Annotated in this window: 116 protein-coding genes (1 of these 116 cut by a window edge); 36 read left to right on the forward strand and 80 right to left on the reverse strand. The window is 69.0% G+C overall.

Annotation, left to right across the window (positions count from 1 at the left end):
- The 3 genes from ACFUJY_RS29090 to ACFUJY_RS29100 all read right to left on the reverse strand — a co-directional run.
- On the reverse strand, positions 1-844 hold an 844-nt coding region (locus ACFUJY_RS29090), incomplete at its 3' end, for an MAB_1171c family putative transporter (RefSeq protein WP_383305156.1).
- A 53-nt stretch (positions 845-897) separates the two neighbouring features.
- Complete coding sequence (locus ACFUJY_RS29095; RefSeq protein ID WP_383305158.1) at positions 898-1,461, reverse strand: hypothetical protein; 564 nt, start codon at positions 1,459-1,461, stop codon at positions 898-900.
- A gap of 50 nt (positions 1,462-1,511) precedes the next feature.
- Positions 1,512-1,925, reverse strand: coding sequence for an XRE family transcriptional regulator (locus ACFUJY_RS29100; RefSeq protein ID WP_383305160.1), 414 nt, complete (start codon positions 1,923-1,925; stop codon positions 1,512-1,514).
- Between the two features lie 400 nt (positions 1,926-2,325).
- Here ACFUJY_RS29100 and ACFUJY_RS29105 point away from each other — a divergent pair, with 400 nt between their 5' ends.
- Positions 2,326-2,718, forward strand: coding sequence for a hypothetical protein (locus tag ACFUJY_RS29105; protein WP_383305162.1), 393 nt, complete (start codon positions 2,326-2,328; stop codon positions 2,716-2,718).
- 32 nt (positions 2,719-2,750) lie between these two features.
- Here the strand turns inward: ACFUJY_RS29105 and ACFUJY_RS29110 are convergent, their stop codons facing one another.
- Both ACFUJY_RS29110 and ACFUJY_RS29115 read right to left on the reverse strand, forming a co-directional pair.
- A complete protein-coding gene (locus tag ACFUJY_RS29110) occupies positions 2,751-4,106 on the reverse strand; it encodes a winged helix-turn-helix domain-containing protein (RefSeq protein ID WP_383305163.1) in 1,356 nt (451 codons plus the stop codon).
- 674 nt (positions 4,107-4,780) lie between these two features.
- Positions 4,781-5,332, reverse strand: coding sequence for a hypothetical protein (locus ACFUJY_RS29115; protein ID WP_383305165.1), 552 nt, complete (start codon positions 5,330-5,332; stop codon positions 4,781-4,783).
- 824 nt (positions 5,333-6,156) lie between these two features.
- Here ACFUJY_RS29115 and ACFUJY_RS29120 point away from each other — a divergent pair.
- From ACFUJY_RS29120 to ACFUJY_RS29130, 3 genes are read left to right on the forward strand one after another with little or no spacing between them, the layout of a single operon-like run.
- Positions 6,157-6,858, forward strand: coding sequence for an RNA polymerase sigma factor (locus ACFUJY_RS29120; protein ID WP_383305167.1), 702 nt, complete (start codon positions 6,157-6,159; stop codon positions 6,856-6,858).
- Positions 6,839-7,219 carry a hypothetical protein gene (locus tag ACFUJY_RS29125; protein ID WP_383305169.1) on the forward strand — a complete coding sequence of 127 codons (381 nt, stop codon included), beginning with the start codon at positions 6,839-6,841 and terminating at the stop codon, positions 7,217-7,219. The genes ACFUJY_RS29120 and ACFUJY_RS29125 overlap by 20 nt, the downstream gene beginning before the upstream one ends.
- Positions 7,216-8,865, forward strand: a complete 1,650-nt coding sequence (locus ACFUJY_RS29130) for a hypothetical protein (RefSeq protein ID WP_383305171.1) — start codon at positions 7,216-7,218, stop codon at positions 8,863-8,865. Before ACFUJY_RS29125 ends, ACFUJY_RS29130 begins: the two co-directional genes overlap by 4 nt.
- On the opposite strand, the gene ACFUJY_RS29135 is transcribed toward ACFUJY_RS29130, so the two are convergent.
- From ACFUJY_RS29135 to ACFUJY_RS29150, 4 genes are all read right to left on the reverse strand, one after another.
- The gene (locus ACFUJY_RS29135) at positions 8,862-9,314 is read right to left on the reverse strand and encodes a single-stranded DNA-binding protein (protein ID WP_383305173.1); all 453 of its coding nucleotides are present in this window, start codon (positions 9,312-9,314) and stop codon (positions 8,862-8,864) included. The genes ACFUJY_RS29130 and ACFUJY_RS29135 overlap by 4 nt on opposite strands.
- Before the next feature lie 55 nt (positions 9,315-9,369).
- Positions 9,370-10,281 (reverse strand): peptidoglycan-binding protein, encoded by a 912-nt coding sequence (locus ACFUJY_RS29140; RefSeq protein WP_383305175.1) that lies wholly within the window; start codon positions 10,279-10,281, stop codon positions 9,370-9,372.
- Between the two features lie 72 nt (positions 10,282-10,353).
- Positions 10,354-10,965: a hypothetical protein gene (locus ACFUJY_RS29145; RefSeq protein WP_383305177.1), complete on the reverse strand. Its 612-nt coding sequence runs from the start codon at positions 10,963-10,965 to the stop codon at positions 10,354-10,356.
- A gap of 27 nt (positions 10,966-10,992) precedes the next feature.
- The gene (locus ACFUJY_RS29150) at positions 10,993-11,628 is read right to left on the reverse strand and encodes a ParB N-terminal domain-containing protein (protein ID WP_383305179.1); all 636 of its coding nucleotides are present in this window, start codon (positions 11,626-11,628) and stop codon (positions 10,993-10,995) included.
- A 435-nt stretch (positions 11,629-12,063) separates the two neighbouring features.
- Between ACFUJY_RS29150 and ACFUJY_RS29155 the strand changes: the two genes are divergently transcribed.
- The 7 genes from ACFUJY_RS29155 (at position 12,064) to ACFUJY_RS29185 (ending at position 18,420) form a co-directional block, all read left to right on the forward strand.
- Positions 12,064-12,624, forward strand: coding sequence for a hypothetical protein (locus ACFUJY_RS29155; protein ID WP_383305181.1), 561 nt, complete (start codon positions 12,064-12,066; stop codon positions 12,622-12,624).
- On the forward strand, positions 12,621-12,932 hold the full coding sequence (locus ACFUJY_RS29160) for a WhiB family transcriptional regulator (protein WP_383305183.1): 312 nt from the start codon (positions 12,621-12,623) through the stop codon (positions 12,930-12,932). The genes ACFUJY_RS29155 and ACFUJY_RS29160 overlap by 4 nt, the downstream gene beginning before the upstream one ends.
- A 71-nt stretch (positions 12,933-13,003) precedes the next feature.
- A complete protein-coding gene (locus tag ACFUJY_RS29165; RefSeq protein WP_383305185.1) occupies positions 13,004-13,309 on the forward strand; it encodes a hypothetical protein in 306 nt (101 codons plus the stop codon).
- Positions 13,306-14,526 carry a hypothetical protein gene (locus ACFUJY_RS29170; RefSeq protein WP_383305187.1) on the forward strand — a complete coding sequence of 407 codons (1,221 nt, stop codon included), beginning with the start codon at positions 13,306-13,308 and terminating at the stop codon, positions 14,524-14,526. Before ACFUJY_RS29165 ends, ACFUJY_RS29170 begins: the two co-directional genes overlap by 4 nt.
- Before the next feature lie 94 nt (positions 14,527-14,620).
- A complete protein-coding gene (locus ACFUJY_RS29175; RefSeq protein ID WP_383305189.1) occupies positions 14,621-15,352 on the forward strand; it encodes an ATP-binding protein in 732 nt (243 codons plus the stop codon).
- A gap of 159 nt (positions 15,353-15,511) precedes the next feature.
- Entirely contained in the window at positions 15,512-16,714 is a 1,203-nt protein-coding gene (locus tag ACFUJY_RS29180; protein WP_383305190.1) for a DUF2637 domain-containing protein, read from the forward strand.
- A gap of 203 nt (positions 16,715-16,917) precedes the next feature.
- Entirely contained in the window at positions 16,918-18,420 is a 1,503-nt protein-coding gene (locus ACFUJY_RS29185; protein ID WP_383305192.1) for an ERF family protein, read from the forward strand.
- A 666-nt stretch (positions 18,421-19,086) separates the two neighbouring features.
- Here ACFUJY_RS29185 and ACFUJY_RS29190 read toward each other — a convergent pair.
- The 9 genes from ACFUJY_RS29190 to ACFUJY_RS29230 all read right to left on the reverse strand — a co-directional run bounded on the left by ACFUJY_RS29190 (position 19,087) and on the right by ACFUJY_RS29230 (position 32,571).
- Complete coding sequence (locus ACFUJY_RS29190; RefSeq protein WP_383305193.1) at positions 19,087-19,644, reverse strand: hypothetical protein; 558 nt, start codon at positions 19,642-19,644, stop codon at positions 19,087-19,089.
- 306 nt (positions 19,645-19,950) lie between these two features.
- Positions 19,951-20,274, reverse strand: a complete 324-nt coding sequence (locus ACFUJY_RS29195; protein ID WP_383305195.1) for a hypothetical protein — start codon at positions 20,272-20,274, stop codon at positions 19,951-19,953.
- Between the two features lie 87 nt (positions 20,275-20,361).
- Positions 20,362-20,793 (reverse strand): hypothetical protein, encoded by a 432-nt coding sequence (locus ACFUJY_RS29200; protein WP_383305197.1) that lies wholly within the window; start codon positions 20,791-20,793, stop codon positions 20,362-20,364.
- A 296-nt stretch (positions 20,794-21,089) separates the two neighbouring features.
- Positions 21,090-23,306: a hypothetical protein gene (locus ACFUJY_RS29205; protein WP_383305199.1), complete on the reverse strand. Its 2,217-nt coding sequence runs from the start codon at positions 23,304-23,306 to the stop codon at positions 21,090-21,092.
- A gap of 74 nt (positions 23,307-23,380) precedes the next feature.
- Positions 23,381-24,580: a hypothetical protein gene (locus tag ACFUJY_RS29210; RefSeq protein WP_383305201.1), complete on the reverse strand. Its 1,200-nt coding sequence runs from the start codon at positions 24,578-24,580 to the stop codon at positions 23,381-23,383.
- Complete coding sequence (locus tag ACFUJY_RS29215) at positions 24,580-25,542, reverse strand: hypothetical protein (protein WP_383305203.1); 963 nt, start codon at positions 25,540-25,542, stop codon at positions 24,580-24,582. The genes ACFUJY_RS29210 and ACFUJY_RS29215 overlap by 1 nt, the downstream gene beginning before the upstream one ends.
- Before the next feature lie 81 nt (positions 25,543-25,623).
- On the reverse strand, positions 25,624-26,691 hold the full coding sequence (locus tag ACFUJY_RS29220; protein WP_383305205.1) for a hypothetical protein: 1,068 nt from the start codon (positions 26,689-26,691) through the stop codon (positions 25,624-25,626).
- The gene (locus ACFUJY_RS29225; protein ID WP_383305207.1) at positions 26,692-31,761 is read right to left on the reverse strand and encodes a hypothetical protein; all 5,070 of its coding nucleotides are present in this window, start codon (positions 31,759-31,761) and stop codon (positions 26,692-26,694) included.
- A gap of 282 nt (positions 31,762-32,043) precedes the next feature.
- Positions 32,044-32,571 carry a hypothetical protein gene (locus tag ACFUJY_RS29230; protein ID WP_383305209.1) on the reverse strand — a complete coding sequence of 176 codons (528 nt, stop codon included), beginning with the start codon at positions 32,569-32,571 and terminating at the stop codon, positions 32,044-32,046.
- A gap of 273 nt (positions 32,572-32,844) precedes the next feature.
- On the opposite strand from ACFUJY_RS29230, the gene ACFUJY_RS29235 reads away from it, so the two are divergent.
- Together ACFUJY_RS29235 and ACFUJY_RS29240 are read left to right on the forward strand one after the other, a co-directional pair.
- Positions 32,845-34,287, forward strand: a complete 1,443-nt coding sequence (locus tag ACFUJY_RS29235; RefSeq protein ID WP_383305211.1) for a ParB/RepB/Spo0J family partition protein — start codon at positions 32,845-32,847, stop codon at positions 34,285-34,287.
- Between the two features lie 35 nt (positions 34,288-34,322).
- Positions 34,323-35,255, forward strand: coding sequence for a ParA family protein (locus tag ACFUJY_RS29240; RefSeq protein WP_383305213.1), 933 nt, complete (start codon positions 34,323-34,325; stop codon positions 35,253-35,255).
- An 83-nt stretch (positions 35,256-35,338) separates the two neighbouring features.
- Here the strand turns inward: ACFUJY_RS29240 and ACFUJY_RS29245 are convergent, their stop codons facing one another.
- The 14 genes from ACFUJY_RS29245 to ACFUJY_RS29310 all read right to left on the reverse strand — a co-directional run bounded on the left by ACFUJY_RS29245 (position 35,339) and on the right by ACFUJY_RS29310 (position 45,821).
- Entirely contained in the window at positions 35,339-35,929 is a 591-nt protein-coding gene (locus ACFUJY_RS29245) for a hypothetical protein (protein ID WP_383305214.1), read from the reverse strand.
- Positions 35,930-36,031: 102 nt separating this feature from the next.
- A complete protein-coding gene (locus tag ACFUJY_RS29250; protein WP_383305216.1) occupies positions 36,032-36,370 on the reverse strand; it encodes a hypothetical protein in 339 nt (112 codons plus the stop codon).
- Complete coding sequence (locus ACFUJY_RS29255; RefSeq protein WP_383305218.1) at positions 36,367-36,810, reverse strand: hypothetical protein; 444 nt, start codon at positions 36,808-36,810, stop codon at positions 36,367-36,369. The genes ACFUJY_RS29250 and ACFUJY_RS29255 overlap by 4 nt, the downstream gene beginning before the upstream one ends.
- Positions 36,811-36,812: 2 nt before the next feature.
- On the reverse strand, positions 36,813-37,067 hold the full coding sequence (locus ACFUJY_RS29260) for a hypothetical protein (RefSeq protein WP_383305220.1): 255 nt from the start codon (positions 37,065-37,067) through the stop codon (positions 36,813-36,815).
- A 97-nt stretch (positions 37,068-37,164) separates the two neighbouring features.
- Complete coding sequence (locus ACFUJY_RS29265) at positions 37,165-37,695, reverse strand: hypothetical protein (protein ID WP_383305222.1); 531 nt, start codon at positions 37,693-37,695, stop codon at positions 37,165-37,167.
- On the reverse strand, positions 37,695-38,024 hold the full coding sequence (locus ACFUJY_RS29270) for a hypothetical protein (protein WP_383305224.1): 330 nt from the start codon (positions 38,022-38,024) through the stop codon (positions 37,695-37,697). Before ACFUJY_RS29270 ends, ACFUJY_RS29265 begins: the two co-directional genes overlap by 1 nt.
- Positions 38,025-38,031: 7 nt before the next feature.
- The gene (locus ACFUJY_RS29275) at positions 38,032-38,904 is read right to left on the reverse strand and encodes a hypothetical protein (RefSeq protein ID WP_383305226.1); all 873 of its coding nucleotides are present in this window, start codon (positions 38,902-38,904) and stop codon (positions 38,032-38,034) included.
- Positions 38,905-38,916: 12 nt separating this feature from the next.
- Positions 38,917-39,417, reverse strand: coding sequence for a hypothetical protein (locus tag ACFUJY_RS29280; RefSeq protein ID WP_383305227.1), 501 nt, complete (start codon positions 39,415-39,417; stop codon positions 38,917-38,919).
- Between the two features lie 68 nt (positions 39,418-39,485).
- Positions 39,486-39,968 carry an IPT/TIG domain-containing protein gene (locus ACFUJY_RS29285; protein ID WP_383305229.1) on the reverse strand — a complete coding sequence of 161 codons (483 nt, stop codon included), beginning with the start codon at positions 39,966-39,968 and terminating at the stop codon, positions 39,486-39,488.
- Positions 39,969-40,033: 65 nt separating this feature from the next.
- Entirely contained in the window at positions 40,034-41,281 is a 1,248-nt protein-coding gene (locus ACFUJY_RS29290; RefSeq protein ID WP_383305231.1) for a hypothetical protein, read from the reverse strand.
- Positions 41,278-41,547 carry a hypothetical protein gene (locus ACFUJY_RS29295; RefSeq protein ID WP_383305233.1) on the reverse strand — a complete coding sequence of 90 codons (270 nt, stop codon included), beginning with the start codon at positions 41,545-41,547 and terminating at the stop codon, positions 41,278-41,280. The genes ACFUJY_RS29290 and ACFUJY_RS29295 overlap by 4 nt, the downstream gene beginning before the upstream one ends.
- A gap of 77 nt (positions 41,548-41,624) precedes the next feature.
- The gene (locus tag ACFUJY_RS29300; RefSeq protein ID WP_383305235.1) at positions 41,625-42,935 is read right to left on the reverse strand and encodes a phage major capsid protein; all 1,311 of its coding nucleotides are present in this window, start codon (positions 42,933-42,935) and stop codon (positions 41,625-41,627) included.
- A 166-nt stretch (positions 42,936-43,101) separates the two neighbouring features.
- Positions 43,102-44,919, reverse strand: a complete 1,818-nt coding sequence (locus ACFUJY_RS29305; protein WP_383305237.1) for a 2'-5' RNA ligase family protein — start codon at positions 44,917-44,919, stop codon at positions 43,102-43,104.
- Between the two features lie 290 nt (positions 44,920-45,209).
- Complete coding sequence (locus tag ACFUJY_RS29310) at positions 45,210-45,821, reverse strand: hypothetical protein (protein WP_383305239.1); 612 nt, start codon at positions 45,819-45,821, stop codon at positions 45,210-45,212.
- Between the two features lie 82 nt (positions 45,822-45,903).
- Here ACFUJY_RS29310 and ACFUJY_RS29315 point away from each other — a divergent pair, with 82 nt between their 5' ends.
- Together ACFUJY_RS29315 and ACFUJY_RS29320 are read left to right on the forward strand one after the other, a co-directional pair.
- A complete protein-coding gene (locus ACFUJY_RS29315; RefSeq protein ID WP_383305241.1) occupies positions 45,904-46,146 on the forward strand; it encodes a hypothetical protein in 243 nt (80 codons plus the stop codon).
- Entirely contained in the window at positions 46,143-46,391 is a 249-nt protein-coding gene (locus ACFUJY_RS29320; RefSeq protein WP_383305243.1) for a hypothetical protein, read from the forward strand. The genes ACFUJY_RS29315 and ACFUJY_RS29320 overlap by 4 nt, the downstream gene beginning before the upstream one ends.
- Here ACFUJY_RS29320 and ACFUJY_RS29325 read toward each other — a convergent pair.
- The 20 genes from ACFUJY_RS29325 to ACFUJY_RS29420 form a co-directional block, all read right to left on the reverse strand.
- Positions 46,381-46,614 carry a hypothetical protein gene (locus tag ACFUJY_RS29325; protein WP_383305245.1) on the reverse strand — a complete coding sequence of 78 codons (234 nt, stop codon included), beginning with the start codon at positions 46,612-46,614 and terminating at the stop codon, positions 46,381-46,383. The two genes, ACFUJY_RS29320 and ACFUJY_RS29325, sit on opposite strands and share 11 nt — an antisense overlap.
- A gap of 9 nt (positions 46,615-46,623) precedes the next feature.
- Complete coding sequence (locus ACFUJY_RS29330) at positions 46,624-66,189, reverse strand: UvrD-helicase domain-containing protein (protein ID WP_383305247.1); 19,566 nt, start codon at positions 66,187-66,189, stop codon at positions 46,624-46,626.
- 308 nt (positions 66,190-66,497) lie between these two features.
- Positions 66,498-66,710: a hypothetical protein gene (locus tag ACFUJY_RS29335; RefSeq protein WP_383305249.1), complete on the reverse strand. Its 213-nt coding sequence runs from the start codon at positions 66,708-66,710 to the stop codon at positions 66,498-66,500.
- Positions 66,707-69,142, reverse strand: coding sequence for a phage portal protein (locus tag ACFUJY_RS29340; protein WP_383305251.1), 2,436 nt, complete (start codon positions 69,140-69,142; stop codon positions 66,707-66,709). Before ACFUJY_RS29340 ends, ACFUJY_RS29335 begins: the two co-directional genes overlap by 4 nt.
- Before the next feature lies 1 nt (position 69,143).
- On the reverse strand, positions 69,144-69,287 hold the full coding sequence (locus tag ACFUJY_RS29345; protein WP_383305253.1) for a hypothetical protein: 144 nt from the start codon (positions 69,285-69,287) through the stop codon (positions 69,144-69,146).
- Between the two features lie 256 nt (positions 69,288-69,543).
- Complete coding sequence (locus tag ACFUJY_RS29350) at positions 69,544-69,699, reverse strand: hypothetical protein (protein WP_383305255.1); 156 nt, start codon at positions 69,697-69,699, stop codon at positions 69,544-69,546.
- 9 nt (positions 69,700-69,708) lie between these two features.
- Positions 69,709-70,161: a hypothetical protein gene (locus ACFUJY_RS29355; protein ID WP_383305257.1), complete on the reverse strand. Its 453-nt coding sequence runs from the start codon at positions 70,159-70,161 to the stop codon at positions 69,709-69,711.
- 264 nt (positions 70,162-70,425) lie between these two features.
- Complete coding sequence (gene galE, locus ACFUJY_RS29360; RefSeq protein ID WP_383305258.1) at positions 70,426-71,436, reverse strand: UDP-glucose 4-epimerase GalE; 1,011 nt, start codon at positions 71,434-71,436, stop codon at positions 70,426-70,428.
- A 78-nt stretch (positions 71,437-71,514) separates the two neighbouring features.
- Complete coding sequence (locus ACFUJY_RS29365; protein WP_383305260.1) at positions 71,515-72,399, reverse strand: formylglycine-generating enzyme family protein; 885 nt, start codon at positions 72,397-72,399, stop codon at positions 71,515-71,517.
- 1 nt (position 72,400) lies between these two features.
- Positions 72,401-73,618 carry an SDR family NAD(P)-dependent oxidoreductase gene (locus tag ACFUJY_RS29370; RefSeq protein WP_383305262.1) on the reverse strand — a complete coding sequence of 406 codons (1,218 nt, stop codon included), beginning with the start codon at positions 73,616-73,618 and terminating at the stop codon, positions 72,401-72,403.
- A gap of 109 nt (positions 73,619-73,727) precedes the next feature.
- Positions 73,728-74,222 carry a winged helix-turn-helix domain-containing protein gene (locus ACFUJY_RS29375; protein WP_383305264.1) on the reverse strand — a complete coding sequence of 165 codons (495 nt, stop codon included), beginning with the start codon at positions 74,220-74,222 and terminating at the stop codon, positions 73,728-73,730.
- A 34-nt stretch (positions 74,223-74,256) separates the two neighbouring features.
- Positions 74,257-74,805, reverse strand: a complete 549-nt coding sequence (locus ACFUJY_RS29380) for a GntR family transcriptional regulator (RefSeq protein ID WP_383305266.1) — start codon at positions 74,803-74,805, stop codon at positions 74,257-74,259.
- Complete coding sequence (locus ACFUJY_RS29385) at positions 74,802-75,452, reverse strand: hypothetical protein (protein ID WP_383305268.1); 651 nt, start codon at positions 75,450-75,452, stop codon at positions 74,802-74,804. Before ACFUJY_RS29385 ends, ACFUJY_RS29380 begins: the two co-directional genes overlap by 4 nt.
- Positions 75,452-76,354 carry an SAM-dependent methyltransferase gene (locus ACFUJY_RS29390; RefSeq protein ID WP_383305270.1) on the reverse strand — a complete coding sequence of 301 codons (903 nt, stop codon included), beginning with the start codon at positions 76,352-76,354 and terminating at the stop codon, positions 75,452-75,454. Before ACFUJY_RS29390 ends, ACFUJY_RS29385 begins: the two co-directional genes overlap by 1 nt.
- Positions 76,351-77,118, reverse strand: coding sequence for a hypothetical protein (locus ACFUJY_RS29395; protein WP_383305272.1), 768 nt, complete (start codon positions 77,116-77,118; stop codon positions 76,351-76,353). Before ACFUJY_RS29395 ends, ACFUJY_RS29390 begins: the two co-directional genes overlap by 4 nt.
- Positions 77,118-77,792: a hypothetical protein gene (locus ACFUJY_RS29400; protein WP_383305273.1), complete on the reverse strand. Its 675-nt coding sequence runs from the start codon at positions 77,790-77,792 to the stop codon at positions 77,118-77,120. The genes ACFUJY_RS29395 and ACFUJY_RS29400 overlap by 1 nt, the downstream gene beginning before the upstream one ends.
- 212 nt (positions 77,793-78,004) lie before the next feature.
- Positions 78,005-78,475, reverse strand: a complete 471-nt coding sequence (locus ACFUJY_RS29405) for a DUF6082 family protein (protein ID WP_383305275.1) — start codon at positions 78,473-78,475, stop codon at positions 78,005-78,007.
- The gene (locus ACFUJY_RS29410; RefSeq protein WP_383305277.1) at positions 78,472-78,948 is read right to left on the reverse strand and encodes a hypothetical protein; all 477 of its coding nucleotides are present in this window, start codon (positions 78,946-78,948) and stop codon (positions 78,472-78,474) included. Before ACFUJY_RS29410 ends, ACFUJY_RS29405 begins: the two co-directional genes overlap by 4 nt.
- 176 nt (positions 78,949-79,124) lie before the next feature.
- A complete protein-coding gene (locus ACFUJY_RS29415; protein WP_383305279.1) occupies positions 79,125-79,673 on the reverse strand; it encodes a hypothetical protein in 549 nt (182 codons plus the stop codon).
- Complete coding sequence (locus tag ACFUJY_RS29420) at positions 79,670-80,095, reverse strand: ATP-binding protein (protein ID WP_383305281.1); 426 nt, start codon at positions 80,093-80,095, stop codon at positions 79,670-79,672. The genes ACFUJY_RS29415 and ACFUJY_RS29420 overlap by 4 nt, the downstream gene beginning before the upstream one ends.
- A gap of 301 nt (positions 80,096-80,396) precedes the next feature.
- Here ACFUJY_RS29420 and ACFUJY_RS29425 point away from each other — a divergent pair, with 301 nt between their 5' ends.
- From ACFUJY_RS29425 to ACFUJY_RS29435, 3 genes are all read left to right on the forward strand, one after another.
- Positions 80,397-81,314, forward strand: coding sequence for a helix-turn-helix domain-containing protein (locus ACFUJY_RS29425; RefSeq protein WP_383305283.1), 918 nt, complete (start codon positions 80,397-80,399; stop codon positions 81,312-81,314).
- Positions 81,311-81,496, forward strand: a complete 186-nt coding sequence (locus ACFUJY_RS29430; RefSeq protein WP_383305285.1) for a DUF397 domain-containing protein — start codon at positions 81,311-81,313, stop codon at positions 81,494-81,496. Before ACFUJY_RS29425 ends, ACFUJY_RS29430 begins: the two co-directional genes overlap by 4 nt.
- 198 nt (positions 81,497-81,694) lie before the next feature.
- Complete coding sequence (locus tag ACFUJY_RS29435; protein ID WP_383305287.1) at positions 81,695-81,973, forward strand: hypothetical protein; 279 nt, start codon at positions 81,695-81,697, stop codon at positions 81,971-81,973.
- Between the two features lie 7 nt (positions 81,974-81,980).
- On the opposite strand, the gene ACFUJY_RS29440 is transcribed toward ACFUJY_RS29435, so the two are convergent.
- The 5 genes from ACFUJY_RS29440 to ACFUJY_RS29460 all read right to left on the reverse strand — a co-directional run bounded on the left by ACFUJY_RS29440 (position 81,981) and on the right by ACFUJY_RS29460 (position 85,502).
- Positions 81,981-83,162, reverse strand: coding sequence for a hypothetical protein (locus ACFUJY_RS29440; protein ID WP_383305289.1), 1,182 nt, complete (start codon positions 83,160-83,162; stop codon positions 81,981-81,983).
- Positions 83,163-83,233: 71 nt separating this feature from the next.
- On the reverse strand, positions 83,234-83,674 hold the full coding sequence (locus ACFUJY_RS29445; protein ID WP_383305291.1) for a DUF6221 family protein: 441 nt from the start codon (positions 83,672-83,674) through the stop codon (positions 83,234-83,236).
- A complete protein-coding gene (locus tag ACFUJY_RS29450; RefSeq protein WP_383305293.1) occupies positions 83,671-83,898 on the reverse strand; it encodes a hypothetical protein in 228 nt (75 codons plus the stop codon). The genes ACFUJY_RS29445 and ACFUJY_RS29450 overlap by 4 nt, the downstream gene beginning before the upstream one ends.
- Before the next feature lie 114 nt (positions 83,899-84,012).
- Complete coding sequence (locus ACFUJY_RS29455; protein ID WP_383305295.1) at positions 84,013-84,966, reverse strand: hypothetical protein; 954 nt, start codon at positions 84,964-84,966, stop codon at positions 84,013-84,015.
- 131 nt (positions 84,967-85,097) lie between these two features.
- Positions 85,098-85,502, reverse strand: coding sequence for a hypothetical protein (locus ACFUJY_RS29460; protein ID WP_383305297.1), 405 nt, complete (start codon positions 85,500-85,502; stop codon positions 85,098-85,100).
- Between the two features lie 177 nt (positions 85,503-85,679).
- Between ACFUJY_RS29460 and ACFUJY_RS29465 the strand changes: the two genes are divergently transcribed.
- The 6 genes from ACFUJY_RS29465 (at position 85,680) to ACFUJY_RS29490 (ending at position 90,240) form a co-directional block, all read left to right on the forward strand.
- A complete protein-coding gene (locus ACFUJY_RS29465) occupies positions 85,680-86,096 on the forward strand; it encodes a hypothetical protein (RefSeq protein ID WP_383305299.1) in 417 nt (138 codons plus the stop codon).
- Between the two features lie 138 nt (positions 86,097-86,234).
- Positions 86,235-86,480: a hypothetical protein gene (locus ACFUJY_RS29470; RefSeq protein WP_383305301.1), complete on the forward strand. Its 246-nt coding sequence runs from the start codon at positions 86,235-86,237 to the stop codon at positions 86,478-86,480.
- Positions 86,477-87,085, forward strand: coding sequence for a hypothetical protein (locus tag ACFUJY_RS29475; protein ID WP_383305302.1), 609 nt, complete (start codon positions 86,477-86,479; stop codon positions 87,083-87,085). Before ACFUJY_RS29470 ends, ACFUJY_RS29475 begins: the two co-directional genes overlap by 4 nt.
- Positions 87,086-87,183: 98 nt before the next feature.
- Positions 87,184-87,444 (forward strand): hypothetical protein, encoded by a 261-nt coding sequence (locus ACFUJY_RS29480; protein ID WP_383305304.1) that lies wholly within the window; start codon positions 87,184-87,186, stop codon positions 87,442-87,444.
- A complete protein-coding gene (locus tag ACFUJY_RS29485) occupies positions 87,441-88,064 on the forward strand; it encodes a hypothetical protein (RefSeq protein WP_383305306.1) in 624 nt (207 codons plus the stop codon). The genes ACFUJY_RS29480 and ACFUJY_RS29485 overlap by 4 nt, the downstream gene beginning before the upstream one ends.
- A gap of 379 nt (positions 88,065-88,443) precedes the next feature.
- Positions 88,444-90,240 (forward strand): FtsK/SpoIIIE domain-containing protein, encoded by a 1,797-nt coding sequence (locus ACFUJY_RS29490; protein WP_383305308.1) that lies wholly within the window; start codon positions 88,444-88,446, stop codon positions 90,238-90,240.
- A gap of 112 nt (positions 90,241-90,352) precedes the next feature.
- On the opposite strand, the gene ACFUJY_RS29495 is transcribed toward ACFUJY_RS29490, so the two are convergent.
- Positions 90,353-90,535, reverse strand: coding sequence for a hypothetical protein (locus tag ACFUJY_RS29495; RefSeq protein ID WP_383305310.1), 183 nt, complete (start codon positions 90,533-90,535; stop codon positions 90,353-90,355).
- Between the two features lie 106 nt (positions 90,536-90,641).
- Between ACFUJY_RS29495 and ACFUJY_RS29500 the strand changes: the two genes are divergently transcribed.
- The 7 genes from ACFUJY_RS29500 (at position 90,642) to ACFUJY_RS29530 (ending at position 95,032) form a co-directional block, all read left to right on the forward strand.
- On the forward strand, positions 90,642-91,124 hold the full coding sequence (locus ACFUJY_RS29500; RefSeq protein ID WP_383305312.1) for a hypothetical protein: 483 nt from the start codon (positions 90,642-90,644) through the stop codon (positions 91,122-91,124).
- Between the two features lie 75 nt (positions 91,125-91,199).
- The gene (locus tag ACFUJY_RS29505; RefSeq protein ID WP_383305313.1) at positions 91,200-91,817 is read left to right on the forward strand and encodes a hypothetical protein; all 618 of its coding nucleotides are present in this window, start codon (positions 91,200-91,202) and stop codon (positions 91,815-91,817) included.
- 297 nt (positions 91,818-92,114) lie between these two features.
- Positions 92,115-92,975 (forward strand): hypothetical protein, encoded by an 861-nt coding sequence (locus ACFUJY_RS29510; protein WP_383305315.1) that lies wholly within the window; start codon positions 92,115-92,117, stop codon positions 92,973-92,975.
- Complete coding sequence (locus ACFUJY_RS29515; protein ID WP_383305317.1) at positions 92,975-93,265, forward strand: hypothetical protein; 291 nt, start codon at positions 92,975-92,977, stop codon at positions 93,263-93,265. Before ACFUJY_RS29510 ends, ACFUJY_RS29515 begins: the two co-directional genes overlap by 1 nt.
- Positions 93,262-93,423 (forward strand): hypothetical protein, encoded by a 162-nt coding sequence (locus tag ACFUJY_RS29520; RefSeq protein ID WP_383305319.1) that lies wholly within the window; start codon positions 93,262-93,264, stop codon positions 93,421-93,423. Before ACFUJY_RS29515 ends, ACFUJY_RS29520 begins: the two co-directional genes overlap by 4 nt.
- Before the next feature lie 443 nt (positions 93,424-93,866).
- On the forward strand, positions 93,867-94,295 hold the full coding sequence (locus tag ACFUJY_RS29525; protein WP_383305321.1) for a hypothetical protein: 429 nt from the start codon (positions 93,867-93,869) through the stop codon (positions 94,293-94,295).
- Complete coding sequence (locus ACFUJY_RS29530) at positions 94,295-95,032, forward strand: hypothetical protein (RefSeq protein ID WP_383305323.1); 738 nt, start codon at positions 94,295-94,297, stop codon at positions 95,030-95,032. Before ACFUJY_RS29525 ends, ACFUJY_RS29530 begins: the two co-directional genes overlap by 1 nt.
- A gap of 59 nt (positions 95,033-95,091) precedes the next feature.
- Here the strand turns inward: ACFUJY_RS29530 and ACFUJY_RS29535 are convergent, their stop codons facing one another.
- On the reverse strand, positions 95,092-95,937 hold the full coding sequence (locus tag ACFUJY_RS29535) for a hypothetical protein (protein ID WP_383305325.1): 846 nt from the start codon (positions 95,935-95,937) through the stop codon (positions 95,092-95,094).
- A 113-nt stretch (positions 95,938-96,050) separates the two neighbouring features.
- Between ACFUJY_RS29535 and ACFUJY_RS29540 the strand changes: the two genes are divergently transcribed.
- Positions 96,051-96,713: a hypothetical protein gene (locus tag ACFUJY_RS29540; protein WP_383305326.1), complete on the forward strand. Its 663-nt coding sequence runs from the start codon at positions 96,051-96,053 to the stop codon at positions 96,711-96,713.
- Between the two features lie 710 nt (positions 96,714-97,423).
- On the opposite strand, the gene ACFUJY_RS29545 is transcribed toward ACFUJY_RS29540, so the two are convergent.
- The 9 genes from ACFUJY_RS29545 to ACFUJY_RS29585 all read right to left on the reverse strand — a co-directional run bounded on the left by ACFUJY_RS29545 (position 97,424) and on the right by ACFUJY_RS29585 (position 104,778).
- The gene (locus tag ACFUJY_RS29545) at positions 97,424-97,987 is read right to left on the reverse strand and encodes a hypothetical protein (protein WP_383305328.1); all 564 of its coding nucleotides are present in this window, start codon (positions 97,985-97,987) and stop codon (positions 97,424-97,426) included.
- 89 nt (positions 97,988-98,076) lie between these two features.
- The gene (locus tag ACFUJY_RS29550) at positions 98,077-98,346 is read right to left on the reverse strand and encodes a hypothetical protein (protein ID WP_383305330.1); all 270 of its coding nucleotides are present in this window, start codon (positions 98,344-98,346) and stop codon (positions 98,077-98,079) included.
- 72 nt (positions 98,347-98,418) lie between these two features.
- Positions 98,419-100,185: a hypothetical protein gene (locus tag ACFUJY_RS29555; protein WP_383305332.1), complete on the reverse strand. Its 1,767-nt coding sequence runs from the start codon at positions 100,183-100,185 to the stop codon at positions 98,419-98,421.
- 49 nt (positions 100,186-100,234) lie between these two features.
- Positions 100,235-100,567: a hypothetical protein gene (locus tag ACFUJY_RS29560; protein WP_383305334.1), complete on the reverse strand. Its 333-nt coding sequence runs from the start codon at positions 100,565-100,567 to the stop codon at positions 100,235-100,237.
- A gap of 247 nt (positions 100,568-100,814) precedes the next feature.
- A complete protein-coding gene (locus ACFUJY_RS29565) occupies positions 100,815-101,909 on the reverse strand; it encodes a hypothetical protein (protein WP_383305336.1) in 1,095 nt (364 codons plus the stop codon).
- A 102-nt stretch (positions 101,910-102,011) separates the two neighbouring features.
- Positions 102,012-102,425, reverse strand: coding sequence for a hypothetical protein (locus ACFUJY_RS29570; RefSeq protein WP_383305338.1), 414 nt, complete (start codon positions 102,423-102,425; stop codon positions 102,012-102,014).
- Entirely contained in the window at positions 102,422-102,757 is a 336-nt protein-coding gene (locus ACFUJY_RS29575; RefSeq protein WP_383305340.1) for an HNH endonuclease, read from the reverse strand. Before ACFUJY_RS29575 ends, ACFUJY_RS29570 begins: the two co-directional genes overlap by 4 nt.
- 154 nt (positions 102,758-102,911) lie before the next feature.
- Positions 102,912-103,409, reverse strand: a complete 498-nt coding sequence (locus ACFUJY_RS29580) for a hypothetical protein (RefSeq protein ID WP_383305342.1) — start codon at positions 103,407-103,409, stop codon at positions 102,912-102,914.
- Positions 103,410-103,779: 370 nt separating this feature from the next.
- A complete protein-coding gene (locus ACFUJY_RS29585; protein WP_383305343.1) occupies positions 103,780-104,778 on the reverse strand; it encodes a hypothetical protein in 999 nt (332 codons plus the stop codon).
- A 159-nt stretch (positions 104,779-104,937) separates the two neighbouring features.
- Here ACFUJY_RS29585 and ACFUJY_RS29590 point away from each other — a divergent pair, with 159 nt between their 5' ends.
- Together ACFUJY_RS29590 and ACFUJY_RS29595 are read left to right on the forward strand one after the other, a co-directional pair.
- Positions 104,938-105,507 carry an XF1762 family protein gene (locus ACFUJY_RS29590; protein ID WP_383305345.1) on the forward strand — a complete coding sequence of 190 codons (570 nt, stop codon included), beginning with the start codon at positions 104,938-104,940 and terminating at the stop codon, positions 105,505-105,507.
- A gap of 80 nt (positions 105,508-105,587) precedes the next feature.
- Positions 105,588-105,980 (forward strand): DUF3307 domain-containing protein, encoded by a 393-nt coding sequence (locus ACFUJY_RS29595; RefSeq protein ID WP_383305347.1) that lies wholly within the window; start codon positions 105,588-105,590, stop codon positions 105,978-105,980.
- Positions 105,981-106,000: 20 nt separating this feature from the next.
- Here ACFUJY_RS29595 and ACFUJY_RS29600 read toward each other — a convergent pair whose 3' ends face one another.
- From ACFUJY_RS29600 to ACFUJY_RS29610, 3 genes are all read right to left on the reverse strand, one after another.
- Positions 106,001-106,213: a winged helix-turn-helix transcriptional regulator gene (locus tag ACFUJY_RS29600; RefSeq protein ID WP_383305349.1), complete on the reverse strand. Its 213-nt coding sequence runs from the start codon at positions 106,211-106,213 to the stop codon at positions 106,001-106,003.
- Positions 106,210-106,575, reverse strand: a complete 366-nt coding sequence (locus ACFUJY_RS29605; RefSeq protein ID WP_383305351.1) for a hypothetical protein — start codon at positions 106,573-106,575, stop codon at positions 106,210-106,212. Before ACFUJY_RS29605 ends, ACFUJY_RS29600 begins: the two co-directional genes overlap by 4 nt.
- A gap of 88 nt (positions 106,576-106,663) precedes the next feature.
- Complete coding sequence (locus ACFUJY_RS29610) at positions 106,664-106,963, reverse strand: hypothetical protein (RefSeq protein WP_383305353.1); 300 nt, start codon at positions 106,961-106,963, stop codon at positions 106,664-106,666.
- A 144-nt stretch (positions 106,964-107,107) separates the two neighbouring features.
- Here ACFUJY_RS29610 and ACFUJY_RS29615 point away from each other — a divergent pair, with 144 nt between their 5' ends.
- Positions 107,108-107,551, forward strand: coding sequence for a hypothetical protein (locus tag ACFUJY_RS29615; protein WP_383305355.1), 444 nt, complete (start codon positions 107,108-107,110; stop codon positions 107,549-107,551).
- 21 nt (positions 107,552-107,572) lie between these two features.
- Complete coding sequence (locus tag ACFUJY_RS29620; protein WP_383305357.1) at positions 107,573-107,890, forward strand: hypothetical protein; 318 nt, start codon at positions 107,573-107,575, stop codon at positions 107,888-107,890.
- 27 nt (positions 107,891-107,917) lie between these two features.
- On the opposite strand, the gene ACFUJY_RS29625 is transcribed toward ACFUJY_RS29620, so the two are convergent.
- The 9 genes from ACFUJY_RS29625 to ACFUJY_RS29665 form a co-directional block, all read right to left on the reverse strand.
- The gene (locus ACFUJY_RS29625) at positions 107,918-108,262 is read right to left on the reverse strand and encodes a hypothetical protein (RefSeq protein WP_383305359.1); all 345 of its coding nucleotides are present in this window, start codon (positions 108,260-108,262) and stop codon (positions 107,918-107,920) included.
- Between the two features lie 20 nt (positions 108,263-108,282).
- Entirely contained in the window at positions 108,283-108,747 is a 465-nt protein-coding gene (locus ACFUJY_RS29630; protein ID WP_383305361.1) for a DUF4262 domain-containing protein, read from the reverse strand.
- Positions 108,744-109,079, reverse strand: a complete 336-nt coding sequence (locus ACFUJY_RS29635; protein WP_383305363.1) for a hypothetical protein — start codon at positions 109,077-109,079, stop codon at positions 108,744-108,746. Before ACFUJY_RS29635 ends, ACFUJY_RS29630 begins: the two co-directional genes overlap by 4 nt.
- The gene (locus tag ACFUJY_RS29640) at positions 109,076-109,519 is read right to left on the reverse strand and encodes a hypothetical protein (RefSeq protein WP_383305366.1); all 444 of its coding nucleotides are present in this window, start codon (positions 109,517-109,519) and stop codon (positions 109,076-109,078) included. Before ACFUJY_RS29640 ends, ACFUJY_RS29635 begins: the two co-directional genes overlap by 4 nt.
- Before the next feature lie 97 nt (positions 109,520-109,616).
- Positions 109,617-109,928: a hypothetical protein gene (locus ACFUJY_RS29645; protein ID WP_383305368.1), complete on the reverse strand. Its 312-nt coding sequence runs from the start codon at positions 109,926-109,928 to the stop codon at positions 109,617-109,619.
- Positions 109,925-110,569 carry a hypothetical protein gene (locus tag ACFUJY_RS29650; protein WP_383305370.1) on the reverse strand — a complete coding sequence of 215 codons (645 nt, stop codon included), beginning with the start codon at positions 110,567-110,569 and terminating at the stop codon, positions 109,925-109,927. The genes ACFUJY_RS29645 and ACFUJY_RS29650 overlap by 4 nt, the downstream gene beginning before the upstream one ends.
- A gap of 58 nt (positions 110,570-110,627) precedes the next feature.
- Entirely contained in the window at positions 110,628-111,479 is an 852-nt protein-coding gene (locus ACFUJY_RS29655; protein ID WP_383305372.1) for a hypothetical protein, read from the reverse strand.
- A 203-nt stretch (positions 111,480-111,682) separates the two neighbouring features.
- A complete protein-coding gene (locus ACFUJY_RS29660; RefSeq protein WP_383305373.1) occupies positions 111,683-112,012 on the reverse strand; it encodes a hypothetical protein in 330 nt (109 codons plus the stop codon).
- Positions 112,013-112,109: 97 nt separating this feature from the next.
- Positions 112,110-112,132, reverse strand: partial view of a hypothetical protein gene (locus ACFUJY_RS29665; RefSeq protein WP_383305375.1) — the end only. Its footprint extends 1,081 nt past the window's final position; 23 of the gene's 1,104 nt are visible here — the last part of the coding sequence; its start codon lies beyond the right edge, outside the window — the gene reads right to left on this strand; the stop codon is at positions 112,110-112,112.

The following is a 112,132-nucleotide window of genomic DNA, read 5'->3' on the forward strand; positions in this document are numbered from 1 at the left end:
GGATCTCGGTGCGCCGCCGGATCAGTGGGTAGTGGATGCTCCGGCGCTGGCGCAGGAACTGCCGCTGTGGGGCCTGCTGTTGCAGAACGATGCTGGGGTCCATGCGCACCATCGCGGCCCACAGCACGTTGAGGCGTGCGTAGGCGTAGTGCTCGCGGCCGGCCGCGAGCAGCGTTGTGATCCGGGTCGCGATGACGGGGATGAAGTAGCCGATCTGCGTCAGGGTGGCGCCGATGTCGCCGCAGGCCCACGCCATGTCGTTGAGGTTGTCGACGCTGAAGCCGGCTTCGGCGCCAATGACGGCGCCGAGACGCTGCCCGCTGTAGAAGAGGGTGATGACGGCGCCGACGGCGACCAGGCGCAGGCCGATGGCGATGGACTTGGTGGCCGCGGTGCGAGCGTACTTCCAGCACGACCAGGCGAGGTAGGTCTCCGCCGCGGTGTACGTGCCGAAGTACAGCAGCACGTATGCCTGGTAGTAGGGGTCGTGCGCGTAGTACATCGCGAAGTCGGTGGGCCGTTGCGAGGCCGGGGTGAGGAGCACGAAGAGGGCCGCCATGCCGACGATGACGGTGAGACCGGTGATCATCAGATGGTTGGCGCGGCGGCGGGCATCTTCGGGAGGCTTCGACCAGTAGGCGAGGACGCCGCCCTGGAGTGCCAGGACCAGGATCACGAATCCCTGGGCAATGGGCACGACGATGTTCGGCACGCCGAAGACCTGGTCGATGCGGACCCACACCCAGGTGATGGAGACGGCGTAGCTGAGGGCCGAGGCGAGGAAGGACACTGCGAGCGCGACGAGGGCGCTGTCGCGCCGGTCACGCTTCAGGTCGCGGAGCATGATGAGGAACCCTGCGGCCGCGAATATGAGGCACAGGGGGTGCAGGAGGTCTTTCAACGTGGCCTTCGCAGGAGCGTTCTGGATATCGGATCGTCGCGGTGGGCGGAGCGGCTGGCGTGGATGTGCTCCTGGAGGAGGGAGCCGACCGTTTCGGCGTCGGCCTCGAACTGCTCGTCGTACCGGGTCCGCCACATGAGCATGCTGAGTAGGCCCGGCGTCATGTCGGGGAGGAGGCCGCCGAGGGTGCCGACGTCGGCGAGCAGGGGGCCTTCTACCGTGTGGTGCCGCAGCAGCATATGGCCGAGCTCGTGTCCGATAATGAGGTCGGCGTGTGCCTCGCTGGTCGTGGCGTCGTAGAAGATGACGTCTTCGTACTCCATGGCGAGCCATAGCCCGCACGGCGAGGCCGCGTCCAGTGAGTCGGGCAGCGCCTGCGGGTCGGTGATCGGCACCAGCCTGATGGGTCTGCCGGTGTGCCGGCTCACGAAGGGCAGCAGCTCGCGCACGTTGGTGACCGGGGGAAGCTGGAGCTCGGCGACGAAGGCGCGAAGGGGGGCGACGTCGTCGGGGCTTTCAGGCGGGTCGGCAGCGGCCGCCGTGCGCCTGCGCTTCCACATGGCGGGCTCCTTCAACAACCGAGGGGGTGAATCGATGGTCTGCACCAGTATTAGGCCAGGGCTTCGGGGGACTCTGGGAGTCCTTCGAGCGCCCGGGCGGCGTCAACCATCTTGAGCAGGGCTTCTTTGCTGGCTGGGGAGAGCCCGGCGGCGCGCATTGCGAGATTCTTCACGCCCTGCTCGTGCAGCTGCCGAACGAGCTGGAACTGGGAAACGATGCTCTCGGTGACATCGTCCTCCACGAAGTAGCCGGCCGGGACTTGGAAGAACCGGGCGAGGAGTCGGGCGACACGGATGGACGGGTTGTCGCCTTCCCCTGCGCGAAGTTTGCCGATGTACGCAGCGGTGAGGGTGCCGTCGCCGTAGCCGGAGACGGTCTCGGCGACGTGGGCGTTGGAGAACTCGCCCGTCGCCCGATTGGTCTTCGCCGGATCACCATTCCCGGGGCGCAGGACGTCGAACAAGTAATTCAGTCTGTCGGCGAAGCTGGCGCCGGGCCCCGGGGCGGGCACTGGTTGCCTCTCGCCCCCGGTCTCCTTGGCGTTCCGATAGGGCATGGATGCGGCTGCTCTCGTCTGGGCTGCTAAACAATAGTTGACTATGCCACAGGCATACGCCTACGTTCGATGTCGCTACTGCAACTATTGTTTACTGAGCGTGCACACGGGTCGAAGCGGCATTGACCTGCCTGTTTCCTCCTGGCTGCAAGGCTCTCGATCAGCGTCAGCACACGGAACGGAACCACGAGTGACCACCGCACCGGGGCCCTGGACTCCGAACAGCGCCACCTACGGGTGGGAGTCCGTCACAACCACTTCCCTTATGGTTCCCTCCGATTGCTCCGCCTTCCCAGAGAAGCCCACCGTGCCCAACGGACTCGCGGTGACCCGACGCGTACGCTTCCCTGTCCCCGCCACTGGCGGCGCTGCGCTTCAGGCGCGGCAGGTCGCGCGCCCGGCACTCACACTGATGCTCGGTGCCGGCGGGCGGGCCGAACGGCTCATCCGCCGCATCGAGACATGCCTCGCCGAACTTGTCGCCCTGGCCTACACCGTCACGGAAGACGACGACCTGGTGTGCTGCGTCTGGACCGACCCGGATCACGTCTTCCTCTCCGTCGAGCACGCTCAGGCCATGCCCGCTGTTCCGAGCGCCGCAACCATGGGCCTCAACGTCGTCAAGGCCATCGCCGACGACTACGGCACGCACCGCACCGACACGGGTCATCAGACATGGGCGGCCATCGGTCGCGACTGACTCGTTGCTGTTCCCGCGGGGAACAGGAACCGTCACGCGGCCGCCGCCCACCTCGGCCGGGGAACAGGACGATACGGGTCCGATACGTCCCATCCCTCCCACGCTGGATCGATGATCTCCCCAGTCACCACATCGACTACCCCGGCCGGCACTAGCCGCAGCACGACATCCACATGCCTGGACCTCCGCTCGGCACGCCAACGGCGGTAGTTCAGCCGCTCGCGTACATGGCGCGCTCTGCGCCTGGCCCCGGCACCGGCAGTTCCCCGCACCTTGGCAGTCTCCTGCAATACCTGCTGGTCAGGCATCACACCGGCAGGACCGGCCAGGGCCGAGACGAGATAGAACAGCCCTTCCACTTCCGCGACCAGGCCGTCAGCCACGAGGGCGCTCAGGCGCCGGCTGACCGTCGTGCGGTCCAACCCCGTGGCTGTCTGGAGCTCCGCGCGGCTCTTGCCTTCCTCCTCCTCCAGCAGCGTCAGCAGACGAGCCCCGTTGGCCCCGTGCCCGTAGTGGTGGAACGCATCAAGGCTGACGAGCCGAGCAAGGTTCCTGGTGTCGGTGTGCGCCAGTGACACACGGGGGCCTGCCCCCCCAGCTTCCCCCGTGGCTGGTGGGTGTGTCACTCCCGCACCAACAGCCTCATCTGGTCCTGGGGAGCAGAGGCGCCACTTCGATCCTGTCTCAGATCCGGCCCCGGACTTCTCCAGTACCAGCCACCCGGCCTTCCTCAACCGCCGGTTGCTCAGCACTGCCGTTCGTACTGCACACCCCATCAGCTCCGCCTGACGTCGCGCGGACAGCTCGTGGTCGAGGCCGCCGCCGCGCTCGCACAGGCCGAGTCGCACGCTCATGTTCTTCAGGTCGGAGGCCCCGCCCTTCCGGGACGGCCACGGGTGCCGTTCGACGGCCGTACGCACCCGTTCGATGGCTTCCCACGCGCTGTGGCGACAGGTGATGGGGGCCTCTTGCTGGACCCATGTGCGGGCCTTGGCGAGCATCCAGGCGAGCTTGCGCTCGGCGAACTCCGGACCCTTACCCCGCATGAGCCGACGAGCCCACTCTCCCCCCGGCGTTGGGGAGTAGAGCAGCGCGCGGTAGAAGTCCGCGGGCATCCACTCCCTGCCGGGCTGCGAGGCGCCGGCGGCCAGAGCCATGGTGAGCCGGTACCCCTCTTCGGCGTCGTTGCGGCCCGGGTAGCGGCCTTCGACGTCACCTTCGAGGAGCAGTCGGGCGCTGGCCGCGGACAGGCCCTTGGTGATGGACGCGGCGACGTGCGGCGCGATGCGGCGGCGATGCGTTTGTGATGTTTCGCCGAAGCGATCCCGATTGAATTGTCGGCGCGTCGCGGGGATGGACTGGCGGCGCGCGAGGGCGTACGGCATCATGACTCTGTGCTCCGGGGGCTCCTGAGGGCACAAAAAAGGCCCACATCTGGGTCGACCGAGTGAAAACCGCACAGTGTGCGGAACCAACGGACGTGCTAGGTCCGAGTAACGAGATGGCCGGCAGCTCGACGCCACATCGAGCAGGGCGGCCTGGAGGACTGGCTGGGGCTGGAACCGTCGCCACAACGGGACCAGAGCCTGCGGGCCTCCACCAGGGACTAGGTCATGACGACCTCCACAGGGGGAGAGACGGACGAGCGAATGCCACGATCACCCAACTCGTAGGGCGCATCTCCGTCCCGAGGGACAGGGCAAGACCAGAACCCACCAACGAACGCACACAGGCCCACCGGATGTCGGCGCACGACGCGCCGCCCGGTGGGCCTACTCGTTGCGTGTCTCCGCCCTGCGGCGGGTACATTGGTGCTCATAGAGACCAGTCCTTGTCTCGGTCTCCGGGTTGGCCCCGCCGGGTACTCCGCTGCGAAGGTTTGGACGCCTAACTTGCAGCCGGGTGGCGGGGCTTTTCCCGTTGTGCGGTCTTGTGGTCTACCGCCGCGCGGGTTCCGGCATGGAACTCGCATGATCGCAGACGGTAATGGTGGGGACAGACTAGACCTTCTTGTCCCCCGTGCGGGCCATCTTCGCGGGCGTGCCGTGTCGGTGAGGGGCGGTCACGTCGGCCGCCCCCTTCTGCCCTCGGCTTTCTCGCTGGCCTGACCGGCCTGGTACTCGGCCAGGTCCTGATCGCCGTGGTAGGCGACCGCCAGATTCTCCCGCGTGTCCCAGATTGCCCAGTGCAGAGGGTAGTTCTGGTAACGCTGGCCGTCCTCGGGGCGGTATCGGGCTTCGAACCGGGGCGGCAATGGGCGCCTGTCTGCCAGCGGGCCCGCTGCGGCGAAGAGGTGGCTGATGCGTTCCTCGGTGTCGGGCGATACGGGCAGGGGTTCGACGCGGGCGGGGGAGGAGCCGGGAGGCGCCGGCCACCCGTTGGTGTCGATTCCTACCTCGGCGAGCTCGGGCAGCGGTGTGCCCGTGCTGCGTGCCAGCAGGTACGTGCGTTGTTCCTCGCTCGTCCCAGCGCGCCGTTGCCCGAGGGCGACGTGAACTTCGATCAGCATGCCAATGATCTTGTCCTCCTGCGCCTGGTCGCCGCTTCTGCGGGCCTCGACCAGGTGTAGGAGCATGCCTTGGCGCCAGGCCGCAATGCTCGTTGCCTCGGTCATCTCGTTCCCGGATCTGTCGCCGGACAGTGTGGGGGACTGCCCGTGGATTCGTCCGCAGACCATGCCGTGCGGACACTTGCCAGTTTGCGCCGATATCGGCCCCAGGCCGCACGGCACGTGCGAAAGCAGGAGCCTGGAGCCGGGTCTCAGGTTCCAGCGGGCTGGGCCGCCTGAACTCTCACGGTAGTTGAACCGTCCGGTTTGGTATTCGCGGAGCCGGGCGTGTGCGGGTTGAGGGCAGTGGGTGGCGGGTGACTCTCATGAACAGCGACGCATGGCCGGCGCGCTTGACGGTGATTGATCCGCGCCGTCGTCCGGCGCGGATCAATCGCTCGGCTTCCTCGACTGGTGCGTTGAGCTCGCGCGCGAACTCCTCGATGCTGAGCCACTTCTGCCAGGGCAGCAGGTTGATCCTGTGTGCCACAGGAGTGCCCTTCATGGCGGCCGCCTCCTCTCAGGTGTGCACGCGGGTCGCTCGTCCCGCTGCGACCACACACACTAGTGCACACGCTGTCCGCCGGGCGGAAGGGGAGGGCCGCCGGGCGTGCTGGGATCGATTACGGGCAGGGCGACACGGATGCGACTAGGTCACAGTTGTGTAACCGCGCCGGAGAAGGGTCAGGATCTGCAATTGAAACCGCATGGTTGGTACGTCCGTAATTGCCCGTACGCATAGCCGGAGCAAGCGGTAAATGTGCATGAAGACTCACTTTTGACGCATCAACACTGTTTTCGATCTCTCGTACGATTTGGCCGTAGCGGACTTGTTCGCGCCTGTCGGAAGATGGCGTTCCAGAGGCCGATCAAGACCGAAGCGAGGCGGTATGCCCAGGAGGCTCAGCACGAGCGAGACCACGTCGTGCGACGGCGAGCCGGGCCTTGAGGTCGCCGCGGTACGAGCCGCTGGCGACCCCAGCGACAAGGCCGCGATCGCCGAGCTCTTCGACGCCTTGTGGGAGCCGATGGTCCGCTTCATGCAGGCACGCATCCAGGACCCCGCCACCGCGGAGGACCTGGCCCAAGAGGTTTTCCTCAAAGTTGTGCAGAATATTCACAACTACACCGGGGGCGGGATCTACGCGTGGATCTGGACCATCGCGCGCAACGTCTTCTCCGACCACTTCAGGCCGATGCGCAACCGCGGCTTCGAGCAGCCCACCGCTGACTTCTGGCACCTTGACGCCCCCAGCACCGACATGGGCCCGGAGGAGACCGCGGAGTGGAAGGAGCTTCGGCACGCCATCAAGGGCAAGCTGGACAAACTGCCTGAAGCGCAGCACATGGTGCTGGCTCTGCGGATTACCTGCGGGTACTCGGCCGCGCAGACTGCGGAGATACTGGGAAAGCCAGTGGGTACCATTCGCGTGTTGCAGTACCGCGCGCTCGCCAAGCTCCGCGGTTTGATGCCCGACCGTGACAGCAACCTGGCAATGTATCTGCTGTCTGCCTCCGACCCGGAGCGGCAGGGCGAGCAAGCAGCGCCAGTGAGGCTGAGGGAGAAGCACGATGTTGGGTCGCAGGGATAGCGCCGTCGCAGAGCAGCTGGAGCGCTGCCTGTCCGGCGACGCCGAACCTGAAGGCCCCGAGATATCCGGGCTGATGATGGCGGCCGCAGCTCTCGCGCCTCGGCGGCCCATCAGCGAGGCAGGACGTCAGCGGGCATTCGCGGCCGTGATGCGTGAAGTCGACCGCCGCGCGCGGCCGATCGCAGGCACCCACACCGAAGACCTCGCCGAACCGGGCACCCACGTTCGTGTGGCTCAGGCGGGCCCAAACCTTCGCCTGCGCGTCGCCGACATCGAGCAGATCGACGACGAGCGGCTGGAGGAGATCGCCGCCAGCATCGCCACCCGGCTCGGCCAGAACGCTCCGGACCGCAATCAGTGAGCACAGCCCCGGAACTGCGCATTCTCGAAGAGGACCATGGCGTAGACGCCGTCACGTTTGAGAACTGCGACACGGGCGTCACTTACCTGTTCGTACGCCCAGGCCAGTCCTTCGGTCCTGCCGTCAAGGCCGTGCTCAAGGCGTGCCCCGGGATGAGCCTTTCGCAGGCCCAGGACATCGTGCGAACCCACTGCCCGAGCGTCATCGAGATGAACGAGCGTCTCGGTGTCGATCAGGTCATGCCGCGCGTCGAAGCCGCGCCCGACGCCGGCGTCGTGCCTCCGGTCCCGATGCCCGGAGTCGGCCAGCACCGGCGGCCGCGGCCACCACGGTGGGCGCGGATGGCGGCCGTCGCCGCACCGGCACTCGCGGGCGGCATGTTCCTGGCACACTGGATCACCCCCAGCGCGACGCCCGGATCTACGACCCCTACCGCCAAGGCTGCCCCGTCCCTCAGCCAGGATGACAAGGTCACCAGCAACACCTACCGCAGCCCCACGTTCGAGAAAATCGCCGACGGTGGAAAGCTCAAGTGCGACCCGATGGGCGCGTATGAGGCCAAGTGCGTGGACTCGGACGGCAAAGTCATGTTCAGCGAGGCGTCCGTGGGCACCTCGGTTGCCTTCACGTTCTCTTACGACCAGGAGAAGGTCGGGTTCCGGCTCTTCCCTAACAAGGGGTCGGCCGAAGCCTGGGCCGCGGAGAGCGCGAATCAGGAGCTGTACCAGAACGTCCGCCAGTTCAACCGCGTCGTGCTGTGGGGTACGGACATCCACCGTCTCGGCGAGTGGAGCGAGGCGCTGACGGAGCAGACAAGCCAGCCTGCCCAGAAGAGCACCAAGGCCGACCCTGCGCTGGCACTGGCCGGGCATGACTCCGACACCCCACTGCCCGACCGGCTGGCGTACCTGGCCTTTGGCACCCTCGGAGTCACCAAAGAAGCCGTCCACCAGGCGGTGCAGGCGGACGACGCACAGTCGGCACAACTGCTTCGCGCCGTCACGCTCGTTCTCGGCAATGCCGACCCCAGCCGGCTTGGCCTCATCCCTTCCGGGCCGACGGATGCAGTCGCCATAGTCGCGAACGCCACGACACAGCCAGAAGTCGAGGACACGCGGGCCGATACCTCCTCGCTCCCCACGGGTACGGCCGGCACTGGGCGGGTTCCGCGGACCACAGACCCTGTCGTCACCCCTACCGGGAGCGTCACTCCCGAACCGACGCCGCCGACCCTCACGCCCACCACGCCTACGCCATCAGGCGGCTCGCCGACCCCGCCGGCACCGCCGACCGAACCGTCGCCGGACACCACCGCCATCGTGCCCGAAGCGGAGACGACAGCGGAGCCGCCCGCAGCCGACGAGCCCGCCGCAGACTCGGCAACCAGCGAAACCGAGCCGGACGCGGAAACAGAAACGACCCCCGAGCCCGATCCGGACGACGGCGGCGCCGAGCCGGTGCAGGAGCCCGAGCCGGCTCCGCCGCAGATGCTTCCGGCACCGCAGCTTCCGGCACCCGGGGCAACACCTCCGCGGGCTACCGAGCTTCCTGCGCCTGAAATGTCACCAGCTCCCCCTGTCGTGGAGGAGCTGGACGGAGACGGGCTGTCCCTGGAGATGCTGCCTGCCCAGTGGGCGGCGGCCTAGAACGGGGGCCGCTCCTCGCCGCCTCCCGTTGACCAGGCGTCACCCGAGACTGGCGCAGGCCCAGGAGCGGCGGGTGTGCGCTGGGCGGAGACCTTGGTGACCTTCGCTGTAGCACGCGAGAGCGCTGGTCCGACTTCGTCCACGTCCAGTTCGTAGACTGTGCGCTTCACGCCGTCCCGGTCCTCGTACGAGCGCTGCTTGAGCCGGCCCTGCACGATGACCCGGGTGCCGCGACTCAGGGAGTCGGCGACGTTCTCCGCGGCCTGCCGCCAGACCGAGCAGGTGAGGAACAGACCGTCCCCGTCCTTCCACTCATTGGCCTGACGGTCGAACACGCGCGGGGTGGACGCGACACGGAACTTCGCGACTGCGGCACCGGACGGGGTGAAGCGCAGCTCGGGGTCATCGACCAGGTTGCCGACGACGGTGATGACGGTCTCGCCTGCCACGGGGGGCCTTTCGGGGTAGAGGTCCGGCCCGCACGGTGCGGGCCGGACCGGAGGGTCAGGAGAAGAGGAGACGCCAGGTCAGCGGGCCGGGCAGGCCGTCAGGGTCGCCGCGGAGCTCCCTGCGGGAGAGCTGGAAGTCGCGGACGTTCTTACGGTCGGCGTCGCTCCACTTCGGGCCGGGACCGGACACGTAGTGCTTGCCGTAACCCTTCTTCACGAGCTGCTTGCCGAGGGCGGTGACGTGGGCGTTGTTCTTGCCCGGGCCGAAGTAGCTGCGGCCCGGGAAGGGCGGGGCAGGCTTCGGCCGCTTGGCCTGGCCCGCGCCGGCGGCCGGCGTCTTGCCGACGAGCGCCTTGGCCTTGGCCAGGATTTTGGCGAACGGGAGATTCCCGGGGTCGCCATGCAGGTTCTCCGGGACGTGGAGGTGGCCGCAGACGCCCTTAAAGGCGTTCCACTCCGCGAAGGTCATCCGAGCGCTGGTGGAACCGTAGGAGGACGGGTAGGCCGGCCACTTCGACGGGCCCTTGAGCGGGATGCCCATGTGGCTGTGCATCCAGGCGATGAGCTCAGCGAGCGCGTCGAGGGCCCACGCGGGGGCTTCCGGCCAGTAGATGTAGTCGACGCCGGCCTTGAGCCTGCCCCAGGTCTTCTTGTGCGCGGGGTCGCAGGTTCCGACGAGCTCGACCTGGATCGCGTTCAGGGTGTTCGTCTCGACGCCTCCCGCCGCGTTGACCAGGGCCCGGGCGGACCGGTTCAGAGCGAAGTGCTGGTAGATGACGAACTTCTTGGCCTTGATGCTCGGCAGGACGGTGATGTTCGGCGCCGCGGCGCCATTGCTGTAGGAGACGACGCCCGTCCCCTCGGTGGTGTGCAGGACAAGGCAGTTGGGGTCCATCAGGTCCCCCTCGTAGGTGTCGCCGTACCAGTGCGTGCCGCGAATCGCGCCGGGGTAGAGGGTCGTGGCCATGGGTGTGTTCCTCCAGAGCTGGTGTGCAGGGAGGGAGCACCGTGGCGGTTGCCGGGGCTTAGCGTCGCGGGCTCAGTCGAGGCCGGCGGCCTCGTCGTCCTGGTCGCCGTCGGGCGGGTACTGAAGGGCGTGCAGGGTCTCCGCGAGCCGTGTCGCAAGGTCGGCGGACGGGCCGGTGTTCTCGACGGCGACGGGGCCGCCCGCCGCGCCAGTCAGCTCGACTTCGAGGTGGTCCTCCTTGCCGTACTGCTTGCGGTGCTGCCGCTCCAGGTACCAGGCCGCCGCACGCCAGTCCGGGGGCGTGGTGATGGTTTCCTCCAGCACCTTGCCGGTGTGGGGGTCGAACGTGCGGTGGGTCGTGACGATGCCGCCGCGGCTGGCCCGGCGGATATCGAGGGCGGCCGAGAGCGCCGCCGACGCGCGGGCTCGTTCGACCTTCTCGAAGAACTCCACGAAGTGGTCGAGTGAGGGATCGGGAGGGTTGCCGGCTGCGCGGTCAACGGCCTCCGTGCGGCCGTAGGCCATCCAGCGAAGGAAGGTCGCGCGGCTGATGCCCGCGTTGACCGCCGCGAGGTCCACGGCCAGACCGGCGCGGGATGCCTCGACCAGGCGCGTCTCGACCTCCGGTGTCAGGAGCCGGGTGCGCGCGGCGCTGTTGGAGCGGCGGACTTTGCGGCGGGGCATGACGGGGACCGTAGGCCGGTTGCCGGGCTACCGTCCCGGGGTGAACTGGTGCCCGCAGTCCGGGCAGCAGACGGTGCCGGCGCGTTCGTTGTCGCCGCCGCTGTCGCTGTATCCGTCGTCGGGGAAGTCGCCGTCGAGCAGTTCCTTGTCCGGAGCGTCAGCGCCGTCCGGTCCTTGCGGCAGTCCTTCGGGGTCGACCTCTCGCAGCAGCTGCTCCATCTCGTCGTCGGAGATGCACAGGGAATCGAACAGGTCGGCGTCGGAGGTGGCCAGGTCTTCGAGGATCGCGGCGAGCGCCCGGGAGTCCCATCCGCCGGCCATCGGCAGCCGGTTGAGAAGGATGAGCACCGCGTGGGCCTGGCGGTCGCTGACCGAGGCCCATCCTCGGGTGACGGGGACGAGCCATCCGCCGTCGTCGTCCAGGAGCAGGCCGTCGGGGACGGGCTCACCACGGACCTGCATCTCGATCAGGGCCTCGCGCCGGCCGTGCCCTGCGATGACAAGGCTGGTGCGCTCGTCAACAACGGGGGTGTCGATGAACCCGTGGTCCTTGACCGAGGCGATGATCCGCTCGACCTCGTGCTTCTTCGGATTGGCCGGGTCCGGCGGCAGATCAGTGAGCGGGATGTAGCTGATGAAGCGGGGGGCGGCGAGTCCGTTCACGGCTGCTCCTGTCGCGCAGCGGGAAACACGGGGAGGAGCGGCCGTTGGCCAGCGAGCCCGCGGACTTCAACCACGGCGACCCGGCTCGCTACCGGGACGTGCCGTCATGGCCGGACCGTCGGGCCGCTCCTCAGCCGGTGCTGCCCCAGTGTCCGGACGGGGCTGCCCCGGGGCGCCGTTCGGAGAATCCGGGGGTGCGCGTTCCCCGGCCGCCTTACGGGCCAGGCGGGATGGAAGCCGCGCGAGGGGGGTTCCGTCCTCCCCACCGGTTCGGACGTCGTGTACAGTTCGGTGATGTGGCCGCACGAGCGAGCAGCCACCCCCGGTCTGGTGTAACGAAATCCGGCCTCACTCCGTCCATAGAGCGGAGGCCACCGGTTCCAGACCTCCAACGCTCCAAGCCGGTTCGCCGGCGAACAGAGAGGTACGTACGCGATGCCCGAGACGGACAACGCACCTGCGGTCGACCAGAGCGACCTGGCGCTGAGAGCTGCGGTGGCCTACCGCGTGAAGAAGATCGTTGCCGCGGTCTGCGACCCGGTCATCGAGGCGAACGCCCAGCACATCGTGGACACGAAGGGCACTCGCAGTCTGACGGCCGAGATGCCCCTTCCCGACGGTGGCACCCAGCCGCTCGGCACCTTCACCCAGACCATGGCGAAGGCGAAGTTCTACATCGCGGACCAGAAGAAGGTGCTCGACTACGCCGACGGGCTGGGCGAGACCGACTACGTCATCCGCCCGTCCTTCGAGAAGGCGCTGCTGAGCCGCCTGGTCTACAAGGGCGGTCAGGTGATCGACACGGCCACCGGCGAGATCGTGGACGGCATCGGCTACGACCCGGGCGGTCTGACCGACACCGTCAGCCCGAAGTGGAACAACGCCGGCTTGGAGGCGCTGGACGGCCGGCTCGGCTTCGTGGAAGCGGCGCTGGAGAACCTGCCCAACCTGACCGCGGACGACTTCGCCCTGCCGATGCTGGAGGCAGGCGAATGACCGTTCCCGACTTCATGCGTGACGCGCCGTGCGGGGAGATCGACCCCGAAGCGATGTTCCCCGCCCCGACGGACAAGAAGGCCATCACCTTCGCCAAGCACGAGGTGTGCGGGAACTGCCCCACCCGGTTGCTGTGCCTGGAGTGGGCTCTCGACCCGGCGAGCCGCGCCCGGCACGGCATCTTCGGCGGGCTCACCGAGCGCGAGCGCAGCGGCATCATCCGGGCCCGCAAGCTCGGCCAGCGCGTGCGCCTGGACTACGGAACCCGTCCGCCCAAGCCCAAGCGCGTGCTGCCCGCCGTCGCCTGATCGCCCGCACATACCTGCCCCCGCCCCCGCGTTCCGCGCGGGAGGCCGGGGGCCCTTCGCAAGGAACCACAGTGATCTCCAGCGATACCCGTCTGGCGCTGATCGAGCAGGCCGCCGACAAGGTGAGCCCGGTGACGCTCGCCGCGTTCGTACGGCACCTGCGGCGCAGTGACCTCGACCTGCGCCAGTGGCACCGGTGCGGTGACCTCGCCGCTTCGGCCGGCATGACCCACCACGAGGCCCGCGCCGCAGTTGCGCAGCTCGTCCGTACCGGCCTCATGGAACGGGACATCGTCGCTCGGCGCATCGACCGCCAGAGCGACCGGTACACCGTCTACCGGCTGTCGCCCACCGTCATGGAAGGGGCCGACCAGTGAGCCGAGAGATAGACGACCTGGATGAACAGATCGAGATTGTCATCGGCCGCAAGGCGCCGTTCTCCATGGTCCCGGACTGGGTCAGCCTGTACCCGGCGAGCAAGTCCCACCCGCAGTACGCGGGAAAGGTCGTGTCCGCGACGGCGAAGGCCGTCTACAACGTGCTGGCCATGCATGTGAACGTCTCGCGGGGAGACAGCGCATGCTGGCCCTCCCGCAAAACGATCGCGCAGATGCTCGGGTTCTCCCGTGAGCAGAGCGTCGACCCGTACCTGGACCAGCTCGATGAGGCGGACATCATCGACCGCGAGCCGATGACCCGCCCAAACGGGGCCCGTGGCGTGCGGTACATCGTTCACCAGACGCCGCCCGACGGGTACAAGGGCGACCACAACCTGGACGAGTACTACCGGCGCCGGCGCGCCCTGGAAGCGGCGAAGCTGACCCGTCCGGCGGGCCGGCCGCGGAAGGCCGAGAGGGCCGAAACCGTGCTGTCGGCGCCCGCTCCGGCCGCCGTGGAGGAGACCGCCGAGAGCGGCGTGGACGAGCTGGTCCGCACGGCCGCTGCCGAGTGGTGGGCCCAGGCCGAGGCGCTGGCTCGTCGCGGTTCCATGACGCCGGTCGGGACCGACCGGCAGATGGAGCGGGCCCAGGACAACCTGACGGCGCGCATCCGCGACGCTCTCGACGCCGGCCACGACCTGGAGCTCGTCAAGTTCGTGCTGCGCGAGCTTGGCGAGTGGGGCCCAGCCAAGGCGAAGTTCGAACGGGCCCTCAAGACATACCAAGGGAAGACGCCCGAGGAGATCGAACTCGACAAGGCGGCGCAGTCGGGCGCCACGAGGTGGTGGGAAGTCGCCCGGGCCCGGGTCGAGGACAAGAAGATGGGGCCGCTTCTCGCGGACACGAAGCGCCAGGAGACGGGCTACTTCCTCAACCTCCGCACCCGCATCCGGACGGCGCTGCACGCCGGCTACAGCCGGGAAATCATCTGGCAGGCCCTGATGGAGCTGGGCGAGTGGTCTCCGGCGAAGAGGGAGTTCGACCTCGCGCTGCGCCGCCTGTCGGGCGTGCAGCAGAAGCGTGGCGGCAGGAAGCCGCTGTTCAGTAACGACCAGTGGAAGCACAAGGAAGCGCCTGCCCAGGGTGCGGCTACCGGGACACCGGACGCCCCCGACCTGAGCGTGTTCGGTGTCCAGTCCGATGACGCCGCCTGACCAGAGGAGGACCGACGACGTGTCCCTCACCATGCCCGCCCCGGCGCTCCCGGCATCACACCAGGTTGTGCGCGCCGATGGTCCCATAGCCGCCGTGGCGAGCATCCTGCGCCGCCGCGGTCTCGACCCGGGCAAGGCGCCCCTAACAGAGGACCGCCCCGACAGCACGGACGCCTACCAGCGGGAGGTGTACCGGCAGGCGTGGGTGAACTCGCTGCGCGTGTCCGGGCACAACGACTACGCCCGATTCACTCTCGCCAAGCTCCACGAGGACCAGTTCCCCGATCACGTGCGCACCTACGTGGACAAGATCGTGGAGGTGCGGCAGCTCAATCGCGAGCAGGAGAAATTGCCGTTGGACAAGCGGGACATCGTGCGGCCCACCGTCCAGCACCTGATTCTCCACGGTTCGACCGGCTCGAAGAAGACGGCCGCTGCTGCGGCGGCCGGCGCCTACGCCGTTGAGCGGGGGCTGATGGCCCGCTTCGTCTCGCACTCGAAGTACCTGCACTGGCTTCGCCCGGACAGTGCGCCCGCCGGGCTCACGCACACGCAGATCGTGGAGCGCTACGAGCGCTGCGACGTGCTGGTCCTGGACGACCTGTGTCAGGAGATGGACGAGTACGCCACGAACCACGTACGGACGCTCACCAGCAACCTGATTACGGCACGGAGCAGCTCCGGACGCGGAACGATCTTCACGACGAACCTCAACTTCGACCAGGTGGAGGAAGTTCTCGGCGAACGTCTGGCATCCCGCATCGGGGGCCGGGCATTGCCGCTCAAGCTCATCGGCGACGACGCCCGAAAGCCTCAAAGGTGGTAAACGGCAACATGTGTGACGGGGCGCTGAACGATGAAGGCCGGTGAGCGGAGCGTGATCTAGGCTGTCCGGAACCGGTGCGCTCACGAGCGAGAGCGCGCTGACAACGCTCTGGAGGACAGCTTCGTGACCCCGCCCCTTCCAACGGCACGCTTCGCGACCATGTCCGAGTCGGACATTCGATCCGCCGAGCGCACACTGATCGCAGGGACCTGGGCAATCACAGCCGGGGCTCTGCTCTACAGCGTGCTCACCGTCACCCCTCTCGTCCGGTCGGTCAGCCCGTCGGGATGGGAGTGGACGGCACCCATCCTTCCGCTCGTCGTGGACGCCGCGGTGATCATCGTGGTGAAGCTCGACGCGGTCATTGCCCGGCTCGGCGGCAAAAGCGGCACTTGGCCGGTTCTCCTACGGTGGATGACCGGCCTGATGACGCTCGCGCTCAACGTCGGGAACAGCGCTCTTCACCGGGACTGGGTAGGCATGGCTGTGCACTCGGTAGCGCCGCTCCTGCTGATCGTCACCGCCGAGGCTGGCCTGTCGTACCGGCGCGCAATCACAGCCGCCCTGTCTCGCATTGCACAAGAGCAGGCAACGGCAGTGGAACGGGAACGGGCTCAGCGCGAGGCGCAGCAGCGGAAGGCCCGCGAGGAGCGGGAGCGGGAGCAGGCCAGGCGGCAGGAAGAAGAGCAGCAGGCACGCGACCACGCCGCCCGCGTGGAACGGGAGCGCGCACAGCGCGAGGAGACGCGGCTTGCCGCCGAGCGCGAGCACGCCTTGGCCGTAGAGAGGGAGCGCACCGCGCGGGAGCAGGCCGAGCGGGCCGCGGCGCTGGAACAGGAGAAGGCGGCCCGCGAGTTCACCGCGCGGATGGAGCGCGAGCGGGCGGAGCGGGAAGCCTCCGAGCGCCGGCGTCAGGAACAGCGGGCGGATGAGGAGCGGCGCGAAAGGGCCGAGCGCGAGGAGCAGGAGCGGCGCCGGGCAGAACGGGCGCGCCAGTCGGAACACGCCGCGGCGGTCGCACCTTCCAGCGGCCGACGTGTTGTTCGGGCGGCTAAGGTCGAGGGGACGGCGCAGCGTGTTGTGACGGCCGTGGTCATGGACAACGAGTTCGCCGGCCTGACGATGGACAAGGCCGAGGAAGCCCTGTTCGAGCTGTACTTCGCGGCGCGGGAGACGAGCACGTACGAGGACTGGGAACAGGACCCGCTCGCCCGGCCGGGCGGGGAGTTCTGCGGTAGCAACCTGGGGCGCCGGCTGGGCCGGTCGTCCACGTCGGGCCGCACGAAGGTGAAGCCGAAGTTCGAGCGGTGGTACCAGGAGAGAACTGCGGCAGATAGCCGTGAACTGGTCGGCGCACACTGAACTGACCGGCAGTTACTACGGCGGGTGCCCACCACAGGGTGCCCGCCGTAGTCGGTTCCAGGCACACCCCTCAGCGTGACCACATGGTAAGCTGTACACTGTGCCCGAAGGGGATCTAAGCCCCTTCGCTGGCGCACCATGCCCCGGTCCGAGCAAGCCGCGGGCGTCAACGCTCCAAAGCCAGCGCAGGAGGACGGTCACCCATGGCCGAAGCAACCACAGTGGCCGTGGACGCCACGCCGGAACCCCTCACCGTCGACGTAGCCATGATCGCCGTCATGCGGGAGATCGGCGTCGTCGGCAAGAACGGCCGTAACAAGGCGCAGAACTACCGCTTCCAGGCGTATGACGACATCGTGGCCGCAGCCTCCGGCCCGATGGCGCGGTACGGCCTGCGTATGCTGCCCGAGGTCACCCAGCAGCAGCACTTCCAGCGCGGTGACGTGAACGTCGCGATTCTGACTGTTCGGTACCGCATCCGCGGACCCCTCGGCGACGTGCTGGACACCCCCATCGTGGTGGTCGGCGAAGGCGCCGACGTGTCGGACAAGGCCACCAACAAGGCCATGACCGCCGCGAAGAAGTACGCATTCAAGCAGGCATTCGAGATCAGCGACGGCGCCGACGACGGCGACTTCGAGCATCCGGTCCCCGCCAGAAACCCCCTGGACTGGTACATCAGCCAGATCAACGAGAGAGACGTCTGGCGCAACCAGCACGCGCTGAAGGCGGTGTTGGACAGGGCCACACGCGAGAGGTGCGATGGTCTGTACATGCCCGACCGACCCGACGCCACCCTGCGCATGGTGATCGAGGCGCAGGGCCGGAAGCTGGAGGCCGAGCAGCAGGAACGCGAGCAACGGCAGGCCGAGGAATCGGAGGCCCTACACGCGCAGATGCGCGCCGAGTACCCGTACCCCTCCGAGCCCACCGACGAGTGGGACCAAGCCGTGCCCGTGCCGCAGCCGGCTGCTGCTCGGCGCGCAGTCGCAAGGCAGATGGCGCCTGAGAGCTCCGCGCATCACCCCCCCGCCACTCCCGCTCACTCGACCCCGCCCGTGCAGCCGGTCCCGCCCGTGCAGCCGACCCCGGCCGACCTGGAGGAGATCGACCGCCAGTTCAAGGCAGCGCTCGCAGACCCGGTCAATGGCTGGCAGGCGCTCCACGACATGCGTTCACGGTGGGGGGCGCTTCTCGCGCAGGCTCCAATCGTCACCGACTTGTGGGGGACGGTGGATGCCAACAGCGCCATCGCCGTGGCCCTCGGAAGCTGGGCCAACCTCATGCAGCAGCACGAGCCGCCGGTCGCCACGCCCACACCTGCGCCCCAGGGCGTACCCGATGGGGCAGCAGAGCCGGCAGCGGAATGGCCTCCCCTGCGTCTTGCTCCACGGAGAGCTGACATGAGCGCCAGCGAGCGAGCGCGCGCGGCCATCGTGGCTGAACTGGAGCTGCAAGCACAGATGCTCGGAGTCCCCACCCTGGAGTTCGTTGCTGATCTCCTCCCCGAAGGCGGAACGAGTATTGAGGACATCAAGGGCGGTAGCCGCCTCCAAGACCACGTCAAGCAGCACCGTCCCGAAGTTCTGGCGACGTTCATCAGCAAGGGGATGAGCGAGGCGGCAGCCGAATATTCCAAGTTCGGTGACCGTGTCCCCGCCCGCGACATCAACAAGTTCCTCCAAGGCGTCCTCAAGGTGTCGTGACGAGACATGCCGTCCCGTGGCGCATGACCACCGAAGGCCGGACGGCATGCCCTCCGAGGCGGCACGTCACGTCACGTCTACTGAGCCACCCGAGGGGTACGCCCGGCGAGGGGTACGCCCGGCGAGGGGTACGCCCGGCGAGGGGTACGCCCCGCGAGGGGGTACGCCTGCCGAGGGGTACGCCCCGCGAGGGGGTACGCCTGCCGAGGGGTACGCCCCGCGAGGGGTACGCCCCGCGAGGGGGTACGCCTGCCGAGGGGTACGCCCCGCGAGGGGGTACGCCTGCCGAGGGGTACGCCCCGCGAGGGGGTACGCCTGCCACTTCGCCCCCCTGTCTGCATCAGCCGTGCTGTTCCCCCGGGGAACAGCACTCTGTGGGGCGGTGCCGCTTCGGCGTGCGCAGGCGAGTGCGAGGCCCTGACCTGCCTAAACAGGCGTACCCTGACTGTCCAGCGTGGCGTACCCCGTACCGGTGAAGCGCACCCCGTACCCGTACCCGTACCTGCGATCGCACCCGTACCCCGTTTTACGCGGGGGCGGCGTACCCCGCACCCCTGTCCGTCATGAAGGCGGTCGTACCCCGTACCCCTCCGCCTGGGAGGTACGGGGTACGGCATGGAGAAGGGCGTACCCCAAGGGGTACGCCCTTCGTGGGGAACGCTATGGCTACCGTCCAGTGGATGCGGCCCGGGCGGCATCACGCTGTTTGCGGCGTTCATCGGCAGCGGCACGGTCGGCGGCTTCCTCCTCGCGGACCAGCTCCAGGAAGCGCACCGGGTATTCGTCGGCCAGCCTTCGGCGGGCCCTTGCGCGTGGCCGAGGCTCGGGGACGTGGTGACCGCGACGGGCCACAATCCCCGCGAACACTGTCTCCAGCAGTACAGCCTCGTTCTCCGCCCGGGCCCGGAAGCGGCGGACGTACTCGCGGGTCCCGTTGGCGCCCAGAGAGGCGGGGGGTGTCCCGACGTACTTCTCCGGCTCACGGACAATGCGGTCCACGAGTCGGCGAGCCTTCCGTACGACCTCCGGCGAGCGCAGCGCGTAGGCGAGCACCTGGTCGACGTCGTCGGGCGAGTTGATGAAGGCGGCCAGAGTCTCGGCGAGCTCGGCGTTCGGCATCGCGTTGAGACGGCTGATTTCCTGTTCCACCTCTGCCCGGTCGGGCTCGACCCAACTGCTCTTGCGCCCCCGCTTGTCGGGCCCGTCCTGGTCCGGTGCCGCCATGCTGGCTGGCCCTCCTGAAGTCGGTCGGTCGGCTGCGCCGAGGTTGGGGTATGGGCAAGGTGGCCGCCCTGCGACCGATCTCCCCGCGAGCCGGATCGTCCCGGATAGCGGCCGGTACCCGACCCTGGGTTCCCGAAGGAACGCAGTTTGCTCGGAGCCCTGAGCGGCACGCTCCCTTCTCAATCCCACCGAGGCGGGAGAGGAATGGAACCGCGGGGCTTACCTGCGACGGTGAGATCGGCGGCACGGCGGCCACCTACAGCGGATGATACCTGCGCGGCTCCGCCGGACCGCCATTGTGCGGCCCTATTCGGCCGCAGGGGACGTCTTCGGGCTGGTAATCGACTCGATGGCCGGGGCGATGCCGCTGGGCTTCCAGATCAGATCGTGCGCGCTCTGGGAGACGGCGAGGACCGCTCCGATGGTGCCCAGCGTGGGAAGGCCGTGCTGGAGCTGGCCCAAGCCGTTGGTCGAGGCCACGGTGGCGACGCCGGCGAGCAGCGCCATGAGGGCGGCGACGATCTTCTTGGCCCGTACGGACCACTCGGGGCGCTGGACTACGGCGGTGATCAGGGGCATGAGGCCGCCAACGGCGGAGCCGGTACCGACGAGCTGAAGGGTGGAGGACATGGGGTTTCCCGTCTGTTAGAAGAGAGTGAGACGGCGGAAGAGTGGCGGCAGGCGAGGGCTTGCGTCGCGGCGTGCGGGCGCGGGCGGTCAGTCTCGGTCCTGGGCGTCCACGTCGGCCCTGATCTCCTCCGGCGGCACGGGGGCCGGCCGCCCGAGCGTCCTTGCCACCAGGTCCCGCAGGTCACTGATGTACTCCAGCGCCGCGGCCTTCCAGCGCCGCCACTGCCGCTGCTCCTCTTCCAGGCGCTCGACCTTGCGCTCCAGGTCGACCTGCCGCTCTTCAAGAGTCGTGACCCGGGCCATCGTGGACTCGTTGACCGACCTCTGCTGTTCGAGCAGGGTGGTGAACCCCTCGGTCACCGTTTTCATGGAGGAGACGAACGTCTGTCCTTCGGCGACTGCGGCATCGGTGCTGTTCTTCTTGGTGTTGGTCCTGTAGACCAGCCAGGCCCCGCCGAGGACGCCGGTCATGCCGAACAGCGGGGTAAGGACAGGCGCCAGGGAGGTGAGCCACTCCATGGCCGCCTCCTCGCTTGTGATCGTCAGATGGGTGCGCGGGAGCCGGGGCCCTTCAGCCCGCGGCTCCCCGCGACACGAAAGCTGCACTACTCGGGAGGCTTGCGTCTCAGACAGCGGGGACGATGTCGGCGACGAGCCAGTCGCAGCCGGCGCACATCGCGGCCCAGACCGGCGGTTCGGCGTTGGGGTACATCGCGGCCACGTACTGGATTCCCTCGGAGGGGCACCCGGGCGTGTGGCACGTGATGACCATCCGCGTGGACGTGGGTTTTTCGCTTTCAGCGGTCATCGCTTTCTCAGTCCTTCGCGATCACGATGTAGTCGATGTTGGTGGCGGCGTTGTCGGTGCGGGTGACCCAGACGGTCATGGACGTGTCGGTCTGGTCGGTGATTGAGACGCCCTTGACGTCCGTTCCGACGACGGTGGTGACGGGCGTTGCCACGCCGCGGAAGGTCTTGGAGCCCACCGGGAATCGGAGTCCGGTGACGGTCATGGAGGTGGGGACGTTCGGGGTGGGTGTGATTCGTACGCGTCCGACCTCGATGTTCCGGGCGGACAGATAGCCCTCGACCAGGAACCGTGTCTGCGGGATGAAGTCGGCCGGCGCCCGGGCGGAGCCTTGGAAGGTGACGCGGTCGGCCTTGAGGATTGCCGTGCCGACAGTGTCGTCGGCGGCCAGCGTCAGCACGGGCCGGCTGGGCCAGGCGACGAAGCGGGTAGGGCCCTGGATGACGAGGGCCTGCATGCCGTCGCGGTCGGTGCCTGCCGAGATGTCGGCGGAGAGGTCCCCGGACGTGTTGAAAAAGCGCACCACCCCGGTGGAGTCGGTGTTGGTGACCAGCACCCGGTTGCCGGTGGCGGCGGTCTGGATGACGGCACCGGTGATGGTCTTGCCGTTGAGGGCGTCGGCGTCGATTTTCTCCGCCGTGATCGCTCCGGCCTTGATGTGGGTCGCCTCGATCGCGCCCGCCGCGATCTTCGTCGCGGTCACGGAGTTCACTGCGAGCTTGTCCGCGGTCACGGCCAAGGCGTCGAGTTTGGCCGTGGTGATGGCCAGAGCGGCGATCTTCTCGGCGGTGACGGCCAGGCCCACGAGCTTTTCCGTGGTGATGGACTTGGCCAGGATCTCGCGGGCGCTGACCGCGTCCGCAGCGATCTTCCCGGCGGCCACGGAGTCTGTGGCCAGGTGGGCTGTCGCGACGGACCCCACAACCAGGTTGGTGCCGTTGACCACCCCGGTCTTGAGGGCTTCGATGGTGACGGCGTCGACTTGCATGACGCCGGCCGCCGACGTCGAGCCCGACCCGAAGTTGAGCCAGAGCGCCGGCGAGATGAAGCGCACGTCGCCGTGCAGAACGCCCGGGGCCCGGGGGTCGGGGTAGGCGCCGCCATTGCCGGGCGCGCCGGGTGCGGCCAGGCCCTGGATGTAACCGGTGTAGGTGACCCAGCCGCCGCCGGCGGGCTGGGAGGCGGAGGATGCTGCGCAGTAGTGCTGTGAGACGTAGGAGTTCTCGCCGGCTCGGTTGACGTACGTCTTTCCGTCGGCGGCGAGGCCCAGGACGCCGATGTACAGCCGGTCGGTGCCGGTGGTAGAGGCGACGGTGGTCCGGGTCCGGACCGACACCCGATAGAGGACTTCGGGGTCGTAGGCGATCTGCACGGTGCCGCGTAGTGCGGTGTAGCCGGTGGCCTGGCCGACGTTCTGCCCGGTCCGGGCGTCGGCAACGTTGCCGAGGAGTTCCCACTTGGCGCCGGGGGCTTGGCCCAGGACTTGCCATGCCGACGGGTCGGTCATGGTGTCGACGTACCGTTGCGCGGCAAGGTCGGAGACGGCTCCGCCGAGCGCGTTCAGGGTGACGGCCCCCTTGGCGAGGGCTGGGGAGCCGACCGCGCCGAGCGCGATCTTTGCCTCGGTCACTGCGGCTTCGGCGAGCTTCGTCTCGTCGATGATCTGGTTCACGAGGTCGTCGCCGACGGCCTGGCGGGGCGTGCCCTGCACGGCCGTGCTTGCCTCGCCGGTAACCGCCGCGGTGTTGGCCGCGACCAGGCGCACCCACACCGGGGCGTAGCCCTCAACGGAGATCGTGGCGGCGCCGCCGAGCGGGGCCGTGATGGTGGCCGCGAGCGTCGTCAGGTCCGGGAGGAAGTCCGGGGCGGGTCCGACGTGGACCTGGACGAGAGCGAAGTCGGCCGGCGCTGCTTCCGCGTCGGCCCATGCCCCGTCCCACGCCACCACGAGACCGGCGAGCTTGGTCTCGACGGCCGGTGCCGTCGGTGTCGGTGGCGGCTGCGAGTTGCGGGGGGCGAGCGCGACGGTGCCGTCGTCCTGAACGCCGATCTGCGCACGGAGGGTGCCGTCGGCGTCGTAGATGTCGAGCGCGCCGCCCTCGATCGAGGCGTTCGTGAGCGGGTTGGCGCGCTCCAGCGCGGTGATCCGGTCCTCAAGGGCCTTGAAGTACGCGCCGAACTGCTTGGCCTTCTCGCGTTCGTCCAGCCCGAATGACGACGGCACCCGCCCCGCCCCCTTCCTCCTCCGGTGGTGTGGAGTGGAGAGGATGAAGGGGCGGGCGGGTTAGCGTCGCGGGCTCAGCCGTAGTGGTCGGAGCGGGCCAGGGTGAGGATGGCGGCGCCGGCGGCCGGGTCGATCTCCTCGGCCATGATCCGGTGCCACAGGGCAAGCTCGCCGAGCCACGGAATCTCGACCTGGACGAGGATGCGGTCGCCCAGGCACCAGCTGCCCAGCGGTGCGTTCTGGTGCTGCTTGATCGCGATCGACGGGATGGTGATCTGCTCGGAGTGCCGGGAGAGCTGCGTCTGCCCGTACTCCGTGAGCAGCTTCAAGTTCGCCGTGCTCTTGAAGGTGAAGACCCGGGCGCGGCGCAGCCGCTTGTCGTCCCGGACGAGGCGGACCTTCGCGGTTTTCCGCCCGACGCCCTTGCCGAGTGCGTAGACGGTGTTCGCGAACTCGTCGCCCTGTCCGGACGGGGTCGCGATCTCCACGATGTTCTCGCCCTGCGCGAAGCGGAGGTCGGTGCGCTGCCGGCCCAGGCGCTTGTGCCCGAGGTCGATGTGGTGGATCACCTTCTCCTTGGAGCCGTCCCAGCGGTGGGACTCCATGTAGTCGGCCTTGGCCAGGCGCATCACCTCATCGATCGTGTCCCCGCAGTCCGGGAAATCCCACCAGTTCAGGGTCCAAGGGTCCTCGCCGTTGCTCGCGCCCAGGAGGTGCCCGGAGTCGTGCTTGTCGATCGTCACGCCGAGATTCCCGCCGTGGTAGCTCTGGAGGTGCGCCCAGATGTGCCGGAAGACGTCGTAGGACTCCCACCGGGGGCTGATCTTGTCCTTCGGCCGCTTGGGCATCTTCCGCTTCGGGCGCGTGCCGTCGATATAGCCGTCGTGATTCTTGTCCTTCCCGTCGTACGCCCACTTCTCCTTGATCTTGACGGCGGCCTGGATGCCTGACCCGAAGTAGGGCATGCCGTGCGGGTAGGCGGTGTATCCCGAGCAGCCGATGTTCATCTTCTGCCCCTCGTAGCCGAGGCTGGTGACCAGTCCGCCCCAGCGGATATGCCCGTCGTACTCGGCGTACAGGGTGGTGGCCCACTCCCCGATGATCGGCAGCCCGTCCGGCTTCGCGAGGAGCCGCAGGTACTCCGGCTCGATGGTGCCCCGCATCTCCCCTGGCCCGCTCAGCTCCCGCTTCGGCAGGGACGTCGCCACGAAAGGCACGTCCCAGTCGAGGAAGTCGCCGGTCGTGGAGCGCTGGGCGATGTACCTCCACCCCATCAGACGACCGCCGGGGCCTGCGCGTACGTGATCTCGGCACACAGCACGGTCCCGGCATCGGCCCGCACCAGGCCCGTCACCCCGGCCGTTCCGATCCCCTCCACGCCGATACGCACGACCTGGCCGCGCTCCTCCGGGGGAAGAACGAACGTGTGGCCTGTCTGCGCGGCGATCCGGCCGGCCTGCGCGGCCTCGAAGGGGAGCTGCGCCCCCGCCTGGTCCCCGCACGTCACCCGCAGCATGCCCTCGGCCGCGGTGGCGTCCGGGTGGAGAAGGCCGGTGACGGAGATGTGGACGGAGACGTGGGTGGCCCACGCCGGGACGACCGTCGCCCACGAGGCACCGAGCGGGAACTCCTCCCAGACGTCGGTGATCGGGCCGAGCTCGTCCGGGGTCTCCCACGCCCGGTAGAGGTAGTGGCGGCTGGTCTGGGAGCGCGGGCGGGCCATCTGCCGCAGGTCGGTGACCATCGCCGCGGTGACGGACCCGGTCGATGCCTCCAGGTCGACCCGGGCCAGCGTGACCGCCGTCGACGTGGGGTCGACGTCGTGGATGCTCGTGGTCCCCGGCGGCACGTCCGAAAGCACCCGGGTGTAGACGTACGGGCCGATGGCCGGGTCCTCGGGTTCCGGCCACAGCTCCCCGCCGAACGGGTCCTCGACCCGGGCGATGATCAGGTCGCTGCGCGGGCCGTCGGCCCCGGTGGGCTCGATGCTGACCTGCTCCGCAGTCGGCATCCGCGCGGCGTAGGACTGCGCCAGGCCGATGCCCTGCCGGCGGGCGACCATCGCGCCGGGGCCGACCTGGACCGCAGCGGCGGGCGCGTCGAGCGCCGTGACCAGCAGGTCGGCCGGGCCGACGATGCCCTCGCCGCCGCCGGCCGCCACCTCCGCGATCAGCCGCAAGGTCTCCTCCGATGTGACCGTGTTCTCCACAAACCACGGCACCCCGTCCCACGCCATCGCTGTCTCCCTCGGATCGAATCGGGTGTGATCCGCGGAGACTGAACCGGCCGGACAGCTAACGTCGCCCCCTGCCCGCGGTCACCACCAGGTGTGGGCGTTGCGCCACTTGAACTCGATGCGGGGGCCGGTGCCCTCCGGGTAGGTGGTGCCGGTGCGGCTGTAAGCCAGCTCCATGTCCCACCGGCCGGGCGGTACCGCCATCGCGGCCAGGCGCGGCGAGGCCCGGGTCAGCGCCGTTCCCACTGCCGACCGCGCTCCCGACGCCGCGGTCTTGGTGACGTTGCGGTACCAGGGACTGGCATCGATCGTGACGTGCTCTCCGACCTTGAGCGTCAGCGACAGCTGTACCGCCCACAAGCCGTGCACGGTCACCTTCGGGTTCCGGCACGGGCCGTGCATCACGATGACGGGATGGGTCGCCAGCCGGCCGCCCACCGCGATCTGGACCTTCTTCCGCGTGTGGGAGGCCACCCACTGCGCGTACTCGCCAGCGCGGCCCGGACGCCACGCACTGCGCGGCACCGAGTAGTCCCACAGCCCGGCAATCTGCCGCTCCTCGTCGTAGAACCGGTCATCCACGGCCACGAAGTCGGCGACGACCGGGATGTACCCCTGGGAAGCGAACCGGGAGTGGGCAACCGCGAACTTGCGAGGCCGGCCGAACAGGCGCCGCGTGCGCCCACCAGTCCGGTGCGACAGCCACGCCGGTTCACCGGGCCGGTCCCGCAGCGAGTCCGCCCGCCACACCTGGCGCAGCATGTTCACCCCGTCCTGCGCCCACGTCTCGCGGGTGCCCTCGGCGCGCAGCATGCCCAGAACCACAGGCTCGTTGTTTTCCTCGGGCCACCCGCCGATGTACTCGCCGGAGGTCAGCCACCGGTCGCCGCGCGGCCACTTCCGGTCCACGGGGTAGTCCACCGCGTCCACGCCGAGCTCGAACGACACCGTCGCCGAGCGCTGGTAGTCGCGCCCCAGCCGGACCCCGTCCTCACCCGGCAGCGGCGCGTCCCCCACGTCCGGGTCGCTGAAAGCAATCTCCGGCTCGGTCAGAGCGTAGATCCCTGACCGCTCCCGCCCGAAGGTCAGAGCCGCGCCGGGCAGGCCGTCGTAGCTCCCGTACCCCAGGTACCAGTCGCCGTCTCTCATCTACTTCCCTCCCAGCTTCAGGCGCCGCAGCTCAAACATGGCGTCTTGCAGCGCCTCGCTGGTGTCGCGTACGGCCGCAATGTTCAGGTTCAGGTCGCCCCCGACGAGAGCGCTGTTCCCCGGGGGAACAGCCGACGTGGCTCTTGTTGTCCCCGAAGTTGTGGCGGCGCGGTTGAGCGCAACCGCGTTCTGGCGCTGACCGGTGAGGCCGCCGCTGGCGTACCAGGCAACCGCCCCACCGAAGCGGCGCACGATTTCCTCGACTATCGCCTTGGAGCGGGCCCTCTTGGACACCCCTAGGGGTACGTACCCCTCGCCTCCGGTCTCTCGCTCCGCCCATACCCTGTAGCTGCCGGCCGGGGCGATCTGCGCGACGTGGTTCTCGCGGCGGAGACCGCCCCGGGCGAACGCCTGGATCTTGCCGATGGCCTTGGTGATGCCGCCGTTGGCGAAGTAGTCGACAACGCCCCCGTTGGCCTGCGCCTGGATCTTGTCGGGGACCCCGTTGGCATCGACGTCCCAGGCTGTCGGTTTGAGGTAGACGCCTACGCCGACCTGGCGGCCGACGATGTTGTTGATCGCGCCTTGGATGGCGCTCGCGTTCTTCTTCGCCGTCCCCGTAGGGACAGTGACTTCGACCTTCTTCCCCGGCAGCTCACGGATCTTGAAGCCGAGGTCCTTCAACGCTTCCTGCGCGGTACTCGTCGGCGCTTCGATCGTGAGTTTCCGGCCCTTCAGGGTGGCCAACTTGTCCTTCACGCTGTCCAGCTGATCGATAGCCGTCCGAACGATCGCGGTCGTCGTAATCGTCTTGGAGTCTGGTGCGTTGGCGATGTCGGTCACGAGGGCCTGGATGTTCTCGCGCGCCTCATTGGTCGGTGCCTGGATCTTCACGCTCTTCGACTTCGGGATCTTGGTGATCTTGTAGCCGAGACCTTCCAGGGCGTTCTGCGCCTCGGCGGTCGGCGCCTGAATCTCAAGGCTCGTGCCCTTCTTCAGGTTGGCCAGGCGAACCGAGAGCCCGATCAGTTCCGCATTGATCTCGGTGACGCCCCTGGTCTTCAGGAGCATGGACACGGTCTCGGGCATCAGCCCCATTTGTGAGGCGAGTCCTTCAGCCTCCTCCTTCGTCAGGCCGAGATCGCGGCCGTAGCGCACCGCGGCGTCACGGGCCTTGGTCATCTCGGCTTGGCCAGTTTTCAGTCCCTCGGTGAGCGGCTTGCCGTTCGCCTCTGCCATGTCGAGTGCTGCCACCGCGGCATCGACCGCAGAGTCCCGCAGGTCCTTCAGTGCGCTGTTGTACGCCTGGCCCGTCTTCGTGGTCGTCTTGATGGTGCCGTCTGCCTGGATGAGCGTCTTGGCGGCATGAGACAACTTCTTCTTGTTCGCGTCGATCGAGTCATTCACAGAGAGAATGGCTTGGTTAACTGCCGTCTGGGCGTCGTGGAAGCTGGTCGTGTTGCCGGTGAGCGCGTCCAGGGCTCTTTTGAGGGCGTCGACCCGGGTGTCCGCGGTCCCCGTCGATTTCGACAGACCCTCGACAGCTGCCTGCAAGCGGCTGTAGGCGTCCGTGCCGGAGTCGCCCGCACTCTTCTGCGCGTCCGCGAGTTCCTTGTTCTTCTTCTGGGTCGCCTCAAGTTCCCCGTTTACCTCTGTGAGGGCCTTCTGGGCACGGTCGGCGGCCAGGCCCGTGTCGTTGAGGACGATGGCGCCGCTGGACCGGTGGATCATCCAGTTCGCATCGATCGTGTCCTGCAACGTCGTGTTGAGGTCCTTGAGCGAGCCGCCCTGGTTCAGGTAGGCGTCGGTGACCTGCCCCAGGGTGATGTTCGCCTTCCCCAGGACGTCCATGAGCTTGCCCTTGCCGTCCGCCAGCTCCATGTCCTGGAGCATCTGGGCGGCCTGCGCCCGGACGTTTGCGTCGATGATTCCGTTCGAATCGCGCAGGGCCTGCGACAGTGAGTCGATGCGCTCCTTGTGGGCCTGGGCCGCCCGGGCGCTTTTCTCCTGCTGTGTGGCCAGGAACCCGAGCCCGATCACCGCGCCGGTGATGGCTGCCCCCCACGGGCCACCGAGCGCCCCGAGGAGGCCGCCGGCGGATCGGCGCAGCACTCCCATGGATGCACTGGCTCCAGCCAGGGCCCGGGGTATCCGGCCGGCGTCGGCTGCGGCTCCGCGGTAGGCGAGGCCCATGCGTTGCCACATGCTGATCTGTGGGCCCATGCCGCGGTTGGCGACGCTGGATGCTGCGCCCAGGTTTCGGATGTTGCTGAGCAAGCCGCCGAGCATGGTGGTTACGCCGCGTACGACTCGCAGCGCCAGGAGGGTGCCGAGCATGATGCCCAGGGCTTTCCCGAGGCCCGGCGTCACGGCCATCAGCCGGTTGAAGAGGTCCAGCAGCCCGTTGAAGGACGCCAGCAGGAACCCGAGGCCGGTACCGGCCGCCGACAGGTGGGCAATGGCGGTGGCAATGTTCGAGATCAGGGCAACCACGGTCGGGCCCATGTTCCGGCCGAGGGTGTCCAGGAAGCGGCCGATCCCGGGCATGAGCTCGACCCGGATCTGCCGTACCAGGTCGGTGATGCCGCTGTCCCGGGACATCTTCCCGAGCCCGCGCATGAGATCACCGACGAGCCGGTTCAGCTCGTGGAAGGTGGAAGCGGAGTCGTTGAAGTACCGCTTCATCGAGAACGTGCCCTTGTCGCTGTTCGCCCACCGGGCGAACCGGGTCATCGTCCCCTCGAAGCTGTCGAGCAGCAGATTGCCAGTGTCCTGTGCGGCGCGGCCAACGCCGGCCAGACCCTTGCCGAGCGAGCCTGTGGCCCGGCCGAGCTGCGCGGCCTTGTCGCCCGCGTGGTCCAAGAATTTCGCTAGCGAGCCCGTTTCCCGTCCGGCCTGCGCGGAGGCGCGCAGCCAGCGGGTGAACCGTTCCGTCGCAGCTCCGACGCGCTCTACGAACGGACCCGACGCCACCAGGAAATGCCCGGTCGCTCCGGCCAGGTTCGCGGTGCTGTTGCTGAGCTGGCCGATGACCGTGCTGGCCGTCCCGGCAACCTGCTTGAAGCCCTTCGCGAAGACACCGCTGCGCATCGCCCGAGCACCCCGGGCCACGAGGTTCCCGAGCTGGCCGGCCGCGTCATTCATCGCGGAGGAGAACTTCGGCAGGAACGTTTCTGCCGTCGGCTTGATCTGCCCCTTGATCTTCGAGAAGAAGGACTCCTGAGCGCCGCTGCGGACCTTCTTCCACGCCCCCTGAAGGCCCAGGAGCTCCTTCGCTGACGCGCGGGCAGACGGCGTCAGCTCCTTCAGGGCGGCGTTGAGTTCACGCTGCTCGCTCTTCGTGAGCTTCGTGCCGGCAGCGGCCTTTTTCTGCGCCTCGGCCATCGCTGAGAGCGCCGTCCCGAAGCCCTTGAACGCCAGAACACCGGCGATTGCGGCCGTGCCAGCAGCCACGATCAGGCCCGGGATGGCCTCCAGTACACCGACCGCTGGGGCAGCGGCGGAAACGAGGGCAGTGAGCCCGAAGGCGTACTGCGTCAGCGCGCCGAGAATGGGCTGGATCGCGGGGATGAGGGCGGCGAGCAGCAGGCCGCGCATCCTGCGCCTGTTTGGCATGCCCAGTCGGACAGGGACGTTCAGCGGGATACGGTCCGCTTCTCCCTGCCCAATGCGCAGCAGGCGACGGACGGCAGTACGGAATCGGCCCGGTCCCTCTGTGGTGTCCGGGCTGATCCGGATGCGGAGGGCCGCCCGGCCCGCACGCCGGACGATGGTGCTGACTCCGCGCGTCAGGGTCTTGGCCGCGTCCGTTGCCGGCCGGACAGCGACTCGTACCGCGGCCCGCGTATCGCGGGTCGCGTCTCCGATGATTCGCCGCATGTCCCGGGTCAGGCCCCGTACGGCGGTGCGTACCGGTTCGGTGGCCACCCGTACGCGCGCGATCAGCGGGGCGGTGATGCTGCCCGCGCTGCGGACGCTGCGCGCGACTCCGGCCAGGGCGCTGCGGGTGGAGCTCACTGCCAGACGGACGCCGATGACGACTCGGTCGCGCTGGGTTCGGGCCAGGGATTGCAGGTCGCGGCCGAAGTCCCGGACTGCGGACACGGACATGTCCACACCGGCCCGGACTTGGACCCGTATCCGCCGCAGCGGTCCCCCGAGGAGCGTTTCTATCCAGCCCTCACCGCCGGTGCGGCCGCCGAGGGCGAGCGCCAGGGCGTCGGACATCTCTTCGCCGAGACGGCGGAGGTTGCGGCCGATGTCCTTCCAGTCCGGCCGCCACAGCGCAGCGATGCGGACGCGGGCCGCGACGTCGCGGCTGTGGACGCCGACGAAGTGCCGCAGCTCCTGGCCGAAGGACCGGACGGCGTCCATGCCGCTGGCGACCCGCACCCGCACCGTCGTGGCCAGTGAGCGGACACGGGTGCCCTGGCTGCCGAGCATCGTCCAGAAGGACCGGTTGAACGCAGAGCTCGTCTCACGGCCGGCTGTCGCGGTGATCCGTCCGAGTTCCCGCACGAGTCGGCTGAGCGCGCCCCTGGTTGGGGTCATCGCGTCGCCCCATACCGTGCGCAGCTGTCGGCGCGCGACGCGGACGACCCGGCCGACCTGGTTGCGCAGTGTGCCTTCCGCCGTTCGCGGAATCCGTACGGGCACCTGGACGGTGGTGTCAGGATCGCGCGCGGCACGGGTCACCAGCCGCCGCAGGGACCCGCGTATGCGGCGCAGCAGCCCGCCCTGGCGGCCGCGGTCATCCGGGTCACCGACGCGAACCGGAAGGTTCACGGCGACATCGTCGGCCGCGGCCTGGGTGAGGCTGCTGATCTCCTCCCGCAGCCGGGTCTTCTCCTCGGCGACCTTGATGCGGACCTTAGCCTCGACGCCCTTGGACGCCTTCTTGACGGCCTTCTCCAGGCGCTTGCGCAGGCCCTTGTCGTCTACCTTGACCTTGACCTTGACGGCCAGGCCCTCGGCCGCTGCCTCGACCTTGGTGCGCAGGGCCGCGGCGAAGCCGTCGAGGGCGGCGACGACGGTGACCTCAAGGCGGCCTGCCTGCAACCCTTCAGGCATGGGGGCGCACCATTCCTCTCCGGGCAGCGGCCGCGAGCATCTTGCGGTGCCCGTTCATGGGGGCGGGCTGCTGCGCCGGCGTGCTGTTCCCCTGGGGAACACCCGAGTCGGACGGCGTCGGGTAGGGCCGCTCGATGGTTCGGGGGTCCTTGCGGCGCTGGTCGGCGACGAGCAGCGAGACTTCCTCGATGAGCTGCGCGAGGAGTTCGGTGTGTACCGTCCAGCCGCCGATGGGGCCGGAGGCGACGCGGGACTCTTCGGGCAGCCCGTCTATGTACGAGATCAGCCGTCGGAGTCCGATGAATCCGGGCTGTCCTGGGCGGAGCCAGACACCTCGGGCGTCGAGTCCGTGGTGGAAGCGGGAGAGGTCGGACTCGACGTCGCGGAAGCGTTCGCGGAGGAGGTGCCCGACCCGAAGAGCTTTCCCAGGTCCACCCCGTACACCTTGGCGAGGGCCTTGGTGAGGCGTACGTAGTCCCCGATGGAAGGCCGGATGGCGGTGAAGCTCTCGTACGCCTCGGCACCGAGCAGGCTCTTGTAGATGTCCTTCACCGCGGCGTAGAAGCGGGAGGGGAGCTGCGGCCGGCGGAAGATCAGGGTCACGACCTCGTCGGTCGTGGTGTCGCCCTCCGCGTTGAAGATGTCCCGCATGACGCCCATGAGGTCCAGCTCGTCGGAGAAGAGCGGATCGAGGCAGTCGGCCGGGACCTCCGCCGGGAAGATGAACTGCTCACCGCGCAGCTTCACGGGGATGCCGTGCGGGTACTGCACCTCGCGGCGCTCGGCGTCGAGGTCAATCGCGTAACTCATGGGGGTAGTCCTCCCGGGTGGGTGTCGAAGCCCGGGAAAGGTAGGAGGCCCTTGTAGCTAGCGTCTCGGGCACGTTGCGCCGCACACGGTGGGAGCAGGCGCAAACGATGTCGCGGATGCCAGCGCCGTCGGCGGAAGGTGTTCCCCCGGGGAACAGCGACCGCGTGCCGGGGAATAGCGACCGCGTGTTCCCCGGCATCTGGGCGCAGACCCCCGGGGTCTGCCGGATAGCCTCTATCGCGTTCACATCATCACGGCATCGCAAGGAGCACCGTGCCTCTGTCAGTAGACAAACCGAATAAGAGTGCAGCAAAGCCACCGAAGTCGGCTGGCGGCACGCCGAAATCCGAGCTGTACAAGCGCGTTCACCAAGACGGGGATGTGATCGAGGTCCCCGTCGAGGACATCGACGCCAATCCGTTCAACGACCGCGAGATGATCGGTCTTGAGGAACTCGCGGAGTCGATCCGTCAGGACGGTCTGCTCAGCCCGGTTACTCTCCTCCGCCGGACAGCGTTTGCGGAGGCCCATCCGGACGCGACGGAAGGGCTGACGAAGGAATGGGTCTTGGGCCCCGGGGAGCATCGTTGGCGAGCGTCGATGCTCGCGGAGGAGCGAACCATTCGCGGCATCGTCCGCGACGATCTGGCGCCAAAGATCCGGGGCATTCTCCTGCTGGAGAACACATACCGCACCGATCCCACCCCCCTGGAGAAGGCCCGGCAGCTTAATGACGCCATGGAGAAGGACGGCCTTTCGATCCGTGAGGCCGCCAGAATCCTCAAGATGGGCCCGACCAGCGTTCACAAGCTGACCGAGTTGTTGAAGCTGCCTTCCGACGCAGCCGAAGCCGTGCACCGGGGCACTCTGCTTCCCACGCATGCCCGGAAGCTGCTGAAGCTGGAAGATCCGCAGTCGGTAAGCCGGGCCTATCAGCTCATGGAGCAGCGGGGGGTTAAGGCAGAGGAGGCGGTCCGCCTGGTCCTCGCCGGAGCGGTCACTGCGAACGAAGAGGCCGAGGACGAGACCGCCCCCACAGGGGAGATCGCCCCTTCGGACTCGACCGAGTTGGAGCCTGCGGGTGGAGTAGTGCCGGCGCAGACCCGGGTCGAGACTACCGACGAACAGGCGTCACCAGATACGCCGGAAAACGAGAGCCAGCCAGAGGGTGAGGCCGACGAGAAGACCGAGGCGCCTGCTCCACCCAAGCTACCGACCGTTCGGAAGTCCTCGAAGGTGACGGCCACCGCCGATCCCTATGCGGCCCAGAGGGACGCAGCGTCGGCGGATCGGGATGCCGCCTGCTGGTCTCTCCTACAGCGTGACGACTATGCAACATCCGAGCAGGTCGCCGGAACCATGGCGCGGGCCCTGCTGGTGCCCTTCAAGCAGGAGGCTGCACGGGCGAAGGCACATGTGTGGTTGCGGAAGGCCAACAAGCTCGGTTTCGACGTGAGCAACGCGGACGCGTACCACCAGGCGGTACTCTCCTCGCGCGATCCAGAGTTGATTGCGCGGGTCACGTTCGCCACCGCACTTGCTGCGAGCGAGATTCGTGCGGCTGACCGTCGGCGTCGTACCTGGGACCAACACGACGCCGCACATGTGCAGCTGCTCATCGAGAGCACCGGCTACGTCCCCGAGACGGACTGGGAAGTCCGAGAGCTGACTCGGCACAACGTATCCGTTCCCAAGAAGCAGCCCACCGAGGGCTAACACCCTCTTGTCCTTCCGACTCCCCGGAGTACACCGTGAGTACAGCGAAAACCACACTCGTCACCCATCGAGACCTTCGGCCGCGCGGGCGTCTTCACCCGCTCATTCTGGCGATGGTCCTCGCCGCAGGTGGGACGGCGAAAACCAGCACGACCACCATCCTCGGAACGGTCCTTGCCCTACGCGGGTACATCGTCCGCATCTTCGACCTGGACCCCCAGTGCAACACCTCCGAGATCCTGGGCCGCCGCGAAGAGCACAAGGAGCCAGGTCAGAAGACCGTATGGGACCTCATTCAGGGCCTGTGCACTCTTGAAGAGGCCACGGTTTCAGCCCGCTACCGAACGGGCTACGACGAGAACAACAACCCGCTCTTCAAGGAGATCCCCAACCTGTACGTGGTGCACGGCGACAGCCAGCTCACGGACACAGACACCCTCCTGGCGAACAAGCCGAACAAATTCAGCTGGTTCTACAACCTGACGGGGCAGTACACCAAGGGCACCTTGGAAGCTCACGAACGCGAGGTCTGGCTGCTGGACCTGCCCGCGAACTACGGCAAGCTCACGCTCAGCCTGCTGTTCGGCATGACCGAAGACGATGAGGTGATCCCGCCCTTGCTGGTCACTGGGAAGGAGTCAGGGGCGCTCGAAAAGCTGCTGAAGGAGCTGCTTCGCATGCAGAGGGAGTTCTCCGGCGACATGGCGCCCGCAGCTCCGACGGTGAAGAACATCCTGCTGTGCGCAACTCCCACGTCGAGCCACAACGCGCAGGAGTACCACGAAACCGTTGAGGAGGTCGAGCGCGACTACCCGGGCATGGTTCTGCCGCACGTCCGGCACAGCGGTTTTACCGCGAAGCAGTACCGACGTCAGGTAACCCCGCCGATCTCGGACCCCAAGTCGGCGCCGACGCTGGACTATGAGAAGGTCGCGGACGCGCTCGGCTTCCCCGACCTGGAGCCGTAACCCCCGTACGACCAAGGCCCGTGCCGATCGTGGAAGTCCGCATCTCCCACGCCCGGACGGGCCTTGTCGTGTACCCGGCCAGGTTACGCGGCGTCGGCGAAGGCCGGGTCATTGGTGATCAGGTACCAGGCGTCCGAGTCGTCGCCGCCCTGGACGGCCAGGCGCAGCGGCAGTACCGCTTCCTTCGCCTTCTGGAGGTCGGTCTGAACGCCTTCCATCTGCATGGCGCGCGGGATGATGTACCGGTAGACCTTGGCGCCGTCGGTGACCTCGATCATGGCGGCGACTTCGGTGCGGCCGCCGATGCGCGGCGGTGCGAACTTGTAGTGCTTCCCGCCTGTCCCCCCTTCGGGGGTGATCTCCGAGATGGTGCCGCCACCGAACACCGCCTTGAAGTTCTTGGCGTTCCACTGCTGGAGATCGACCTCGATCGTTGCCGAGTCCGAGGTCTGGAAGGTGCGCGAAGGGAAGTCGGTCTGGGCGCTCTTGACCGTCTCGAACTGCGGCTCCTCGTTGAACTTCAGCGAGTCCTCGGTGGTCAGGCCGACCGAGTACCAGCCCGCCGCCGGCGGCGCCGTGGCGTCGGCGGGCGCCTCGGTGCCGACGACGGCGAGCCATACTCGGGTCCGGGCAGGGACAACGATCTGCGTCGCATTGGTGATTTCGCCAGCCATGGCTATGGGTCTCCTCGTAACCGGGGGAAAGGGCCGGGCCACGATGGGGAAGGCGGCTGGCTACCGTCCCGGGCTCGGAAGCGTGGCGGGCTTGTCCGCGGTCTAGCGTTCGAGGTAACGCCTGGTAGGGAACGGCGCAGGGCACGGGGGCACGTATGAGGCGGTCAGCGCCTCCGCGAATGCTGCGGCGATCCGTTCACGCCGGGCATGGTCCTCGATGACGCGCGCGGTCGAATCGCACGGCCAGTACAGGGACGACAGGGTGAAGGTCGCCTCGCCGCTGGTGGAGAGGAGCGGGGTGTCCGGGCCGGCCGCTGCCGCTTCGAAGGTCATGTCCTCTGCGAAGCCCAGGAGCGTCCACGCACCGGCTTCGTCCGGAGCGGTCCCGGCGGGGGCGATCCACACGGTGCCTTCGGTGACGGGTGTGCTGGTGTGAGTCATGAGGATTCCGGGTTCGGGTGTTGGGTGACGAGCAGGCCCATGAGCCACCGGGGCTGGCCTGTCTCAAGGGGGGATTCGAGGAGAACGCCAGAGGGGCGAACTCCGCTGATGACGGGCTGGCCGGGCACCGGCGGCGCACCGGGGAGCTCGGCCGCGGCGACGGCGCACAGTTTCAGGAGCCTGCTCAGGGCTGCCGGGCCGGGCCAGCCGCCCGGGTCGCCGAACAGCTCCAACGTCACCTCAGGTTCGGTGCGCCAGGTCAGGGTGCCGAGATCACCGCCCGGGCCGGCGGCGACCCGAAGGTGGGGCCACGGCGCTTCCCGCGTGCCGGAGACGTGTCCGGGCCCGCCGAGCGCTGCGGTGACCTTCGGGTGCTCGGCGAGCCAGGTGAGTACGGCCGCGACCTCGTCGGCGTCGGCGAGGGCGTAGGCGTCGTTCATGGTCAGGCGCGTCCGCGGGCGATGTAGCCGTTGCCCCGGAGCTGGCGGGCGTAGTCGGGCGAGACGTGCGCCTTCTGCCCCGGGCGGAAGTCGCGGCCGCCGATGCGCAGGTGGTGGGCGAAGGTGATCTCCTCGGGGGTCTCTCCGTGCTGGAGCGGCGGGCCGATGACCGTCTTGGTCTCGGCGGTGATCGTGGCCGGCACGGAGGCGGTGGTGGTGTCGTCGGTGGTGGTGGAGGGCTTTCGGGTGTTCGTCATGAGGCGGAAGAGTGCAGGAGCGGACGGCTTGTGTCGCCCGCTCGCGTGCGTGACCGCTGCGCCGTGGCCGGGCAGTAGCTGTTCCCCCGGGGAACAGCTACCGGCGCGCGGCAACGGCCGCAGCAGCCCGTTTCATGTAGAAGGCGCCCTTGGCTTCCAGGTTGCCGGGGTAGACGGTTCCGATCTCAGCGGGGACCACCCATTCCCCTTCCGCTACGACCTTCACGGTGACGGTGGAACCGGCGACGACGGGCGGGAGCGTGCGGATGTTGCGGGAGATGCCGTCCGAGATGCTCTGGGCGTGGCAGCGGCAGTTCTTGATGTTGGCGACGGCCCGGGACGAGGAGTCCCGGGGCTCCTTCATGTAGGTGGTGGGGCCAAGGCCGCGGTGCTGCATGTCCCATCGCATCGACTTGATCTTGAAGCGCAGGTTCGCGGGCACCTCCTGGCCGTGGGCCTTGGCGTGCGTGGGACGGACCTTGTCGTCAGCGACGGTGATCCACTTCTTCGTGGGTGGTGCGAAGACCTTGGCCTGCCGCTCGACCCGGCGCGCGATCTCGTGGACCTGCGGAGCGATGAGCTGGGCGAGTTTCTGTTCAAGGCCCGGCTCGACGTGGAACTTCGCCATCAGGGCACCTCGGGCGGGTTCAGGGTGGCGACGACCGCGATGTAGTCGGCTGCGCCGTGCCCAGGGATGTTCTTGAGGAGCGCGGTCACCACGGTCCAGGTGAGCTCTCCGTCGCCCAGGACGTCGCCGGCCTTCAACGGCCACTCCTCTGGGGCGACTCGCAGGGTCCACGAGCCGTCTGCCTGCTCGTTGGCGGCGCCCGGCCGGGGTTCGCCGGGCGTCGGCCGGGCGCCTGGCGGAGGCGGAACGGGGACGCCGCGTGCGTCCCGGCCCCACGGGTGAGCCAGGACGTACGAGGTCAGTTGCCGGTTGGGCAGGAGAACAGCCACGGCCGGCTCACCACCTGCTGTAGCGGCGGCCGCGGCCGTACGGCCATGGGGCTGCCGGGGTTACGGGGATGGGCCGGTATACCCGCTTGCGGTACCCGGCCAGGGAGGCGAGCGTGGGCAGGGCCCCAGCCTGCCCTTCGAGGGGGGCGGCGTCATAGCTGACCGACTGGCCCTCGGCCGACAGGGACGTCACCCGGCGGCCGGCACCATCGCCTCCGGCCGTGCCGGGATCGTTGCGGATGCTCTCGGCGGCGTGCGCGATGACATACCTGACGATGGGCTCTTCCCGGGCGGCGTTCAAGCCGGTGAGGAGCTGCACATCGTACGAGCCGTCCGGGTTCTCGCTGTAGGAGACGACGGTGACGCTGTCGTCCACATCGTGCAGCGGCCACGCTCGCGCGTCGTACAGGTCCCACCCGTAGACGGGGTGCACGCCCGCGAGGGTCCTGGGCTGCGGCAAGAGGGGCTGCATCAGGTAGCCGGCGACGTCGCTCTGGGCGTCGGCGATGGCGTCGCGGAAAGTCTCGCGCTGCTGGGCGCTGAGCGGCAGCGGCACCTTCAGCTTGTCGGCGATCTGCTCGGCAGACGCGAGCAGGCCGGTCCCGACCGGGAAGTCGACCCTCACCGTCCGGTCGGACACCGGTCCGCGGCCCTCGCCCGGGGTGAAGGTGACGATGCACCAGTACCGTCCGTCAGGCAGATCGGCCAGAGCGAAGCGGTAAGCCGCATCGCGCAGTCGTACGGCCGGCCCAGCGGTGGCCGCCGGTGTGCCGCTGCGTTCCGGGCTGTCGTACAGGTCGATCCGTGAGACCTCCCCACCGTTTGCGGCCGGGTCGATCACTGCGCCGCCGTAGACGGGCGTGTAGTCGTACACCGTCACCTGTTGGTCCTCCTACTCTGCGGTCGGGGCGAGCTGCGAACGGAGGCGTGCGACGACCCGCTCCATCTGGCCGCGCTTCAGGTCGGCCCCGATCGGCACGAGCAGCCGCGTGGCGGGGGTGTTGTAGGTGCCCATCCCGAAGTGCTCGATGAGGCGCGCCGTGCAGCGGAAGGTGTTGCCGTGCGGCGGCTGCACCTGCACGAATACGGCGTCGGGGTCGGGCGGGGCCTGGCCGGTGGCCGCGTCCACGATCAGGCCGGTGATCTGCGCGGGCAGGAGCTGCCGCGCCGTGGTGAGCTGGTCGGGCTCCGGAGCCGGTTCCGGCTCGGCCGGGGGCTCCAGCGGCGCGACGTCGGGCGTCTTGGTCTCCGCGAGCTCGGGCGTCTTGGTCTCGGTCTGGGTGGCCGCCGTCTTGTTCTCGGGGGCTTCGGTCGGCTCAGTCGTCTCAGCCGGCCCGGGAGTCGTCTCCTCGATGTCGGCCGTGGTGGTCTTGCGGGTGCGGGGCGGGGTCACAGGGTCCTCCTGCCGTGTTGGTGTACGGGAAGGAGGACCCTGGACCGTGCGCGCCGCTACCGTCTCGGTCAGGCGTACGTGAAGGCGTTGTTCTTCGTCACGTTGCCCGCCTCATCGCCGACGACGATGCTGACGGCGCCCGCCGTGCCGGCCGGAGTGGTGGCCTGGATGCGTCCGGCCGACAGCACCTTGAGGTCCGTGGCCGCGGTGGCCCCGAACTTGACGCTGGCGACGCCGTCCAGGTTGGTTCCGGTGATGGTGACGACCGTGCCGCCGGCGGCCGGGCCGGTCGCCGGGCTGACGGAGGCGACCGTTGCCGGGGGGAACAGTGCGTCGATCTGCGACTGGCGCAGAATCGCCCCGGCCTTGAACAGCAGGGTCTTGATCGACCCCTCGGGCACGCTGTCGCGGGTGTCGCTCGGCCGGCTGCCCTCGTCGAAGTGGCGGGTGGCGTACACGTCGGCGGTGACCCGCTTCAGCGGGTCGGGTGCGTCGGTGGCGGGGAAGGCGGCCTTCGTGATGCGGGCGCCTGCGGCGTTGTAGAGGCCCATGGGATTCCCTTCAGATCGAGTACGAGGGGGTGCAGCGTGCCGCAGGCGGAGGGCTTGAGTCGCGGTCACAGAATGCGAAGGTCGTCCCAGCCGTCGGCGGTGACGGAGAAGACCAGCAGGCCGGGCTGGGACACCTCGCCGGAGCGCATCGCGTACCAGTCCGAGCCGTTGTCCAGGGTGGGGGCCTGTACCCACAGGCGGCCGGCGCCGACTGCCTGCGCACGGAAGTGGTGGAAGTGCCCGGAGACGAGGATCTTGGCGTCGCCAACGGGCTGGCGGCCGAACGCCTGACCGCGCCACCAGTCGGCGGCCTTCTCCGGGCGGGCGTACTGGTGGCCGTGGTTCAGGCCGACGATCGTCCCGGCCATGTCGAGGCTGACGGAGTCACGCCAGGGCTCCGGGGTCACAAACGAGACGTGCCCGTATGCGTCCGGGTTCTTGGCGTAGGCGTCGGCGATCTGGCTCATGACCTCGATGCCCCAGTCGTCCTCGGGCGGGCCGACAGGGTCCTTGCCGCGCCGTACTCGGGCGTGGTTCGAGCCGCAGGTGGCGGCGACGACACGGGGGAAGCTGGTGGCGAGGCGGTCCAGGCCCTCGAACGTCAGCCGCCGGTGCACGCGCACCATCTGGGTCAGCGTCAGGTCGTTGGTGAACGCCTGGCTGGTGACGTTCTCGAAGCCCTCGATGCAGTCTCCGGCGTCCAGCCAGTACGCCGAGTCCGGGGCCCGGCCGACCTTGGCCAGGTCTCGCAGGTGGTCTTCCAGGCGGTCGAACCGCTCGGCGACACGGGCCACCAGTTCCTTCGTCCCGCCATCCCTGCCCACCTTTCCGACCTGGGGGTCCGCGTACACCACGGCGAGCGCACGGGCGCTGCTTGCTGCGGGGCTGCGCGGCTTGCGGCGGCGGCGCATCACGTCCCGGATCAGGGCGTTGAGGTCTTCGGCGGACGCCCAGCCGGGCATGGACGGCTCGATGAGGTAGCGGCAGCGCCAAACGGGCCGGGTGACGGCATCCTCGCCCTGGGCGTCACGGTGCCAGGCAGCGGGGTCGTGGCGGGCTTCGACCAGGCGCACGCGGAAGCCGTTGGGGACGACCAGCCCCAGTTCTTCCACGCGGGCCCGCCACCCGTTCTCGTCTTGGGGCGGGGAGTCCGCGGCCGGCGCGGTGACGAGCATGCTGCCACCGGGCTCGTACCGCACACCCGGCTCCCACCCTCTCGGGGCCGAAATGGTGGGCCGGGTGGTCTCGGGTGGTGTGCTCTGCTCGGCGGCGGCCGGCGCGAGCAGCGCGTCAAGGTCGGTTCCCAGGCTCATCGGGGACACCTGCACCCGTTGGAGGCGTCTCGGCGGCGGTGCCGGGCGACGGCCGGGGCCTGGATGCGGTGTCCGGCCTCGGTGAGGGTGTCCGCGATCCGCGTAGAGGACACGGACGGGGTGTCGAGCACGGTCTGGACCTTGGCGGCCGTCGCTGCGTCCAGCGTGTCGAGGATCGCGCCGACGGTGCACCGCGGGCCCTTTGGTCGGTCGGGCTCGTCCAGGAGCCGGGTGAGGGCCGTGCCCAGCCCTTCCGTGTCTTCCACGGCAGTCCTCGCTCTCTGCAAAGGGGGGCGGGGCCGGACCGTACGGCCCGGCCCCGCGTAAGGTTTCCGCGGCTGGGTCAGCCGCCGGACGGGGTGGTCCAGGAGCCGACCACGAACGACTCGGGGCGGCTGACCTCCAGGGCCAGGCGCTCATCGGCGCGGAACGTGAGGGCGCCGCGCTCGAAGTTGTCCGAGTTCTCCGAGGAGACGGTGACCGAGACGTTCTCCCGGTCGTAGAGCTGGGCACCCATTCCGAAGCTGCCGAGCAGGTAGTTTTCGTCCGGCATGGCCGTGGTCTCCACGACATTCAGGCGCCAGACGCGCTTCTGCGCACCGACGGCGACCTGGAGGGCGACGCGGAAGGCGCCGGTGTCGTCGGTCTCGACCTCCACCTCCTCCCACATCGTCGGGCTGATGACGATGCCGGTCGGCTCGTACTCGGCGAGCAGGGACCGGGTCATGGCCCGGCGCATCTGGATCGAGAACTTGTCCTTGGCCAGGCCCTCGTAGGTCTGCACGCCGGGGGTGTTGAACAGGCCGGTGATGGACGTGCCGTCGGTGCCGGAGGAGTGGAGCAGGTCGTAGTCCTCGGCGAACTTGATGCCCTCCACGAGGCGCGAGTTGATGAACTGCTTCAGCCGCGGCTCGTCGGCGAGGATGTTCTTGTGTCCGTCGAGCATGTGGGCGATCTCGGCGATGGGGAAGTTGATCGGCTCCAGCTTCAGCTTCGAGCGCGGGGCCCTGCCGAACACGTCGCTGTCGAGTCCGGTGGGCGCGGACACGCCGTCGGCGGCCCGGCGCTCCGGGACCTGCGCGGCGTTGTTGACCCACCCGGTCTCGCGGATGCCGATGAGGACGGCGCTCTTCGTCTTGGCCTTGGGGAACAGGTCCCTGATGTGCCACTTCCGGCGCTGGGCGTCGGTGATGCCGAGGTCCTGGGCGGAGCCGAGGGCCTGCACGGTGTGGGTGCCGGCCGACAGGCTGAAGATGGACTTGCCCTCGATCTCGGCCCGAATGTACGGGCGTTCCTTGAAGGAGGTCTCCGCGGCGCGCCGGTAGGCGTCGGACTCCACGAAGTAGTCGCCGAGGCTCTTGACCTCCGGGCCGGCGGTAGCGGCGCTGCCGTAGTACTGGCCGGCCGCGGGGGTGCCCTCGGGGGCGTCGAGGTAACTGGTCAGGGTGTCGGCGCCCTGCGCGGCGTCGAGGAGGCCCTTGATCTCCTGCGCGTCCTTGACGGTCTTGACGTAGGCGTTGCGCTGCTCGGTGGAGACGACGAAGGCGCCGTTCTCCTCCTTGAAGGTGCCCGCGATGCGCTCGGCCTCTGCCGACTTCTCGGCGAGCTGTCCCTTGAGGGACCGGATGAGGCTCTTGTCGGTGGCGGTAGCCATGGGGGTTGCACTCTCCTGTGCTGGATGGGCGATGGCGTGCGTCGCTCGCCCGGCCAGCACCGGGACGCCTCAACGCGAGGCGTTATGGAAGGGGAGTGCGGGGGTTACCGTCTCGGGCTCCCGGGCACGAAAGTACGTGCGCTCGGGAGCCCGGTGTTTGTGCAGGTCAGAGGGCGAGAGAGGCCAGCGTGGCCTTTACCTCGTCGGCGTCGAGCCGGACCTCTTCGGTGTCGTCCTCCAGGTCGGCGTCATCGGGCTTGCCGGACCCCGTGGTGCCCGGGGTGTTCCCCGGGGGAACGGCGGTGTCGTCGCCCTCCTCGGCCGGCGGGGCGTCCGGGGTGTTCCCCTGGGGAACACCGGTGTCGTCGGTGTCCGGCTCCGGTTCGTCGTCGTCCCAGCCGTCGGTGACGTCGTAGTCGTCGTCCCACAGGTTCAGGGAGGAACGGCTGGGGGTGCTGTTGTGCTTGTCCATGGGGAGACCCTTCTTTGCGAGCGTGGCGAGGAGCTGGTTGATTTTCGGCTTGAGGTGTTCGAGGTGAGCGGGTCCGGCGTCGGATACCTCGATCAAGGCGGTGGCGTCGTCCAGAGCCACGGCGGTGGGCTGGACGAACCGGGCTTCGGTCTCCTCGGAGCCGCTGACGCCGTGGGTGTCACCGGTGACGGGCAACGCCACGGTGGTCAGCTCGACCTCGGCCGGCTTGCCGAGGTCAATCTCCCGGCCGGCGATGACGTAGGGGACGGAGAAGGTCGTACTACCGGTGTCGTCATTGTGCTGGGTGACGACGACGTGGTCGGGAAACGTCGCCTCGACGCACACCCAGCCGTCGCTCGTTCCCTTCTCGTCGTTCTTGAAGAGGCGCCGGACAGAGTCGGCGAGTCGGGCGTGAAGCTGTTCGTAGGACAGGGGCATGGGGCGCATAGCGGCGGTCTCCGGGGAGGGAAGGGACTTCGCTTCGAGCACGATGCGGGCGGCCGACTTCGTCTCGATGCGGGCGGCAGGGTGGGCGGCTTTCGCTTCCAGCACGAGCTGCGCGGCCGATTTCGTCTCGACCGGCGGCTGTTGTGCGGCCGGTGCCTGGCCGGGGGCGGGGGCTTCTTCGGCCGCCGGGGCCAGGGGGACGAACGAGGTGTCTGCGCCTCGGACAACGGCGATCTGCTCGAACGTGACGGGCGTCGCGGCTACCGGGGCGCCCTCTGGGAGTCCGTAGCCGAGGGTGATGTGCGGGGTGTAGCCGTGCCGGGAGTCCAGCTTGTCGGCGTACGCCGAGGTCCGTAGCGCGTCCACGACTCGTTGGCGTAGTTCCGCGAGACCGGGCACATCCACCGGTACCCACGTCGGTTCGCCGTCTCCCGTGTCGGGGAAGCGGCCGATTCCGCCGATCGTGCCGGCCAGCGGGCTGCTGCCGGTGACGGCCGGTGCGACGATGTCGCGCAGGTCGTCCGGATGGCCGCCGAGGTTTGCGGCGTCCCCCAGGTAGGCGAGCGTAATGTGCAGGTGCTCGGCCGGGGTGCCGTCGGGGCGCGCGATCTTCGCTGCGACGTCGGGCTGGAGCTTCAGCGCGACCATCACGCCAGAACCCACGCTCGATTCGGCCGCCTTCAACTCGACAGCCGACCACGTCGCCTTATGCTCCAGCCCTTCCTGGCCCCCGTCGGCGAACGCCTTCACCTCCAGGCTTCGCGTGAGGGTGTTGGCGCCGTGCAGAACTGGGGAGACCTCGAACAGATCCAGATCGTGGATGATCCGCACCCCGTCGTGGCGCTTGGAAGCCCCGCCGGGCGGGACCTTGAATCCGATGGAGAACGCCGCCTCGCCGTTCTCATGCCATTGCTTGACCTGCGCGTACGCGTCGCGGCCCCAGGAGGTACCCAGGTTGAACTGGACGGTCGCCACCAGTGCGCCCGCCGCACGCGGCCAGACACTGCCGTCGGGGATGGTGGCAAACCGCGGGTCGCCCGGCAGCCACTCCTCCACCTCCAGCACACTCCCGACCGGGTCCTTCCACGAGTGATGCCAGACGCTCTTGACCCTGCGGTTGGCAAGAGTCCGGGTGAACGCCCCGGGCAGAATGAGGTCTTGAACCTCATCCACTACGCCGGTGACGGCATAGATGGCGCGGACAATGCCCCTGCTCGGGCGCGAGCGGCTGGGCGGCGGGGTACGGGGCACGGCGGGTTCCTCCTGGCGGACGTCTCGGGCGGTGCGCACCGTGCCTCCGCGAAGGGGTTAGCGTCCTGCTCTGGCCGTGTAGCGGGCCGCCCCGCACCGCCGGCTCACTGCCACGGCGCCTTGCCCTTCTTCTTCTTGGCCGAGCCGTCGCCCTCGTTCTCGTCCTCGTCTGCGGTGTCGGGGCCTTCTCCGTCGTCAAGGTCTTCGTCGGCCTCCGTAGCCGGGTCGGCCTCGGCCTCGGCGTCCCCGGCGGGGTCGACTACCTCGTCAGCGGTGCCGAATTCGAGCGGCTCCACATCGTCCGGGGAGCCGGCTCCCGGGTCGGAAACGGCGGCGCCCTGGCCGCCTGCGCCCTCGGCCGGCGGCTGCCCATGGGTGCCTCCGGTCTCCTGCATCCCTGCGTCGTCCACGTCGATGGCCCAGGTGTCGGGGTCGGAGTACCGCCAGACCTGCCCGGTCTCGTCCCGCACCCAGCCGGTAAGGGTGCCGTCCTCGGCCTTGTCGAGCCACGCCTGCTCACCGTTCGGCCCGGACAGCGCGGCGTACGCCTGCGCGGGGTCCGTCTCATCACCTTCGTCGTAGACATCGCCGGCCCAGGGGCGCGCGTCATCTTCCTGGGGCGGCTGCATCTCCTCGGGCGGCGGGTCGGCCGGGTCGCCTCCGGCCGGGTCGGCGGCGGGCTGGGGCAGATTCTTCACGGCGTATGCGTAGTCCACGGCGGCAGAGTCCGGGCCAGAGCCGCTTACGTCTCGGGCCGTTCCCCTGCCGCCGGTTCCCGCCGCTCGCTACTCTCGAAGCATGACTCAGCTGACGGTGTCCGTAGACGACCAACTGGCGGGCCAAGTCGCAGACTCCGCCCGGCGGTACGGGCTGCCGGTCGACAAGTACGTGGAGCACGTGCTGCGCGCAGCCGAAGCACCGGGCGCACCCGACAGGGAAGCCCGGGCCACTGAGCTGGCACGGGGAGCCCTCCGAGAGTGGGATGCCGCAGGTCGCTCCGAGCACGGCGCGATGAGCATGTCCGAGGTCTTCGGCGAGTGACCGCGATCCCGGCCCGTTTCGCGTCCGCAGTCGGCCAGACCATCCGCGACCTGCCCGCAACTGCTCGGGACGAGCTCAAGACGGCAATCGTCCGGGCCTGCGAAGACCCGTGGTCCTGGCCTCAGGCCGACAAGTACGAGATGGACGAGTCGGTACGCGTCATCACGACGCGCACCGCCATCGTTCACTACGTGATCCTGCCCGGCCCCGACCCTCACCTCTGGGTATTCGCCATCACTGTCTGACCTCCACCACCCTCGTGCGGTCGCGCAGCAGCGCGAGCACCGCGGCGGTGTCCGTGGCCGCCAGGTCGCGCCGGGGCCCGAGCGGGCCGAGCAGCACCGGGCGCCCAATCTGCTGCTCGACCAACGCACGTACGCGGCGCGAGCCGGTCACCGGCCGGTCTTCCTGACCGGTGACTTCCACGGAGTAGGCGGCTCCGTCTTCCAGCGTGCCTATGACCCTCATGCCGTCCTCCTATCGGGTGGCGAGCAGTCCGAGGAGGAACGCTCGCAGGTCGTCGTCCTCGTACCAGTCGCCGTCGAACATGGCCGCAATACCGAGCGGCACAAGGTCCCGGTTGGTGTCCTGGTCTGTGCCGTTGCGGAACAACCTTGCGAGGAGCATGTCCAACGGTGTGCGGCGCCGCGCTCCTACTCTGCCGGTGCGGGTGCGGGTGAAGTGGAATGCCTGCTGAGCGGCCAGCACGTCCGGGTAGTGCTGCTGAAGGTGTGCGAGCAGGGCGTGCGCAGCTGTGCGGCGGCCAGCGTCTCCGAGATCGGCGACGGTCGCGATCCGGCTTGCCGGGTCATAGCCCCCGGCTTCACCAGTGCGAGCTCCGATGAACCGGGCCTCGGTCGGCGACAGCCAGTCGCGAGGCACGAACTGTGCAATGTCCGCGAGCGCCCGTACGGCGGCCGGGTCGCTGTCCGGGGTGGTCACCAACGTGGCGGTGGTGCCCGGCCCCATCTCGCGGATCTCGGCCAGGGTGTCCCGCACCGCTTTGGGCAACGCCGCGGCGTATGCCTGCTGAAGGCGCACGGCTTCCTGCCGTGCGGACTGCGCCTCGGCCCGTGCAGCTGCCGCTTCCAGGTCCGCGCCGGGTGCGCCGCCGGTGGCCGCCGCTTCGAGGTCCCGCAGGCGACGCTCGGCTGCCTGGGCATGCTGTTCGGCATGACGGACTGTCTCGTGCGGGTCGTCGCCGAGTTCCGGGGCAGTGCCGCGCAGGCGGTTCATGACGTCGGTGTCCACGTCCTGCCCGGCCGCCCGGACGGCTGCGAGGTGGCGCAGCGCCTGGGCGCCGGGGCCGCCGTCTGCTGCCCGGTTGGGGGTCCAGCGCACACCGTCCTGCACCTGGGGGAGCTGGCCGGCGGCAAGGGATGCACGGCTGGCCGGCCGGTACCAACGGGCTCGCCGGGAGACCTGTCCGAAGCGGCCCGGCGCGGGAAGGAGACGCGCCCAGTGGGCGATCCGGTCACCGAGTGCCAGGACATCGGGCTGCTGCGCCGAGACGCCCGGGGCAGCCAGGCGGCGAAGCCGGCGTGTCTCCGGCCACGACCGGATGCGCCGCATCAGCCCCCGGCGGAACCGGGAGATGCGCTCGCGCAGACGCCGCAGGCTCTCACGGCCGGCCCGCCACGCTCTGGCGAGGGCCTTAAGAAATGCTCCAATCACGGCGATGAGCTTCCGGGCGATAGCGGCCAGGCCGGCCACGAGCTGCGGCAGAACACGGGCGCGCTGTCCTTCGGGCAGCCGCGAGGCGATCCGCTGCGCGGCCGCGTTACGGCTGCTGTCGAGGCGGGCGGCGATCTGCCGCACGATCTCGGCACGACGTTCCGGGGTGAGGAGTTCGCCGCTGTCCGCCGCAGCTTGAAGGGCATCGCTCACCGCGTCGTCGGCGTGCTGGGCGACGTCGTCGTTGATGCTGGTCTCCCCGTCGGTGTCATCAGCGCTGTCCGGCCGGCTGTGCAGGGCCTGCGGAATGAGGCGCAGCAGGTCGGCCGCGCGGCTCGCGGTGTCCTCCTCCGACTCGCCGTCCAGCGGCTCCAGGTCGTCCAGGGTGCGCACCGCGGCGCGCACTGCTTCGGTGCGTGCCCGGGCTGCATCCTGCCGGAGCGCGCGCACCAGGTCGTCGCGTTCCTTGCCCTGGAACCCGGCGTCGGTGACGGCGGCCAGAGCCCCGTTGCGGGCCCGCCGCATCGCTGTACGCATTGCCTCGGGTGTGAGCCGTTCGGCGATCTGCTGCCGAAGTTGGTGGATGCTGCCGGGCGTGGTCGTGCCTTCGAGGGCGCTATCCACGACCGCACGTACGACTGCGTCCGTGTAGTCGTCGCGGACCCTGTCCGCGTGGGGAGCCGGGTTCGGATCGCGCTGGTCGGCGTTGTCAGCAGCATCCGGAGTCTCCGGATCGGGGACCTGGTACAGCGGCTCGGAGGAAGCCAGGGTCCTCTCGAAGCGAAGCCCGTCCCCGTCCTCGACCGTGAGAACCCGCAGTCCGCCAGGGGCCGCCTGCACGTTCACCACGCGGTACGCGGTCATCGTGTCCGGGTCGAACTCGTCCGGGAGGGTGATCGTGTCGCCCTCGCCGACGGAGCCCACGGTGCCGGGCTCGGGCTGGTCGACGTCGTCGGGCTCGTTGCCCGCGGCGGCGTCCAAGCGGTCCGCGGCGCGTCTGGCTGCCCGGCCATCGGGGGTCTCCGAGTCGGCGCCCTCTCGCAGTTCCTCGGCGAGCGCGGCCGCCTGCGCGGGGGTGACCGGCAGGTCGTTTACGACGCGAGCCGTCGCCTGCTGGGCCTCGGGATCGCTTGCCGGGGCCTGCCCGCGCTCCCTGATCGCGTCGCGCTCCTCGGGAGAGAGCTGCGGGTCCACAGTCGGGCCGGAGACAGGGGCGACGGCCGGCTCCGGCTCGTGGGTGGTGATCTCGGCGTCGTCGGTGGGGGCATCCTCCGGCCCAAGCTCCGGCGGGGCGCCGTCTGCGCCTTCGGCCCGCTGAACGTCGGTGTCGTTCGGGGTCGAGAGCGTGGTGGTCTCGCCGGTGGTGGTGTCCTCCAGGTCAAGCTGTGTCTGGTCGCCCTGCTCCTCCCGGTGAGTGACCCGGGCGGTGCGCGGCCCCTTGGGTGTCTGTCGCACGAGGACGTCGCCCTCCTGCACCTTGCTGGCAGGTGTCGGGGTAACGCGGGCCACCTTGTTTCGGGTGTCGTCTTCCTCCGTGTCCCCGATGACGCGCAGGTCCCCGATGGGCATGTCCTTCATCCCGCCCGGGGTGGCGACGGTGGCGGTGTCTCCGTCTATGGACTCAACGGTGCCGAGCCGGCTGCCGTCCTGGTCGCCGACGACGTTTCCTTCGCGAACCTTCCGGCCGTCTGCGGTCCACCCGGAGGGCCGGGCCGCGCCGCCGTCGGTGACGTTGAGGGAGGTGGGTGAGTGGGCGTCGTCGGTGCGGTCGTTGCCGAACTGAACGCGAACGCTGTCCGCGCTCGCACCCGTGACCACGCCCTCCTTGCCGTCGTTGTCGGTGACGAGAGCACCAGGGAAGAGACCGTTGCCCTGCGCGTCGGTGGGCACCCTGTCCGGGATGCGCCCGGCCAGCACATCGGCGTCAGCGCCTGTCTGCGGTGCCCCTTGGAACTGATCGGTGTCCTCGCGGGTAGCGCGCGCCACCGCGGCGTTGGGCAGGACGTACACGGGGGCACCTGTACGGGCACTCGGGCTGTCGGCGATCAGGACGCGGTACATGTCCGTGGCGCGGCCCTTCCGCGTCACGGGAATGAGAACCGGTCCGCCCACGATGTGCCCCGCACGCGTACGGGCGGTTCCTTGCCTCGTGACCCCGTCGACCCGGACCAGGTCGCCGAGTTGAAGGTCGCTGACCTGAGTCCACTCGGCGGGGCGGCCCCCGACCGGCTCCGGCGCGACCGCGGCCTCCGGCGCCGCAGGCCGGTCCTCGGCCGGCTCCACGGAAGGGACCGGTCGGGAGGTGCCCGCTGCGCCTTCGGACGCGTCGTTGTCGGGCGCTGCGGGACGGGGGTTTTCACCGGTCTGTCGGCCGTAGTGGTGCTGGTCGAAGTCCAGGTCCACGTCCTCGGCCCGAGCAAGGCGCAGACCTGTTCCGCCGTCGGCCGGGATGATGAAGGTGTGGGGCTCCAGCCTGCCGCGCGCGGCCTGGAAGGGGTCCTCCGTGACGTTGACGCGGTATCCCTTGTGCTTGACGCCGGCCTCCTTGAAGGTGACCTTCTTCGGGTCACCGACGACATACCCGAGTCGGCGGTTGGTGTATCCGGGGTAGAAGCCCGTCATGCGTCCGTGAAGCTGGACGACGTCGCCGGCGTGGATGTCGGCGACGGGCACCGTCTCCGCGTTCTCCAGTCCTCCGTTCTGCGTCAGCCCATCGACGTACTGGCGGGCGGCCCGGTCCTTGCTGACCACATGGTGCTTGGCTCGGGGATCTTCCGGACGCAGCACGTCCAGGTACTCGCTGATCTCGTCCGCGAACCACCCCGGCCCAAGGATGCCTGCTTCGTTGCGGCCAGGCTTCTGGTGCTTGTAGTGCGAGCTGTCGAGCCACAGCAGTTCGTCATGCAGGTGGGCCAGGTCCGCAGCCACGTCCCCGGCAGGCGTCACCCCGCGCCCCAGCTCGGACACCAAGGCGCGAAGTGCGTGGTACCGCTCCAGGTCGGCAGGATTGCCAGCCAGCGTCTCCAGCCCTCGAAACGGCGTGTCCTTCGAAGGGAAGGCCAGACCCACGGCATTCCCCAGGCTTCGCGCCAGGTCGGGGCGTACGGCCTTCAAGTCCGGCTCGCCGTGTTCCCGGTCGCGCAGCACGAGGTTCGCGATGGCGGCCTCTCGGCTGGTGAAGCTGGTGCCGAGGGTGGAGAACGGAGGCTCGCTGTTCCACGACTCGCCCACAATGTCCGGGTAAGGGCTGGCGAGGTGCGGCGCAGAGAGGCTGCCGATCAGGCGGCCGTTCCGCCAGACCTGCTCACCATCGTCGGAGCGCACGCCGGGGGTCGGCACCACCCCCTCGCCAGCCAGTTCGCGCATCCGCTCGGGCGAACCGAACAGGACCCGCTCGCCTTCCTCATTGACTACTCGGTTGGGTCCGGTCTCGTACTTCTGCATCTCCTCCTCTGTGGGCACGCGGCGCCCGTCGACAGTGCCGCTGCGGTCGCCTCTCGACGTGTTCGTGTCCGCCTCGCCCTCATGGCTGGCGGCGGGCCCGCTGGAAGTGATACCGCCGGTGCCGTCTTGACGGTCTCCGTCGTTCTCACCCTCCGAACCCTCGGTCCGGCTGGTGTCGCCGGCTGCCTTGTTGTGGGCCAGGACAAGCCCGGCCGCCGCGAGCTCCGGCTCGTGCCATATGGAGCGTTGCCCGTCGGGGGTTACCGCCGTGTACGCGCTCAGGTTGTCGGTGTTGTCGAACCGGCCGACTTCTACGCCATCGACCTTGACGAGCCACGTCCCCCTGATCATGGACGTGCTTTCGTCTGCCGGAACGATCTCGGCGCGGCCCGCGAGCTCCTGCACCCGGTCGGGGCCGCCGAGCTCGTACATCTCCTCATCAGTCAGTAGCTCCGCTGCGGTGTACGTGTCCGCACGTGCCCGCTGCTGAGCCTTCTTGCGTACGGCCGGTTCAGGCTTCTCCACGAGCACAACCCATGAGTCGGGCTGCACCCTGTCGTGTCCGTTGTCGGGGTCCAAGTTCACGGATCGGACGACACCCTCGCGTCCTCCACGGTGAAGGTGGATGACGTACTGCGGTGAGGCCAGCCCGACGAAGATTTTGCCTGCGCCCTGAGCTTCCGGGCTGTGGAAGATGTCTCCTTGCCGCAGTTCTGAGCCCTTCACCCAGCGCATGCCCTTGGGCAGCTCTGCTTCACCAGCCACGATGTCACCCGTGCGGGTGGCCGGGTCGGCAGCCGGCACCATCGGAGCACCAACAGCCGCTCGCCGCCGGTTCTCCGCGCTCCACCCGGAGAAGCCGTGGGAGTCATCCATCGACGCCCAGCCGCCGAAGGCGCTCATGTAGGCGTGCCCGTCGTTTACGGCGGAAGCGAGGGGGCGCAGCACTTCGGGGTACACGGCGTTCAAGCCGTAGGACACCTCGCCGGGGTTGTCGCCGCCGACCAGGTCAAGGATGAAGTCTTCCGCCTGCTGCTCAGTGAGTCCGTGTTCGGCCGCACCGGCCCGAGCCCTTGCGATGAAGGCGCGAACCTCCTCATGGGCCTCGTTGACCGCCTTCCGGGTCAACTCGTTGAGCTCGTCATCGGCCTTCTCCCGACCCTTCCGGGTCGCGATGTGCTCCCTCAGAATGGGCCGGATCTCCCCGACGAGCTCGTTGCCCCTTTTCAGCGAGGAAGCACGTAGTTCACTGGCGAGACCGGCAAGGAACCCGCGCGCCTCCTGCGGGACCTCTCCAAGGTTTCGGCGCTCGTTCTCTTCGAACTGGCCCATGGGGTCGACGTCAGCCAGCGTGGAAATCCACTGGCGCACGTCCCATGGATCGACGCGGTCCGTCCAGTGAGGGTTCTGGGCCGCGGCCCGGTCGAGAAATACGTTGCGCACCCCATTGGGCTGCGGAGTTGCCCACAGGCCAGCCCAGTCGCGGACTTCGTCGGCGCGGCGCGTCTGCAAGTGGGGAAAGGCAAGGTTCGGAACGTTACCTGGGCTGCCAGACGGTGCGTCGGCGCCTTGGAGTGCGTCGGCTCCGTCTCTTGACCGTCGGCGAGTGGACCGCCGTTCGTCGCGGTCGCTTCGTTCGTCGTCGGTGTCGGATGATGTCCTGCCGGGGTGCTCCTCGTCATCGTTGCGGGGCTTGACCGGGGCAGTCAGACGTTCAACCTTCTCATCGGGAAGGATCGTGAGGGCGTTGTCCGGCGACGGCTCATCGTCCGGCTGATCTCCCACGTGCAGGCGCCACGCCTTGATGCGCTGGTCGTCTCGGGTAGCTGTGACCTGCTTGGGGGGTGCAAGCAGGTACCCGTCACGGATGACGGCGTTGCCGTCGGTGTCCTGCGTTTCGACACGGACGTAGTCGCCTTCTTCCGCCTGGACGGGGTCGAGAACCTGGGTGTCGTCCGTATCGGTGGTGTTCGGCTGGCCGGCTGCGGAGCCCTGGGTCGCCTGCCGATTCTGTTCCCCGGCGGCCTCCTCGATCTTGGGCCGCTGTTCGTCCTCCGACCGTCGCCGGTCGACGGTTGCCCGGTGACGTGCGAGGTGGGCATCGACCAGTTCGAGGAAGCGGCGCAGGGGCTGCTCCATCTCCTGGCGCTCGTCGTCCTCCAGAGAGCTCAGGAGCGCGGCCGCATGGTGGCGTGCAGCGGTCAGCCGCTGTTCGGCCTGGTCGTGGTCGTTGTCCTCTTGAGCAGCGAGCGCGTCCAGAACGGCTCGTTCGAGCAAGTCAACGCTTCCCGGGGTGTCGTCCGTAGCCCACGTACGGCGTGCCGCGCGGCGGACCTGGAACTCGGCCGCGTCAAGCGGCACCATCGCCGCCCGCCATTCCTCGTCGTTCTCGAACGACTCAGCCGTCGCGGGCTCGTCTGCCGACGGTGCGGCGGGGGCGTCGACCTCCGGGTCTTCGGCGCGAGGTACGTACGGTTTGTCATACGCGTCGGCTTCCCCTGGGGCCGGAATGGTCGCTGCGCGGCGGGCGGAGTCGTACTGCTGAAACTCCATCTTTCTGGCAGCGCCGAGCAGCACCTTCTTGTTACGGCGACCCTGCGGCGTGGACTCGTCCATGCGGGCTGCGGCCTCGCGCGCGGCCGCGGCAAGAGCCCCAGCCTGAGCCGAGTAGGGGGAGTAGATACGGTGGCCGGCGTTCCAAGGCAGGGTGTCGATGGGCTCGCCGTCGGCGTAGTTCCCGGACAGGGTGAGTTTGCCCAGCTCCCGGACCTGAGCCGGGGTGAGGGTCATGTTGGTGACGGCCCGGTCCGGCGTGACCAACTTGCGCTTGGCCTTCTCCGGCTTGCCGTTCTCGGCCGTCCCGCCGGTGTACTTCTGGCGGAGGAAGTCGAGGCCGTCACGAACGATGGACGCGGCGCGAACGGGGGCGGCACCTGCCTGGTCGGGCAGTTCCTCGTGCCACTGCATGTCTGCGGGGGCGCCGCCGTCCGCGTCCTGGCCCCACCAGTACCGGCGGCCGTTGTCGCCGATGCGGGCTCGGACCCATCCGATGGTGTTGCCGTCGCCGTCCACGATGGTCCCATGGCCGGCCTCGACGTCGAGGTCTCGCAGCCGGTTGCCGGTGGACAGCTCCAGGCCCTCGCGGGTCGATGCCTTGGCGATGTCCTCCGCGTTCTGGCGGGCCTTCGTGTCCTTGCCGCCGCGGTCCCCTCCGAACGGGGTGCCGTCGGGACGGGTCACGTCCTTGAGCGGCCACACACGCGTGCTGTTCTCCCCGCGTACGAGCACTGACCCGTCGTGCACGACCATGACCTCGCCGGGGCCGTCCGGCGTCATCACCTGGTCGTCCTTGGCGGGCAGATTCTGTTCCGGGCCAGCAGTGGGGGTGCTCGTCTCGGCCGGCGCCGGGGTGCCCGGGTTCTCCTCGGGCTTCGGAGTGCTGGTGTCGTCGTTGTTGAGGTTCGCGAGGTCGTTTCGAACCCGCTGCGGGCTGAGGGTGGTGGTGCCCTCGGGCCCGTAACGCCTCTCGGCGATGGCCTGGTCCAGTTCCCCGTCGGTTGCCGCGGGCAGCAGCGGCCGGGCCTGGCCGTTGCGGCGGCGCACCTGCGCGGGGCTGACGTCCTGGCGCTTACCGCCGACGCCCGGCTCTTCGCTGGTGCTGACCACGGTGAGCAGCGGCGGGTCGATCTCCGAGACCGTGCCGATGTTCGGCGTGCCGTCCTCGTCATCGAAGTCGACCTGGTCGCCGATCTGGAAGTCGTCCAGCTTGAAGTCCCGTCGGTACTCACCCTTCGGCGGCTGGGTGGGGTCGTCGTCGTTGACGGCCCGAAACACCCAGCCGAGCGAGCCCGGGTCAAGGACTTCGGTGGCCCGGGTCACCGCGACGTACGCCACACGCAGCGCCTCGTCGTCGGGGATCGTGTCCCAGTCGATGTTCCCGTCGTTGTTCTCCGCAGGCCCCTTGAAGTCATCGGCGATGCGTACGCGTTCGGACTCCAGCCCCTTCGCCTTGTGGGCAGTGGTCACAAGCACGTCGTGCGGCTCGTGCTCGGGCACCAGGCGGCCACTGCCGTCATCGGCGTCGTCCTGCGGGTACAACTCCTCAAGATGCGCGTCGATCCGCTGCTGTGCCTCTTCCAGCGACAGCTTGTTGTCGATCTTGTAAACGCCGGATCGGGTCTTGGACTTCCAGGGGACCTCTCGCTTGCCGGGTTCGTAGTAGTAGCGGCGCGTCGCCGGGTCGTACAGGAGCTTGCCGACGCCGTTGTTCTTGCCGTCGCCGAGCCACCGCTTCAGGTCGCCTGCGTGGGGGTCGTTCCAGTCGAGGTGAACCCATACGCGGTCACCAACGAGTTCGGTGGCCGCCGGCCGGGAGCCGGAGGAGAGCAGGGCATCGATGTCGTCGCCGTGCTTCTCCAGCAGGTTGAACAAGCTCGCCAGCTGTTGAAGGTCGGGGTCGGCCTTAACCTCCTCCACGATGTCGTCGAAGGCCATACCGTTGAAGCGGGCCAACTCGGCGTGATCGGTGTCCTCGCCCTCGGCCAGGGCATGGGCCGCCTGCACGAACTCCTGAAGGGCCTTCACGCCCCCGGACACGGCGACGGTGCGGCCCGCGGTGAGGGCCTGCACCGCAGCGAGAGCCACGCCGGCATTGGTCCGGGCGATGACCATGGACTCCTCGCCCGGGGCCAGCTGCCCGATGCGAGAGTTCTTGCGGTCGAAGCCCTTCAGACGCATCCGGGTACCGAGCAGCCGCAGGAACCGGTTGCCGACGTCGGCCACGGCCGGGCCGAAGCGGAAGGACTGGGTAAGCGTGGCGCGCGCATCCACGGGGAGCTTGGCCAGGGCGTCGGAGGCGCCGCGGAACCCGTAGATGGCCTGGTTGGAGTCACCAACCGCCACGACCTGCACGCCCTGGTCGAGGGCGGCGCGGACGACGCCCTCCATGACCGGGTTCACGTCCTGGGCCTCGTCCCAGAACAGGGTGTCAGCGTCGATCTTGTAGCCGCCGAGCGCCCACTGCTTGACGATGTAGTCGAAGTCCATCGGCAGGTCACGGTCGGGATCACCGGCCTCGGGGTCGCTGAGGTTCGCCCACATACGGTCCGCGAGCGGCTTGACCGCATTGAAGAGCTCCCGGGGATCTCCCTCGACCTTCGCCCTGATGTGCTGCGGGCCCATCTCTGCGTCGGCGGACTTCGCCCACTCACGGAGCATGCGCTCAGCCACGGACGCGGCCCCGCCGGGCGTAAGGTCCCGGTTCCCGGCCTTGACCGTGTCGTACCAGCGCATACGGTCGGCGATCTGCTGGGCGCTGAGCTTCTTGAAGCCTCCGGCCTTGCTGCTGGGCAGCCGGGCGTTGAGGCGTCGGTCAGCGACCCGCGCGGCGTAGGCGTTTGCCGTGGAGGCGAGCATGTTCTTCGCGTACTCGCCGCGCGCCTGTGCTTCGCGGGCCTCGGCAGCGACGCTCCGGTTGAACGCCAGGTACACGATCTTCTTGCCCGGCATGCGGTGCGAGAGCATCTTCAGGGTGGACGACTTGCCCGTGCCGGCGAGCGCCATCACCGCCATGTTCAGGCCGCGGCGGGCCGCGCCCTGGATGATGATGTTCTGCTCGTCGGTGGGCGGGTAGTCCTCCCGTGCGGACGCGTCGGCGCTAATCCGCTCCCATTCCTCATCCGCGTAGCCGCCTGCCTTCGCCTCAGGCAGATCCTCCACACGCGTGACAAGACCCTGCACTTCGGCATCGTTCAGGCCGTAGCCCGCGAGCCGGTCCCTTACCACATCCTCACGGGAACGCTCGACCAGCTTGCCGTTGTCGTACTTGGGTTCCGGCTTCCAGCGGCGCCGCTCCTCGTCCTCCAGCTCCCACAGGTGCTGCTCCAGGCGCCTCCGCATGGCCAGGTCCAGAGGGTCGGTGGACTCGGCGAGAGGCGCGAGATCGCTCTGAACGTCATCGATGGCGTCAGCCAACTGGCCCGCGGTCATATCGGCCGGGACAGGCTGCTGCGCCGGCTGCGGGCGGGGTGCCGTTGCGGGGCGCTCCTGCTCACCAGCGGGGCGCGGCGTGCGGGGAGTGCCCGGCTTCCGGGGCGTGCGGCTGGCCGGAAGCTCCTGCTCTTCGGGCCGGCCCTCTTCGCTGCTGGAAGCGTTCGGCACAGGGCCAGGCGTCTTTGCCGGCTGAGCCGCCGGCGTTTCGGCGCTGGTGTCGTTGTTCTCGCTGTCCTTCTCGACGTCTAGACTCTGCGGGCCTTCGCTGGGCGTTTCGGTGGAGAGCTGGGCGCGGCGCTGACGCAGCGCTTCGGCCACCGCTCCTACGTGCTTCCCGAAGCTGCCTTCGCGTTCCTCGGGCGTCATCTCCTGGTCGTGGAGCGACTGAGCCAGATGCAGCGCCGTTTCGCTCGCAGGGCCGAACACCCCACCGGCGGCTTCCCCCCACTGCTGATCGAGGAAGTTGAACAGTTCGTCGGCGAGCTGGCGGACTCGGTCGCGGGCATCCTCATCCTCGGGGAACTGACCCTGGTAGGCCCGCTTGAGCCCATCAACCGCCGTGGTGTTGTCCAACTTGCTGTCGGTGAACAGGTCATTGATCTCAACGGACCCGGCACCCGTCTGCGCCGCGGGCTCCGGTGCGGCGTCGTCTTGGGCCGGAGCCGTCTCTTCGGGGGCGCCAACGTTCTCGGGCTTCAGCCCGGCGAGTTCGGAGCGCACCTGCCCAGCGTCCAGCTTGACGATCCCCCCGGCGGCCTCCGAAGACGGCTCCGTGTCGGAAACGGAGTCGTCGGACGGCTCCTTGCTGCCGGCAGGCGGGGCGACCTTGCCCGGCTCCTCCCGGTCGTCGCTCACCTTCTCGGGATCGGCTTCTGTCTCACCGCGTGCCTTGCGGGCCTGCCGCCGCTTCTCTTCCCGCTTGCGCTCCTTCGCGGCCTTCCGCGCCTCGGCGTCAGGCCACGTGATGCGCGTGCGACCCTTCTCGTCAGTGCTGATGGACGGCGCGGCGGGGGTCCGGGGAAGAAGGTCTGTGTCCTGCTCCGCCGTCGGGTCGTCCACGTTCGCCGCCTTCTCGCCGGCGGCGAGTCGTGCTTCCCGGAGCTGGTGCTCCAGGGCCTCCATCCGGTTGCGCTTCTCCTGGGCTGCGTCCGGACTGGACACCGCCTGCCCCTGTTCCTTGATGATTGCGGCGATCAGCTTGGAGCGGCGTTCGGCAGCCTCCAACTGGTCCGCATCCTCGAAGGGGCGGTCCATCCGCTCGCGGGCGGTGGCCGCGGCACGTTCCTCCTGGCGAAGTCGGCTCTCAAGCCGCACGATCGCCTTGTCGATGTCGGCGAGACGGTCCTCGATCCGCGTCAGGGGAAGGGTGGAGTCCTTCTTCAGGTCCTTCTCGTCGTAGGTGTAGGTGGTCTGCGGCACGTCAGCGATGTGGATGTCCACCAAGGGCACGCGGCCGGACAGGTTGTACCCCGCCCGGTATTGGGCGACGACGTCGATGTTGCCGACCTTGCCGATGATGACCTCAGGATGGCCGCCGCGCCGGTAGGGGTCCTCGGCGCCCCGCCGGAGGACGGCGAGAGCTGCGGTGCGAAGGGCCTTGGCGGCCTTGTCCCGCTTGGTGAAGTCCGTGTTACCGATCGTGGCATTGAAGGCGTCGCCGCGGGTGTTCTTCCTTCGCGCCAGGACACCACGGAGCTGGGCCGTGAGCTCGTCCGTGTACTTCTTGGTGCGCTCGGCGGAGCGGATCGTGGACTTGTAGCCCTCGATCGTGCGCATGTAGCCCTTGTGCTTGCGGCGCAGGGAGCCGAGGGCCACCTTCACGTTGGCCTGCTCCAGCAGGTACGGGTTGCCCGTGGAGATGGCCGTGACCTGCTCGGCGTTGAAGACCCCATCGGGGATGTCCTCGACGGTCCGCTCGGTCAGGTTGCCCTTCATGATCTGACGGATGAACTTCGCCTTGCGGGCCACCGTCTGCCACGAGAACCCGTCGAACGAGCCTTCGGTGACGTACTGGAAGATCGCCACCTCGGGGTTGGCGTTGCCCTGGCGGATGATGCGGCCGTTGCGCTGTTCGAGGTCGGCCGGGCGCCAAGGACAGTCCAGGTGGTGCAGGGCGGTCGCACGGAGCTGAACGTTGGTTCCGACGCCCATCTTCGTGGTGGAGCCCACAAGCACGGAAATCTTGCCGTTGCGGGCATCGGCGAAGAGCCGAGACTTCTCCGCGTCGTTCTTCGCTTCGTGGATGAAACGAATCTTCTCGGCCGGGACGCCACGCTCGACCAGGAGCGCCTTCAGCTCCTGGTAGGCCGGGAACTTCGACTGGCCCATCTCCTCCAGGCTGGCCGGGCCCTCGGCCTTCCCCTTCTTCTTCTTGGACTTTCCCGGATCGGTCGGGGTGCCCATGTCCAGGAAGACAATCTGAAGGCCACCCGGCGTCTCGTGGGGTGTCGGGTTGTTCTTCGAGGACGGATAGACCGCGTCCTTGGTGTCGGCGTGTATCCGGGCGATGTTGTCGGCCGCCGCTGGGAGCTTGGCCCCCTGCTCGTCAATGCCGACCATGCGGGGGTCGAGGGAGACCTTCCGCCCGTCGGAGTTGATCTTGAGCATGTTGTCGTCTTTGGGGTCGACCTGACCGTCCTTGACCTTCTTGGCCCGGTAGGCGATCTCCTCCATGTAGTCCACGAGCCCGTCGGTGGGCTCGACGGAGATGGTGACCGCCTTGCCGCCGGCCACGTCCGGCGTGTCCAGGTACTCGGCGAGGTCATCGGAGTTCTTGACGTCGGCGACCGTGCGCCAGATCCGCAGCAATTCCGGCATGTTCCGGAAGGCGGCGAAGCGGCTGACTTCCCTGAATCCGGACCCGTCGGCGGCCAGCTCGGTACCGGAGACGACCTTGCCGTAGGTGGACGCGAAGTCATCGAAGTTGCGGATCTTGGCCTTGTCCAGCAGGTCAGGGCGCAGGTAGCGCAGCATGGTGTGCGCTTCGGTGATGCTGTTGGAGATCGGGGTGGCCGTCGCGAAGGTGACCACACGCCCGGACTTGGTCGTGTTGCGCAGGTACTCCAGCTTCATGTCGAGGTCGGAGGCCCTGTTGGAGCCCTCGATCGCTGCGCCGGGAAGCGTGGAGTTCGTAGAGAGGTTCTTGTAGTGGTGGGCCTCGTCCACGACGACGTAGTCGATGCCCGTGTCCTCGAAGTAGAGGCCGGCCATGTCCTTCTGGGCGGTGAGCTTGGCCTGGATCTTCGCTTCGAGCTTCTTGAGCCGGTTACGGATGTCCTTGACCATCCGGGAGTCGGCCCGCTTACCCGGGTTGCCCTCGGCCTCCTCCTGCTTCTGCCGCTTCAAGGACTCCTGGAGCTGCTTCTTCTCCCGCTCGATGTATGCGAGCTGCACCTCGGGGCGCATGGGGATGGACTCGAACGCGTTCTGGGTGAGGATCACCGCGTCGTAGTCGCCGGTGGCGACCCGGGCGATGAACTCGCGGCGCTTGCGGCCCTGAAGGTCGTCGCTCGACGCGGCGAGGATGCGCCCGTTCGTCGCTGACTCCGGGTACAGCTCGGCGAACTCGTCGCGGAACTGGTTCAGCATGTGGTTCGGGACGACGATCGCGGCCTTGTTGACCATGCCGAGGCGCCGGAGCTCCATGACGCCCATGGCCATCTCGGCGGTCTTGCCGGCGCCGACCTCGTGAGCAAGGAGGACAGCGGGTTCGTTGACCATGCGCGCGACGGCGGCGTGCTGGTGGGCGTGCGGCTTGAACCACTCGGCGAGGCCCGGCATGGTCCGGCGCTGGCCGTCGTACGACCTGAGAGCCAGGTTGTTGTGCAGGTCGTTGTACCGCTTCTTGATCTGCTCGGTGCGTTCCTCGGTGGCCCACAGCCAGTCCTGGAACTCCTCGCGCATCTCCTCGGCCTTGGTCTGGGCCGCGGCGGTGGCGTCCTCGTCCACGTACGTCTTGTCGTCGTCGCCCCGGTAGGTGACGCGAATCCGGCCGTTGGTGAGGATCGCTTCGGCGAGCTTGACCGCGTTGAACCCCTTGGTGCCCCAGATCGACCGGGCGGCCTGGCTCTTGATGACGTGCTCGGGAGCGTCGACCTTCCACATCGAGCCGCCCTGATAGCTGACGGTCACAGCGTCGGTTTCGAGCTTTTCCCGCAGGAACGCCTGGACGGGGTCGCGGCCGAGCCAGGACGCGCCCATGGGGGCGTCGATCTCGCCGGGGGAGATTTCCTCCGGCAGCACGTCTTCCAGGTGCTTGACGTTGATCTCGAAACGGGAGTCCTGCCCGGCGAGGGTCTGCGCCTGCTCCAGCTTCTCCCGCACGTTCCCGGACAGGTACTCGGCTGCCGGGATGAGGTCACCACGGTCGTGGGGTTCGAAGACCAGCGGGTACTCGTCGCCGGTCTCCGGGTCCTTGGACCGGGCGGCAAGGAGACGTTCCCGCGCAGATTCGGGGCTGACGCCCATGACGTCGGCGAGAGCGTCGATGTTGAGCGTGCCGCGCTGCTCCAGGACGATCGCCATCGCGTCCTCGGGGCTGCTGGCGCGCTCGGCGATGGTCCGGTGGCGGGACTGCCGCTTGGTGAAGATTGCGGCCGGCGTGCTGGTCTTCGTGTTCTCGTCGTACGAGTCCAGGGAGAGGATCACGGCCATGGTCGGGTCCTTGGACAGGAGCCCGCCCATGGGCGGCCGCTTGCGGTACGCCTTTTCGACCTGCTGCCCGGTCTCCGGGTCGGTGGTCTTCCGCTTCGCCCAGTCGAACCGGTTCACGGCCCCGAACTTGGCGTTGTACTTGTCGTAGCGGGCCTTCAGGTCGGCGCGCAGCGTCTCGATCAGGTTCTCGTCGGCGTCCGGCCGGGATTCCTCCCGGACCAGGGCTCTCATCGAGTCGCGGAGTCCGAGGAGCTGCTTGGCCTCCTCTATCTGGGTCTTCGGCACGTCGTAGGGGTGGATCATGCCGTCGCGGACCTGGGTCAGGGTGCCGTCCGAGTGGAGTTCTACGTGCCCGTCGGGCCGCTGCGAGTCCGCGGAGAGCAGCTCGACCTTGCGGCGGTCGCCGGTGTCGGGCTTGTAGGTGAGCCGGGCGTCCTTCGCACGGTCCACAACCCGCTTTAGGGTGTGGCCCAGTTCCTCGTTCAGGTCGCCGGCGACGTGCACGCGCAGTTCGCCCGGCCCGTACATGCCGTCGCCGACGTGCATGTCACCGAGGACGTTGCGGGGGCGTTCCAGGAAGTAGGGGTTGACGTGGACCTTGGGCGCTTCCTTGTCGTCCGGGTCCTGGCCCGGCAGATCGTTCACCCGGACCGAGTGCACCCAGGTGGGCGGGTCGTCCTGCTTGCGCTGCTCGGGCGGCTTGATCTCGCCGTTGCGGGTGCGGCCGGAGGTGAAGTCCTTGTCCTTCTCCCGGCGCCGGAAGATGAGGAGGTCGGTGACGACGTCCGTGCCTGCGGTGCGGCGGTGGGCGCCGGACGGGAGCCGGATCGCGCCGACCAGGTCGGCCTTCCGGGCCATTTCCATGCGGGCGTCCTCGGCCCGCGGGGTGGCACCGTCCATGGTGTAGCGGGAGGTGACGACGGCGACCAGGCCGCCCGGGCGGGTGAGGTCCAGCGACTTCAGGATGAAGTGGTTGTGGATGTTGTGACCGCCCTTGTTGTGGCGCATGTCCACAACCTGGTAGTCACCGAAGGGAACGTTGCCGACGGCCAGGTCGAACGTGCCGTTCGCGGCGCGGGTCTTCTCGAAGCCCTCGTTGCGGATGTCCGCGTGGGGGTAGAGGGCCTTGGCGATTCCGGCGGTGATCGGATCGAGCTCGACGCCGGTCATGTGGGCGTGCTCGGGCGCGTACCCGATGAAGTTGCCGGAGCCGCTGCCCGGTTCCAGGACGTTCCCGCCGTCGAAGCCGAGTTCGCGTACGGCCTTCCACACCTGCTGGGCGATGGCCGGGTCGGTGTAGTGGGCGTTGAGGGTGTTGTCCTGCGCGGCCTCGTACTCGCTGTCGCTCAGGAGTTCTCGAAGCCGGCGCTGAAGCGGTGCGAACTCGGGCTTCGGGGAGTCCACGAAGACCTGCGGGGTGGCGCCCCAGCCGGACCAGCGGGCCAGGGTCTCCTGCTCGGAGGCCGTGGCCGGCCGGTTCTCGTCCTGGAGGCGGCGCAGCACCTCGATGGCGGCGATGTTCGCCTTGACGCGGGCCAGGACGCCGCTGGGGACGACGGTGTGGCCGTCCTCCGGCGGCTGGTACTGCGGAGCGGTCTGCTCCTGCTCGGCAGAGCCGAAGGTTACCCGGCTGCGATCTTCGGCAGCGTCACCATCGGCATCTCCTTGTTCTCCGTGCCCGGCTCCTTCGGCAGGCTGTACAGCATCTCGTGCAGGGCCTTCTCCCGTGCCCTCATCGTCGCCATGTTGATCAGCTGCATCGCTTCTCGGAAGTCCGCCCCCGGCTCCGGCTGCTCCCTGAAGTCGTCCCGGTAGTCCGCGATCAGTTCCTCGATCTCCGCGCTCTGCTCCGCGAACCACCTCGCCGGCGGCGTCGTCACGGCGATCTCCTTCAGCGCCTCCGGCCGGTACGTCTCCCAGTACGCCTTCACCAGCTCGCTGTACGCGCTCACTCTGCTCCTCCTGCTCGTTGCGCTGGCCAACGGCCGGCTGGGTCACATCTTCGTCCGGAGCACCCGGTGCGGGGTTCGCGGGGGCGGTCTCGGGGTTGTTGCGCTGTTCTTCGGTCGGCTCGTCGTGGCGGCGGCCCAGGCGGGCGGCCGCACTGTCGGAGACGCCGCGCTCTCGGTCGAACTGGCCTGCGAGCTGCCAGATTGCAAGCGGTGACGGCTGCCCGTCCTTGTCGCGGAACGTGCTCAGCGCCGCGCCGATGTTCGGGTCGCCCCAGTCGAGGGTTCGGCCGTCCTTGTCCCGGAGGTTACTGCCGAGGTACAGGGCGAAGCGATCCGCGGTCTCCCGGTCGGGGAACCGACCGTACTCGTGGATGCGGCCGACACCGAGGCCGCTCAGGCGGCGGCCGGCGCCGGAGGTGAGGACCCGGAAGCGCGAGGCGTCATCGGCGCTGGTGTCCTCCACGATGGCGAAGCCGTGGTGGCTGGCGAGCGTGATGCGCAGGTTCGGGTCGTTGGCCATCAGGCGCAGGGCGTTGCCCTGCGCCTTCCGGCTGTCCTTGCGGGCCCCGGCGTGGGCGCCGCCGCGCTTCCAGAACTCGCGGAGCTCCACGTCGTTGCGGGGGCGGTCCTGGGCCTCACCGCCACCTCCGATGTGACCCACGCCAATGTTCGAGGCGGGGGCACCGGTGCGGCCAGCGACATCCTGTGCTGACTGCTGGTCCGGCGAGAGGGTGGGGGTGGCGGGCTTCGTGCGGGAGGTAGCGCCCTCCTTCTTCTTGACGGCCCGCTCGGCGAACGTCTTCTGGGACTCGGCGGCCATGCTGGCCGCGAGGCGCTTACCTTCGGGGGTGTGGAACCCATCGAACGCGTCCGGGGCGTTCCAGTCGATCGGCTTCCCGTCGAGCTGCGCGGTCTCCATGCGGTTGGCGAAGTCGAGCGCTTCGGCCTTGCGCGGGGTGGTGACCATGCGGATGCCGGTGTCGTTATGGGTCACGGCCCAGCCCGACGGCCCGTTACCGGAGGTCTCCGGGAGCTTCCCGATGGTGAAGTGCCCGTTGCGCGACAGCTGCGGCTTGTCGAGCCTGTCCATGTACGAGCGCATCGCTTCGCGGTGGGCGGCGTGCCGTTCCTCGTTCTTCTCGAACTGCGTCAGCTTGCCGTTGGCCCAGTGCGCTCGTACGTCGTCCAGGGTCTTGTAGCGCCGGTTGGGATCGCGGCGGATGCGTTTGGCGGTCGCCTTCTTCGCCGGGGCTGCGGGGGTCGGGTGCCAGGCGCCGAGTCGGGCGGGGGCGTTCTTCCGGGGGTTGCGAAGGGGGGTGTCGCCGTGGGCGGTGAAGCGCGTGTGGGCGAGATCAAGGGCGTCGGACAGGGTGGCGGCGGCCTCGGCAAGGTCTGTCTTGCCCGCACGGTCGGCGAGCTCGGCCAGTTCCTCGGCCTTGGCCGCTGACTCCGGAAGCCCGTCGATCAGGTCCCGGGTGGTGGCATCGTGCTCTTGGTTATCGACCTGGATCAGGTCGCCGACAGCGTCTTCCAGCTGCTCGTACAACCGGCGGGCCTTGCGGTCGTCCCAGCCGTCGGCCTTCCAAGCGTTGCTCAGCCCGTCCAGGTAGTCATCGACCAGTTCGCTGGCGGCATCGTTGGCGTGGTCGGTGTCGCGGAACTTCAGGTGCCCGTTCGGGTTGCCCTTCCTCGGCTTCCCGCCGGGAGCCCGCAGGGCGTCGCCCTGGCCGGCCCGGTGCCGGGCCAGGCGGCTGCCCGGCATCGGCAGGGCGTTGTTGTAGTGGACGGTCTCGGGATTCTGGGTGTCCTCTTCGCCGTCGCGGAAGACTCCGCCACGGGGAAGATACGGTTCGTCGTCCTCCGGTTCGGGCTCCGTCGCACCACGGTCCTCGCCGTCGACGTCCTCCCCGATGTCATCGCCCTGGTCATCCTGGTCGTGCGGGTCATCGGGGGTGTCGCCCTGGTCGCCGGGGTCGTCGTCGTCCCGGCCGGTACCGCGCCGCACATCCGTGGTCCGGCGCTCGTCCTCGTCGCGGACCTTCCTCTTGCTCTTGGTCGGGGCAGTGCCGTCAGGCCGGGTGACCATGGTCAACCGGGACGCGTGCACGGTGGACTGCTTGCGTGTGGACAGGTCCTCGACCAGCACGTCCCGGCCGCCAAGAGCTCGTACCACGCGGGCCAGGCCACCGCCCCAGAGGCGGGCGATACCGCCCGTCTCAATGAAGCGGCCCTTGCTGTCGCGGGGGTGCAGATCAGGGTTCCACGGACGGCGCAGCCTCTTGCTGTCCAGGCTGTCGGCGATACGGTCTGCGGCGTTCGTGATCTGCATGCGGCGGACCATGCACACCGGAGACGGTTAACGTCGCGCCCTCAATGACGGCCGGGCACCACCGTGAACGCGCGTCGGCCCGGACCGCGAGAGCGGGCCGGGCCGACTGCACAACCGAGGAGATAACCAGCCTGTGGCCAGTTGGTTTTGCTGATTGCGGTTCCGTAGTGGGGCTCTGCGCCCGGAAGCGCAGAGAATGTTGCTGTGGTGCTGAACCGCTGTACGACGTGTATGCCGCGATGGTGCCTCGGTGGTGCGATGTAAAAGCTACCAGGGACGAGGGCCAGGGCAGCGCATTTCGGCGGAAGTTACATCGTCTGGGTGAGGATGTGCAGCAGGAACCACCCGGAGAAGCCGAGCCAGCTTGCCGTGAACACCGCCCGGCCGGCCTTGGACGTGCGGGTACGGAACAGCTTCCGCGTGTTCTCGCTGAGGGTGTCGCCCTTCTTCTTGTTGATCAGCGCCCACGTCTCGAACAGGGCGAAGAGGGCGGTCCACAGGGTCCAGATGATCCAGCTCACAACTTGTCTCCTTCGGTGCGGTAGCGCAGGCGGCATCGGCAGTTGACGGTCAGGTACAGGGGGGCGAGCTGGTCGCCGGGGTAGCGCATGGGGTAGCCGTCCACGTCGAACGGGGTGGTCACGGGCAGGGTGGTGCCGTCGACGTCGGCGTGGGCTTCGCGCACGCGGTCGTCGCCACGCGACACCCAGGTCCGCACGATGTGGGGGCCGATCGCACCGGCGGTCGCGTCGGCCGCACCGTTGACGGTGGCGGTGGCCGCGCTCTCCGCGATGCCCGCAGCGGTACGCGGAGCGATGTCGGAGAAGGCTGTGCGGACGAGTGCCAGGAGGTCTTCCATGTCGTCGGTCACGTCCTGTGCCTGGCCCAGAAGCCCGCCCAGGGTGTCCAGGAAATGGCGGGCACCGCCCTCTCCCGCATACACGGCGTCGAGCACCGCGGCGGTGACACGGGCGGCGGCCGACGGAGGCGGCTCGGCGGCGCCAAGGGCCGCAGCGGTTCGCTGGGACACGCCGTGCGCGATGCCGGCCAGGACGTGCGCCAGAGTGCCGGAGACCTCCTCAAGCCAGCGGTCGGCGCCGATGATGCGCTGGATGTCCAGCGACGCGTCCCCGCCGCGGGTGTCTGTCGGACCGTCGTCGCGCCAGTAGCGAGTGCCCTTGCGGGCCTTCGGGGACCGCAGCCGCGCAGTGATGACCCCCATCTGCCGTTCGAACAACGGGGTGAGTGCGGCCGCCACGGCCTGGGCGGCCTGGTCGAAGTCGTCGTCAGTGACCTCGTAGCCGGTGCCGCCAGGCGGCAGCGCCTTGCCCTCAAGGCCGCGGGCTTCAGCAACCGCGGTAGCGGCATCCCCCGGCCTTCGCTGCTCGATCTGCCGGGCCGACTCGACGGCTGCGGCGGCTGCGCCCGGCTGTCCGCCAGGGGCGCCGTCCTCGCGTGCGGACGCGACTGCCGCCGCGCCGGGGCCCGGGGGGAGCGCGCCTGCGGGCTGGCCCCCGTCGCTGCGGGCCTGGGCGACGGCCGCCGCGGCGTCCCCGCCGTCGTGGCTGCCTGGGGGGAGCGCAGCATTGGGGCCTGCGCCGGGCGGCAGCGCCCCTCCAGGAGCGGTGTCGGTATCTCCGCTTCCCTGAATGCCCAGTGCGGCGGCGTCTTCCGGGCGGGCGGGAACAGGGGCCTTCTGCGGGGAGATCCACAGAGCACGACTGTGGGCGTTGTTGTAGGCGGGCAGCCCTGTCCGCCGGCGGTACTCATCGATCGAGATCAGGCCGGATTCCCACTCTTCGCGGGCCTCCGCGCGACGCCGCCGACGGGGCAGCTCCAGCACCTCGACGCTGCTGGTGTTGTAGCGGATGTCCGCTTCCGGGTGGCGCAGGTCGCCCGCGAACGCGTTGGCGATCATCGCGAGGTGGTCAAGCTCGGTGTGTGACCAGAAGTTGTATTCCTCCTGCTCAGCGTTGTCGAAGGTGCGACCGGAAGCGTTGCCGAGCACGCTCTCCGGGACACCGAAAGCGCCGAGGATTTCGATCTTGGCGTTCTGCGCGGCGTGCTCGTAGGCCATCTCCCGGGGCTTGGCCGCAAGGTCGACGTAGTTCATGCCGCCCGGACCCGCCCCGACAACCGATACGTGACCGGCGAACTCACTGCCGGGCAGGAACCGGGATTCGAGCCGGTTCATCTCCTGGTCGCTGAGCGTGGTGGTGTCCACGGCGACGATGCCGCCGGGCCGGGCGTCGTTGCGTATGAAGGCGACGTTGTACAGCCGCGAGAGGTAGTCCAGCTCGACGCTGACGCCGGCCGCTTCCAGGGGAGTCATGCCGGAGAAAGGGTCTGTGGGGTGGGGGTCTCTGATCCAGCGAACCCGTTCCGGATCGAGCTCCCGTACCTCGCCGAACAGGGTGGTGAACTCGAAGTGGGCGATGTATTCGCCACGCGGGTCGGGAACGGGGAGGACCCGGTCAGGGGGAAGGAGATCGAGGCGGGTGATGGTGCCCCGATTGGAGCGGGTCACCTCCACGAACGCGCCGCGCTTGGAGAGCAGAATCTGCGCGGACAGACGCTTACGGAACTGGGCGCCGGTCTCGACGGGGTTCGCCCGCCCGTTGAGGACCCGCAGCAGGGGGTGGTCCTCGATGACCTGCTCGAACTGGCCGTCCTCGGACAGACCCACCCCGATCTCGATCGGAAGGCGGCCGGCGTGCTTTCCGATCGTCTCGATGGCCTTGTAGACCCAGATGACCCGCTCGTAGCCTTCGGTGACTACGCGGTCCAGGTCCCAGCCGTCGGCGCGCCCCTCCGTGGACCAAATGTTGGAGGTACCCGCGTACGTGGTGGAGGCGTAGCCGCCGGTCCAGGTGAGCGTCTTGGTCTCGGGCTCCGGCGCCTGGAGAGTGGGGATGAGGGAACGGAGGGCCGGAAGCCACTTTCGCTTCGCCACGTTAGTCTCCCTCGCTGCTCAGGTAGGCGCCTAGCGCGACCAGGAGAGCGAACAGCACGGCCCAGGGGGTGAAGGCGAACGCCAGGCCGGCCAGCACGGTGAGACCGAGGGACAGCGCGACGTACCCGGCGACGAGCCGCACCAAGGGGTGCAGGGGCGGGGCGACGCGCAGAACGGTAGAACCCCCGAAGCCCAGGATCAGACCGGCGAGGAACAGGGTCACGAGGGGTTCGGCTGCGTACAGGGCCCCGAGCAGCCCGACCGTCCCTGAGCCGATCAGGAAGAGGCCGAGTACGTCGCGGAGGACGCGACGGCGCGGTGCCCGGTGGCTGGAGGGTGAGGGCTGCGTTGGAGGATTCACGCGGCGGACCGTAGGGGCCTGCCGCGCTTACGTCTCGGGCCTAGTCGTCCGCGAAGATCACAGTTGCCAGGCCGAGCCAGGTGGCGATCGAGGCGATGACGCCGACGATGACGGCGAGTTGCGTGCTGCCGGTCTGGTGATGGGTGACGCCAGCAGATATCCCGCCCAGGAGGACGCCGAGGAGGAACAGGGGCATTGGATGTTCCTATCGGGCCGGGCGGGAGACGCCGCTGATGTAGGAGCCGATACCGCGGCGCTGGATAGTGCCCCCTCTCAGCAGCCGGGATGTCGGCGGCGGGGTGGGGATCTTCCGCTTCGCCCGCTGGGACTGGTCGCCGCCGATCAGGTGCTGGTTGTCGATCTGAGCCTCGCAGTCGATCCCGGCCACATCCTCGTACGGCCGCCGGCAGTTCCGGCAGTAGACCTCCAGAGCATCCACGCGGGTCTTGGCCTCCGTCGTGAAGCTGCCACGAAAGTCCGCGATCTTGGCAATGCGCTCCTCGACCTTGATCTCGGCCGCGATGATCCAGACGTGCGCAAGGCTCTGTTCCTGCGGCTCTGCCGCCACGGGCGGGCCCGGGCGGCTCTGGGGGGCATTGAAGAGATCCGCGAAAGGCTCGAAGTAGAGCTGGTCACTCTCAGCAACGGAAGTCAGCACGGTCTGGGTCCTCCTGGCGGCGATACAGCAGATGCTGGCCGAGCGTCAACGGCTGGCTGCTTGTATGGACGGAGTGACCGCCGTTTGCGTTACACCCGTCGCTGGTGTGCGCCGTGGCTCGGAGATGGCCGCGTTGGTTCAGCGAAGGTGCCTTGCCCGAAGTTGAGCTGTGCTCCCGAACACGACGGCTCAGGAGCACAGACAGGGGTTAGTTGAGCTCTGGCAGGGCTTCGCTGTCCCTCGTGTTGTCGTCCTCGTCCTTGCTCAGGAGCGGGGCGGGGAAGCTGGGAGTCGCGCTTCTCGGATCTCGGCCCACCGAAGCGAGTCGCGAATGCCATCAGCCACTGAGTACCGCGGATGCCATCCGAGCTCTTGGGCTGCTCGGTCGCTGCGGGTGTAGGCGCCGGCCACGTCGCCGGGCCGGGGGGCGCGTTCTTCGGTCTTCACGGGGGCGTCCACGACCTCGTTGAATGCCTCGACGAGCTCGCGGACTGTGGTGCCGGTGCCGGTGCCCAGGTTGATCGCCCTGGAGGTGCTGCCGTCGTGGAAGAGCCCGTCGAATCGGGTGAGGGCGGCGACATGGGCGGCGGCGAGATCCCAGACGTGCACATAGTCACGAATCCCCGTGCCGTCGCGGGTGGGCCAGTCGACTCCCGTGATGCCGAACGGCACGCCCGCTTCGTGCGCGGAGATCAGCATCCCTAGAGCGTGGCTCGGACGGGGCAGTTGCAGGCCGGTGCGGAGCTCAGGATCGGCGCCGATGGGGTTGAAGTAGCGCAGGGACAGCACGCGGAGCGGAGTGCTGGCCGCGATGTCCGCGAACATGCCCTCGCACACCGTCTTGGTGCGCGCGTACGGGCTCTGCGGCGCGTGCGGGGACTCCTCGTCAACGGTGAAGTCGTCACCGGCCTGGTAGATCGAGGCGGAGGAGCTGAACAGCAGGCGGTGGCAGCCGTTGCGCAGGAGGTGGTTCACCAGCTCCAGGCTCGCGCTCACGTTGTTCCGGTAGTAGCCGACAGGGTCGGCGACGGAGTCCGGGACCACGATCAGCGCTGCACAGTGCACGACGGCGGCGATGTCCGGGTGGTCGGCGAAGACGCGGTCGATGAGCGGGCCGTCGGCAATGTCGCCCTCGTAGAAGGAGCGCCCGGCAGTGAACTCGCGGCGGCCGGTCCCCAGGTTGTCGAGGATGACGGGCTCGATCCCGGCGTCGATGCATGCGGAGGCGACCGTGCTGCCGATGTACCCGGCCCCGCCCGTAATCAGTACCTTCATGGCTCCGAGCCTAGCCGGGGCGCGAGCCTTCCCCGTACGCGGCGGCGCAGGACCAACCCGCGTACGGGGAAGCGGTGTTCAGTAGTCGGTTGTCGTGCCTGGGCTGGCTGCGCAGCGGAAGCCGAGGGCGTGATTGGAGTAGTCGGGCGCGGCGGCGAAGCGCTCGGTGGTGCGCAGCTGGTGGCGCATGTGCATCCACCCACCTCCGCGGACCACGCGGTAGCGGCCGACGGCGGCCTGGTACATCGGCTCGTACCTGCGGGTTCCGTCGTAGAGCCGGTAGGGGTCGGCGGTCCACTCGGAGACGTTGCCGATCATGTCGCTGATCCCGAAGGGGGAATCACCGGCCGGTGAGCGGCCGCCGACGGCTGCGGTGCCGGGCACGGTGGCGTTGCGCGCGTAGTGCTCGTCCCACCAGGCCCGCCACGACTCCGGGTCCGCGACCGGGCCCGTGCGGGCGCCCACAGCCCGGTTATCGTCCCAGTCGTTCCCCCAGGGCCTGGCCCGCCAGGCGGGGCCGTGGGCCGCGTACTCCCACTCGGCCTCGGTGGGAAGCCGCTTGCCGGCCCACTGAGCGAAGGCGGTGGCGTCGGCGTGGTCGACGTGGACGACGGGGTGGTCCAGGCGTTCCGCGATGCTGTCCCCAGGGCCGCCGGGGTGCTTCCAGTCAGCCCCGGGGCGCGCCTCCCAGTATCCGGAGGCGTACACCGACCCGTAACCGCGCCTTTCTGCGGCCGTCCGGTATCCGGTGGCCCGAACGAACCGGTCGAACGCGGCGTTGGTGACGGGGTGCCGGTCGAGCAGGAAAGCGCCGATGGTGGCGTAGTGCTGCGGGGACTCATCCTCGAACCAGGCACGCCCGTAGTGCTGCGCGCCGACCAGTGCGTCCAGGTGATCCTCCGGCGCTCCGATCAGAGCGGTCGCGGCAGGGATCATGACCATCGAACGTGTAATGGTGTCCATGTCAGCCTCCCGCCATGGCCGGGAGGAGGGTGAGGTTGACCTCGCCGCGCAGACCGGTGGCCATGCCGTCCAGGTCTCGGATGCTGTCGTCACCGATGTAGACGTTGGTCCAGGGCACGAGCTGACCGGTGGGGCTGAGCACTCGGGGCGCCAGGACCGGGTAGGTGTCCGTCAGCCACTTCAGGGCCATGCCGACGGAGTCCGCGCGGCAGGCCAGCGGCTGGCCCTCGGGGATCAGGGTCCGCCATGCGGTGGGCACGTCGAACGTCACAACCGCCTGGGATTCGATCATGTCCCGCATCCCGGTGACGGTCGCCTCGACACCCTGCTGAAGCGTGGTGGTGGGCTCCCACCCCAGCAGCTCTCTGGCCTGCGTGATGTCGGGGCAGCGGGCGGCGCCGCCCGTCGGCGCGCTCGGCCCGATCCGTACGGTTCCGCTTCCGACCGTGGACACCACCAGGTGCGCGAGGTCCCCGATCGCGGTCCCGTCCTCGGCCCCGATGTTCAGCGGTCCGGACACGTCGGAGTCCATCATCGCGATCAGCCCGGCCACGAAGTCGCGCACGTAACACAGGCTCCGGGTGGCCTCCGGGCCGTTGACGACCAGCTCCTCCCCGGCCAAGGCGGCGACGACGAACGCGGCGACGACTCTCTTGTCCGAGGGCAGCATGCCGGGCCCGTACACGTTGAACGGGCGCACGATGCCGGTGTTCACGCCGTACTGACGCCGGTAGGCCACGGCTAGGGCCTCCAGGAAGCGCTTCGCTTCCTGGTAGCCGGACATCGGCCCGGTCGGATCGACGTTCCCCGTGTACGTCTCGGGCTGGGGCTGGACCTCCGGCTCACCGTAGACCTCGGCGGAGGACACCAGCACGATGCGGGCCTTGTACCGGCGGGCGATCTCCAGTGCGTTGACCGTGCCGACGGAACCGGCCATCAGGGTCTGTACGGGCTGCTCGCGCACCAGGGCCGGACCGATGGGGCTGGCGAGGTGCATGACCGCGGTCACGGGCGTGTCCCAGTTGAGGGGGGCAGTGATGTCGTGCTCGATGAAGGTGAAGCGAGGGTGCCGCGTCAGCTGGGCCAGTGCCGGTAAGCGCCCGGCCGTGAGGCTGTCGACCGCAGTGACACGGGCGCCCCTGTCCAGCAGCGCCTCGCACAGATGGGTACCGATGAAGCCGGCCCCACCCGTCACCAGAATGTGTTCGCTCGGTTCCACTGTTCTCTCCTTGCCGGTGAAGTGAATGTGGGTGGTGCGACCCGGCGCGGGGCCATCGTGCGGCTGCGCACGAGTTGGTGGCGCCCCCGCGCCGGGAGTCTGTGGGCCCTCAGGGGGTGTCGGGCGGCTGGGGTGCGCGGCGGCGCTTCGGCCGTCGGGCGTGGCGCCGTGACACGAAGGTGCCGACGCCGAGATGGACGATCAGGAGTCCTTCATCGAGCAGAGGGACGAGCGCCTTGGACACGTTGGCCGGGGTGACCCCGAATTCCTGTGCCAGAGAGCGCACCAACGGTTGGCCCGGCTTGAGCGAGCCGTCAGCGATGCGTTCACGCACGGCCTTCGCAATGAGCGCCGACTTGGTCGGGGGAACCTCGAAGGCGTAGGCGCCTCGTGCGTGGCGGATACGCACGAGCCCTTCCGCAGCGAGAGCGTGCATGGCGACGCTCACGACGCTGTACGAAACGCCGTACTGCTTACGGATCTCCTCGTACGTCGGCAGCTTCGTGCCCGGTGGGTAGGCGTCCGTGTCCGTGAGCATCTGCTTCAGCCCGTCGTAGACCCGGCGCCGGGACGTGCCGGCCTTGGGAGCGGTTGCGGAACCCATGCTGCGGTCTCCGGGTGGCCGAGGGGTGATGGGGTCAGAGGGCACGGGAGCCCCCTTCCGGGCCTTCGGGAAGGTAGGGCGCGTAGGTGCCGACTCCCCGCCTGTAGGTCAGCAGCCCCTCTTTGTGCAGGGGGGCGAGAGCGTTGAGCAGCACACTGCGGGAGACGTCGAACTCCTTGAGCAGTGCGTTGACGACCGGCTGGCCTGGCTTGATCGTGCCGTCCGCTATGCGCTCCCGCACGATTGCGCCCAGGCGCGCAGCCGTCGGCGGCGCTGCGGGGCGGCCGTTCGAGCTTGGCTCAGGGGCGCTGCTCCCCCTCCCACTGGCCGGGAGGGGGAGTTCCCCCCGTACGGTCACGCCGCCCGGACGGATGACGACACGACCCTCGTACGCCAGGGACAGCATCGCGTCGGACACGACGCTGGGGGAGACGCCGTAGCGCTGGCACAGCGCCATGTAGGACGGGAGCCGGCTGCCCGGCCGGTACTTCTTCGTGTCCGCGAGCATGCCCACCAGGTCGTCGTAGACCGCACGGCCGAGGGTGCCCTTCGCGGGAGGCCCCGTGGTCTTGCGCCGGGTCATGCCGCCGCCCTCAGGTCGTCGGGGGCGATGGGGGCGCAGCCGTGCAGTTGCACGATCACGCGGAAGGCGATCGTCGCGGGGAGCATGGGGTCGCCGTACGGGACGCGGCGCTCACCGATCGGTGTCCGGGTCACGGGGTCGTGGACCAGGCCGTGCACCCCCCACGGCGTGACCTGCTCCACCAGGGCCAGGACCGGGTGGCGGCCCAAGCGCTTGCAGCCAATCGACTCGGTCATGGACTCGATCGCGCAGGCGCGGTGCACGGGCGGGGACGCGGTTTGCGCCCCGTCCTGGAGGGACGTGCCCTCGCGGGCGAGGAAGAGGCGCCGGCCGTTCCACTGCTCGGCCGCCTCGCGGTGCGTGTCCGCGCCGCAGACCTGGCAGCCGAGGCGGTCCATCACCTCGCGCTGCCGCTGAGGATGGACGCCCGCCGGACTCGCGTCCCCGCGGCCGCGTGCCGAGGGGTACCGCAGTAGCAGCGCACCTCGTACGCGGTCCTGCTGGACCTCGTCGGTGTAGGCGAGCCGGCCTCCGCTCAGCCACGTCAGCGAACGGTCGGGGTGTTCCTCACTCCACGGCGCGATGTAGGGCATCCGCCGACGGCCCTGGTAGAACTGCTGGATGTCGGCTTCTACGAGTTCGACCATCACGCCCCCCGCGCTTCTGCTGCGCTGGCGGCCGGCTTGATCGCGACCCCCGCGTACGCCCCCGATGCGTGCCACATCTCCTCGGGGAGCGGGCTTTCCCTGTCCCACCGTGCGGTGGGAACGAGGCCGGGCTCCAGCATCGGCCAGCCGCCGGCGTACTCCCGGATGACCTCCTTGTCGCGGGTGAGGTAGGTGAGGGCAGCCTTGTCCCGGGCGGGGGGCGTGAGCATGGACGGCCTGGTGGGGCCGAGGTCGCAGGCGTGGGTGATCGACAGGGCGCTGCCGGGGGGCGCCCATTCCCGCAGGATGCGCATCGACTTGGCGGCGTCGGCATCGGACAGCCAGGGCAGCACGTCGTGCGCGAGGACGGCAACAGGTCTGGTCAGGTCGAGTGCACCACTCACCTGCGCGGAGCGCAGCAAGGTGTCCATGCGGGCGAGGTCCCCTTGGACGATCCGCACGACCTTCTCGTTCTCACACCGCATCCTTCGGTGAGCGACGGCATGCGGATCGATGTCCACGTAGACGACCCGGGGTACGGGGATGAGCGTCAGCGCGGTCTCGTCCACGTCGCGGGCGGGCTGCCACGGTGAGGGGTAGCCGCATCCGAGGTCGAGGAACTGCGTGAAGCCCTCGTCGGCCAGGCGCGTGACCACTGCGCTGTTGTGTTCCAAGTTGATCCTGGCGGCCGTGCGCAGGCGTTCGAAGTCGTCCTCGGACAGGTCGGCGAGCACCGCCCTGTCCGAGGCGTAGTTGTCCGAGCCTCCCAGCAGCCGGTCGTACATTCGTGCGCTGGCGGCATGGTGTGCCCAGTCCTCGGGCGGGCGCGGCACGCGTGTGGCCGGGGCCCATGCGGTGCCGTAGCACCGCTGGTTGTGCTGGTACTCGGTGTCGGTGCTCATGCCTGGCCTCCCGAGGGTGCTGTCGGTTGTGCTGCTGCGGCAGTTCGGCGGGCAACGGCTGCGGCCAGGGACTGAGCCTCGTCCGCGGTGAGTGCGCCGAAGCGGACTCGGTTCGGCTTGGGTGGGGCGCAGTCGTCACATCCGGGCTGCGCCTCGATGAGCACGGCGAGTTTCGGCAGGCGCATCAACCTGCCTGCGAGTTTGTCGAGACCGGCCCAGGTGGAGATATCGATATGGGCCGGCCGGTCGGAAGTGCCATGGAGCAGCTTCCACAGGGCCAGCGCGTCCTCGGCGTCGAGCGCGAGGGGCTGGAGTGCTTCGTCGTCATCGACGGCCGCCCGGACCTCGATGCCGGCCTCGTAGAGGGCGAGGGTCAGAGCGAGTGCGGCGCGCTCCACGGCGTTCATGCCCGACTTGATCAGGGCGGTGAGCAGGCGTACGGCGCCGGCCGTTGGGAGAATGATGTCCCATCCAAGGCGCGTGCCGGTGGACCGCTCGCACTTCCACGTCATGATGCCGTGCTCGGCGAGGGTGCTCTTCACATCGCCTCGCGCCCACGCCCATCCGTCCGTCCGGTCGTCGTCGGCCGCCGGTACCCCCTCAACGCGCACGCGGGCGCCACCGTCGCTGTGCTGCTGCACGAGGAGGGACCCCCCGGCCGGGCGGATGACACCAAGGGTCAAGTCCAGGTCACGCGCGGCGAATGCGGCGACGGCAGCGAAGCCGGATTCGTTGGTCAGGTGAGGCAGAGCGTGCATGTCCATCAGGCGCTCACCCCGTCCGCGAAGGCGACGCCGTCGTACGGGCAGGCCGTGCTGGAGGGGGCGAGCGCGGTGGTGACAACGGCTTCGACGGTGACTCTGGCCAGCTCTCGTACGGCGTGCCGCGCCACGACGTACCGGGCGTCGGGGGAGTCGTAGAGGACCAGGGCATCGTCGTCCACGGCCACGCTCGGCTGCCCCGTGCGGCAGTACAGGGTGCCGCGGACACCGATCTGGTCGGCCTCCCGGACCCGCAGCCGCGCATGGCCGTTCCGCAGCCACGGGCAGCCCTTCGTCACCCTGTCCGCGCACGGCTCGCACGCGGGCGGGACGGTGGTCCGCACACCCTCCCACGTTGTGCCCTCGGCCGGAGGCCCGGCCAGCAGCGGCATCAACCACAGCATCCCGTCGGCGTTCCGGCTCGCGGGGCCGCCGCACGTCGCGCAGAGCAGGTGCCGCATCGCCTCGGGCTGCCGGCCGGGGTGCAGCAGCTTGTAGATGCGGGGCCCGGTCTGCGGGCCGCCCCACGCTTCCCACAGCACGCTGTCGTCATCCCGGTGCCGCTGATCCACGCGGGGATCGGCGTAGAAGACGCCTCCCGGAGTGGTCATCAGCGGCTCGGGCAAGGTGATCTCGCCCGCCCACGGAATGATGTACGGCGCTCTGGTGGTGGTCACGGTGCTGTCCCTGATGGTCGGTGACGGTCACGGAACTGGGTGGTGATCGGGGCCGGCCGCATACCCCCCACGGATCGCGGCCGGGGCGCGCAAGCGCGCCGCTCCCGGGTGCCTTCTGACCTGGACACACTCGCTATCCAGCCCAGGCAGAAGGCAGGGTTCCCGGACGCCCCCGGGTCTGATGGAACGCCCCCTCGGGGCGTGCGGGTCGGTCAGCTCACCGTGGCGCTGGCGTTCTCCTGCTCACGCCGGGCGAACTTGTAGGCGACCGCGAGGGCGTCGTTGACGGTGCCGAGCTGCCGCTCGCCGTGCACGGCCTCCGACTCCCGGGTGGCCCCGAACCGCTCCCAGTACTGGCGGACGCACTTGGTGCTCATCAGCAAAGCGGCGTAGAAGCGCATCTGTTCGGTTGAGTCGATGCCCAGCCGGTACCGGAGCGAGTGCGTGCCCAGCGCCAGGTTGGCGCTCATCAGCGTCACGAACTCCTCGGCGCTCAGGTCCTCCGGCTTCCACGCCTCGGCCAGCTCAGGGGTGCCAATGATCCCCCGCAGCCATCGCTCCTGGCGGTCGGCCGTCGCGAGGTCGAGGCTCTGCCGGTGGTGCCGGTCACGCTGGACGAGATGGGCGCCGGCCAGGACGGTGAGGGTGAGCAGGGCAATGCGTTCGAGCTTCATGAGCTTCATGTGGTGCCTTCCGGAACAGCGGTCGAGTGCGGAGGTTGTGGGGACGGTGGCGGTTGCTGGAGCCAGGCCGACGGCAGGAAGGCGACGAAAGCGAGCCGTTCAGCAAGTCGGCGCAGCAGGTGCTCGTAAGCGAAGCTGCTGGCCGGTATGGCCTGCCGATTGGTCGTGAGAATCCCGTGCACGAAGCCGCGGCTGATGGCCTGGCAGGCAGCCTCCAGCGCCGGCCGCTCCGCGTTGCCGGGCGGCCTGATGCTGGCGGCGGGGTACTCGATGTAGGGCACGCGGTGGACGAGCCAGTTGCGCGTCCTGGCGAACTTCACGAGGTGGGCATGAACGGCTTCCGCGTCGACCCCCGGCCCGGCCAGGACGTACGTGGCGACCCGGACCTGCCGGGTCTCCGGGATCGCGCCCAGGGCACTCGTGAGATAGCCCCGCCGAAGGTTCGCGAGGCGGGCTTCGGTGCTCTGCCGCATCCGGGGTTGGCCGTAGTCCGGCCACCCGTCCGCGATCTCCCCAGGGGGAACAGCTTCCAGCACAGGAATCTCCAGTACGGGCCCCTGGTACCGGGGCCGAGGCGGCAGCCCGGCACCAGGGGGTCAGCCCGTGCTCGCCGGTATCCGGGGGGACGGATGGATCGGCGAGCACGGAGTCAGTGGGCGGAACCGAGATGAGCGGCAATCTCACGGTGCGGGGCCGGCTCGGGCCGGGCCGCCGCCAACACCCGCCGCAGCGGCTCGACCGGGACCAGCCGGTCACTCCGGGGCGGGCGCAGCCAGTACGCGCCCGGAGGCGCGTCCCGGTTCAGCGGGGGTAGGAGCAGGGTGTGCGGAGCGCCGAGGCACACCGCGTACGAGTGCCACGCCCAGCGCCGACGCGTGCCCGGCGGGACCAGCCAGTAGAGCCACCCGGCAGGGTCCTGAATGACCGGCCCGCACCCGCCCTGCTGCACGTCCATCCGCTCCAGCGCCTCGGCGGCCCCGTCGGGGCCGGTAATGACGACCTCGAACAGCCCGCCACCCAGCGGCAAGGGCGTCTGCCGGTGCGCTTGAACGTTGAGCAGGGCTCGCAGTCGGGCGGTGAGGTCCGCCATGTCGGCGGGCGGCTGTCGGTCAGGTCCGGCCGCCGCGTCCAGGCGTCCGGTGATTTCGGCGGCCGTCGGCATCTCGGCGACTGCCGACGGGAGGGTGAGGATGGTCATGGTGCCACCGGACCCGGGCGCAGGGTGGCGCGTACGGTCTTGCCGCCGCCCTCACGGTCGGCAGGGAAGTACGTGATGGTCGCGCCGCACCGCTGTGCTTCCCACAAGCCGCGCCCCAGTTCTCCCCCAATCGCTCGGTCGAACTCGGGGAACTTCGGGTTTGGGTCATCGACCTCAACCAGAAGCCCGTCGCCGTCAGTGACGGTGAGTCGCACCTCGAATGTCTGTGTGTCCGGAGTGACCCCGTGTTCCAGAGCGTTGCGCACCAAGACGTACAGAACGTTCACGGCATCGTGCTGGCTGCCGGGCCAGCCCAGTACGGTGAGTCGGGTCCGACCGTCGATACGGGCCACCGCCAGTGCGCTGTAGTCGGCTGGTAGTGCGAAGCGCGTCTCACGTAGGACGGGAACGAGTTCCATCATGAAGTCCTTCGAGCAGGGACGAGCGCCGCGCTGGCGCCGGGGGAGGCGAGCTTCGTGGCTTGGTGGGGCACGAACTCCTCGCGCAACTAGGCTGCTACACAGGGGAATTAGGATTCAACGGAATCCCCGCAGAATCCTCCCTGGGGACTAAAGTGGCATGTGCCCGAGCGTGCAGATGGCCCGGGAGGTCGATCAGATGGACCTTGCAGCCGGTCACATGGCGTGAGCGGCTGCGCACATGGGCTGTCGGGTCGATCCCATGGGGTGTTCTGCCGAGCAGATGCAATGCGACACTCAGCGCATGCCGAAGGAGGCATGTGCGTTCGCCGGGGAGGTAGGCACATTGGCCGGTCGATCGCGTCCGACCGCACGCAAGATTGCGCTGGGCCAGGAGCTGCGACGCCTCCGCGTTGCGGCGGGCATGAGGATCGAGGATGCCGCGGTCCTGGTGGGCTTCTCCGAGGCCCTGCTTCAGCGCGTCGAGACGGGGCTCAGTTCGCTGCGCCAGGCCCAGCATCTCATTGCGCTTCTGAGGATCTACGGCGTCGAAGAGCCGGACCCGCTCGTTGAGGAGCTGCTTGCCATCCAGCGGGAGGCTTCCAGCCAGGAATGGATCTCGGAGTTCAAGGACGGCATGACGCCCACCCAGATGCCGAAGTTCGTCGGCATCGAGGAGGTAGCGAAGACGATCCGCGTGTACCACCCGCTGCTACCGTGGGGAAGCCTCCAGACGGAACCCTTCGCGCGCGCCTTGTTCGCCATGCAGCAGCCCGTCCTGGAAGCCCCCTCCGACTCTGTGGAGAAGGCCGTACAACTGCGTATGCGCCGGCGTGGTTTCATCACCCGCAAGGACGATCCCGTCGCACTCGTCGCCATCATCGGAGAGTCGGCACTCCGGCAGATCATCGGCGACATAGAGGTGATGCAGGAACAGTGCGAAGAGCTGATCAAGCTCTCGGAGCTGGACAACGTCACCATCCAGATCCTGCCTACGACCGGAAAGCGATACCGGTTCACGGCCGACTTCAGCATCCTGGACATGGGGGACGAGCTGCCTCCACAAGTCCAGGCAGATAACGCGTGGGGAGCCCTGGCTATGTCCGGGAAGCCCCGCGATGTAGGGGTCTTCACCAGGCGGTGGGAGAGGCTTTCCGCTTCCGCACTGCCTCCGGAAGAGACCGAAGAATATGTTCGCAACCTAGCGCGAGAGATCAGATGACCAACAACAACGCTCCCCAGTGGTTCAAGTCCTCCTACAGCGAAGGCAGCGGGAACGCCTGCGTGGAGGTGGCACTCAACACCAGCGCCGTTCTCGTCCGCGACTCCAAGGACGTAACGATCCCCAACCTCAAGATGTCCGCCGCGTCGTGGTCGGCCTTCCTGAGCCACGCCACGCGCTAGTCCCTACCGAGAGAGCAATGATGGGCCCCCCTCTGGGAGATAGAGGGGGGCCCATCGCTGCTCTCCACGATGGCCATTCGAGCACAGCGAATCATTTTCCTGCACCCGACACCAGGCTGCTTCCGGCCCTGGTGCTGAAGAGGTGAAGGGGGGATGATTTCCCCACCCCCACATACAGAACAGCGCAAAGGGGTACCGGTGACCGTTTTCTTGCCGCACACGCCGACGACCGCGATCGTGGTTCGTGCCGGCTGCCGTACGACCCTCGTAGTCCTGCCGGACTGGTACCGGGGGCAGATCCTCGTCCCTGTGGAGACGTGGGTCGTCATGATGGCCACCGGCCTGACACGTGCCGCCCTGCCGGACACGCAGCTCCTGGTGCGCGCCCGGCTCGGGGCCCGTACGGAGCAACAGCTCGATCTTGAAGGCTGGGAGCTCCCCGACGAGGTCGAGGGGCCAGCTGCCGTGGCCGCGTAATGGCCCTTCAGCCTTCGCCCGCTTCCTCTCGGGCCCTGGCGACGGCTGCGTGGGCGGCTCCGCCGTACACAGGTACTGCGCTGAGCGGGTCGCGGGTTCCAGCGTTGTGGCGTCGGTCGTAGACGGTGTCGGCCGTGTGTGAGCCGGGTGCCCAGCGTCCGGCCTTGTTCCGTTCCAGGAGCGATACGCCGTTCTCGGCCATGTCGGTGTTCGCGCCAGCCCTCCACGAGTGCGAGCGGACCTTCTTGCCGTCGATATACGGCACGCCTGCCCGCTCGGCGAGAGTCTGAAGCCGTTCGTTCAACGAGCCCTCACCCATGTGCACGCCTCGCTTCCGGCCCTCCCGGTACTTGCGGAACGTGCCCTGAGTGGTGAGGGCGCGGAAGAGCGGATCGTTCGGGCCGTCACCGCCGAGCTCGCGAAGGACGGCCTTCCACGCGCGGGCCCGTCGTACGAGCTGGAGGTCGCCACGGTCCTTGATGAACCGGCCGACGCCCTTTCCGGTCTGGTCGGTCTTGGACGACGCGGTGGTCACGAACAACCCTGTGTCGTGGATCTTCACCCACTTGACCAGCTGGTCGGCAAGCTCCATCTCGCGGTGCAGGTTGCCATAGGCGAGCGCCGCCAGGAAGACGTCCCGCTTTCCGATGTTCGTGCTCTCATCGATGGCGGCGATGATCCGAACGTTGTACTCGATCGTGACGGCGGCGGCACGGTCAACCTCGCCGCCGGCCTTCACCCACTCCTTTTTCCAGACGCGCAGACGGCCCTTGAAGCGAGTGGGGTCGGGCCTGTAGTCCACCGGCTGCCAGTTCCAGATTCGCGACATGTACTGAGCGACGGTGTCCGGGACGAACTCGCCGGCCTTGCCCCGTCGAATCAAGTGCAAGCCGTAGGAGGTGTACGTCGCCGTGGTGCACGGGTACGCCCACCGCGGCGGCTTCTGCGCCGCGCACCACTCCTCGAACGCGCGGGTCGTGGCATCGCGGTTGATGATCGTGTTGTCCGCAAGGTCGGGCTGTTCCAGCTCGGCGACGTCTTCCTCGGAGAGCCGGAAGTCCTGGTCCTCCCAGGGCGGGCGCTCGTCGGCGAGGGGAGGCAGTTCGTTGGGCCCGAGCATTGTGTGCTGCGTGACGAGGTAGCGCGGCGCTGCGGCGGCCGCCGGCGCTGGACCGCGGCCGTCGACCAACTCGGCCTGGACGACGTCGAGGCCCCGGTCCGTATCTGCGGAGCGGACGGGACGGGCTTCGGCTTCCGTGCTCACGACTCCTCCGGCGGCTCGTATTCGGGGTGGTCGGGATGGTCGATGAACGGCTCGGCGAACTGCTGAACCACCATGCGGAGCGGACCGGCCAGCGGGGTCTCCTCCTCGGCGATCTGGGCGTGCAGCAGGTTGACCAACATCAACTTGGCCAAGAGGTCGCTGCGCGTGCGCTGCGGCTGATTGCGGACGATGTGTATGGCGGTGGCCTGGTCCACGAAGTGCCCGGAGCCGGTCAGGATCGGCGCGAATACCCGGCCGCCCATCGCCTCCACGCCGAATCGGCGCGCGCCCGGCTCGGTCAAGCCCCACCAGCCCAAAGTGTTGAGAGTTTCACCGGCCGCCAGTTCGTCCATCACTCGGGCTTTCAGGAAGTCCGCCCACTCCGCGGCCGTTGCCTCGTTCGGGGCGGCCGGTCGCTCGGGTCGCTGCTCGGTCATCGCCGGGCCTCCGCAGGGAAGTTTGGGTGCTCCGCCCAACGCTTCGCCTCGTTGCGCATCCATGCGAGCTGGCGTGCGGCGCCGACGACGTCGCGGTTCTCCAGGCACCCCTCGGCGTACCCCAGGGCATAGCCCAGGGACTGGTGGAACTGCGGCGTGACGACTGGGGTCTCCGCGGTCCTCGCTCGAAGGAAGGAGTGCAGGGTGGTGAGCTGCGCTCGCATGTCCTCGAACGCGTCAATGCTGGAGGCCGGCCGCTGGGCAGTCTCCGGGCTGTGTCCGGTGCTCACGGGGGTCCTTTCACGTGAACTGTTGGTGTGCGGGCGCGGAGGTGGGGTTCAGTCGCGGCCGAACTGGTTGCCGATGCAGTCGGAGCAGATCCGCAGCGCTTCGACGTCGTCGGGGGAGATGTTGAGCACGGTGCCGCATCCGAACTCACAGTCGACCAGGTGGCCGAAGGTGTTGCCGCACGCGAAGCACAGACCTGTCGCTTGAGGGCGGCATTCCGCGGTTATTGCTTCCGTGACCAGGGCAGACACGCCGCATTCTGGGCAGGCAACCACAGGGGGATCACCGCCGTCCTGAACTGCGGTCACCTCGTCCTGCCCCAGGATGATCCATGCGTAGTTGGCGGCGCCGGACGGCGCATCGTTCGGCCATATCTGGTGACAGAACAGGCAGCGGGGGCCCTCCTCGCCGTTGTACGCAAGCATGGCCCACTGCTCACAGTCGGGGCACTGCACGGTCACGTCGGCGAACTTCGCGAGCGTGCTGCGCAGGTTGTTCATGCGCTGCTTGACCAGTGTCTCAATGGCTTTGAGCTGCAACCGGAAGGAGTCCATGCTCTCCTCAACACGTTCGGCCTCATGGGGTTCGAGGCCCGGAATGAGGTGGTCGTGAATGAAGTCGAGCAGGAACTCAAGGACGCGCGCCGCACGGGACTCGATGGCGTACGCGTTGTGCTTCAGGCCGTAGTGCTGGAGGGCATTGCGGTGTTCCGTGAGGTCTTTGATCCTCGTGCGGTGGCCAGCGTCGAGCTTCAGCCCAGCAACGTTGCAAAGCCGGTCGAAGGCGTCCAGAATGCCGCAGCTGTTGAACTTGCCGCTCTTCCACTTCTCCTTGGTCGCCTGCAACGGATCGTTGAAGATGAGGCTGTAGTGCTCGTGGGAGAGCGCGGCCTTGAGCAGTACCTCGGTGGCTGCTTGGAGGTGCAGAACCGTGTACTTGAGTGCGTGGGAGTCCGGAGGCTGCGAGCCGGTCAGGTGCTGGAAGACACTCACCAGGTAGTCCACGCCGTTGTCCACCAAGGCGTAGGACAAGTCCGGCCGCGGAGCGGGGCGAGCCGCCTTCTCGGCGTCTTGAGCGGGGCCAGAGGTTGCGGACTCAGGGGTGGAAGAGTCTGTGCCCGAGGGCTGTTGTGTAGTCACGGCCGCTCTGCTCCCTGGTGGTTGAGGGTGTTCGGGCACCCAGGCTCGGGCTGCCCCACGGGGGTGGTGCAGCATCCCCGTTCGGTGCGCTCGCCACAGATCACCGAAGGCCAGTCGGGGGCCCAGTGAGTTGCGGTGCTCTGCGGGTCAGTGCCGATGATCTTGATGGTGCTGGTCTTCGCGTCTCCGCCGGGCAGGTTCCCAGGGGCGAGGACCCGGCCGAACGCAGCGACCCACTCGTCGGCGTCGTCAGGCACAGGCATGGTGTTCGGCGTGAGTCTCATGATCGTGTACGTCTCGACGGGATGCTCGATGTGGCCGAGGTGCGCGAGGCGGTCAGCTGGCGGCACGCCGTTCGAGCCGACCTCGTCCGGACCTTCCGCGCGTTGGTTTCCGATCATCCGTTCCCCCACTCTCTTGGCTATCCGGTATTCCAGGCAGAATACTGGATAAGGGTTACCTAACTGAGCGTTGAGGGTCCTTGCGCAGTAGAAGGCGCGCCAGTACCTACCCGATAGACTACCCGGTGACATAGGATCTGGGTGGTTTATCGGGTGAGTTCTGTCGAAAGGATCAGGATGCGATTGGTCATCGAGGGCGGATCGGCCGCCTTCGAAGAGAAGCTGCTTGCGCTCTTCGCCGAGCACCGCGACGAGCTGACCGTGGAGACGGACCGGGAATGGACCGTCGAGCGCGCGAAGGACTTCGTCCGCATCGCCACACCGCCCGTCCGCACGCTCCTCAACGACGTGTTGCACGGCGGGGGATACCGTGCAGCGAGCGACCTGCGCGACATGGGCCGCGACCTCGCGGGCCCCTCCATCTCTCTGACGAAAACCCTGACCAAGGGCGTGGTCGACGGTCTGTGGCCCAGCGGTATGCCCGCGCCCATTACGGCGGACTACGGCCGCGAGAAGCCCCAGAACAAGAAGGTCGAGGGGTACCGAATGGCGGCCGAACTCGTGCCCATTTTCACCGTTGCGGCGGAAGGCTGAACCCATGCAACTGGAACCCGAGCAGAGCAGCACCCCTTGGCGCTGCGAGGTGCCGTGGCACGCTCACACAAGTGCCGAGCGAGGCCCAACTTGCCGACCCGACAGCCTGCTTCACCCCGAAACGCAGCGAGACGACCAGTGAACGACGACACGGGCGAAGAGCCCGGCAACGAGACGCCCGAGGGCGCGGTCACAGACGGTCCGCGCATCACGGTGTTCGTGGGCATGGCCTCGGGGAGCCCGGAGACGTACGAGCTGGACGCGGAAGAGGTCCCCGTCGGCTGGCACCGAATGACGGATGAGCAGAAGTCCGAGGCCATGCAGCCGATCGTCCAGCTATACATGGATAACGTCGTCCAGGCCGGATGGGGCGAGGTCGAATGAGTGTGCTCACGCCGATGGAGCGGCGCCCCGCCCCTGTGGACAACGCGGCTAAGTTCGGGGGGCCGCACGGCGCACCGGTGCTGTGGGGCGGCGAACTCGCCGCCCTGCTTCGGGACGCCTCCTTCTTCAGCCGTCCCAACACCCGTACAGACAAGCAGGCCCATGTGGCTGTGTTCTCGACGGGGTTGAACACACGGAGCGAAGGGTCGCTCGGAGACCTGGGGGCCGCATGCGATCCGGGCAGGATCATGCTCAACGACGACCTGGTCCTGGAGGCGCACGAGGTGGGCAAGCCGGTACGGTGCCGGCGCCGGGCGTGTCAGTCGCTGTTCGCGGCCGCCGAGCGCCAGCGCTCCGACCTGGATCACATCCGGTCGTACTACCGGCTGGAGCAGCGGATCGGTGTTCGGGTGGGGCTGGGACTGCGGGTCCGTCATGCCGGCCGCCTGGGCACCATCATTGACACGAGCGGCCAGTACCTCGCGGTGCGCCTGGACGGCGAGTCAGCCCCATGGAAGGTGCACGCCACAGCCGACATGGAGTACGAGGGCCCGGACGGCTGGGTGCGGGCGGTGCCGCTGCCGGACCCGTACGCCGCGGTGTAACGAATTGGCGGGTCACTCCGTCTATCTTGTGCACGGCCCCCTGCGTCGGCGCCCGCCGGCACGGTATTCAGGCAGGGGGCTGTGCTCCGGGAGACATCGTGAGCACAGCCACCACCGCCGAGCGCAGCGAAGTGCTGCGTTCGGCGTCCCTGACGGTCTGCGGCCGGCGTGAGGGCAAGGTCAAGTCCTGCAACTCGTGTCTGCGGAAGGCCGACGCCGCCGTGCGGCTCATCAAGAGCCCCACGTTGAACACGCGGCTCCTGCCGCGCGTCGCAGACATCGTGTGCGGCTCGGACGGCCACCCCTGCGGCGACTGCTGGGAGAAGGCCACCACCCTGATTCTGGAGCTGCGGCCGTGAACGATTCCGACTGCTGGGTGGTGAAGGCCCGTGTTCGCGCGGGTGGACAGGTAACGACTGCCCAGGTGGCGCTCTCCGGCCTGCACTGGGCAGCCTTGCCTGTTGAGGCGCGGTGCCTCGCAGTGCGCCAGGTCCGGCGTACCCTCTCCGGCGCGGCAGGAATCTGCGAGTTCTGCGCGGAAACGGTCGAAGGCCCGTGCAGGCGCCCCTTTCCGTGCGGGCCGGTGTCGACGCTGTTGTCGGTCGGCGGCCACGAGTATCCGCTGACCGGAGACATGCTCACGGACTACGGCAGCGACCCCGGTCGCATGCTGGCTCTGGTGGCGACGGCCCGGGGCCGGTGGGGGCGCCAGGCGCGCGCCCTGGTCCCCGCGGCGGAATGGCAGGGCACCCATCCGCAGGCGCGTGAGGCCGCCCTGCGGTGTGTCGTTGAGGAACTGGTCCGCTGTTGCGGCGCCGGCCCGGACCCCCTGAACATCAGCACTTTGATCTGGGACGGTGAGTGCGAGTTCCCCTACCCCGGCAACTGGCCCGAGGCGCTTCCCGGTCAGGATTTCGTCCCGGCGGGCAGCTACGAAGTGTGGGCCGAGGGCGAGGGATACATCCCACTGGACCGGTAGGCTGCTTCCATAACTTCATACCCGGGCTTCGGCCCGGCCGGCTGCGGCGCACGAGCGAGCGCTCGCGGCCTCCACGCTCCGACGACCGGAAGGGCATGCCCATGTCTCGCGTCACCGTTTCCACTCTCGGCTCCGCCTGCACGTCCTCATGTGACGTGACGAACCTCTGACCTGCGGTTTCCTTCGCCGCCCTCGTCACGTCACTTCCCGGGAGACTGCTGTGCCTCCGCATGACTCAATACTCTCGCGCGCCGCCTTCGGCACCGCGCACGCTCTGGGCCGGGCATGCCGCTGGTGCGTGAGCCGCCGCTTCGAACTCGCCCCCGCAGCCGCCTTCACGGGACTGACGGGACTGTCCTGGCTACATCACCTCAGCGACGTGAGCCGTGCCGAGCACGGCGCCTACGGCGCCGCCCTGGCCGCCTCCACCGTGCTCACCGTCGGTGCGCTGAAGCACCGGCACAAGGGCCTGGCGACGGCGGGCGCCAGCAGCATGGCCGTCATGGCAGACGCCTGGATGGGGGCCACGCTCGGCCCGTCCGTGCCGTCCCTGATCGCCAGTTCCCTCGTGACCGGCGGGACGTACACCGTGTACGTGCCGTGGCTCGTCCGGTCCCGCCGGGAACAACTCGCGCTCCAGGTGAAGGCCGCGAAGGCCGGCGTCACCGCGCAGGGCCTGGGCACCAACACCCTCGCGCCGGGCCTGACCGGGGCCACCCGCGAGGAAACCGCGCTCATGCAGGCCCTCGTCGCGATGCTGTCCGTGCCGGCCGTGGACGTGACGGCGCTGGAGTACACCCGCTTCGGGTGGCGGGCGGTCATCGTGCTCCCGCCCGGCCGGGACACGGCCCCGCACAAGGTCATCGCCCGCCGCGACCAGCTGGCCACGAACCTCGGCCTTCCCGGGAAGCTGCGCCTGGCGAAGGGGGAGCAGGACAACGAGCTGGTGGCCTACCTGTACGAGTCCGACCCGCTCGCCTCCCCGATCGCCTGGCCGGGCCCGTCGACCAGGACGTGCACGGAGCCGGCCGTGCTCGGCGTAGACGCATACGGCCAGCCGGTGACGATCCCGCTGCTCTACAACCACACCCTGATCGGAGGGGCGACGGACAACGGGAAGTCGGGCATCCAAAGCGTCCTCATCGCGTATGCGGTGGCCTGTGAGGACGCCGAGGCCCTGCTGATCGACATGAAGCCCGGAGCGGTCGAGTTCGGTCCGTGGCGCGACTCCGCGCTCGCACTGGCGGACACCCCGAGCCGGGCCATGCAGCTGCTCAAGACGGTCTGGGCCGAGGTCGAACGCCGCGGCGCGCTGCTCTCCAGCCTCGGCGAGAAGAAGTGGGTTCCCGGCAAGCACGGCCCGGCGTGGTTCGTCTTCATTGACGAGCTCGCGGAGCTGATCCGCCGCGTGCCCGCGGCCGCGAAGCTGATCGAGTCGCTGCTCCAGGTCGCCCGGTACACCGGCGTCACGCTGGTGTGCGCGACCCAGTCCCCGAGCAACAAGGTCTTCGGCGGTTCCACGGACGGCCGCCAGCAGTACCAGGTCCGCATCGGCCTGGGCGCCAAGGAGTCGACCACGTCCAACCTCATCTTCGGGCCCGGCGCCTACGGCGACGGCTGGTGCCTTGACGAACTCGACCTTGCGGGGAAGTTCCTGCGCTGGGACCGGGAGCACCAGGTCCCGGTCGACGCCCGCGCGTACTGGATGACCGAGGACGATGTGACCGCGACGAGCCACCGCTACGCCCGCGAGGAGGCCGAGACGGAGGCCCGCGGGCATCCGGAGCATTCACCGGACCCGGAGGACGACCCGACGCCCCCGCGCCCGCCTGTGCCCCCTTCCGGCCCTGGCGGGGGCCGGCCGCTGCTGCGTGCGGTGCCGACGTTCCCGGACGGTTCGGAGATCGCCGACGAGCGGCATGCGGCGCTGTGGCAGGCGGTCGAGAAAGCCGGGCCGCGCGGCATTACTGTGGACGACCTGGTGGCCCTCGGCCTGCCGCAGTTCGCGGCCCGGTCGTCCGTGAACGGCCCCCTCGCGCAGTGGCGGCGCAGAGGGTGGGTCGAGGAGGCCGGGAAGCAGGGGAGGGCGATGGCGTTCCGCACGGTGCCCCGGCTTCCGGTTGGCGAAGCGCCGGCGGCCGTCACGGACTCGGCGCCGGTCACGGTCGGCGGGTGAGGGGGACGCCTTCGGCCCGGGACACTGGCAGAGCGAGGGCGTAGAGACAGGAAGTACCGGCGGTCGCGGGCGGCATTCTCCCCGCGGCCGCCGCGGCGTTCGCTGCCCTGAATCAGGCTGACGTCTTCGGCTTCCTGCTGCGCGCGGCCTCGACGGCAGAGCGGCAGGTGACGCACAACGGGTTGCCGCCGAAGCCGTAGCGGTGGCAAGGCTGCTGGCAGCGGGCGCACAGTCCGACCTGCGACGGCGGGCAAGTCAGCGCGGTGGACTTCTTGGTGGGGGTGGGTGTTGTCATGGCGCATCCTCTCGAACCCCCGTTCTACCAGAATGCGGCCGGACACCCCTTCCGGGCCACGCCGAACGCAGGGCGCCCGGACGGCTGCCGTGGCATGATCTCGCCCATGATCAAGGGGTGGGGGATAGGGGCGGCGTCCGCGCTGCTCATGGCCGCGGTAGCGACCGGTACGGCAGGATGCAGCGCGCAGGCAGACGCGGACGCGAAGCCGGCGCCGAACGCGAGCCCGACGGAAAAGACGCCTGCGGTGCCGGTCAAGGCGCAGTGGGACGAGACCATGGCGTGGTGGCAGACCCACGACATCAGGTGTCTCAACGGGGCGGACGTCGAAGAGAACCCGGACGGCTGCGCGATTCGCCTCCAGGACTTCGTGGACGACGTCCGGAAGATCCGCAAGGCGATGAACGCGGACCCGGACGCGCCGAAGGGCTTCTACTCCGAGGCGTACGTGATCATCGACCGGGTGGAGACGTACGCAGGCGTCCCGGTTGGTGAGTCCGACACCGACGGTTGGCTGGAGGCGCGGCCGTTGATCTGGATGGAGGGCCGGGCCCTCACGGACTGGATCAAGGCGCATCCGTTGCAGTAGTGCCGTCGTTGGATGGGGCGGGGCTTCGCGCCCTGCAAGGTCAGGCTATTAACCTTAATAGATAAGGTATTAACCTTGAAAGAAGAAGTGCGCCACGAAGAGCAACGGAAGACTTGCTCATTCGCGATTGACGCTCGTCACGCATCTCGCTTTACCGCTATTCGGAAGAAGCAGCGCCGCGAAATGGAGTTTTGGGCTTTGGAATTGGCTCGAAAGAGCAAAGGGAAGATCACCCGGGCGCAGGCCCGCTTGGAGGCGCGTCGCCAGCGGCCGGCGATGTGGCCCACGCTGGACGAGTACGTGGAACGCGCGATCCGCCTTCGGCTGGCCGAGGACGATTTGAGCGGCCCTTGGGAGCCGCTGACCACGGCCGAGGAAGAGGAAGCATCCCTGTCCGGCAGGGGAATCGGCAAGAACTACAAGGGGCGGGGGCGCCTCGTCGTAAGGACTTACGACCTCCCTTCTTCCCTGGTCAATGAGCTGCGGGCAACCGCGGTTCGGGTGAGTGAGGCGCCGTTGGAGGAGCTGGAAGAACTGGGCTTGCTGTACAACTCCCTCAGCTACAGCGAGGAGGAGCGGGAACAGCGGGACGCCCTGGTCGAGAGAGTGTTCTCTGCCGCCCGGATCGTCCGCGAGGCTCTTGAGCGATACGGCCCCTGGCCGCCGGACGAAGATCCTGCGCCGGCCTCCTGAACAGGCCCTTCATCAGGCGAGAGGTCGAAGGAGCGCCTATAGGTATTAACCTTAATACCAGAGAGTCCGGCTCGCGCGCGCAGTTATAAGGGTCTCCGGATGGAGCCGATCACCCTTTCTGGGTGCTTTTTTGAATTCACCTTGATTTCGTGGCGCGAGATGCTTTTATTGGGTTCAGTAGAGCGCATAAGGAGGCTTGCGTTGCCCAGTTACGTTCCCCCGATCCCGGACCTCATCCGGTACACCCGCTGGCATCAGGTCCCAGCCGGCCTGCAAACCAGGACTCAGCTCGCCCGCATGGACCCGCCGCTCAAGCCGGGGGCCGGCCCGGTTGGTCAGGTGCTTTACCACAGCAACAGCTACGCCCCCTTGTTCGAGGTCGCCGCCGCAGTGCCCAAGCGCCGGGTCTCGCCCGCGCAGCGCGCCGTGCTCGACCAGGCCCGCGCCTTGCAGTACCAGTGCCGGCGGTGCGGGGAACGCTGGGAAGAACCGCTCGGGAAGGGCCGACTCTGCGTCCCATGCCGCTACGCAATGACCCTGTGGGAACAGCACGACCAGGCGCAGGCCCTCGCGCGTGAGCTGGTCGCCGACCCGGGCGCCGCGCTACTGGTCGTGGACGTCGCGCCCGACTCGCTCCCCGAGGCGCAGGGCGTCGCCGTGGTCGGCGTGCGCGACCGCCAGGTCCTCTACACCGCCGAGGCCGGGGAGTACGGCAGTCCCAAACGCGGGTCCGTCCTCGATCGGCTCGACGCGCTCCTGGAGGGCCGCCGCGTGGTCGAGGAGCCCGACTTCATGGGCCCGCACAACCGGTACCCGCACGCCCTGCTGCGCCTGCCGAACTCCGGGCCCGTCGTCTCCGGCCGCGACCCGCTGCACCCATGGGCCGCGCCTTCCTCGCACGCTAACGAGAGCGTCACCCGGATCTGGGCCGGATGGTTCGGGTGGACCGCCCCGCACTCGTCAGGGAACGCGTGCGCCCCATGGGAGTGGCGCGGCGACTTGCCCATGCCGTGGTCCCGTTCGCTCGACCTGGCGTTCGATGGGCTGTCGATGGCCGGCCTGCTGCACCGGATCGCGGACGGCACCGAGCCGGTGTGGGAACGGGCTGCCTGGACGGTCGACGGATACGGCGCCGGCCCGTCGAAGGTGAGCGCCTGATGTCCTCGCTGCGAATCATGGACTCCGACCCGGGCAAGGCACGGCGCACCGCCGAGGCCGTGCAGCGGGCGCTGGAGGCGTCCGGGGAGGTTGTCGTCGGCAACGTGTCCGTCGTACCGAACCGGCGCGACGGCGGCGCCCGGGTCTTCATGGAGGTACTGCTCCTGGAAGCGCCTGTGACCCCGCCCGGTGTCGAGGACCAGGAGGTGACCGTTGAGCGCGACGACCGCCCCCGACGGCGTGCGCCTCGGCGGGCACTGCCGCGCGGCGGCCGTACGCTCGGCGCATGAGCGCGAAGTACGTGGGCGGCCCCTTCGACGGCGGCACGAACCCGGACCCCTTCATGGATCAGATCGCCATGCGCACGCCTCTCGGAGCCGGCACATACGTGAAAGAGGCCGATGAGAACGGCACCGAGGTGTTCCACTGGGTGCCGGATAAGGACTGAAGGAGCGCTGGAGTGGGGAGTTCTTGCGGATGACGACTGAACCGCGGCCGGAGCCGGACGACATGGACTTCATGGCTCTGACCCCATCGTTGTCAGGGCCCCGGGAGGAACCGTTGTGCTGGAAGCACAACAGCGACGTATGCGACTGTCCGGACGACGAGGGGCCACTGTCGGGGGAGGGGGCCGGATATTCGGCTGAGCCGCCGTTCCCGCCGGGCTCACAGGCCCCGCTGGACGACGACCTGATGCCCTTCAGTTGGTAGCTGACACGGGGATCAGCGCGCGTTACGCCGGCGGCCGTCCTCGAAGCATACCGAAAGCCTAGCCACTGCCAGCGGCTGAGGTCTGGCGAGAACGATGGGTGAAAACTGGATGGTGTACTCGTTCCTGAGCCGTCCGTGAAAGGCTGACTGTTCTAACTGGACAGCACCGAAGGGCCCGTGATGACCGACCAGCCCCACCTCACCGAAATCCTCGGCGCCACGGATCGAGAGGCCGTGCTAGCAGAGGACTTCGCGTACGTGCTTGACCGGATCTCCGCGCTGATCGGGTACGCCGAGGACGGGAACTGGCGCTCCGTGCACGAGAAGATCGAATCGTTGCGGTCTGCGCTGAACACCTTCGAGCGCAAGATCAGCGAGCCGGTGACGTTCCAAGACGGCGAGAAGGGCTCGGTGTACCGCGATCCGATCGTGGACACGCACCGTACGGTGCAGCTCATCACCGCGTACGCCCAGCGCTACGGCGGGCGGCTCGGACCTCAGATGTTCCCCATCGAAAAGCTGGAGAACGAGCAGGCCGTCGCGCAGATCCAAGCCGATCAGAAGCGTAACGAGGAGTTCAGGAAGCAGTTGCTCGGGGACGACGCCTGATGGCCGCTGTTCCCCGGCGAGCCGAACGGTTGCGGAAGGTCGCATGGAAGCTCACCGAGCAGTACGGGCTGCCGCGCGGCCGCGAGGTCACAGCGGAGCTGGACCCGTACTCCCGGCCGAAGGTGTGGGTGATCGAGTGGCGGGACGGGCCCACCGAGGCGCAACTGCGGCGTGCGGCGGCAAAGCTGGACAAGGAAGTCCTTGAGGGTGTCGGCTTCCGCCGCGAGTACAGCGACCAGGCGTACGCGGCCGCGGCTATTCGCTTCCTCCGCGATGGAGAGCCGATCCAGGACGAATATCGCCCCGACGTCAACGTGTACCAGGTCCGCCGTCTGCTGGACAGCATGAAAAACCCCGGCCCGCGCGACGCCCGCGAGCGCTTCATGTCGGCGGTCTTGGTCAAGAACGCCGAGCGGCAGTCCTCGGTGTTCGGCGATGGGGACGCCATCTGTCGCGAAGCCACCCAGGAAGGGCTCGCATGCCTCCTGTGGGACAAGGGGGCGTATTCGTCTCTCTCTCCGATCGAAATGCTGACCGAGCGGTACGCGACCGGGCGCGCAAGCGCGTTGTGGCGCTACCGGCTGATCCCGATGACCGCCCCGGAGGCATTCGCTGCTGTGCAGGCGGACTACCAGGCGTCACCCGAGCAGATTGCCGCTGCGCTGTCCCTGCTGCCGCAGCTTCACGCGGCTCTCGATACAGCAGCGGCGTCACTTCAGGAGCGGCTTTCCCCGTAGAGTCGGGACAGGCCCGGCACCGCCCCCCGTCGGTGCCGGGCCTGCTGCGTGCCTGGCGTTCACGGGCCCTGCTCGGTGCGCAGTGCGCCCGGGCGCACTGGGCGGCCGAGGAGGTCGAGGACGAGCCGGCGGTGCGCGGAGTGCAGGGTGCGCACCGCGGCGGCTTCCAGGCCGGGCGGGGTGGGCTGTTCGCCGCGGGGTCGGCCCGGCTGGGTGGGAATCCACAGGTGTCCGGGGTCGGTGCCTTGCAGGGATGAGGCGATGATGCCGGCGCGCTGTCGCATCCACCGCTCCAGGACGCGGGCCGTCTCGGGGGTCAGGGTGTGTGTGAGCTTGGCGGCCAGGAGGATGCGCGGCGGCTGGTGCTGGAGCTGGACGTCGTCGGTGTACAGCGGTGCGAGCTGGGCGACTGTGCGGCCGGTCTCGGCGACGAGCGCGGCGAGCGCCGCGGTGCGCACGGCGACGGCGGCGGTGGCGCCGCGGCGTTCGACGGCGAGGCGGCGTACGACCTGGGCGGCTTCGTCGGGGTCGAGGTGTTCGCCGGTGATGTTCGGGGGGACTTCCAGGCGCCAGGGGGTGCTCACGTACTCGGCGAACACGTTGTAGGTGATGATCCGGACGCGGTTGGTCGCGGCGGCCGAGCGGGCGTTGGGGCCGGAGAGGGTGTTGCGGCGCCGTGTGCGCCCCGCTGCGGCGTCTTCGAGCCAGGCGTGGGCGCGGGGGAGTTCCATCAGTTCGTCGGCGCTCAGCGGGGCGAGGGGGGCGGGTTCCGCGTTCTGGGCGTGCTCCAGGTACTCGGCGAGGAAGGCGCCGCGCACGCGTTGGGTCTCGAACGCGAAGCCCTTGACGCGCAGCTGCTCCAGGAAGCCGGTGATGGCGTCGAGGGCGGTTCGGGTCTGGCTCACGTATGCAGGGTATGCGGCCCGGCGGACGGCATTACCGGCTTCCTGTGCACTCGTTACCTGGATGGGTAGTCCCCAGGGCGGTTCTCGCCGGGGCCGAGATAGAGGAGCAGAGCATGAGCACGATCGACCCGGAAGCCGAGCTGAAGGCGCGGATCGCGGAGGTCAGCGAGCGGTTCGCCGCCGATTCGATGGATCGCGAGGTGACCGTCCGGCTCAAGGATGGTCTCTATCGGCACCTGGAGGTGCGGCTGCCGAGGTCCACCGCGTGCTGGTTCGAGGTGATGACCTGGCCCGGCGCGCTGGCCATCACCGGGCACACCGGCAGTTACATTTTCCGCCGCGACGAGGACATGCTCGCTTTCTTCCGCAAGTGCACGATCCCGTACGGGCCCGCATGGAGCATCGACGTCCGCTACTGGGCGGAGAAGGTCCAGCCCCACGGCGAGCGGAACGTCCAGGCGTACGCCAAGGACCGGGTGCGGGCCTACATCGAGCAGGCGACCCTGGAAGCCGAGGCCAGTCACCCGGGTCTGGCCGAGCAGGTCGAGGAGGAGCTGTTCGACCGCTACAGCAACGCGGACCTGGAGACCGAGGCCGGCGCCAGGGCCGCGCTCGCTGCGTTCGAGTTCGACGGCTTCCGCTTCGACACCACTGAGTGGGAGTTCACGGAGTACGACTACTGGTTCCTCTACACCTGCCAGGCCATCGCCTGGACGGTGGCCCAGTACGACGCGGCGCATCCCGCAGAGGAGCAGTTCGCGGTAACAGCAAACTAGCGCCTCTCACCCCAAACCCGGGGCCCGCCGGTCGGGTGCGGCGTGAGCCATGGTCCGTGTCGGACCGGTCCGGTCCGGCTTGGTTCGGTACGGTCCATCCCGGACCCAAGACCGCCCGCAGGGGGACCTCGGGCCTGGAGTGGGTGCCGGTCGCTAGGTTTGCTGTTACCTGTCCACTGCGGCGTGCGGCTCACTGAGTCCGGGGCCGACCACATGCTGCCCCTGCTCATCGACCACAATCACCGGCGGACAGCCAGGACACGAGTAGAGATCCTGAGACCCCAGCCACCGCCAGCCTTCATCCCACAACGGCGCCCACTGCGCGTCAGCCGGGCGCGGAACGGCCGTGCCGCACAGGGTGCAGGTAACGACGGTGGAACGGGCAGTGCTCATAACGGGTCCTTCCGGCGCAAGGGCGTACAGGTTACCGGCCGCGTTCCCCGAGGCCGGTGTCACCCTTCCGAGCGAAAGGGGCCTTCCCCGTCGGCCGGCCCTGCTACGTTGTTCTTGTCGCCGAAGCCCTGGGGAACCCGGCGATCTTCCCTGGCAACAGGGGGCCTCCACGGGAGGACAGTGGCGCCCAGGGCTGAGGATCGCAACGCATTCGTCTTCGGACGCGCATGACCCTGTGTTCGAGTTCGCGTCAGGACCCGTTTCAGGGAAAAGGAGAAGGGCCCTCGCCTGGCGGGGGCCCTTCGGCGTACCCGGGGTCAGTTCAGTGCGGCCCGCGCCTTGTCGAGCTCGACAGTGGTGACGGTCCCGGCGTCGTGCAGCCCGGCGGCCTCCCATGCGGCCCGCGCCTTCGCGGCGTCCCCGCCGGCGGCGTCCAGGAGAACGTTCTTGGCGATGTTCACCGCGATCACGCCCTCGCCCATGTCCATGAGGTGGGCGACCATCCGCACGGACTTCTGCCGGCCGACGGACTCGTTGTACCGGTACACCAGCACCCAGCGGCCGACCAGCGAACGCGCCCGCTCGATCATCTGCCCGCCGCGGTCGGTCTCCTGCTGCTCCGTACGGATCTCCTCCGCGCTGCCGTCCGCGGTGCGCAGGGTGAGCAGGCCGCGGCGGCTGGACTCCTCGATCTCGACTTTCTCCAGGAGGGCGACGAACTTCGCGGCGCTCTCCAGGCGGGCGGTTTCCTGGGCGACTTGGGCGGCGATCATGTGCAGGTCCACGGCCAGGCCCTGAACCCGGCGGCCCCAGGCCGCTTCCTCTCCGGGCGGGCAGGGGCCGCCGGCCTGGGCGGCGGCAGTCACAAGGCTGTAGTCCACGGCCCCATCATCCCCTTCAGCGGCGGTCAAGTGCTCCTGAAACCGGGCTGGTGTGCCCCGGCCGGAGAGCCGGGGCACACCAGGTGTCGTTACTCGCCGACTGGCTGCTCCGGATCGGTCCCGGCGGTGACGGGCACGTGCTCCTGATAGGTGAGGGTGCCGGCCAGGTCGTACGTGTCGGGTGCGGCGGCCCTCATACCGTCGAGGGCGCCCCGGAGCAACGCCTCGTGCTCCTCGGGGGTGAGGCCGAGCAGATCCTCGCCCCGCGAGCAGATATTGACGAAGACGGTGGCGTGCGGCTTGTCCGGGTCGCCGCCCACCCGATAGACGGCTGTGTTGAGTCCGACGGCCTTCTGCAAGGGTCCTCCTTAGTGTGCGCCAACGGGGGTGTTGGCGGAGTTGTACGGTGCCGGGCTGGATGGCGTTGCGTCTCAGGCGATGAGGCCGCGGCGGCGGACGTGTGGTTCGTACACGGCCAGGAGGATGCCTTCGGCGCGGTCGGGGCTCTTCATGCCGCGGGCCTTCATCTGCTTCTTCGACTCGACCACCGAGTAGCCGCCGGCGTTGTTGCCGAGGTTGGGGGTGGTGAGCTGGATGGCGGCCTGGCGGTCGACGCGGAGCCGGAGCCGGCCGGAGCCGGTGGCGGGGTCGGGCTGGAGCAGGGCCCGGGAGGCGAGCCACATCTCGTCTCGCTTGCGGAAGGGTCGCATGGGGGCGCCGGGGTCGTCTCGGTCGGGGGACTCGGAGACCATGACGCCGATGATCTCGCTGTGGTGCTTGCCGTTCTGCCCCCAGACCTCCAGCATGCCGACGGCGCCGTGCCCGAGGCCGTTCTTGTCGATCTTGACGTGGACTTTCGCGGTGGAGCCGAGGGCCTGCGCCAGGCGTTCCGCGGCGTGGATCTCCTCCAGGATCTTCTTGGCGACGGTGACCTGGTTGTCGTTGGCGGCTCCGCTGGAGTGGTGGCGGTGCTCGATCGCGTCTCCGACGATGCGGTAGATGGTGAACTCGTCGCCGCCGTCCGCGGCGACGTCGACGCCGAGGCGGACCCAGGCGCCTTGCTTGACGGTGTGCTTGGCGGTCTCGCCGGGCAGGCCCAGGTCGCACAGGCGCACCCAGCCGGGGCCGGTGGGGTCCTCGTTCTGCTGCGCGTCCTCGATCCAGGTGATCGGGATGACCTTGCCGCCACCGCCCTTGGGGAAACGGGCGTAGACCTTGGCTTGGACGTAGGGGTGGTCTTCTCCGTACTCCCTGATGGTGCGGTCGATCCAGTCCATGTCCGGGAGGTGGATCGCGAGGGAGTGCTGCGGCACGCCCGGGGGGCAGTCGTTGCAGTACGGGACGCGTTCCTTGGTGATCGCGGGGGAGTCGAACGTGGCGATGGGAACGGTGACTGTGGTGGGTTCCTCGGGGTCCTCGCCTTCTTCGCACAGTCCCTCGAACCATGAGCGGGGGTCGTCGGCGGGCGGGTTGCCGATGGCCAGCATCCGCGCGTCGCCGGTGAGGAGGTTGTTCGTGCCGGCGCCGATGCTTCGGGCGATGCCTCCGGCCTCGTCCACGACGATCAGGAGCTTCGGGGTTCCGTGGATGCCCTGCATGGCCGCTTCGTCGCCCTCGGGGGCGGTGAAGCCGTACGCGACGACGACGTCGTTGCCGTAGGCGTCGGGCACCTTCCACTGGGTGGTGTCGCACCAGCCCGGCAGGCCGGCGCGGGCGACCGTCTTGCGGATGTGGGGCCAGAGCTGGTTGCGGACCTGCCGGAAGCGGGTGGCGGTGGTGACGATGACCATGGTGCCGGGCGGGTTGACGGCGCCTGCCCAGGCGACGAGCCTGCCCGCGATCCACGTTTTGCCGACGCCGAACCCTGCGGGGACGGCGATTCGTTTGTGGGAGGGGACCGCGTCAACGATGTCGCGCTGCTTGGACCAGATGCTCTCGCCCAGTACGTCCTCGATGAAGCCGCTGGGGGTGTCGGCCCACAGTCCGTAGAGGGTGCCGGTCTCCCGCTCGACTTCGGTGAGGACGTGGCTCAGGTCGTGGGTGTCGAGCGTCTTGAGGACGGCGCGCCGGGCCGGTACGGGGGCGCGGAGCAGCAGGTCGGCTTCGCGGGAGGCGATGCGGGACCGCACGCCGGCACGGTTGTCGACGGCGGCGTGCGCGGCGGCCACGGCAGGAGTCGGGGAGGTCGGGGCAGCCATGGGGCGCACGGTGCCCGTTGTGCCCGGCTACCGTCCCGGGCGGTTTCGGTCAGAGGCGGTAGCCGCATCCGTGGGTGCTGTTCAGGCATTCCAGGGACAGGTGGTAGTCGCCGCGGCATCCGCAGTCGCAGCCGCACAGGAGGCCCTTGTGGAAGAGCTTGCGGATCTTCGCGAGGAACAGCTTGTAGGGCAGGGGGCCGGTGATCTCTTCCAGTGCGGCCTGCACGTCCCAGGACATCCGCAGGGACACGAAGTGCGGAGTGACGGGGTAGGGCTGCGGGGTGCGTCGGACGGCGTTGACCAGTGCTTCGTCGGGGATGTCCTTGCACTGCATGGGACGGCCGGCGACGTACCGGAGGGTGGGGCGCTCGGGATCGTTCATCGGTGTTCCTGTGCGTCCTCGGCCCCCGCTCTCTCCAGGAATCGCCAGGACCAGCCCAGGGGAGCGGGGTGGAAGCGTGCCTGATCGAGGAACGGGGGCCGAAGTTGAGGGGGGTGGGGCGGCCCCAAGGGGGGTTGGGGCCGCCCCGGGTGGGTGTTGAACCAACCAACCGGAGTGAAGGACCGGTGCCCTTCACAGCCATAGACGGAGTGAGTCCGCCAGGTGTTACAGGTTTCGCGGAACTTTTTTACGCGTCCTCGGCGGCGGCCGCCAGTAGCCGGCGGACGATCTTGCCGTCGCGGTCGATGGCTTCAGCGATCTGGGGTGCTGTCCAGTCTTCAGCCGCCAGGACGGGGATCAGCTCGTTGCGGACCTGAATCGCCGCGGCCTGCCGCGCCTTCGCTGCCTCATACTCCTGCGCAATCTCAGGGAGCTTGATGTCGGCGTTCTTCACGAACCGCACGCCCGCGGTCCGGGCCGCGGCCGGCTGCCTGTCGCGCTTGGGGAGATCCGGGACGCCCGGCAAGCCCAGTGCGCGGGCCAGGGCCCGATTGAAGGCGTTGCGGTTGATGCCTGCCGAGTAGTAGACGCCGTGCGCGGTCGTGTAGAAGGCGAGCGTGAACATTGCGGCGTCGCGCTTGGGCAGCAGCTCGCTGGCCGCGTCTTCCCAGTAGTCCACCGCTTCGGCCGCGGACCGCAGGCGCTCCTCGGAAGACCCGTCGACCGCGGCGAGCTCGTCCAGCATCGCGGTCCGGGCCTGCTCTCGGATGGTCGCGAAGTCGGGCCGCTCCAGTCGGCCGACATCGACCCTGCCGCCCGCGGTGCGCAGTTCCTCCCCCGCCTCGCCCAGGTGCGAGATGGCGGCGCGCCGACGGGCGGCTGCTTCCTCGTACCGGGCGCAGATCGCTGCCGCCTGGTCCACGACGTCCTTCGGGTGGGGAAGGCCGGCCTTGCGGGCGGCCTCGACCCGCCCGGACAGAGGCCGGATGGTCTCGGGCCGCCCGGCTTGACGCCACTCGATCTCGGGAGCGGCCGGCCACCGCGGCGGGTTGATCTGCTGCTCGCGGTCGAGATCCTTGTGCAGGAAGGTCATCGTCAGGCGTCGCAGGTGTGTGCGGCCGATCCCGAACTTCTCGTGCAGGTCCGGTGCGTACTCGTAGAGCGCCGCGGCGGCGACGAGCTGCTGCCGCTCGTCCCTGAGCATGGACATTTCCATGTACGCCTGGTCGCGGATCTCCTCGGCGAGCATGCGGCGCTCGCGCGGATCGATGATCTCGCCGAGCTCGTCGTCAACTTCGGCTCTCGCCTTGGCGCGGATCGCGGTGTAATCGATGCTGCTCATGGTGGGCCCGTTCCCGGGTGCGCACCCTTTCCGGGTGCTGATGGCAGGGGACTCCCCTAGCCGTACGTCCTTGACCGGGCACTGTACACCATGTCCACCGGGTCACGGTTCTCGCGTGCCCTGACGTCGCCGGGCAAGATCGGCGCGGTGCTCGGCACGGGTGCACAACCGGATCAGGTACACGGTGCGGGACGCGAGGGTGACGGAGATGCCGCTGATGATCCGCGGGTCGCGGTTGGCGAGCATCCATCCGGTACTGACCGGCACGCGCCGCCCGTTGCGCCACCCTCCGATAGAAAACCGTCCGAAGTCGTGGCACCAGTGCTTGCTGATGCCGTGGTCGTAGATGCGGACGCTCAGGGCGGCGAGGGTGAATCGGGCGATGCTGAAGGTAGCGCCGATCATCTGGGCCTGTCCGGAGTCGCGGCCGCGGAGGGGCCTGACGGCGAGGCGGGGCCCGCCGCGCCATACGAGCAGGTGCCAGCGGAAGGTGAGGGGGATGTGCCGGGCTATCACCGTGCGCCTCCGGTGGTGAGGGGGCGGGTGACGCGGGAGCGGGTGCCGTCGGGCAGAAGCACGAACTCGGCGCCGTTGGGGTAGAGGACGGTCATCTCGCTGGGCAGCATCGGCCGGCGCACCTTCCAGCCGTGGCTGTAGGACTCGCGCGGGTGGTCCTCGAACCAGCCGTTGCACTCGGTGCAGACCAGAAGCAGGTTCTGCGGCTGGTTGATCCACTCCTCGCGGGCGCCGCCCATGCCTCGGTTGACCCGGTGGTGGATGGTCAGGTCTCGGGGGCTGTCGCAGCGGACGCAACGCCCGCCGTCCCGGGTGTGCACGAGAGCGCGCACGGTATCCGTGGGGCCTGTGCGGCGGCGTCGAGGGGCCACGGTGGGGTGCTCCGTCCTGCCCCCGCGCGCTGGGCCGCCGGTGGCGGCCGCGGGGGAGCGGCGGGAGCGAGAACGGGAACATGCACGTGCGGGGCGGCTACCGTCCCGGGGCCGGTCAGCCGGCGGCCGCCTCCTGTTCCTGACGGGAGCGGGCGGTGGTGATCGCGTCGAGAAGTTCCGCGGCGTAGGGGACGGGGACGTACGAGACGTAGACGCGGCCGGTGCGGGTGTCGTTGTTGCCGAGGACGATCTCGTACTCCGCGCCGGTCTGCTCGTCGTCGTAGTTGTACGCGCCGGGCGCTGCGTCGGTCAGGGGGCCGTCGACCTGGTCGAACCAGCCGATCCCGAACATGGCATCGACGGCTTCGGCGATGACGTCGTTGGGGACGTCATCCAGCTCGACGGTGGCGCGGGTGTCGTCATCGACGCAGACGCGGCCGTTGCCGAGCACGTGCGGCTTGTCGATGGTGAGGGTCACCGGGCAGCAGTATGTGGGGGTCTTGGTCGGGGCGAGGCCGGGCAGGGCCAGGCCCAGGGCGTTGACGGCGGATGCGCGGAGCTGGTCGGAGGCTTCCCGCCACTTGTCGAGGGCGTTCATCACGGTGGGCTTCATGGGCTCGGGTCCGTTCGTTCGTGCCGGTCAGCCGACGGGTTCGGCTTCCGGCCTGGAGCGGTGTTCGAGCTGCTGAAGCTGCCGTTCGTGATCGTTAGCGTCTCGGGGTGAGGCCGCTTGCCGGCCGAGAAGGGCGCCGGAGCGGCCCGGGTCCGCAGCGATTCCCGTTGGCCCACCACGGAAGATCTTCGTCTTCTTCTTTCGTTTGTGTTGGGTTCCTCTTGTTTACGTACGCGACACCGCATCAGGCCAGATGCGGTGTCGCGTACGTGGCCTCATGCGGTGGAGCGCATGAGGACTGCACCTGATGCGCTCCACCGTATGAGGGAAATCCTCATACGCTCTGGCGTACGTGGATTGTTTTCGCAGGTCAGGAACGGTGCGTCTTCTGCATCCTGAGGCAGTTCGCGATCAGGCGCCCCAGGAAGCGACGCGGGCGGCCGATGACGATGACCGGCTCCATGGGCCTGTCCTCCACGATCGACGGGGCGGCGGCCAAGCCACCGCGCGCGATCTTCAACTCTCCGACCACCACCGGCCGCCTCCGGTCCCGGTCCGCCCGGTCGACGCCCAGGCGCAGCTCCCGGCACAGCCGCTCGTGGTCGCTCTCGTACGTCCCCGCCTCCACCCGGGCGCCCACAGTGAGCCACCGCGCCAGCGTCCGGTACGAGACCCCGATGCGCGCCGCGGCCTGCTCCCGCGTCGCCCCTCCCCGGATCGCGGCCACGAGCTCGCGCACGTCCTCGGCGGTCACCACCCGCTTCCCCCCTCCCGGGTTCGTCGACCCGCCCTGGCCCGGGGAGAGCGCGGGAACGGCCTCCGGCTGCTGTGCGGCCTCCACCCGGGCGTAGAGCATGCCGCACCGTCGCTCGTACTCGGTCCGGGCCCGCCCGTCCGCGTGCACCTCACGTCCCCGGGCCAGCCACCGCGAGATACTGCGCCTGTCCACACCCGCGGCCTTCGCCGCCTCGTCCAGCCGCCCCTTCCCTACCAGCGGCGCCACCACGTTCACGACGTCGTCCGTCAGGAGCGCCGGACGCCCGAGCGGCTTCTTATCCGCGGCCACGTCCCGGCCCAGATCCTCGTCGCTCATGATCCGGTCGACAGCCCTACGCTTGCGTTCCGCGCTTTCCAGCTCCAGGACCAGGCGCAGCGTCAGCAGGTCCAGGCCGGTCGCGGCGGCCCCGTCCGCGTCACGCACCCGCCGGCCCTGGGTGATCCACCTCTGCAACGTCCCCAGGGGCATGCCGAGCTCCGCGGCAGCCTCCGCCCGGGTCCGGCCCTTCTGCACCGCCTTCGCGATACGGGCGATCTTCTGCGCGTTGAGATGGGTCGGGCAGCCAACGGTGAGAGAACCAGTCTTCGTCATGGCGCGGAAGGTAGGCGCCCCGGCCGCCTAGTGTCCTGGGGTCCTCGGAGCCCTCCGAGCGCCCGGCCGGGGGACGCCGGAGACGGTAGTGGTGCGAACTCGGCATGGTGCCGCCTTCCAGGGCGCAGCAGAGCGCCCCGCACACCGTGGAGGCCGCCCGTGCCACAGACGAACCCTCGCGCAGCTCCGAAGGGGCTGAGACTCCACCTGGTACCCGTCCGGCAGAAGGACGCCAAGGAGTTCGTCGCCGCGTGGCACCGCCACCACAAGCCCCCGCCCGGAGCGGTGTTCTGCGTGGGCGCGGCCGACGACGCCGGCGTGCTGCGCGCGGTCGCCATGGTCGGCCGCCCCGTCGCCCGACTGCTCGACAACGGGCAGACCCTGGAAGTCACCCGCACAGCGACGGACGGCACGGAGAACGCGAACAGCCTGCTGTACGGCGCAGCGTGGCGGGCGGCGAAGGCCCTCGGCTACACGCGGCTGGTCACGTACACGCAGGCCGGAGAGAGCGGTGCGAGTCTGCGCGGCGCCGGGTGGCGGGTTCTCGCGCAGCGCGCGCCACGACGCGGCTGGAACTGCCCCAGCCGGCCCCGCGAGTCCCACGGCACGGACCAAATCGGCCGAACCCTGTGGGAAGCCCCACATCCCACGAGCCCCACCAGCCCCGAGAACGCACAGCAACGCAATCGAAGCCACTTCTTGCCACTCCTTCGAGCCGTACGGGAGTAGGCGGCACACAGCAAACGGCCCGCACACCACCTCTGGTGTGCGGGCCGTCCTCATTCACATGACCGGGAGGTCACACCACCATGTTCGCGAGCCTGTTCATCCTGCTCTACGGCGCTCACCTGGTGTCCGACTACGCACTCCAAACGGACTGGCAGTCGGAGCACAAGGCCCTGCGATCCCTCGCCGGCTGGCGCGCACTCCTGTCCCACGCGGGTACGCACGTCGCCGCCTCGGCGGCCGCGCTCGGCGCCGGGGCCGCCTTGCTCGAACTGCCGCTGCCCCTCCCGGGAACAGTCGGTCTCCTCGCATGGGTAGGCGTGTCCCATGGCTTCATTGACCGTCGGTGGCCGATCCGGTGGTGGATGGAGAACACCGGCAGCAGCGACTTCTTCCAGCGGGGCGGTGCGCCCTTCGTTGACCAGGCAGCGCACATCACCGCGCTGCTGATCGGGTCCATGGCGGCGGCTGCGTGACCGGCCACCACACCGGGGTTCTACGTGAGCCGAACCGCCCGGTTCCGCCCCCGTTCGCGCCGCAGATAACCGCCCTCCTCCAACCTTCCCAGGTGGTAGGCCACCGTAGAGGGGGAGCGCAGCCCGACTCCCGCCGCGATCTCCCGGATCGTCGGCGCTTCGCCTGTGTCGGCGATCTCGCTCCGGATGAACTCCAGGATGCGCCGCTCGATCTCCGTCGGGTCTCGCGTCAACGCCGCGCCCGCTGTCCGGCCCGGTACGCGGCGATGAGTTCGGCTGTCTCCTCGCCGCAGAACCCGTCGGCAGCTTCCAGCGCTGCGTCGGGCAGGGAATCGTCCGGGGCGTATCCGGGCGCCGGACGGCCCGCGAGATGACCGCACAGGGCGTCTAGGCGGTCCAGGAGTTCCGCTCGCCGTGCCTGGGCGGGGCTCAGGGCCCGCAGCCACTGAAAGCGTTCCTCGGCGTTCTCTGGACGGTCAGGGAGTGCGCGGCGCAGCCCGTCGGCGCGTTCGGCCAGCGCGTTCCACACGGGCAGCCGCAGCGCGTCGGCCAGCGTTCCCGTTCCCTGCCCCGCTTCGGCGGTCGTGGCGGTCATGTTCTTCACCGTCGCACCCCGCACCGACAACACGCCGCGCCCCGTACGAGGATTCCGTCGTACGAGGCGCGGCGCTGCTGCGTTCGGGTCAGCCGGTGGCTCCGCCGAAGAGTCCGCCCGCGCCTCCAGTGTTCCCGCCGCTGGTGTCGGGCGGCGTACTCGGTGACGGGGTGGGCGCCGGCGGGGTACGGGACGGCCCGCTCGTGCCGGCCGTGGGCTCGCACTGCGGGTCGAAGATGGTGCAGCTCGCCGTCGGCGACGGCGTGGGCGCCGGGGCCTGCGGGTCTCCGCCGAACACGGCGAACGCGGCAAGGACTGCGCCGACGACGATCAGGGCGACACCAACGGCAAGGGCGCCGAAGCGGCGACGGGACGGGCTGTCGGACATGGGATGGAGCCTTCCTCTCGGGGGAACGAATCCGCAGGAGGATGGACCGCGTCGGCGGTTTGCGACTCGGGCCGCTAAGCAGCAGGGGACGCGTGAGCACGTTCCTCGTACAGAGGCGGGGGTCCGTCGGTACTGTTCTCAGCCATGACGACCAGGAGGAGCCGGGAGGTCATGGCCTGGCAGCCGCCGGTCGGCTGGCACGAGCTGAGCGGCGAGCGCCGCAGCGCCTATCTGCGGCGGCAGGGCATAGAGATCCCGTTGAAGTCGGCCGACTGGGAGGAGATGACCTCCAACCAGCGCAGCGCTTACTGGGACTGGCGTGGCCGCATCCTGCATGACACCCCTGAAGCGCGGGCCGCGAAGGTGGCCGAGTACCGCAAGGACCTGCGCGGTTGGCGGGTGCTGATGTGCTGGTGGGTTCTCTGCTTCGCCACGGTTCTGGGCATCGTGTGGGGGGCAGGCCGGCCCGGGGACTCGGTGTTCCTGCGCGCCGTGGCTACCGTCTTCACCGTGGGGATGTACGCCGTGGCGATCTTCATTCCGATGCAGCTCACGAAGCCGGAGCTGGTCAGGCGGGACGGGCCCTGACGCACGCCTACCATCGAACCTATGGGCGAGAACATCCCGGAAGCTGTGGAACACCGGTGCTGGAAGGAGAGCGACGGGCCCCGGCCGCGCGTGCACTGCTGGCCCCGCACCGACCGGCCCGCCCTCTACGTGCGCTCCCGCAACCGGTGGCGCTACGCCCCCGTAGAGGCCCGCCAGGACTGGCCGGACGGGAGCGTGGTCTATCAGGTGGCGGTCGACCTGCGGGGCGATACGACCGTGTCCACCCGCGCGTACGCGTGGCCACAGCCCGGCCTGCGCCTCGCGCACACACCGATCGCGACAGACGGGCACGAAGCGGGGGCCGGGGCGCACCCCTGACGGCCGGGCGTCGGCCGGCCGGGCGGGTCAGCGCCGTTTGGCCGGAGCCTTCACTGCCGGGGCCTTCCGCTGCGGCTTCGCGGCACCGGTCGGGCCCTTGCCCGGGCCAGCCGTCTTCCGCACGGAGCCGGGCGCCGTGGCGTGCCCCGCCCCCGAGCCGGCGCCGGGCGCAACGGCGGCCGCCCCGCTACGCAGAATGCACGGCCGGGGGCCGGAGCTGACGATGTCCACCACTCCGGACCGGGAGGCCAGGCACGTCGGCGGGTCGTCGTCCCCGTTGAGCAGCGCCACGGAGAACAGCAGCCCGAACGTGAGCAGGGCAGCGGATATGGGCAGCAGGAGCGGGGCGCGGTTGATGGAGCGGTGAGACATCACACGGGGGCCTTTCAGGCTCAGGGCAGGGGCTGGAAGAAGGGGGCTGAAGCGTCGTGGTGCGGGTCGCCGGGGAAGCGCCCCCACTTGTCGGAGACGACGGGTTGCCAGACCGGCACCTCTCCGACGCCTTCGAGCAGGGAGGTGTCCTGTACGCGGCGCAGCCGGACCAAGTGCGGCCCGTCCACGATGCCTTCGAGCTCCAGGCCGTCAGCGGGGTCCTGCCCGTTGCGCACGAGCGTTTCGGCGACGGTCAGGGCCAGCGCGTACGCCGGGTGCAGCGGCTGACCGAACACCGCGATCTCGTACTCCCGGCCGGGCCGGTCCCCCAGACCGATCGTGTACGCGACGGACGGCTGTACTCCGTCCGCAGTGGGCACCCACACGACGCCGCTGTCCACGGGGAGCAGCGGGAACGGCCGCTCGTACTGGCGGTGGCCCGGGTAGAGCAGGTTCGTGGACTCGTCGTAGATGTCGGCGGTCATGCAGTTCTCCTTACAGGGATGGGGCGCGGCCGGGCGTGCGGCACCCGGGCCGGCTGCGGGGCGGGGGCGGTGAGCACGCGCGTGGACACGTCCGTCATCCAGGCCCGGAACGAGTCGGAGACCCGGCAGCCGGCCCGTTCCACGAGCAGCCACACCTGGGCGGCCGTCGCGATGCCGGGAAGCGCGTTCACGGAGGCGGGGAGCAGCGGACCGGCGGGGGCCGGAGTGCCGAGTGCTGCGGTCAGGTCCCGGACGAACCAGACGGGCTCACCGCCGCGCACCCGCACCCGCACCGGGGCGTGGCCGTAGTGGAAGACGCGCGTGCCGTTCACATCCGCCCCTCGGCTCCGCGCGTCAGGACGAACTCCATCGTCAGGGCTACGCCCCGCCCGGTGCCGTCGCTGACCACGGCCAGGCGCCGGGCCTCCTGGGTGGCGTGGTGGAGGATGCTCTCCGCACGGGTGAGCCGCGCCGCATCGTGTTGGAGCCGACCTTCGTGGTGGCTTTCCAGGCAGTCGTTCGAGTGCCGCATGGCCTGCATCAGACCGTTCGCGAGGTCGAGGCGGACAGCGGCCGTCGAGTGGTTCAGCATCCACAGCAGATGCCCGCCGGCCGTGACGGGCTCGTGCAGGTCTGCCGGTTCCTCGCCCTCGCGCAGCCGGGCGATTTCGTCGCGCAGCCGGGCGTTCTCCGCCTCCAGCTCGGCGCGGTCCGGGCCGGGCGCCTGCTGGCCGTCGATGTGCAGGTAGATCGGGCGGGTGCCGGTGATCACGGGAAGCCTCCAGGTGGGTTGCTACGCCTTGTAGACGCAGTGAGGGGGTAAACCGTTACACCCCGCTGCCGAAGGGGCAGCGGGGTGCAGCAGCGATTCAGCGGATCGGGGGCAGGGTGAAGCCCTCGGCGCCCAGCCTGTTGGCCAGGTCGTCCAGGTCGGCGCCGTCGCCCTCGCTGGCTTCGTGGATCGTCTCCGCGATGATCCGGAGCAGGCGCTCAACAGGCTCGGGCGCCGGGGCGGGCGGGTTGACGGGCCACCACATCTGGCCGGTGGGCTCGCCGGTGTACCGGCCGATGATGACCGCGTGGTGGTCCCGGTCGGGGCCGTGCGGCTCCAGGTCGCACACGACGCTCGTGCCGTCCTCGGCCTCACGGCCGGCCGCCCCGCACACCTGGCGGCCGCTCACACCAGCGACCACTTACCGGAGTGGTCGAACTCGCCGGTGACGAGATCCACGATCAGGTGGTCCCCATGCTGCGGGTGAGCGGTGCGGGAGTAGTCGGCCAACAGTTCCACAAACCCATCCCACAGCGCTTCCTCCGCCGCTTCCGGGGTCTCGGCACATGACGGACTCTCCCACGCCTCGGTCACGGTGCCGTCGGCCCGGTGGTGACAGACCGTGTCCTCATCCCAGTACACGCCGTCGTCGTAGTTCGCGTTTGTGACGAACTCGACCCGGATGATGGGGGACTGCACCGTTCCGGGCTGCTCGTGGTACAGGGCGCGCATCACGTCCACCAGCTGTCCAGGTATCCGCTGGTCGGCCGTAGCGGTCAGGATGTTGCCCAGCCGGTACATCTGGTCCCGGGTCCAGTGCGTCACCATCGCGCGCACGGCCTCCACGTCGGCGAAGCTGTCGGGGTTCAGGCGCGGCGGTGCGGGCGTGATCGGGGCGTAGTCGGCCAGGGTGACCACTGCGCCTTCCCCGATCAGGGGCGCCGCCACGGCGGAGGCTGCGAGCGGCACGGCCACGGCCGGCGGGGGAGCAGCGGGGGCGGGGGCACGGGTGACGCCTACCTCGATGGCGTCGCCGGGGTACAGGTTCACGCGGGTTTCCTTCCAGGGGCCGCCCGGTGCGTGTGCACCGGGCGGCGGCAGGCATCGGTCAGATGAAATAGGTGCGGATGATGGCGGCGATGTCCTCGGCGACGGCCCGCATCTCCTGGGGGAGGGACGGGGCCCCGTTGGGGAGGTCGACGGTGACCCGCTTGTCGTCCGGGTTGTCGTCGCGGGCGATCGTCAGGTCGTTCCACTCGTCCACCCACACGCGCAGCGTCGGGGTGTCGGGGCCCCAGAGCGTCCCGTACGCGCCGATGTACCCGGACTCCGACTCCCACTCCTCACCGCCCTCCGCGAGGACCCTGGCGGCCTCCCGGGCGTACTCGCTGACCGGGTAGGCGTACTCGTTACCGCGCACGTCGGTGACCACCTCGGCGAACGGAGACGGGATCGCGACGCGCAGCTGGTCTCCGACCTGCGGCTGCTCAAAGTCGTTGAGCTCCACCAGGGCCTCGGAGACGGACGGCGAGCGATCGAAGTCCGTTGCGTACTCCTTCCCGATCGGGCAGTCCGTGAAGTAGGCCACCGCGTCCGTCGCCCACGCCGGACCGTCGTCGTACTCGGTCGTCACACGGAAGCCGATCGCGGCCGGACGGCGCTCCTTGGGCCGGTCATCGAACCACTCCGTCAGGGCGGTCCGCAGGTCTTCCAGGAGGGAGCCGTACTCGCTGTGCGCGGTCGGGGTGACGTCGGTCGTCCACAGGCGCGCCTCGCGGCACTTCTTGCACCTGGTGCGGTCCAGCGGGTTGACCTCCTTGCACAGGCACCGCCACAGCAGGCCGGCGTGCGGCGCGAGGTCGAGCAGCATGTGTTCCTGGGAGAGAAACGCGGAGTCCATCAGCCGCTTGAAGACCTTGGTCGCGGCAGCGGCGCTGCGCGGCATGGGCGTGGTGTTCACGACGGTGAGCCTTTCTGTGGGCCGCCCGGCGCTGTGCCGGGCGGCGAGGTTGAGCAGAGATCAGGAGAGGGAGCGCCCCGGGCCGGCGGCCGCCGGGGCGCAGTGTGCCGGGGAGGTCAGGGGGCGGGGTCGGTCAGCCGGTCGGCGAGGGTGCCGGACGTGGTGGCGTAGCGGGTGAGCGGGCAGTGGGGGGAGCCGTGGCGCTACATATCCCGCAGGGCCTGGCGGGCTTCGAGTTCAGCGGCTTCGGCTTCCTGGCGGCGCTCCTGCTCGGCGCGCAGCTCGGTAAGACGGGCGGTAACGGCCCGGGCCACGGCCCCGAGGAACGGGGGCGTCTCCCCCGTGCGCTCGGTGAACTGCTCGTTCGCCAGCGCCATGAAGCGGTTGGTGGGCGTGCCGTTGTCGGTCAGGAGCATCGTGAGCATGGCCGGGGGCGCGGTAAGGAGGTCCTGGGCCATCTCCGTGATGACGGGGTGCGCGGTGAGGATGCGTACGGCGTTGTCGAACGTGGGGGACAGGGCGGCGACGGGCACGGGGTGGTTCTCCGATCGGAGGGCGCGTGTGCGGTGAGGTGGGAGGGTGCCGGGCGGGAGCGGCTTACGTCGCGCGCTCCCGCCCGGGAAGGGGCCGTCAGGCGTGGGTGTGGGCGCCCG

It is taken from the genome of Streptomyces sp. NPDC057249, from assembly GCF_042669245.1.
Taxonomy (GTDB): Bacteria; Actinomycetota; Actinomycetes; order Streptomycetales; family Streptomycetaceae; genus Streptomyces.

Bases quoted from the DNA above. Each gene is read 5' to 3' on its own strand.
- ACFUJY_RS29395 (WP_383305272.1), bottom strand. From the start codon at position 77,118: ATGGACATGCACGCTCTGCCTCACCTGACCAACGAATCCGGCTTCGCT.
- ACFUJY_RS29375 (WP_383305264.1), bottom strand. From the start codon at position 74,222: ATGGGTTCCGCAACCGCTCCCAAGGCCGGCACGTCCCGGCGCCGGGTC.
- ACFUJY_RS29580 (WP_383305342.1), bottom strand. From the start codon at position 103,409: ATGAAGCCCACCGTGATGAACGCCCTCGACAAGTGGCGGGAAGCCTCC.
- ACFUJY_RS29495 (WP_383305310.1), bottom strand. From the start codon at position 90,535: ATGACAACACCCACCCCCACCAAGAAGTCCACCGCGCTGACTTGCCCG.
- ACFUJY_RS29350 (WP_383305255.1), bottom strand. From the start codon at position 69,699: ATGCCCCTGTTCCTCCTCGGCGTCCTCCTGGGCGGGATATCTGCTGGC.
- ACFUJY_RS29180 (WP_383305190.1), top strand. From the start codon at position 15,512: ATGTCCGAGTCGGACATTCGATCCGCCGAGCGCACACTGATCGCAGGG.
- ACFUJY_RS29410 (WP_383305277.1), bottom strand. From the start codon at position 78,948: ATGCGGCAGAGCACCGAAGCCCGCCTCGCGAACCTTCGGCGGGGCTAT.
- ACFUJY_RS29385 (WP_383305268.1), bottom strand. From the start codon at position 75,452: ATGGTCGAACTCGTAGAAGCCGACATCCAGCAGTTCTACCAGGGCCGT.
- ACFUJY_RS29265 (WP_383305222.1), bottom strand. From the start codon at position 37,695: ATGGCGAAGTTCCACGTCGAGCCGGGCCTTGAACAGAAACTCGCCCAG.
- ACFUJY_RS29190 (WP_383305193.1), bottom strand. From the start codon at position 19,644: ATGGCGGCACCGGACCAGGACGGGCCCGACAAGCGGGGGCGCAAGAGC.
- ACFUJY_RS29460 (WP_383305297.1), bottom strand. From the start codon at position 85,502: ATGATCGGAAACCAACGCGCGGAAGGTCCGGACGAGGTCGGCTCGAAC.
- ACFUJY_RS29610 (WP_383305353.1), bottom strand. From the start codon at position 106,963: ATGTCCGACAGCCCGTCCCGTCGCCGCTTCGGCGCCCTTGCCGTTGGT.
- ACFUJY_RS29520 (WP_383305319.1), top strand. From the start codon at position 93,262: ATGAGCGCGAAGTACGTGGGCGGCCCCTTCGACGGCGGCACGAACCCG.
- ACFUJY_RS29185 (WP_383305192.1), top strand. From the start codon at position 16,918: ATGGCCGAAGCAACCACAGTGGCCGTGGACGCCACGCCGGAACCCCTC.
- ACFUJY_RS29555 (WP_383305332.1), bottom strand. From the start codon at position 100,185: ATGGCTGCCCCGACCTCCCCGACTCCTGCCGTGGCCGCCGCGCACGCC.
- ACFUJY_RS29465 (WP_383305299.1), top strand. From the start codon at position 85,680: ATGCGATTGGTCATCGAGGGCGGATCGGCCGCCTTCGAAGAGAAGCTG.
- ACFUJY_RS29605 (WP_383305351.1), bottom strand. From the start codon at position 106,575: ATGACCGCCACGACCGCCGAAGCGGGGCAGGGAACGGGAACGCTGGCC.
- ACFUJY_RS29540 (WP_383305326.1), top strand. From the start codon at position 96,051: ATGAGCACGATCGACCCGGAAGCCGAGCTGAAGGCGCGGATCGCGGAG.
- ACFUJY_RS29525 (WP_383305321.1), top strand. From the start codon at position 93,867: ATGACCGACCAGCCCCACCTCACCGAAATCCTCGGCGCCACGGATCGA.
- ACFUJY_RS29445 (WP_383305291.1), bottom strand. From the start codon at position 83,674: ATGACCGAGCAGCGACCCGAGCGACCGGCCGCCCCGAACGAGGCAACG.
- ACFUJY_RS29510 (WP_383305315.1), top strand. From the start codon at position 92,115: ATGGACCCGCCGCTCAAGCCGGGGGCCGGCCCGGTTGGTCAGGTGCTT.
- ACFUJY_RS29530 (WP_383305323.1), top strand. From the start codon at position 94,295: ATGGCCGCTGTTCCCCGGCGAGCCGAACGGTTGCGGAAGGTCGCATGG.
- ACFUJY_RS29425 (WP_383305283.1), top strand. From the start codon at position 80,397: ATGCCGAAGGAGGCATGTGCGTTCGCCGGGGAGGTAGGCACATTGGCC.
- ACFUJY_RS29560 (WP_383305334.1), bottom strand. From the start codon at position 100,567: ATGAACGATCCCGAGCGCCCCACCCTCCGGTACGTCGCCGGCCGTCCC.
- ACFUJY_RS29210 (WP_383305201.1), bottom strand. From the start codon at position 24,580: ATGGGGTGGAGGTACATCGCCCAGCGCTCCACGACCGGCGACTTCCTC.
- ACFUJY_RS29285 (WP_383305229.1), bottom strand. From the start codon at position 39,968: ATGGGCCTCTACAACGCCGCAGGCGCCCGCATCACGAAGGCCGCCTTC.
- ACFUJY_RS29415 (WP_383305279.1), bottom strand. From the start codon at position 79,673: ATGACCATCCTCACCCTCCCGTCGGCAGTCGCCGAGATGCCGACGGCC.
- ACFUJY_RS29115 (WP_383305165.1), bottom strand. From the start codon at position 5,332: ATGACCGAGGCAACGAGCATTGCGGCCTGGCGCCAAGGCATGCTCCTA.
- ACFUJY_RS29215 (WP_383305203.1), bottom strand. From the start codon at position 25,542: ATGGCGTGGGACGGGGTGCCGTGGTTTGTGGAGAACACGGTCACATCG.
- ACFUJY_RS29475 (WP_383305302.1), top strand. From the start codon at position 86,477: ATGAGTGTGCTCACGCCGATGGAGCGGCGCCCCGCCCCTGTGGACAAC.
- ACFUJY_RS29620 (WP_383305357.1), top strand. From the start codon at position 107,573: ATGGGCGAGAACATCCCGGAAGCTGTGGAACACCGGTGCTGGAAGGAG.
- ACFUJY_RS29300 (WP_383305235.1), bottom strand. From the start codon at position 42,935: ATGGCTACCGCCACCGACAAGAGCCTCATCCGGTCCCTCAAGGGACAG.
- ACFUJY_RS29595 (WP_383305347.1), top strand. From the start codon at position 105,588: ATGTTCGCGAGCCTGTTCATCCTGCTCTACGGCGCTCACCTGGTGTCC.
- ACFUJY_RS29245 (WP_383305214.1), bottom strand. From the start codon at position 35,929: ATGGCTGGCGAAATCACCAATGCGACGCAGATCGTTGTCCCTGCCCGG.
- ACFUJY_RS29250 (WP_383305216.1), bottom strand. From the start codon at position 36,370: ATGACTCACACCAGCACACCCGTCACCGAAGGCACCGTGTGGATCGCC.
- ACFUJY_RS29380 (WP_383305266.1), bottom strand. From the start codon at position 74,805: ATGACCCGGCGCAAGACCACGGGGCCTCCCGCGAAGGGCACCCTCGGC.
- ACFUJY_RS29155 (WP_383305181.1), top strand. From the start codon at position 12,064: ATGCCCGAGACGGACAACGCACCTGCGGTCGACCAGAGCGACCTGGCG.
- ACFUJY_RS29220 (WP_383305205.1), bottom strand. From the start codon at position 26,691: ATGAGAGACGGCGACTGGTACCTGGGGTACGGGAGCTACGACGGCCTG.
- ACFUJY_RS29330 (WP_383305247.1), bottom strand. From the start codon at position 66,189: ATGCAGATCACGAACGCCGCAGACCGTATCGCCGACAGCCTGGACAGC.
- ACFUJY_RS29390 (WP_383305270.1), bottom strand. From the start codon at position 76,354: ATGAGCACCGACACCGAGTACCAGCACAACCAGCGGTGCTACGGCACC.
- ACFUJY_RS29365 (WP_383305260.1), bottom strand. From the start codon at position 72,399: ATGGACACCATTACACGTTCGATGGTCATGATCCCTGCCGCGACCGCT.
- ACFUJY_RS29585 (WP_383305343.1), bottom strand. From the start codon at position 104,778: ATGACGAAGACTGGTTCTCTCACCGTTGGCTGCCCGACCCATCTCAAC.
- ACFUJY_RS29615 (WP_383305355.1), top strand. From the start codon at position 107,108: ATGACGACCAGGAGGAGCCGGGAGGTCATGGCCTGGCAGCCGCCGGTC.
- ACFUJY_RS29315 (WP_383305241.1), top strand. From the start codon at position 45,904: ATGACTCAGCTGACGGTGTCCGTAGACGACCAACTGGCGGGCCAAGTC.
- ACFUJY_RS29200 (WP_383305197.1), bottom strand. From the start codon at position 20,793: ATGGAGTGGCTCACCTCCCTGGCGCCTGTCCTTACCCCGCTGTTCGGC.
- ACFUJY_RS29255 (WP_383305218.1), bottom strand. From the start codon at position 36,810: ATGAACGACGCCTACGCCCTCGCCGACGCCGACGAGGTCGCGGCCGTA.
- ACFUJY_RS29225 (WP_383305207.1), bottom strand. From the start codon at position 31,761: ATGCCTGAAGGGTTGCAGGCAGGCCGCCTTGAGGTCACCGTCGTCGCC.
- ACFUJY_RS29515 (WP_383305317.1), top strand. From the start codon at position 92,975: ATGTCCTCGCTGCGAATCATGGACTCCGACCCGGGCAAGGCACGGCGC.
- ACFUJY_RS29140 (WP_383305175.1), bottom strand. From the start codon at position 10,281: ATGGCCACGACCCTCTACCCCGGCGCGATTCGCGGCACGCACTGGTAC.
- ACFUJY_RS29565 (WP_383305336.1), bottom strand. From the start codon at position 101,909: ATGAGCAGCATCGATTACACCGCGATCCGCGCCAAGGCGAGAGCCGAA.
- ACFUJY_RS29325 (WP_383305245.1), bottom strand. From the start codon at position 46,614: ATGAGGGTCATAGGCACGCTGGAAGACGGAGCCGCCTACTCCGTGGAA.
- ACFUJY_RS29290 (WP_383305231.1), bottom strand. From the start codon at position 41,281: ATGAGCCTGGGAACCGACCTTGACGCGCTGCTCGCGCCGGCCGCCGCC.
- ACFUJY_RS29625 (WP_383305359.1), bottom strand. From the start codon at position 108,262: ATGTCTCACCGCTCCATCAACCGCGCCCCGCTCCTGCTGCCCATATCC.
- ACFUJY_RS29145 (WP_383305177.1), bottom strand. From the start codon at position 10,965: ATGCCCCGCCGCAAAGTCCGCCGCTCCAACAGCGCCGCGCGCACCCGG.
- ACFUJY_RS29095 (WP_383305158.1), bottom strand. From the start codon at position 1,461: ATGTGGAAGCGCAGGCGCACGGCGGCCGCTGCCGACCCGCCTGAAAGC.
- ACFUJY_RS29195 (WP_383305195.1), bottom strand. From the start codon at position 20,274: ATGTCCTCCACCCTTCAGCTCGTCGGTACCGGCTCCGCCGTTGGCGGC.
- ACFUJY_RS29430 (WP_383305285.1), top strand. From the start codon at position 81,311: ATGACCAACAACAACGCTCCCCAGTGGTTCAAGTCCTCCTACAGCGAA.
- ACFUJY_RS29160 (WP_383305183.1), top strand. From the start codon at position 12,621: ATGACCGTTCCCGACTTCATGCGTGACGCGCCGTGCGGGGAGATCGAC.
- ACFUJY_RS29125 (WP_383305169.1), top strand. From the start codon at position 6,839: ATGTTGGGTCGCAGGGATAGCGCCGTCGCAGAGCAGCTGGAGCGCTGC.
- ACFUJY_RS29450 (WP_383305293.1), bottom strand. From the start codon at position 83,898: ATGCGAGCGCAGCTCACCACCCTGCACTCCTTCCTTCGAGCGAGGACC.
- ACFUJY_RS29630 (WP_383305361.1), bottom strand. From the start codon at position 108,747: ATGACCGCCGACATCTACGACGAGTCCACGAACCTGCTCTACCCGGGC.
- ACFUJY_RS29420 (WP_383305281.1), bottom strand. From the start codon at position 80,095: ATGATGGAACTCGTTCCCGTCCTACGTGAGACGCGCTTCGCACTACCA.
- galE (WP_383305258.1), bottom strand. From the start codon at position 71,436: ATGAAGGTACTGATTACGGGCGGGGCCGGGTACATCGGCAGCACGGTC.
- ACFUJY_RS29405 (WP_383305275.1), bottom strand. From the start codon at position 78,475: ATGAAGCTCATGAAGCTCGAACGCATTGCCCTGCTCACCCTCACCGTC.
- ACFUJY_RS29500 (WP_383305312.1), top strand. From the start codon at position 90,642: ATGATCAAGGGGTGGGGGATAGGGGCGGCGTCCGCGCTGCTCATGGCC.
- ACFUJY_RS29260 (WP_383305220.1), bottom strand. From the start codon at position 37,067: ATGACGAACACCCGAAAGCCCTCCACCACCACCGACGACACCACCACC.
- ACFUJY_RS29120 (WP_383305167.1), top strand. From the start codon at position 6,157: ATGCCCAGGAGGCTCAGCACGAGCGAGACCACGTCGTGCGACGGCGAG.
- ACFUJY_RS29230 (WP_383305209.1), bottom strand. From the start codon at position 32,571: ATGAGTTACGCGATTGACCTCGACGCCGAGCGCCGCGAGGTGCAGTAC.
- ACFUJY_RS29110 (WP_383305163.1), bottom strand. From the start codon at position 4,106: ATGATGCCGTACGCCCTCGCGCGCCGCCAGTCCATCCCCGCGACGCGC.